The organism is Cytobacillus sp. T106 (assembly GCF_040492155.1).
In the GTDB taxonomy this organism is placed as follows: Bacteria; Bacillota; Bacilli; order Bacillales; family Cytobacillaceae; genus Bacillus_AB; species Bacillus_AB infantis.
The window spans coordinates 1-95,694 of sequence record NZ_JBEUMK010000013.1 but is presented as its reverse complement, the minus strand read 5'-3'; the positions used below and the strand labels follow the sequence as shown (position 1 = coordinate 95,694).

The window sequence follows — 95,694 nt, the reverse complement described above, 5'->3', positions numbered from 1 at the left end:
AACAATCTTTAAATTGGAGCGGGTGATGGGAATCGAACCCACGACATCAGCTTGGAAGGCTGAGGTTTTACCATTAAACTACACCCGCATATTAAACTTAAAATACTCATGGTCGGGAAGACAGGATTCGAACCTGCGACCCCTTGGTCCCAAACCAAGTGCTCTACCAAGCTGAGCTACTCCCCGTAAAATATGGCGCGCCCGAAAGGAGTCGAACCCATAACCTTCTGATCCGTAGTCAGACGCTCTATCCAATTGAGCTACGGGCGCATATTTTAATTTGCTTTTTTAGAAGCAACTTTTATATCTTATCACAACCAACTTCGGTTGTCAATAAGTTTTTTTGGTGCGGCCGAGAGGACTTGAACCTCCACGGGGTTAACCCCCACTAGGCCCTCAACCTAGCGCGTCTGCCATTCCGCCACGACCGCATATTATAAGTGACAGCAAAACTTAGTATACCAGGTAATTAAGTAAATATCAACTGGTAAATAATGCTGATGCGGGTGAAGGGAGTCGAACCCCCACGCCTTGCGGCGCCAGATCCTAAGTCTGGTGCGTCTGCCAATTCCGCCACACCCGCATATAGAAATTAAATGGTGAGCCATGAAGGACTCGAACCTTCGACCCTCTGATTAAAAGTCAGATGCTCTACCGACTGAGCTAATGGCTCAAAAATGGCTGGGCTAGCTGGATTCGAACCAACGCATGACGGAGTCAAAGTCCGTTGCCTTACCGCTTGGCTATAGCCCAATGTTTTTTTGAGAAAAATGGCGGTCCCGACGGGAATCGAACCCGCGATCTCCTGCGTGACAGGCAGGCATGTTAACCGCTACACCACGGGACCATCTTTAAGAAAGAAAACAATATATTTACAAGTGACCCCTACGGGATTCGAACCCGTGTTACCGCCGTGAAAGGGCGGTGTCTTAACCGCTTGACCAAGGGGCCATCATAAAACCAGGTTGCATCTGGCGGAGAAGGAGGGATTTGAACCCTCGCGCCGGTTGCCCGACCTACACCCTTAGCAGGGGCGCCTCTTCAGCCACTTGAGTACTTCCCCATATGGCTCCGCAGGCAGGACTCGAACCTGCGACCGTTCGGTTAACAGCCGAATGCTCTACCACTGAGCTACTGCGGAATGTCTTTAACATCTTATCGACTCTTACTATTATAAGAACCCAGAAACCAAAAGTCAACTATGTTTTTGAAAAAGTTTTAATAGGACTATTTAAACTTAATCTGCCTTGATTTCTCCTGACTTCACGAGCCTTCCCCTGCACTTTCCGCATACATATTTCGATGTATTGATCGACCGCCTTCTCTTATAGAGCTGGCCGCAGCCTGAGCATGTATAGGCAATTACTTTAGCCGCCTTCCTCTTTGGCCTGTCCGGTAAAGCAGAGCAAAATCTTGGTGCACCCACTTGTTCTAACAGCAATCTGAAATCCTTGTCTTTATGCTGGTATCCCCTCCCCTCCAGATGGAGGTGATAATGGCATAACTCATGCTTGATGATGCCGATCAGCTCTTCTCTTCCCAGCTGATCAAGATAGCTTTTATTTATATCAATATTATGGGTGCTTAAAATATATCTGCCTCCGGTTGTCCGCAAACGAGGATTAAAATAAGCTTTGTGCCGGAATGGCTTTTGAAAATATTCTTTTGAAATCCTTTCGGTCAGCAGTTGGAGTTCTTGATCGTTCATTCCTTTGTATCCTTTCTAGTTATGCCCTTTTTACTTTGTTTTATCAGCACCGCAGGTTCACGTGACAACCTTGCCCTGCATAGGCTATATATACAGATTTTACTACAGGAGGGTTCCTATGCCTACATGGTTTCAAAATCAGATTCAGCGTGCATTCCTGGAGAAAAACCGATATCAGATTAAATTGCTGAACCAGTGCTGGTATTTCTATAGAAAGAAACACTTGCAGTGAATTAATAAAAAGGGGGAGCGCATACTGACACTCCTCCTCCTGTAATTGGTTATTGATCAGAAAGCATGGTCAGGGCCACTCTTCCCTTTTGGCTGTCAATACTGTCGACCCACACTGTCACCACATCTCCCACCGATACAACATCCAGTGGATGCTTAACAAACTGTTTTCGCAGCTTTGATATATGGACAAGCCCGTCCTGCTTTACGCCGATATCGACAAAAGCACCAAAATCCACTACATTCCTGACTGTTCCCTGAAGCTCCATGCCAGGCTTTAAATCTTCAAGCTTCAAAACATCTGTTTTAAGGATAGGCTTAGCGAGATCATCTCGCGGATCTCTCGCAGGGCTCCTAAGAGCATCAATGATATCCTTGAGCGTCAGTTCACCTGTTTCAAGCTCTTCCGCTGTTTGTTTGATATCAATTCCGGCAAGTGCTGCTTTCAGCTCTTCTGATCCAATATCAGTTGTTTTAAACCCAAGCCTGGACAGAAGCTTGACGGCATCCTGGTAGCTCTCCGGGTGGATACTCGTCCTGTCAAGCGGCTCCTTTCCACCCGCAATGCGCAGAAAGCCGATAGCTTGCTCATAAGTTTTGGCTCCCAGTCTGGGAATCTTTTTCAGCTGGACCCTTGATAGGAATTTGCCTTCTTCCTCTCTTTTCTTAACAATATTATTGGCAACTGTCTTTGATAATCCTGCCACATACTGCAAGAGAGAAGATGAAGCCGTATTAACATTAACGCCGACCTGGTTTACGGCTGTTTCGACGACAAATGTAAGGGATTCGCTCAGCCTTTTTTGAGATACATCATGCTGGTATTGGCCTACCCCTACAGATTTGGGATCAATTTTCACCAGCTCGGCCAATGGATCCTGCAGGCGGCGGGCGATAGATACAGCACTGCGCTCTTCCACCTGGAAATCCGGAAATTCTTCCCTGGCAAGGTCTGATGCTGAATAAACACTCGCCCCGGCTTCGTTAACAATAATATAATAAATATCGCCGCTCAGTTCTTTTAGGATATCTGCAATGAATTGCTCGGTTTCTCTTGAAGCTGTACCGTTTCCGATCGCTACCATCTCGACTTTGAAAGTTTTAATGATTTGTTTTACTTTTTCTTTTGCATCCTTTGTTTTAGAGACCGGCGGATGAGGATATATGACGCCAATGTCCATTACTTTTCCCGTCTCATCAACAACTGCCAGTTTGCAGCCTGTACGGTACGCAGGATCCACCCCAAGAACAACCTTTCCTTTAAGAGGCGGCTGAAGCAGGAGGTTCCTCAAATTCTCCGAGAATATATGGATGGCCTGTTCTTCTGCCTTCTCCGTCAATTCATTCCGGATTTCCCGCTCGATGGACGGCTGGATCAGCCTTTTGTACCCATCCTCAATCGCTTCGCTTACCGGTACAGCAGAGGGGGAGGAAAGATTCTTGATCCATTTTTTCTTCAAATAGCTCTGCATCATATCTATATTCGGCCGGATTGCCGTTCTGAGGATATCTTCCTTTTCTCCGCGGTTTACAGCCAGTATTCTGTGAGGAACGATTTTACTGATCGGCTCCTCATATTCGTAATACATTTCATAGACCTTTTTCTCATCATTGTCTGCATCTTTTACAGAAGTTTCAATTTTACCGCTTTTGAAGGTTTCCCTTCTGATCCATTTTCTGCTTTCCGGATCATCAGAGACCATTTCAGCAATGATATCCCTGGCACCAGCAATCGCTTCTTCAGCTGTATTCACACCTTTTTCCTCAGAAATAAATGCAGCCGCTTTCTCTTCAACCGGTTCTTTAGTGAACGCTAGCATCCACTCTGCAAACGGCTCAAGCCCTTTTTCCTTCGCCTGGGTAGCCTTTGTCCTCCGCTTCTGCTTATAAGGGCGGTACAGATCCTCTACCTCCTGCAGTTTGACCGCTTTTCCGATTTGGGCAGCAAGCTCCGGCGTCAGCTTACCCTGTTCCTCTATCGTCCGCAGCACTTCTTCCTTCCGCTGTTCAAGATTCTGTATGTATTGCCATCTCTCCATAATGTCCCTGATTTGCACCTCATCCAATGCACCACTCTGCTCTTTCCGGTACCGGGCAATAAAAGGAACCGTATTCCCATCCTCGAGCAGGCTGATGACACTTTTCACCTGTTTGCTGTTTATCTTCAATTCAGCTGACACGAGCTTTAACATCTCTTCCTGTTTATGTGCAGTCTTCTCCAAATTCAATCCCTCACAACCTTCGATTTTCTACCACTATTTTATCAAATGTATTGAAGTTTCCCAAACAAAGAAAAAAAGCCGGCTCTCATTAGAGCAGGCTCCCAATAATAAAGGTCGAATCATCAGTGCTGTTTGAGTATTTGCTTTTAATCTCTTCGGCAATACAATCAATCGGCATAAAGCTTTTGAGCAGGGACTTTACTCCGCTGATATTAAAGCCATCCGAGTGGATAAGAAATTTGGATTTGGCTTCATAATTGAACCGCTGTGTATTGAACACCTGCGGCCTTCCGGACAGATATCCTGTTACTGGGAGCGGATAAGTCAATTTGCCTGCTGCTGAATACAAAAAGAATCTGATATTCCCGACACAGCTATATACAAATTCTTTATTGATAAGATCAACCTTGAATACCGAAACTGCCGCTCCCCTTTTCTGAACCAGCACTTTATTGCACAGCTTCATAAGGGTATCAACATCTTCCTGATGGTTTTCTTCTACCACCTGGATGACAGCAGAAGAAGCTTCATGGGCATATTGGCCGCTTCCCAGTCCATCTGCCAGGACACAGACAAAGTATTCCTCTGTTGCTGTAAAAAAATAGCCATCCCCACATTGAGATTTTCCTTCTTTTGCTGTCTGATGAGCGAGGACCTCAAGATTATCTTTGACAATATGCGTCATGAAAGGCACTCCGAGTTATTGCTTTCAGCATTGATCGCTTCCTGGAGCTTTTTAATGGCCCTTCTCTGCAGCCTTGACACATGCATTTGGGAAATCCCAAGCTTGTCGCCGGCATCTTTTTGGCTCATATTCTCCAGATAGGTGTATTGAATGATTTGTTTTTCACGGTCTGTCAGGACATGGAGCACTCTTTCAAGTACCATTCGCTGATTGACCTTTTCGAATCCTTCATCCACATTACCTACAATATCTAAAAGGGTAACCGTCCCTCCATCAGAATCGGCTTCAATGGAGTGATCGACAGAAAGGGCCTGATAGCTCTTGCCCATTTCCATTGCTTCCAGTACTTCCTCTTCGGAGACCCCGATTTCATCCGCTATTTCATCAACCCTTGGTGAACGGTGGAGCTGGGTCGTCAGTTCTTCGACCGTTGTTTTGATCTTCGGCCCCAATTCCTTTATCCGGCGAGGTACATGAACACTCCATGTTTTATCGCGCAGGAATCGCTTGATTTCCCCAATAATCGTCGGGACAGCAAAAGCTTCAAAGCTTTTCCCGAAGGTTTCATCATAGCGGCGTATGGCCCCCAGAAGGCCAATGATTCCCACTTGTGCGATATCCTCATGATAAGAGCGTCCCTTTGAGTACTTCCTGGCTATTGTCTCAACCAGGGCTTTATAGTTTCTTACCAGTATCTCCTGGGCTTCTTCATCCTGGTTTTCCTGGTAGGCTTTGATTAATTCGTTTATTTCTTCTTTGGATCTCTGGTTAGGTTGAGATTGTTTCTGCATCCCTCTCCACCTGCTCTCCTTCCAGGTACTTGGTCATAAAGACCGTCACACCCTCTTTATGATGGATTCTAACCTCGTCCATCAATGTTTCGATCAAGTAAAGGCCCAGTCCTCCTTCACGCAGAAATTCGACAGAATCCGTTTGATCATAGGGACCGATGCCTTCGCGTGCAGATTGGAAGTCAAAGCTTTTACCGCTGTCAGCCACCATAACCTCGAGACGGTCGTTATATAGGCCAAAGCCAATAACCACTTCACCTTTTTCGCTCGTTTTATAAGCATGCTGCACAGCGTTTGTGCAAGCTTCACTTGTCGCGATTTTCAAATCTTCTATTTCATCATAAGAAAATCCCATTCGGCTTGCAATGCCTGACAATGTCAGCCGGATAACTCCGACAAACTCGGGCTTGGCCGGAATTTTCATTTCTAAGTAATCAAACGGTTGATTCATTGTACCCCACCCTCAATCTGGCTGTTAATATCAATAATATCGGCTAGGCCCGTAATTTCGAACAGTCTTTTCAGACGTTCAGAAAGGCCGACAATCTGAAACTTGCCATTGTTGGAGCGTACATTTTTGAAAACCCCGACAAAAACGCCTAATCCTGTACTGTCCATATAAGATACTTCCGAAAGGTCCACAACCATTTCAACTGCCTCTTTTTCAGAAAGCGGGAATAATGATTCTCTTAGCTTCGGAGCCGTATATGCATCAATTTCTCCGCTGATTTTAGCTTGTACCAGTGTATCATTCTCTTTCAAATCTATCGTAATATTCATAACTAGACCCCACCTCTTAACATGTCAATTGCTCTTACCTTATACCCGGCGCGATGAGACGCTAAACATTCCTTTTTAATATTATTAATGTAAAATCATCACGCAATTGAAAATGCTGAAGCTTTTCAAGTTCTTTATAAATATTTGTGACTATCTCCTGCGCGCTGAGATGGATGTATTTGCGTATATATCCAATCAGCGTATCTTTTTCAATAAAGCCCTCATCTGTCCGGCACTCAGTCACCCCATCAGACATAAGCACGATCATGTCCCCGGGATGAACCTCCTTCTCGAACTGCTTATACTTCGTCCGCTTGTCGACCCCGAGCAGAAGCCCTTTGGCAGTCGTCTCGCTGAATTCATCTTTTTCAGCATTATAATAGAAACCGGGTTCATGGCCTGCAGACGCGTAATGGAAAAGATGGCTTTCCGTATTGTACATTCCGTAGAACATGGTAATGAACATGCTCGGGTCGACGTTCTGCTCTACAACCCTGTTCAGGTTCTCAAGCACACTGCTTGGCTCATGGCGGTTTTCCGGCAGGCTGTCCATGGCATATTTGATCATTGACATGCACAGGGCCGCTGGAATCCCTTTGCCGATGACATCGGCGATGGCGATGCTTATGTTATTATGCTCATCCTGAACAAAATGATAATAGTCCCCGTTCATATGTTTTGCCGGAACACTGATTGCCCCAATGTCAAGGGAATCGACAGCAGGTACGCTCGTGCCGAGCAGTGTCTGCTGGACGTTCGCAGCAATTTCCATTTCGGACCTCAATTCTTCCTGTTTATGCCTTAAGCTCTGATGCTCGCGGTATGCTAGGCCGTAGCCGATCATCACTTCAAGCAGCACATCAAAGGAATGAAGTACATTTTCGGGAAGATCAGGATAAATTTCAAACAGAAGACTTTTGTGAAGACTGATGATTTCCTCTGGTGATATTTTATGTTCAATGGATTTTCTACTGAATTTTTGACCTTGATACAGCGTCTGTTCTGACTGGTCTTTTAAATAATTCTCTAGAATATCCCGATACTTTGATTCCATCATTTCTCGGAAATCCATAATGCCTCCCCCTAACGAAGCCATTTAGTCGCTCTTATATCTGTACCGTCTCCGGGTGATGAGCTGATATAGAATTCATCCATCAGTCTCTTAACCCCTGGCAGACCGGCTCCCAGTCCGCCGGAGGTAGAGAACCCATCCTCCATGACTTGGCGCATATCATTTATTCCAGGGCCGCTGTCCACTGCTACGATCTGCAATCCCGCTTTGCCGCCGTCATAAATTTTCTCTATACATATTTGACCTTGTCCGGCATATAAGTATATATTCCTGGCCAGTTCACTGATGGCCGTCGTAATACGGGCCTGGTCCACTGTACCGAACCCAAGCTCCTTTGCAACATTACGCCCCAGCTGGCGTGCTGCTACGATGTCCCATTCATTAATGATTTTTACGCAGGATTGGATACCCATACAGTTTAATCCCCCAATTCCTGTTGAAGTTTCTCCAAACCTTTTTCTAGATCTAATGCAGTAAGGACATCATCTAACCCTATGCCTAATTCAATTAGCGTAATAGCTACAGCTGGCTGTATACCGGTAATGACGACTTTTGCACCCATCAGTTTGGACATGTTTATAACGTCGCCAAGGACCTTGGCAATAAAAGAATCGATAAAGTCAATGGATGTTAAGTCTATAACAACCCCATTTGCACTGGTTTCATGGATCTTATGAAGCAAGTCTTCCTGAAACTGGAGTGCTGTCTGGTCATCAAGTTCCCATTGAATGGACACTAGCAGACAGTCATGCAATTTTAATATAGGTATTCTCACTGTTCTCCCTCCACAGCTACAATTTTACGGCTAGTCAGCTCAAGTCCTGCTTCAATTCCCTTTTTCAGTGTGTTCTTCGTTGTAAATTGATTCAGGTCAATCCCCAGATTCACGATGGTCTGGGCTATTTCAGGCCTGATCCCGACAAGCATGCACTTGGCGCCCACCAGGCGGACGGCATCTGCTGCCTGAATGATATGATGAGCCACCATGGTATCCACGACAGGCACGCCTGTGATATCTATTAAAACCACTTCCGATCGATGTTTGACCACTCCATTCAGGAGATTCTCCATGATTTGCTTTGCACGTTCCGTATCTATGGTGCCCACCAGGGGCATTACAGTAATACCTTCAAAAACAGGGATTAATGGAGCGGACAGCTCTTGAAGGGCGATTTTCTGCAGGGAGACGGTTCTTTCCCAGGTCGAGGAATACATATCGACAATTTCATTGGAGACGGGCGTCATCCAGCTTTCAAAGTCCTTGACGATTTCCAGCTGGTTCTCAGAGGTAATCAGCCCTTCCCCCTGCATTCCATCAAAAACGATTTTTCCGAAAGTCTGAAGCCCTTTCGTCACAAAACTCAGCGGCCAGCCGAGCCGGACTACTTTTTCGGCAAAATTGGACAGTTTGGAGGTGAACTCCTCATTCGTCCCCTTTATATTCGATATAATCAAATCGATGAACTCATAGCTCGTACCTGTGAAAACCTGGTCCGAAACTACGCGTATCACCCTTTCATCCGCGTTTTCCTTCGTGCTGCTAACCCATTCATTGAAGATCTCATCTTTTCGAGCTTGAATATAATCCAAAACCTTTTTATCCATTTGATCCTCCCCATTTTAACATACAAATATTTCTAAAGATGGAGTTACCCGGCACTTGTAAACCAAATTTAAAAATGTAAACAAAAAATATATATATATACCATTTAATGATAACAGTTAGGCACAGTCAAATAAAACCTCTAAGTATTGGAACTAGAAGAAAGACTTTTAATTTTACCCGTTTTTCGGATGATTAAACCTTTGCAACCTATCCTGTCCAGCAAAAATAGACATAATAAAAGACAAGCAACACACATGCTTGTCCTCAGCAGATACACAATATTAAGTAGGTTAAAATTTGATATGTACCCGAGATAAAGCAAATCCTTTATCTCTTGGTTTTCCGGAAGACACAGCGAATCTGTGTGTTATAAAAAGACACCCTGAAAGAGCGTGCGTGCTTATAACTAGAATTCAATAAGACCCAAGCTTATTTGCAAAGCTTCATCCACTTTTTCCATCATTTCGTCATCGAGATGGGTTATCTTATCGGTTAAGCGTTGTTTATCAATTGTACGAATTTGTTCCAACAGAATGACAGAGTCTCGTTCAAAACCGTAACGCTTCGCATCAATTTCAACGTGAGTAGGCAGCTTAGCTTTTTGAATTTGGGCTGTAATGGCTGCAACTATTACTGTGGGACTGAACCGATTCCCGATGTCGTTTTGGATGACAAGTACTGGACGTACGCCGCCTTGTTCTGAACCAACAACTGGGGATAGGTCTGCAAAATAAACGTCGCCACGTTTGACAATCAAAGGATTATCCTCCGCTTACTAGACGTTCAACTGTGTGTTCTGCCTCATATTCCGCTTGGAATGCCTCAGATGCAATCGTCAGATTAATTTTTGCCATTTCCATGTAGCCTCTTCTCATCGACTCACGAATTTGTCTCTTCTTCCGCTCACGCAAATACATTTTCGTTGCCTGATAAATGAATTCGCTCCGATTGACATTCTCCTGCTTAACAAAGCTTTCTAACTCGGTTAAAAGATGCTGCGGTAACTTTACCATGATCTCTGTTGTTGCGCTGGACTCAGACACAAACATACACCTCCACCATCACTACACACCATTTTTTATCTCTACCATTTTTTATATTACCATTATTCAGCTGCTGTGCAAAGGACTAATCAGCAATTCCTCTGTATTATCGGCCAAAAAAATATCCTTTTATGCATTAATACGCATTTATTTCCTGAAATATGAATGAAATGGCTTAGCTGGAACGGGAGCAGCAGGGAGCTCCCCCGTTCAAAGCTTGCCCTGCTTGCCGAGAAGCGGGTTATTCAGATCCACAGTCTTTTCTTCCTGCTTATACACGCGCGGCACCCGGCTGGATATCATGCAGGTGACCTCGTAATTGATGGTCTCAAGCTTTGCCGCAATTTCATTGACGGAGATCATACTGTCCCCCTGCGCACCTATCAAGGTCGCAGCTGTTCCAGGTTCCACCCCGTATGGCAGGCGGATCATGCATTGATCCATACAGATCCTTCCTACAATGGGGACTCTGCTCCCGTTCACCAGCACTTCCTGTCCCTGCAGCCTGCGGATCCAGCCGTCTGCATAGCCGATTGGGAGGGTGCCGATCCATTCGTCGCCTTCTGCTTCATAGGTGGCGCCATAGCTGACTTTATCACCTTTTTGGAGCTTTTTCACATGCACGATCCTGGCATGAAGCGAGAAAGCCTCCTTTAGCGGGAATGGCAGCTCATGCTCAATTTCCGGCGATGGGGTGAGGCCGTACATGCTGATTCCCATTCTGACAGCATTAAAGCGTGCTTCTGGAAATCTGAGCGAAGCAGCACTGTTGCTGGTATGGACCATTTCCGGCACCTTGCCGAGCCATGACAGCATTTCCCTGAATCTGCCGAGCTGCTCCCGGAAATAGGAATCGTCCAGTTCATCAGCTGTTGCAAAATGAGTATAGATGCCTTGCAGCTCAAAGGCATCCTCCCGCCCTGCAAGCTTCTCAATGGCAAGCAGCTCGTCCTTCTCCCTTACGCCGATCCGACCCATTCCGGTATCGAGCTTTACATGAAAAGTCAGTCTCTTCCCTTGCAGACAAGGAAGTGCCTTCTCGAGCCAGTTTACCTGGAAAACCGTCAGGGTTATGTCCGCAGATGCAGCCAGTGGTGCATCCTCAGGCCTGCTGGCACCTAATACCAGAATCGGGGCCTCAATTCCCCTCTGCCTGAGGGAAAGAGCCTCATCCAAAAAGGCAACAGCCAGGCAATCCGCCCCAGCCTCAAGGGCCGCCCCCGCAGCCTGGATATCTCCATGCCCGTATCCGTTTGCTTTCACCACAGCAAAGAGCTTCACATCTCCAGGAAGAAGCTTCTTCATTGATTTCACATTTTCTTTTATATGATCAAGATTAATTTCAGCCCATGTATCCCGGTAAAACCCTGTGGGATAATCCATTGCCATTCACGTCCTTTTCCTTCCGTTCAAAAAGTATACAAATTATTATCGAACTCTGGAATCTTAATGTCAAATAAGAAATGCGGAGGGCGCTTGCTCAGCCCCGACAAGCATAAGACGAGCAGGACGGAAGGTTGTTCTTTAACCTTCTGGCCTGATTGGCTTATGACTCGAGGGGAGCGCCCGGAGCTGGACAATAAGAAATGCGGAGGCGGCTTGCCCATATTAAGGAACGCAGGCTAAGAACGCCACGTCCTGTGGCAACGCCTGCATGACCCGCGTCCTGCGGGCCCAGCATAAGACGCACAAGAATAAAAGGCGTTCTTTGCCTTTCATTCTTGGGTGGCTTATGACTCGAGGCTCTAGCCGCCGGAGCTGGACAATAAGAACTGCGGAGGGCGCTTGCTCAATCAAGGAACACAGGCTAAGAGCGCCACGTCCTGTGGCAACGCCTGCATGACCCGCGTCCTGCGGGCCTCAAGCATAAGACGAGCAGGACGGAAGGTTGTTCTTTAACCTTCTGGCCTGATTGGCTTATGACTCGAGGGGCTAGCGCCCGGAGCTGGACAAATGAAATGCGGAGGCGACTGTTCAGGTGCGACAAGCATAAGACGATTTGGGATTGAAGGCGTTCTTTGCCTTCGGTTCCAAAGTGGCTTATGACTCGAGCACCTAGGAGCCGGAGCTGGACAAATCGAAATGCGGAGGCAGCTTTCACTCTTCCAGCCTCCGCAAAAAGAAGGCAGATGCCCGTTCCAGAGCATCTGCCTTTCCATTATTTCACTGCATCTCCCTGCACTGATTGTGCAAGCATGACCATTTCTTCCCTCGTCAGGTCGCTGGATGCGATGATATATTCCACTCCGCCGTGGGTCCAGCTGATTTTATTATCGTCTATGGCCCCTATTGTGAAGCCAAGATCCACCGGCTCCCCTGATTCGGAAGTGTAGGAGGTGTTTGCCGGCATGACATCTGCTTTTTCCTGGATGAGTGTGAAGGACTTGTCGCCGCCGTATGTCAGGATAAAGCGTTTGCCGTCCTCCATGCTGATTTCTTTTTCATCGATCAGGCTGACATTTTCAAGCTCGGCCTGCGGATATTTGACAGAGAATTCCTCACTCGCCGCTTCTTCTGCCATGACTGGAACCTCAATCTGGGCCCCGGTCATATTTTTCTGGGTGTCGAAATCTTTTTTATCAAGGGCAGCCTTGAAGTCAACCTTTGAGAAGTCGACGGTCACCAGCGGGTTCCTGTCTGAATCCATGACCTTGACGCTGACAGGGGCCAGGTCCTTTTTATCAAGGGTGATTTCCTGGTAAGGAAGCATCTTGTTGTTCTGGTATCTCGTCTTTGTTTCAAAAACATAATGTTCTTTGGTAGCGCTGAATTTCGCCTCTTTATCTTCGAGGATATCCTGCAGCAGGGACTCGTACAGATAAGCCTGGCTGCTGTTCTGCGGCCAGTCGCTCTGGAACTTGAAGCTCTTGTTGAGGGCCGGTGTCAGGACAAAAACGCCTTCCTCATTGCGGAGGATCATCTGGCTTTGGTTCTTTTCAGGATTCTTGAGGCTGACGCGATAGTAATCAGGTTTTTTATGCCAGATCTCAATTGCATAAGTCTGTGGCTCAGTTCCCATCTGAAGGGTCATTTTCGCTTCTGCTTTATATCCCTTCAGTTCCTCCACTTTTCCGCCAAGCTCCTTCACCACATCCTCTTGTGATTTAGTTCCACAGGCAGTTAAGGCAAAGATGGCCAAAAGCCCGGCGAGAAGCATGAACAATCTTTTCTTCATTCCTTCAACCCCTTCTGTCTCATTTCATCAATTGTGCGCTTCCTGCCTGCTTACAGGCATTCCGCGTTCTGAAGGAGAGGCTTGGCAAGCCGGACAGCAGCCGCGGCTTGAATGCCGGCTGGCAAATCGGATAGCCTTGTCTCTCCTGTCGCACTATGAATATATGAGACAACCTCCGGGAATATGACTTGGCCTATTACAGCTTTTTACTCCCGGATTCCAGGCAGCGGGGTTTCAATGACAACCTGGGCAACAGCATAGCTTTCACTGTGGGAAATGGAAAGATGGAGGCCTTCTCTTTCAGGCTTGCTGAAGAATGGCTTCCCTTTGCGGTCATTTGATATTTCAATATCCTGAAAAGACAGCTCGCTTCCTATCCCTGTGCCATTAGCCTTCGAAAAAGCTTCCTTTGCCGCAAACCGGCCTGCAATGAATTCAAGCTGTCTCTTTTCGCTCAGCGTTATATATTTAGCCAGTTCCCCCTCAGTCAGGATGCGTTCTGAAAACTTAGCCCGATTGGCCATCCTTCTGATTCTTCCGATTTCAACGATATCAATGCCGATCCCTTCAATCACATGCATCATCCTTCTAATTGGTTTGCAGCTTGCATACACAATAGTATACAAGCAGTGGCCATTTCCGGCTCTTTCACGCTATAGTATAATTAATTTTCCTTAACTGATAAAAATAGAAAGGGGACTGTTATGTTTACAAGGACAGAGAGCTTCAGGGAATTCATCCGCTTCTATCCCATTGTCTCCATCATTTTGCTTTTGAATATACTATTCTATTTGCTGACTGTTCTGCCTGTATTTCCGAATTCCTACATATTTGAAAGGCTTGCCGGAGTCAATTTATTCATCAGGGAAGGTGAGGTGTGGCGGCTTGCCACCCCGATATTCATGCACAGCGGCTTTACGCATGTCCTGTTTAACAGCTTTTCCCTTGTCCTGTTCGGCCCTGCCCTGGAGAGGATTGCAGGAAAGGCGAAATTTGCCGGCATCTACCTTATCACCGGCATTTCGGCCAATGTCGCCACCCTGCTGCTTGAGCCGCTCACCTACACACATGTCGGCTCAAGCGGGGCCATTTTCGGCCTATTTGGCTTCTTTGCAGCGGTCTCATACTTCCGGAAAGACTTGATGTCTCGCGAGAATTCACAGATTATCATTACGATAGCCGTCATTGGGCTTATTATGACCTTCATCCAGCCAAACATCAATATTTCCGCGCACATCTTCGGGTTCATCTCCGGTTTTCTTATAGGAGCGCTTTCATTAAAAAGGAATAGATAATGCAGAAAAAGCGCCAGCCGGCGCTTTTCTTTATGGCTGTTATTTTTCTCTGGAGTACCATTTATAAATCTGTTCTGCATCACTTATGTCCAGGTCAGCTGCCTTCCCGCCAGACCCTCCCGAGCCGGACTTGACAGTAGCTTCCACTGTCGCAAGCTGCTTCCGTTTCTGAAAGCGGCTTTCCTTCAGGCTGAGCGACTGCACCTTATTCTTCATCATATAAACCGTATGCTTGCTGAACGTCCTGTATCGGAGCGTTAGCTGGCTGCCGCTGATATGCCACCCTGCTGCCCTGAATTTCAAAAAGGACCAGACCACGGCCGGCAGGAGCAGCAAAAGGGAAAGAAATCCCCATGGACGAAAGATGGCCGGCGGCACAATAATGAATAAAGCCGCAACAAGGAGCCCCCTGAGAAGATACCGCGGCAGCGCCCTTTTCGGCAGCCCCGCAAGCTCGATTACGGCATTATAATCTGTAAGATGATGCCCGATCAGCTCCCCCAATTCATTCCTTCGGATAAGCGGGAAAAGCATTACCTTGGCACTATCCCTATCAACTGCCGATCCGCCAGCGCTTTCCACATATAATGTACCGAATCCGAGCGGCTGCCTGGCAGGATTTTCACTGAAACGGAGCGCCTGTATCCTGTGCAGGGGAATCGTGAGCTGCCTTTTCTCCAAAAGTCCCCTGGAGATGACCAGGTCATCTTCCTCTCTTCTGACGGTAAAGCCCGCATATTTTAGCATTGTCCCGATGACAGCGATCACCCATGCCAGCAGCAGGAGCAGAAATACAGCCCCGCTGATAAAAATGACGCCATTTTCTGCAAAATGCTCAAAGCGGTGAAAAAGAGCTTCATAGGGAATGATCTCCTCAAACTGAAAGAAAAAAGCAATCACCGCGGAAATGACCACTCCAGCCCCGCCGGAAGTGGATGCAAGCAGCAGAAGCTGTCCGGGCGAGATCTTATAAATGTCTTGTCCGCTAATGCCGGCCTCTTCCTTCTCTCCGTCCCCGCTGCCCTTCTCCGCTGTAAGCTCCGCCTGGATGGCGGCAGCCTCCGCTTTGGTAATGGCTGTCAGGGTCGCCTCTGCCTCCTGAGTCCCGCTCGTCCCCGCCGTTTCCACCTTGACTTTCACTAGCCCGAACGGACGGTGCAGAATGCCTTCGGAAAAATCCAGGCTCTGAATCCTTTCAAAGGGGATATACCTTTTCTTGCGGACAAAGACCCCATATTCAATCCGGAGCTCCCCCTCCTCTACCCGGTAGGTAAAGCGGAGCCACTTCAGGATGCCGCCCGCCAGCACAAGGAGGACTACGGCTGCAGAGCCAATCAGGTAGAAAAGGTCCCAGTTTGAATTCTTAAATCCGAAAACAATGAATACTAAAAACGGTACAATAAGTTCTTTAAGCTGCTTGAAAAAGTTGGCAGCCGCAGAGATTGGATGCAGCCTCTTCGGCTCAGACATCTTCATCAGCCACCCTTGCCAGCTTTGAAATGGAGAGGCGCAAACCTTCTGCTTCGTCCATATCAAGCGCAGGTATCTCATGGACAGTAGCTGCTGTAGACACGGCAATGGTGGACAGCGCATACTTCCTCAGGATCGGCCCCTGCCTTGTATCGACATGCTGTACCCTGACCATTGGGACCAGCGTCCTTTTGACAATGAATATGCCGTGCTGAAGCTCGATCTCCTGCTCCCGCACCTCATAGCGCCACCTTTTCCACTTCAGCGAAGGGAAAAGAATAATAAAAAAATACATATACACACATGCCAGGATGACGGCAGCCGGGATAATCCATCCGGGCCCGTCGAAAATAAAGGCAAGTGCCGCAGCCCCTCCCATCGCAATCACAAAAATGCCTGAGTGGATCGCCCCTGATATCCTCCATACCGGGAGGGCCCTTTTTGAAATCCTTTTTCTTGGTCCGGTGCTCATAAAATAATTCCTCCCGAAAAGGCACTTTAAGTTTGAAGCCGTCCTTCAGTCTTTATACCTTCCAGTATACAGGACTTCAGGCTGCCCGTGAGGAAATTATATTTTGAACGCTGCCTGGTCCACTTCTTCCAAACCCGCTTCATTCCGGAGGTAGTCTGCCAGCTTGAAAAGGGCATCATCCTTCTTTTTCGCTTCAATCATGCAATGAATTTCCGGTACGCTCCCATTGATGTTCTTAAGGAAGTCCATGAACATGACAGGATCAACATAATCAGCATGAGCCCGAAAGTCCTTGGCGGAGCGGGGGCTTGATATATGCATCTTGATGGGAAGCCTCGCATGCTTCCAGGTCGAAGTAACCCGCTCCCAATTGCTCATCCAGTCTTCATTTTCAAAGTGGGCCAAATGATGGTGATAGTCAAAAACAAGCGGGATGCCAAGCTTTTCGCACAAATACAGCGTATCGTCCAAAGTGAATGCCGTATCATCATTCTCCAGCATGACCATCTGCTGGATGGCTGCCGGGATCAGCCCCCAGTTATGGACAAACTGCTCCAGTGCCTTCTCCTTGTCATTGTAAGCCCCGCCCACATGCAGGACACACCGGTGCTCTGGTTCAATTCCCATCCCCTTCAGCAAAGCTTTATGCATGGAAAGCGTCTTGATCGAGACATTCAGGATTTCCGGCTTCAGGGCATTCAGCAGGACAAAATGATCGGGGTGGAAATCGACCCTCATTCTATGTTCTTTAATATAGTCCGCCAGTTCCTGGAGAGCCGGCTTTAGCGGCCTCATGTATTTCCAATCGGACAGCTCCTCATGATTGGCGAGCGGGATCAGCTTGGAGCTGAGCCGGAAAAAGGAAATATCATGGGCAGCATTATGCTTCAGGAGGCGCAGGCAGTTCTCAAGATTGGATATCGCAATCCGCTCTAGCTTCCTGATGGCTGCTTCCCGGTCCTTAATGCCGGAAAATTGTTTGTAGGTCATGGTTTGCGAAGGCGAACAATTCTGCAGATGCACGCTCATCGCTACATATCCAAGCTTTATGATCGTCAAAGAGCAACCTCCCTTTAATGTTCATTATCCCGCTTAGTATGCGCCAATTTCTTTTTTAAAAAAGGAGAGCTGGTTTATCGAGATTAACGGAAATTTATGTGTTTTATGTAGAATTCCTTTAGATTTATGTAGAAACGGCCCAGTTTTGTGTAGAATCCATCCCTTTTTATGTAGAAAAAAGCAAATTTTATGTAAAATCCTAACGGAAGACGAAGGAAATTACTGTGCGCACCTCCGCCAAAATCCAATTAAAACAGCAAAAAGGGTACGGAATGATGTAATCCCGTACCCTGCCCAATTTTATATTCTATTAACGGCTGCTATCGGAGGTACGGTTGGAATAATTGCCCTGACGGCGTCCGCCCTGTCCCTGCCTTGGTTTGTATTGGCCGTCTTTCCTTTTGGAATCATAGCCTCTTCTGTTGTCGCTGCCTCTTCTATTGTCATTGCTTCTTCTGCGGTCATATGGCTTTCTGTCCCTTTTGGAAGGAAGCGGCTTTTCTTCTGTCAGCTTGACAGGAGTATCGTCCGGCTCTTTCGTCAACAGCTTCAGGACAGCTGCCACAACGTCAGAAGCATCGTGCTGCTCAAGAAGCTCATCAGCTGCCTCTTTATAGTTTTCCAGGTTATTGGCACTGATTGCCTGTGAAATCTTGTCGACTGCTGCCTTCTGCTGGCCTTCGAGGGCTTCAGCAAGCGTAGGCGGCACCATTTTTCCCATCTTGCTCTTGGTCGTTCTTTCAACAACAGCCAGGTATGATTTCTCACGAGGCGTGATGAATGTCATCGCCATTCCTTCTTTTCCTGCACGCCCTGTACGGCCGATGCGGTGAACATAGCTTTCAGGATCCTGAGGGATGTCAAAGTTGTATACATGTGTTACGCCGGAAATATCAAGACCCCTCGCAGCAACATCAGTCGCAACAAGAACATCGATGGATCCTTCCTTGAACTTTCTCAGGACAGACATACGCTTTGCCTGGCTGAGGTCTCCGTGAATTCCTTCTGCAAGGAAGCCTCTCAAATTCAGCGCCTCTGCAAGCTCATCCACACGCCTTTTGGTACGCCCAAAGATGATTGCCAGTTCTGGTGACTGGATATTCAGAAGGCGAGTCAGTACGTCAAATTTGGTTCTCTCCTGTACTTCCACATAGAATTGCTCAATAAGCGGAACCGTCATTTCCTTTGCTTTGACACGGATGATCTGCGGGTCTCTCATGAATCTTTCTGCCATTCTCTGGATCGGTGCAGGCATTGTGGCAGAGAACAAGAGGGTCTGTCTTTCCACAGGAACGCTTGCCAGAATGGATTCGATGTCCTCGATAAAGCCCATGTTCAGCATTTCATCTGCTTCGTCAAGGATTGCTGTGTGAACATTGTCCAGGCGGAGCGTCTTGCGTTTAATATGGTCAAGTACCCTTCCCGGTGTTCCAACGATGATATGAGGGGGCTTTTTAAGGGCACGGATCTGGCGGTTGATATCCTGGCCTCCGTAAATAGAAAGCACGCGTGCTCTTTTTCCGTAGCCGATCTTATATAGTTCTTCAGACACCTGGATTGCAAGCTCCCGGGTCGGAGCAATGATGATCCCCTGGATAACATCCTTGCTTGTGTCGATTTTATCAATCAGCGGAACTCCGAATGCAGCGGTCTTTCCCGTACCGGTCTGCGCCTGGCCGATCAGATCTTTATTTGCCAGGCTCAAAGGAATTGTTTCGGCCTGGATCGGGGTAGCTTCTTCAAACCCCATTCTTTTTAGTGATTTCATTGTAGCAGGACTGATGCCTAAATCTTGAAACTTTGTCAATGTATTCTCTCCTTCTGTTTCTTGGCAATTATTTATGGTGATTAGCGTCAGATCAGCAGGGTAAGCTGCCGCTCGGACAATTCATGGCAAAACATGCTTTCCTGCATTGAAAGCGGCAGGCAAGCGTTTTGGAGTGTACTAAGAGGACCGAAGATCTTGTATCTCTGCCGGGATCTGAGTGGAGGGATCCTGGCTGCTGAAACCCGGTAAAGGAGATGGCAGCTTATTTCAGCTGGCTATATTTCATTCAGTATATGAACAATGTTTATAATAAAGCCGAACGGGCAGCCCCGGAAGTCTCCCCTTGCAGTCATACCTATATATTAAAGTGAAAAAAGACATTCTCCAGGTGGAGTATGTCCGGGTTTCAAAGAAATTTCTCTTTGGCACTTTAGGGTTTATCTTACCATTTCTAAGGGCGCTTTGCAATAAAGTGCCCCCCCCTTGGCAATTATGCCTCATGCTGCAGAAATTCCAATATATCCTGGAACAGCCCTTCACATTCGCCGCTGTGGCAGATCAGGTGCTTCGATTCTTTTAGAAAAATAAGCTTTTTGGACGATGCTCCTATATTTTCATATAGGTATGTGGCACTGCGCGGCGGGACGACTCCGTCCACTTCCCCCTGGGCAATCAGGGTAGGAATCCTGATCTGGTTAATGATCGGCCTAACAGAAGATACCAGCCTCCGGAACTGCAGCGTGGCTGCAATCGGGGTTTCCCTGATTTTCCGGTTATATCTGAGGAACATTTCATTCTTAAAGAGATTTCCTTTAACGGTGTCCTTTATCATTTCTCCTATATCTTTCACAAGCTGCTTTGGATTCACATAATAGGCAGCCGCGCTTAAGAGGATCAGCTTTTTCACGGGATAATGCACTGCCAGGTAACTGGCAATGATCCCGCCCATGGAGAAACCGATCACATAGACTTCATCACACTTTTCCATCAGCTTTTGGAGTTCATCTTCTGCATGGCTTATCCACTTTTTATACTCAATGCCTTTCAGCTGCAGCCTGTCCCCATGTCCAGGCAGGGTAGGGACTGCCACTTCCCACGCAGTATGTTTCTTGAGATACTCAGTCAGCGGCTCGATTTCAAATGGAGCACCTGTAAATCCATGTATACAAAGACAGCCGATCATGTACATCACCTTCGTCTGTATGATTTGCTCTCACAGTTCCTTTATTTTACACTTTGCTATGAGTATTATTCCAACAAAATTATCCGCCCTGCAAAGGAAGGCGATATCAAAGAAAAGACTGCCTGAAAAATGGCAGCCTCCCCCGTTTGTATCTATATTTCCCCTGTTTGTATAATCCTTTATGCTGTCATGAGTGCTGCCTTAAAGGCTGAACCAATGAATTTACCAATCCCGGGTGCTCTCCAGGAGCTTGTCTATCTCGAATTGGCCTATCGCATAAAATATATTCTCTTCTTGTAATTCACTGGTTTCATCGAGCAGCCGGTCAATATCCAGATAATATGCTCTCATACGAAACCTCCTACGCCTTTTATGCGCCCCTTTCGGGCCAGGCTTTTCTATCTCTAGTATAACATTCTCTTCAGTAAATCGGATTATGGGGGTCGGACCGGATTTTTCATTTCATTTACCCTTTAAAAATTCTTTCAAACATTTATCTGCCAGAGCACATATTTCATTTACTCACTCACCATCCTAGTAAGGGACTATAACTATGAGGTGATGATCATGAACCAATCGCTGGGATATTTGCGTGAACTGCTGTCCAATTACACGGACCGCTCCCATGAATGCCGGGAGCTGTACCATAAAATCACTGACGATCTTTCGGAAGAAGACAATGCGTTTGTAAGCAGACTTACCGAGCAGGAAGCCGCTTTTTTGAACAGCATCCTCCCCCCTGAAATCCAGCATGCCAAAGAAGAACTGGATTATAAAAGAGCCAATAAGCTGAATGAAATCTATGAGCTTCTTACTTAGCTGGGAAAAACAATGTTCCGGGAGATAGGTAAACCTTTTTGTTCCTAGAAGTATCTCCTGCTTTAAATGGGGCTGTTGATTTCCGTTCCAGGCACTTCGCTTTCCGCGGGGCGACGCTGTGTCTCCTCAGAGCAAGCTCCTACGGGGTCTCAGCCTTGCCGCTATCTCCCGCAGGAGTCTACGTGCCTTGCACTCCAATCAACAGGTTTTCAAACTCTTTTTAACTTTCCGAAATGATTTTAAAAAAACGGCCACCCGCCGTTTTTTTGTTTTTCTATTGAACCTCCATCCCCCTTCATTTGTATAATAGATACAATGCAAGTAAGGGAGTGTCTTAAATGGGGATTGGATTCATCGTTTCAATGATTGTCACAGGATTTATTATGATCATCATCTTCTCTATCGCCATTCCGTTTCAGCGGAAATACGTCGTTAAAGAAAATGGCAGGATCAATTTCCGCAAGTCGCCTGTCCTCCTCCGCTGGAATGTTTTCGACGGTCTCGCAATCGGCGTGGCCGCCTACAGCATCATCTGCATCCAGATCTTAAACTTCATGATTTCCGGAGGAAGCACCATTGAAAATCCTTTTGTCCAATTTTTCACGAACCAGGGCCAGGCCTGGGTGATTGTCGGAACAGCCTATCTTATTTCACGGCTGTCCATGGTCATTAAAGGAGTCAGGGAGCTTCAGCAGAATGACTGATCAAGCCGGAAAGGCCAATCAATTTATGATAGCCTTCCAGGACGGGAGCGAAGAGGCATTTGACCAGCTTTACCTTTCGCTTAAATCTCCCTTATATGCTTTTCTGTTCCGCTTCACGAAAGAGGAGCAGCTCAGCATCGATCTTGTCCAGGACGCTTTTCTGAAGCTCCACCAGTCAAAATCAAGCTTTGACCCAAAGAAGGCAGGCGTTAAAACCTATCTTTTTCAAATCGCTTACCATCTAATGATCACCAAGCTGAATAGACGGAAAAAATGGCAGAAGCTACTGCCCTTCCTGCTCCCCTCAACAGAAGGGCAGGTGGACCAGGCAGATAAAATGACAGTCCGGGAAGCCATCGCCAGCCTCTCTGAGGCACAGAGGGCAGTCATTATTCTAAGCTATTATCATGATATGCCTCAGGCAGAGATTGCAGAGGTTGTGGGCATCCCTGTCGGCACGGTGAAGTCAAGGCTCCATCATGCCATAAAAACATTGAAAACTGTCCTGGAGGTGGATGAGATTGAACAAAGAAAAACCAAATGAGGCAGAAGAATTATTAAAACAGGAACCGCTTTTAAAAATGCATCTGGAGTCCTACCATGTAAACATACCGGAAATCTCCAGGAAAAAAAGTAAATTCGACAGAATTCTCTCTTTTTTGGCATCCCCTGCGGTTAATCCACTCGAAAACTATATTAATAAAGGAGGAAGCATAACACTTCTGACTGCTTCTCCAATAGCCATTGGCGCGGTATTGGCCATTGCCCAGCTTTTGCGTCTCTGACCGATATAGTTATAAGAAAATCCCCTGTTTCATGTGAAACAGGGATTTTTTTCCTTATGCCATCAACCTATTTTAGTGCTTCAGCTGCTTCTTCCAGCTTCATGCCCCTGGAGCCTTTAAACAGCACAATTGTTTCTGCATTCGTCAGGCTCTGCAGCTTTTCGATCAATGGGCCTTTCTCAGAAAAAGCAAAAACTCGTTCCTCTGAAAACACCTCTTGTGCCCCTTCCGCAATAACGCGGCCGAGAGATCCGAACGTTAACACATAATCAATCTTTTCCGGGTCGATCGCTTGGCCAATCTCGCGGTGAAATCTCACTTCATCATCTCCAAGCTCAAGCATATCAGCCAGCACAAGCACCTTTCTGCTATAGCCTGAAAGCTCTGACACGAGATCGATTGCCGCTCTCATTGAAGTCGGGCTGGCATTATAGGCATCATTGATGACCTTTTCGCCTTTGCTTCCTTCCGAAAGCTCCATCCTCATCGCTGTCAGCTTCAAGGAAGCAAATCCTTCATTCATCTGCTCGTAAGGGATTCCGAGAAAATGGGCAGCCTCCATGGCACAGAGAGCATTCATAACATTATGGACACCGAGCACAGGCAAATGGTATTCCATATCTGAAAGGTTCGCCTGAAAAACGCTCCCCTTCTCTTCCTGGTCGATCCGCACAGGATAGATGCTGTTGGATTGGCCTTTGCCGAACGAGCGGACTTTCGCCGGACCGCTGTAGCCGTTTAGCCTGTCTTTTAGAAGGGGCTCATCTCCATGATAAATGATCATGCCATCATCCTTCAGGCCCTCGATGATTTCAAGCTTGGCCTTTGCAATACCAGCTCTTGAGCCGAGATCCTGGAGGTGGGATTCCCCGATGTTTGTAATCATGACAACATCCGGACGGGCGAGCTTTGTCAGGAACTCAATTTCCCCAAAGCCGCTCATCCCCATTTCAAGGACCGCAACCTCAGTATCTTCCTCCAAAGATAGTAAGGTAAGGGGCAGGCCAAGATGGTTATTATAATTCCCCTCTGTTTTTTGGACCTTGTATCTTAATGATAGCAGACGGGCAGTCATATCCTTCACTGTCGTCTTTCCATTGCTGCCTGTAATGCCTGCCACCTTAATATCCAGCTCATTCCGGTAAGCTTCTGACAGCTGCTGCACTGCCTTGAGCGTGTCCTCTACAACAAGGATCGGCAGGTGAAGCGGCGGATTCGGAACATCCTGCTGCCATAGTGCAGCAGCCGCCCCCTTTCGAAGGGCATCCTCCACAAAGCGGTGTCCATCCGTCTGCTCACCTTTAAAAGGAACGAACAGGTTGCCCGGCTCCATTGTTCTTGAATTTATAGATACTCCTTTGATGCTGATGTCTGAAAAAGCCGAGTGGTCATTTAAAACGGGGATCATCCCGGCAATCTGAGCGATTGTACGTTGAATCATTTTTTGCGCCTCCTAACTGTTCTACTAATAGAAAAAGGGACACGGCCACATAGCCGTGCCTCTATCATTTATCACTTCACATTGTATGTTTGATGCTTTGTTTCTCCGTATGCCTTTCAATCGCCAGGTTCACAAGCCTTTCAATCAGCTGCGGATATTCCACGCCTGTATGCTTCCAAAGAAGCGGGAACATGCTGAACGGCGTAAAGCCAGGCATTGTATTGACCTCATTGATCATGACCTTGCCGTCACGCGTCAGGAAGAAGTCTGCCCTTACGAGTCCGGAGCAGTCAAGTGCTTTGAAAGCCCTGATCGACATCTCGTTCAGTGTGCTGTATTCCTCTTCTGTAATTTCAGCAGGAATGATCATGGCTGTATCGCCATCCTCATACTTGGCTTTATAATCATAGAAATCTTTTTTCGGTACGATTTCGCCGGCCACCGAACACTCCGGCTCATCATTTCCAAGGACGCCGAGCTCAATCTCTCTCGCTGTTACGCCTTCCTCCACAATGATCTTCCGGTCGAACTGGAATGCTTCTTCAAAAGCTGCTGCCAATTCTTCACGATTTGTGCATTTGCTGATTCCTACACTCGATCCAAGATTGGCCGGCTTGACAAAGCAAGGATAGCCAAGTTCTTCTTCCACTTTCTCATAAGCTGTCTCCCCAGCCTTTTGCCATTCGCTGCGGACGAACCATACATAGTTGACCTGAGGCAGGCCAGCCTGGGCAAAGATATTCTTCATGATGACTTTATCCATGCCTGCAGATGAGGCAAGCACGCCATTGCCGACATATGGAAGGTTAAGGAGCTCAAGCATCCCCTGAACCGTGCCGTCTTCGCCATTCGGGCCGTGAAGGAGCGGAAAGATAACGTCAAAGCTGCTTTCTTCAGCTGACTTGAACATAGCCGGAGCCAGGGCTGCAGGCGACATAGCCTCTCCCTGTGAGAACTCCAGCTGCTTGACGCTTTCAGCCGGTGCATCGAGCATCGGGCCCTTCACCCATTCCCCTTCCTCGGTTATGTAAACAGGATATATATCGAATTTCTCCAAATCCAAGGCTTTAATGACAGCAAGAGCCGTCTGCATTGATACTTTATGCTCTGCGGATTTTCCGCCGTATAATAATCCAAGCTTCTTTTTCATCAAAAGGAACCCTCCATTTATTCAATCACATGTTTCATTTTACCACTCCAAAAGCGAAAAAGGCGTGATTGACTATTGTTATTTGCAGGAATTTTTTTCTTTCCCAGTCTGCCCTGCTTTCTATATATGTATGATTTCCTATGCCCATCTGCCACCATTAACCCTAATTCCCCCATCCCCCTGGATAACTGGTTCTTAGGTATTATTCTCAAATAGCATTCCAGGTGATATAGTTTGAATTTATAGAATATTTTTATTTATTTTCTTTTAAAAATTCCCACTTAACAAGAAAGGTTTACGACTGTATAATCCACGTTATACAAACAAATGTGTTTTTAAGGAGGACAACAATGAAACGGCTAGGACTACTCCCCAGAATTATTCTTGCAATAGCTTTAGGCATTTTAATTGGTTCTTTTTCACCCGAAGGAGCCATCAGGCTGTTCGCTACATTCAACAGCCTGTTCGGAAACTTTCTCGGCTTTGCTATCCCTTTAATCATCATCGGGTTCATTGCTCCCGGCATCGGGACAATGGGAAAAGGTGCCGGCAAGCTTCTCGGCATTACAACAGGGTTTGCTTATGCCTCTACCATCGCTGCAGGGACAGCCGCCTATTTTGCCGCTGTCAGCCTGTACCCTGCCCTGCTTAAGAATCAGAGCTTAAAAGAATTCGGGAATCCGGAAGAAGCACTCGCTGCTCCTTTTTTCCAGGTGGACATGCCGCCGGTTATGGGCGTTATGACAGCACTGCTGCTTGCTTTCACAATCGGGCTTGGACTTGCCGCCCTGAAAAGCAATGCTTTGCAGGACGTGATGGATGATTTCCGCACTATCATTGAAATGCTAATCGAAAAAATCATTATCCCTTTGCTGCCATTCCATATCTTTGGGATCTTTGCTAATATGACGCACGGCGGACAGGTTGGAAGCATCATCAGTGTATTCGCAAAAGTATTTATCATGATTATTGCCCTTCATTTCCTTTTCCTGCTTTTGCAGTACACAGCGGCAGGGGCTGCCGCCCGGAAGAATCCTTTCTACCTGCTGAAGTCCATGCTTCCTGCTTATTTCACTGCGCTCGGGACCCAGTCTTCTGCCTCAACAATCCCTGTCACGCTGAAACAGGTTAAAAAGCTGGGCGCTCGGGAGAAGACAGCAGATTTCGCTGTGCCGTTACTGGCAACGATCCATTTATCCGGGAGCACCATCACACTAGTGAGCTGTTCCATTGCGGTTCTTATGCTCCAGGGTGAAGCAGTATCCTTCGGGCAGATGTTCCCGTTTATCATGATGCTCGGGATCACGATGATTGCCGCTCCAGGCGTTCCCGGGGGCGCCGTCATGGCTGCACTCGGCCTGCTGGAATCTATGCTTGGCTTTAATGGGACAATGACCGCTTTGATGATTGCCCTCTATCTTGCCCAGGACAGCTTTGGCACTGCCTGCAACGTAACAGGCGACGGTGCCATCACAATTCTGGCAGACAAAGCAAGCGGAAAGAAAGCCGTTCCGCTCAAAAATGAAGCAAAAGCTGTTTAGCCTGAAAATTAATTTTGACATCTCCTGGATAATCATCTAAACTGTTTCTAACATTCAGTAAACAGAAACTAATAGATGAGTTATGACAGGAATCAGTAGGGTTTGCTTCCCTGTTTGAAGAGAGCCGGTGTTTGGTGCGAACCGGTACAAAGGCAAACGTGAATTACCTCCTTGAACATTCTTTGTGAAACATGAAGTAGCAAAGGACGGACGGTCCGTTATCCGAACGAGCGGAAGACAAGTGTCTTCAACAAGGGTGGTACCGCGTGCAAAACCACGTCCCTTTTTACAGGGATGTGGTTTTTTTGTGCGTTCAAAACTCATCAGGAAGTGCCGCAAACAAAAAAACATAAGGAGGATATATCGTGGAGAATTTTATAGAAAAGCTGAACCCCGACCAGAAAAAGGAGCTTGAAAGGCAATATCAGCTTTACACCAGCGGCACTCAGGATGTGGTGCCTCTTCAGGAGCTGAAAAATAAGATCGCCAAATCACTCTTCCTCGGCAAGCCGCTGAAGGTGAAGCTCGGGCTTGATCCGTCCGCACCTGACGTCCACCTGGGCCATACTGTCGTATTGAACAAGCTGAAGCAATTCCAGGAAAATGGCCATACCATCCAGCTGATCATCGGCGACTTTACCGGAAAAATCGGGGATCCCACCGGAAAATCTGCAGCAAGAAAACAGCTGACTGACGAAGAGGTGAAGCATAATGCGGGAACCTACTTCCAGCAATTCGGCAAAGTGCTTGATATGGGCAAGGCCGAGCTTCATTATAATTCCAAGTGGCTGTCTGCCCTTCATCTCCAGGATGTCATCGAGCTGGCCGGCAAAATCACAGTCGCCCGCCTGCTCGAGCGGAATGATTTTTCTGAACGGCTTGGGGCAGGGAAGCCCATTTCTCTCCATGAGTTTTTCTACCCGCTCATGCAGGGCTATGATTCAGTAATGCTCGAAAGCGATATTGAACTTGGCGGCAATGACCAGCATTTCAATGTCCTCATGGGAAGGCATTTACAGGAGCACTATGGCAAAGAAAAACAAGTGGTAATCCTTGTTCCTCTTTTGGAAGGGCTCGATGGAACAGAGAAAATGTCAAAGTCCAAGAACAATTACATCGGGGTGGACGAAAAGCCGGAGGATATGTACGGTAAAGCCATGTCGATTCCAGATGAACTGATGGAGAAATACTTCCGCCTTGCTACAAGCCTGCCTCTTGCTGAGAAGATGTCCATCCAGGAAAAGCTTGAAGAAGGGTCACTTCATCCCCGGGATGCTAAAATGCAGCTTGCCAGAACCATTGTCAGCATGTACCACGGACATGAGGCTGCCGAAAAGGCGGAAGACCATTTCAAAAGCGTGTTCCAGCAGGGCTCCATGCCGGAAGACATGCCTGCCCTTACATGGGATGGCAGTGATGAGCCCGATCTGCTGGAATTGCTGATGTTTGCCGGCTTCTTCCCTTCCAGAAGCGAAGCCAGACGGATGGTTCTAAACGGCGGTGTCAGGATGAATGGCGAAAAGGCTGAAGACATTAACACGAAGGTTTCTTTGCAGGCAGAGCTGATCCTGCAAGTTGGAAAGAGGAAATTCGCCAGGATAAAAAAGGGATAAAATAAAAAAAGGGAAGACACCGTTTAGGATATCTTCCCTTTTTCTATATTAATGGCCGGAAAGCTTTGCGCCTTCCTGTTTGTGGACAGCCAGCTTATCAACCAGATGCAGGCTCGGCTCATTGAGGCCGATCAGCTGGACGCTTGTTCCATTTTCGCGGAGCTTCATCACAATTTTATCAATGGCAGCTACAGCAGAGTCATCCCAGACATGTGCTTCAGAGAGATCGATGACTACTTCCTTCGCCGTTTCCTTCAAATTAAAACTGCCGGCAAAATCAGTAACAGAAGCGAAGAACAGTTGTCCTGTCACTTTATAGGTGCGTTTTCCTGCTTTTTCATCCAGGATCGTCGACACCTTTACCTTTGAGATTTTGGCAACGAAGAATATTGCACTGAGGAGCACTCCAGCAAACACGCCTTTAGACAGGTCATGAGTGAAGACAACTGTTACAACGGTTACGACCATGACAATGGAGTCCGTGGCAGGAACCTTTGCCATATTGCGGAGAGAAGTCCAGTCAAATGTACCAATGGATACCATAATCATGACTCCTACTAGCGCAGCCATCGGAATCTGGACAACCAGGTCGCCGAGAACGAGAATCAGGAACATCAGGAATACACCGGCTGTCAAGGTAGATAACCTTCCCCGGCCCCCTGACTTCACATTAATGACGGATTGGCCAATCATCGCACAGCCGGCCATCCCGCCGAAAAATCCATTAATGATATTGGCAATCCCCTGCCCTCTGGCTTCACGGTTTTTGTTGCTTTCCGTGTCGGTCATATCATCGACAATGGAAGCAGTCAAAAGTGACTCAAGCAGGCCGACAATAGCCAGTCCGAGGGAATAAGGGAAAATAATCTTCAGTGTTTCCAGGTTCAGCGGGATATCCGGAATCAGGAAGACCGGAAGCTTTCTTGTCAGCTCTCCCATGTCTCCTACTGTCCGTACATCCGAACCTGTCGTTATCGCAATGATAGAAATGACAATAATGGCAACAAGCGGCGATGGGACAGCCTTTGTCATGCGCGGAAACAAATAAATGATCGCAAGCGCACCGGCTACCATGGCATACATGACCCATGTAGCATCGACAAACTGTTCAAGCTGCGCCATAAAAATCAAGATGGCGAGCGCATTCACAAATCCGATCATCACGGACCTTGGAATGAATTTCATAAACCTGGCCAGCTTAAAGACACCCAGCAGCAGCTGAATGATCCCGGTCAGGATGGTGGCAGCGAACAAGTACTGGAGCCCATGGTCTGCAACAAGCGTAACCATCAGCAGCGCCATGGCTCCTGTTGCCGCTGAAATCATCCCCGGCCGTCCGCCGACAAATGCAATAATGACCGCAATGCAAAAAGAAGCATAGAGACCGACCATCGGGTCTACACCTGCAATAATGGAGAAGGCGATCGCCTCGGGAATCAGCGCAAGCGCTACGACAATCCCGGCCAGGATATCTCCTCTGACATTGCCAAACCATTGTTCTTTAATTGATAAACCTTTCAAATGAACACCCCTTAATTTATTTGGATTTATAGTGTGACTTTGAACTCTCATCAAAGTCCGGGCCGACAAAAACATAGAGTATCATACCATATTCCAGATAATTTACAAGAGGTGGTGTAAGCGCTGCATTAGTGATTTTCTGCTGTTTTTCTTTGATTTTCTTTAAAATACTTATCCGGATGAATCCTAATGATGCAAAAAAATAAGCCCTCTAAAAAGAGGGCCAGGCGTTTTTAGCCGATAGGCGTGCAAATCTCAATATAATGCCCATCCGGATCTTCCATATAAGCGACAGTCTGCCCCCATGGCTTTTTTACCGGCTCCAGCAAAATCCGGACTCCTGCCTTGCGTGCCTTTTCAATTGTCCCTTCCACATCCTCCGTCACAAAGCCCAGCTCCATCGTCTGCTCTTCCCGGAAACCTGCTGGTATTGGAAGATCTGTCAGTTCACGCCCATTTTCCCGAGTGTTCATGGAAAGGATCGTACTGCCTGTGTCATATTCTATATAGGTGCCGAATTCATTTTTCAGATTGAGACCGAGAAGTTCGCCATAAAACTGCTTCGTCTTTTCCAAATCCTCAACATATAAAATGATATAGCCCAGCTTCAAATCCATCATTAAACTCCTTCCACGGGCCTGTCTTTTTCAGGCCGGTTTTTCATTATTTTTTTGTGCTTTTATTATGAAGCGGTGCGAACGTACCTCTGCATATGCTGTCCGCAAGATTTCATCGTGCAATTCCCTCAGCTTTTTCTCGTATCCTTCAGAAGAAACCCTTCAATCTGCCAGGAGGCCCCTTAATCGGGTTGCTAACTGTCAGTTAGCAAGTAATAAATAAGTATCAAACTCCTTTTCTTAATTTTAGCACAATTTGTATATGAAAATAAAAAGGACCTTATCAAAGGTCCCAGCGATTATTTATCTCCAGTAAAAGATATGCCTTTCATAAAATATTTATTAAAGAAAGCATAAATGACCAGTACAGGCAGCGTAAACACCATTGAGGCAGCCATGATATAGTTCCAATAGCTGATGAACTGACCTTTAAATGAGTTTAATCCGAGCGGCAGAGTGAACAGCTCTGGATTAGACAAAATAATGAGCGGACGCATGAAATCATTCCATGACCCCATAAAGACAAAAATGGCCTGGGCAGCCAAAGCAGGCTTTGCCATCGGAAGGACAATGCGGAAAAAGGTGCCGAACTTACCCAGTCCATCCAGTGCAGCCGCTTCTTCAAGCTCTTTCGGAAAGTTGATGAAAAACTGGCGCATCATAAAAATAAATGTAGCATTGACCATGCCCGGTATAATCATTCCCTGATAGGAATTAAGCCAGCCAATCTCTTTTAAGATCAAATAGTTTGGAATCATTGTGACCTGCCCCGGGATCATCAGCACAGCCAAAATAAGAATGAATAACGTCTTTTTGCCAGGAAAGCTCAGCCGGGCAAGGGCATACCCTGCCATCGAGTTAAACAGGAGATTCAGAAGCGTAACAGACACACCAATAAACAGGCTGTTAAACAGCCAGCGGGGAAACAGCTCTTGCTCCAAGAATATCGTTCTATAATTATCTAAGGTGAAATTCTTGGGTATGAAGCTGATAGCCCCGGAAACGATTTCCTCCAGTGTTTTAAATGAAGAGGACAAAGCCCACAGGAAAGGAATCAGGGTGATTATCGCATATACAACCAATATGGCATACAGCAGCCCTCTCCCAAAACCGATTTTTTTCATATTATATACCTCCCAAGAGTCCCAGTTAACTTTGACTGGATCAGAAATTTTCTTCCTTTGAAAATCTTCTTTGCAATAAGGTCGCTGCAAGGATGATGACGGCAAGCGCAAAAGCCAAAGCTGCAGCATAGCCCATTGTCCCTAGATTCTTAAATGCATACTGATAGATTAAAAGGACCACAGTCAATGTTGAATTATTTGGACCTCCTGACCCGCCTGAAAAAATATAGGACTGATCAAATAACTGGAATGTCCCAATGATGCCCATGATGACAACAAAGGATGTCACAGGCCGTAAATTGGGAACAGTAATAAAAAAGAACTTCTGAATGGCATTCGCTCCATCAAGATCTGCAGCTTCGTACAGGGAGTCTGGTATGCCCTGCAAGGCTGCTAAGTAAATCACCATAAAAAACGGTGCAGTAGACCATATATTCATAATCATAATAGAATTGAGCGCTATAGATGGATCGCCAATCCAGTTATAAGTAGGCAGGCCAACCGTCTCAAAGATTTTATTGATTAATCCGTTCTGGTTATACATCCACATAAATATCAAGGTTAAGACTGCAGAAGAAGTAAGCGTTGGCAGGAAATAGATGATCCTGAAAAACTTCTCTCCTTTGAGACCTGCATTCAGGGATGCTGCCAGGACCAGAGCGAGAAATGTCTGTACTGGAACCACAATAAACACATACTTGGCTGTATTCCATAGGGCAATATGAGCCCGGCTGTCATCCACCAGCCTCACAAAGTTTTGGAATCCGACAAAATCATAATTTACTGCTCCCAGAAGCTGTACTTTATTAAACGCCAGGAAGATTGCATAGATGATCGGCCCTAAGATAAACGTCAACAGAACAAATAATGTTGGGGACATAAAAAGGTATCCCTGCCCCGCTTCCCTTAACCCTTTCTTCGTAAGCTTGTTTTTCATGTCTTGCTCACTCCTATACTCTCTATTGTATCGAGCCTAAGAAACAAATTCTGTGTAACTCTGTCTGCTGATGTTCTTTTTGAACATCAGCACAAAGAATTCAAGAATGGAAGAAGAGGAGGAAAAACCTCCCCTGCTGCCTTATTGGGCGTCGATTTCTTTATTAGCGGTTTCTTCAGCCTCTTTTAAGGCTTCATCCAGTGGGCGTTCTCCTAGGTAAGCAGAAACAAACTGGTTATTAAAGTTATTGAAGATGATAGGCAGGTTTGTTCCATCTGCCCAAACTGTTGCATATGGAGCTCCTGCTACCAATGCACCGCGCAATTCATCTTTGTCGTATCCGAGCTTTTCAGCAACAGACTTCCTGGAAGGAAGCTCGAAGCCTTTGCTGGTCCATGTCTCCATGCCTTCTTTTCCAGTCAAATAGGAAATGAGCTCCCATGAAGCTTCTTTCTTCTCAGATGCCGCATTCATTACATAAGAAACGGTGAAAGCCATTGTCCCCTGTTTTCCATTGATTGAAGGAACCTCAGCGATTCCGTAATCAATATCAGGGAAGGTACTATCCAGAAAAGGGATAGCCCAGTTTCCTTCGATAACCATCGCAGCTTTGCCCTGCCCGAACATTTCTCCCGTCCAGCCAGCTCCTACTTCATTTGGCTGTGCTGCTGTTTTATCAACTAAATGCTGATCGACATACGGCTGAAGCGATTCTACAACTTTAGGGTCAGTGAAGTTGGCTTTGTTTTCCTTGACTGCCTGGCCCCCGCTTGAATTAGCGATGAAATAGGTCCTTGCCAGCTCTGGATTCTGTCCGAATCCATAGACATCCTTGCCTTTTGTGAGACTCTTTGATACCTCTCTCAGTTCATCCCATGTTTTAGGCACTTCTACACCTGCATCAGCAAACATCTTTTTGTTATAAAATAAACCAAGGGTAGAGTAGCCTTTAGGGAATCCGTAGGTTTTTCCATCGTTCTGGAATGCTTCCAGCAGCGGTTTTTCAAAGTCCGCCACATCGAAATCTTCCCCGGCATATTCATCCAGCGGCTCCAGAACTCCTGTTTCGATCAATCCTGGTGCTTCAAAGGCATCCAGATAGAAAACATCCGGCCCTTCTCCGCCAATGAGCCTTGTTTTCATAACATCCATATATTGATCAGCAATGACTTCATGCTTAACTTTAATATTTGGATGAGACTCCTCAAAATCCGCAAGCACTTGCTTCAAAAGCTCTGACTCCTCGGGGGATGATCCCCACCCGGCAAGTGTAATTTCAACCTTTTCCCCATCCTTTGTGGATGTCTCCTTGGATGAGTCACCTCCGCTGCATCCTGTTAGAATGCTTCCAAACAACATTGCGGCCATACTGGCTCCAGCCAGCAGCTTTTTATTCAACATAGAAAGAAACCCCTTTCATTTTTGGATTTATCCAAAGCGGAGGATATCTCCGCGTTAAGATTAATGGATGTTTATTTGATAGCCAGTCGTATTTTCTGTAATTTCAAGCTTTACGCCGCTCTCTGTTCTCGCTGCCTGCAGCGATAAAAGCCCTTTTCCGATCTTGATATTCCGGACAGTCAGCTTATTCATTCCTTCCAGAAGCGAAGGAGACATTCTTACCTCCTCCTTTAAGCTGTCAGGGAATAGTCCGAGCAGGGCCTGGATGAATACGAGCGGAGTTCCGGCCGCCCACGCCTGCGGGGAACAGGCAACCGGATATTTAACTGCTTTTCCCCTGGAAGCATCGTATCCGCAGAACAGCTCTGGAAGCCGGTCATACTCAAAACTGGCAGAGGCTTTGATCAGCCCCTCCATGACCTGGCTGGCATGTGCTGTTTTACCAAGCTTGCTCATCCCTAAAAGAATCATGCTGTTATCATGTGGCCAGATGCTGCCATCATGATAGCTCATCGGATTATAGCCGGCTTCGCCTTCACCCATCGTACGCACCCCAAAGCCGGAATACATCTTTGGAGAAACCAGCATGTCAGAGACAGCATCTGCGCGCTCTCCCTCCACTATTCCGGAAAAAAGGGTGTGGCCAGGATTGGAAGTAATGGTGCCAACTTGCTGCTTCTTTTCATCCAGTGCTATGGCATAAAACTGCTGATCTTCCATCCAAAAGGCTTCATTGAATTTTTCCTTCAATTTTTCAGCTTGATTTCTAAGTTTTACGGCCTCTGCTTCTTTGCCTAGCTGTTCATAGATGGAAGCGATACCTCTTTTCGCCTGGTAGACATAGCCCTGGACTTCACTCAGTGCAATAGGAGTTTTTGCATATTCCCCGTTCCTGTGTACAATGGAATCCCCTGAATCCTTCCAGCCCTGATTGGCAATTCCTTTGCTGGACTCCTGGTGATACTCCACAAAAAGATCCCCATCCCTGTCTCCATGCTCGTCAATCCAGTTTAGGGCAGCTTCGATATTTTCGCCGAGCTCATCAGCAATGGTGATGTCCCCAGTCCATTTTACATACTCTGTCAAAAGCATAAGGAACAGTGGTGTAGCATCAATCGTGCCATAATAGGGTGTAAATGGAATTTGACCTGTATTGGCCAGTTCCCCAAAGCGAAGCTCATGCATGATTTTCCCAGGCTGTTCATCTCTCCATGGATCGAGTTTATCTCCCTGCCTGCTTGCCATCGTACGCAAGGTCCCTTTTGCAACCTCGGGGCAGAAAGCCAGCATTTGCAGAGCTGCAATCAGGCTGTCACGGCCGAAGGGCACACCGAACCACGGCAGGCCGGCAACCGGAAATTCACCGTGCCCCAGGTCTGTTAACAGCACGCGAAGGTCGTCAATTCCTCTGTCAACAAGGCGCTGGAGGGGCTCATAATCGGTTTCTACCTTCGTGGTCTCATCATTCCATTTCTGATAAGAATCCCGCAGCAGCTCTTTCGCTTTTTCCGCAGGCTGGATTTCTTTTGTTGCTTCCTTCCCTGTTTGCGGCTCGATCACAAAAGTAACAGCCTCTTCCTCCAGGTGCTGAAGCTTAAAGCGGAAGGATACTTCCCCTGAACTTTCAACTTCTGCACCCTCTTTATCCCATGAAATTCTGGTTCTGCGTTCAAGCCCATCTGCACCTTCATAATGAAAGCTCAAGTTCTGTCTGCCGCAGGTCTGGCCGGTCCTCTTCCCGATGTCGCCGTTTTGAAAACCTCTTACAATGAACATATCAGCAAAATCAGCATCAGCTCGAAGGCTGAAATTAAATTCAATTTCTTTTGGGAAGTAGTTTTTTAGTTTAACTGTTTCATAAAGAACCTCTTCATAAATAAATCGGACTCTTTCAATCTCAACCGATTCTCTCCAGAGAATCAGCTCCCCGTCCTTTTCCATATGGGGATTTGTGAGAAGTATTTTTGCCATATAATTTTCATCTGCGTCTGAAGATAATAGGATAGGCTCTTCACCATTTATCCTGATATCCAGCCTGCTCAGGAATCTCGTATCCTTTGTATAGAGCCCCAGGCCATATGAGTGGTTTTCAGGGATATTCCCTTTGCTGTCTGTTAGTAGAAATAAATCATTTTCCTTAATTACTCTGTAATCCATAAGGTCCTCCTGGCGTTCCGAAACGTTTCGGTTAAAATGCATTTAAAATGCTTCCAGATTAATTAGAAGCGTTTTCCAAAACGTTTCGGATTTTTGTGAAAAAAAAGATTGGTCCCAGTAACAGACCGTCATCTTTCTCTAATTTTCATTGTTGTTTCCCTTATCTTAAGTTCTGTATCAAGTGTAACAACATGCGGTTCTTCCTTTTCTTCCAGTGTATTAATAAGCATTTTGGCAGCCTCATAACCCATTAAAAACTTATTTTGGGCAATGGTCGTTAGAGGAGGGGAAACATATGATGATAGCATGATATCATCATATCCAACTACGGAAAGTTCTTCAGGCACCTGAAGATTGAGCCTTTTGGCAGCTTTCATCACTCCCAGTGCCATTAAATCGCTCGCACAAAAAATGGCGCTAATCTCATGGTGTTCTTTAAGAAGCTTTACGGCTGCTGACTCAGCAGCTTCCTCATTAAATTCTCCATTGACGATCCATTCTTTATTCAGCGACAATCCTGCACCCTGCATTGCTTCTTCAAACCCCTGCAGCCTCTGCTGGCTTACAAATGCATATTCGTGGCCATTAATCATAGCAATATTTCGGTGCCCAAGCCTGATTAAATGCTCGATTGCCTTTTTAGCACCAAGCTTATTGTCAGTTGTTATATATCCTGCTGTATCAGTCTCAATGGGTATATCAATGAGAACACACGGTATATCGCTTTCAACCACCTCTTGAAGATAAGGATCATCCGTACGGATTCCCTGCATAATTACTCCATCTACTCTTCTTTCTCTGCAAAGCTGTGTATACGTCTTTTCCCTTTGTTTAATGGAAGTTGTGCTGAAGAGAACAAGATCATAATCTGTTTCGCTGACATAGTCATTGACCCCGGACAGCACTTCAAAGGTAAAATTGTCTTTTACGCTCCCTTTGTTAAGTCCGGAAACAAGAAGACCAATTGTTTTTGATTTATTCATTACCAGACTTCTTGCAAGGGTATTTGGACTGTAGTTTAATTCTTTGGCTACGCTCATTATTTTTTCTCGGGTTTTCTCATTTACATCTGAATAACCATTTAAAGCCCGGGAGACAGTTGTAACCGAAACTCCAGCTGCTTTAGCAATATCTTTTATTGTCGTCATATTATAAAACTCCCGTTATCCGAAACGTTTCGGAAATTAACTGTAAATTGAATATACTCCATTTTGAAAACGATTTCAACCTATTTTGAGATTTTTTTAATACATCTGTGTAGTATTCTGCAAATAAAAAACAGCAGCCTTCATACGAAAGCTGCTGCCTTATTCCTAGCTGATTGTCTTTAAGCCAATAACCCCGCCAATGATCATCCCGATAAATATAACCCGTTTCCAATCCCGGGATTCACCGAAAAATAGCATGCCGAGCAGCACGCTTCCGGCTGCACCGATTCCGGTCCAGATTCCGTAGCCTGTGCCAATCGGGATCTCCAGCAGTGCCCGGGAAAGAAAATAAAAGCTGATGAAGCCAGATAAACCGGATAAGAGTGTATATTTTTTTCTTGTGAAGCCTTCAGACAGCTTCATGAAAATGACGAATCCTATTTCACCGAATCCCGCCAATACTAAATAAAACCATGACATGCCTACTCAGCCCCCTTTTCTGTCTCTTCTTCTTTGGAGGTCATTTTCAGCCCGATGATGCCGCCGAGCAGCAGCGCCAGGAATAAAAGCTTCACAGCCCCGCCCGGCTCCCCGAGGAACATCATACTGACAATTACAGTCCCTGCCGCTCCAATCCCGGTGAATACTGCATAAGCTGTTCCGATCGGGATGGTTTTCATCGCATTTGAGAACAGCATAAAGCTGATGATAATCAATATAATGGTGATGGCCGCCGGCAAAGGCTTTGTGAATCCTTCTGAATACTTAAGCCCGAAGGCCCACCCTATTTCGCATATTCCTGCTGCAAATAAATAAATCCAAGGCATGGATGCTACCCTTCTTTCTTCATGATGATTCCGGCCAGGAAGATCTTCCATGCCGATTCTCTCCGTTTGTTGTATTCCTCCTGGCTGTAATAATGCTGTTCGACCAAAAGCCCGTCAATCAGGCAATAAAATGCTGCAGCCATTTCGCCGCTTCCGACCGCCGTGAACATCGACTCTTTTTTACCGTGCTCAAATAAGCCCTGCAGCATGTCAGTGGAATGCTTTTCATATTCAAAAAATTCTTCTTTCAGCTTGGGACCGAGATCAGCCGGCGGAAAAAATATCGCCCGCTTAAAAAACTGGATATTCTCATTTTCTTCCCTTAACTCGGTCAGCGCATCAAAAATTGCCTTGATCGTATCAAGAGCATTATCAGAGCTTTGATCGTCCATGGCTTCCTTAATGGTGAGCAGCTCCAAGGAAACCGTATCCCGGAAAACCGACAGGAACAGCTCTTCTTTTGATGGAAAATGCGCATATAAAGAAGGGGTTTTTATGCCAACCGCCTTGGCGATGGCAGACAGCGGCGTTCCCTCGTATCGTTTTTCAGCAAAAAGCTTTAATGCTGCTTGTTTGATTTGCTGTGAGGTCATCCTTCCTCATCCTTCCTAACTATCGTTAGTTAGAATTATAACAAAATGAATCCCTGTATTCAATAGAGAAAATTGTTTCTGCTGCCTCACTAAAATAAGGGAAAATATGATAGTGTTTTTTTAACAGGAGGATGCTAATGATGATTACGGAACTGGATAAAGAGGAATTCAGCAGATGCAGGAAGCTGCTTCACCCGGAAGGGCAATTAGAAGCTGCCGCAGTAATAGAAGGGGCCAGTGCAGGAAGGGTTTTTGCAGACGATAGACTCGCCCCTACCACAGGTCTTATTTGGCTCGGGAATAATGACGGCTTTATTTTCATTGGTGATGAAAACAATGAAAATTTTAACGGAGCTTTAAATGCTTTTATAGACAGAGTGATTAAAACCGAGGCAATGAAAGTTCAGTTAGAATGGTTCGAAGCTATTGGCAATCATGATGAATGGAATAAGACGATGGAAAAAGCTTTTGCCCGCCGGGAACTTGGCAGCTGGAAGCAAAGAGTATATAAATTAAAGCCAGGCAGCTATTCTGATGACTTTGACGACTCTGATGAAGAAGGCTATGAAACCATAAGAATCAAGAAGGAACATTTTGAAAAAGGAAAAAACAAATTCCTTCAGGATAAGATTAGCCTGTACTGGCCAGCACCCGATACATTTTTAAAAGAAGGAATAGGCTATGCTTCTATACATAAAGATGAAATCATCAGTGTTTGCTTCTCAGGATTTGTTGTGGGGAACGTCCACGGAATTGATATTGAAACACTCAAGCCCCATCAAGGAAAGAAATTAGCGCAAAGCTTAGCCCGCAAGTTTGTACAAGAATGTCTGCAAAAAGAGATAATTGCCTATTGGGACTGCATGGAAATGAACAAGCCTTCCATCGCTGTTGCAGAGCGCCTTGGATTTACCCATGTTTCAACGTATACCGGCTTTGAATTCCCACTAAAATAAAGCTGAGGGTCCTAGACTCTCAGCTGATTGCTGCCCGTACTTCCCACTCCCCGACAAGCTCTACTTCACCAGCCGGAATGTCCAGCCGTGCCCCAAAGGAATCGAGAAGTTCACTGCTCGCTGCATGCCTGTGAACAATATCCTCATCCTCCTCAAAAAGCGCCGCCGAAAAAGATTGCAAGTATCTCATTTGTGATGACGCACCTATGAGACTATCATGCAGATTAGACATAAAATAATCGTAGCTTGCCCTGCTTTCCCACAAACCGAAGATAACAGCATCGGCATCCCCTTCCGGTCTGGTCCAGCCGCCGAACTGCCGGATAAAACCGGGGACGTGCTTCAATGGCTCCCATCCCATTTGGGCGAGACTGAACTCTTCCCTGGAAGCTGAGTCAACCCCGCACCTGATATATTTCACCAGCATTCAGCCTGGCACTCCGATATGGGAAAGATCACCGGCGAGTACAAGCTCAAGCTCTCCGTCCCTGTATGTCATATGGGTGAGGCTTGTGCCATGGATGAACGGGGGTTCCCATATTTCATTGACTGTCACCTTATTGGCAAGCATGACTGCCGTTTTGATGACAACCGCATGGGTGACGATCAGAATCTTTCCTGAGCTGCGGTTTTCCATAAGCTCCTGCAGGAACCCGGCCAGCCTGGTCTTTACATCCAGAAAGGTTTCTCCCTCCGGGTTCTCAAACTTTTCCGGCTCGTTCCAGTAATAGCCATATTGTTCAGGAAAGAGCATCTTTATTTCGTCGCCTGTTTTTCCCTGCCACTGGCCAAGATGGATTTCCATCAATCTTTCGTCCGTACGGATGGCCGTAGTACTGCTTCCGGCAAGCTTTTCAGCAGTCTGGATGGTCCGGGAGCTTGGGCTTGAGATGATTTCGTCGAATTGCATTTCCTGTAAATGTTCCCCGAGCCTTTCAGCTTCCTTCTGGCCCTTTTCGGTCAAATTTGAATCGAGCCTGCCCTGCATCCGTCCGGCTTTATTCCATTCCGTTTCACCATGCCTTACAAAATATAAATCAAGCAAGTTTCATTCCCCCTCTAGTTGATCTCAAGCTGATGATAAAAGCTTCCCGCTTTAATCTTAATTTCTCTCTCAAGCTCCTCAGGATAGGAGGCGATGAAGCAGCAGGAAGGCCCGCCTGATTTTAAGAGGTCCACGCCCTTGCAGGAAACTTCATCTCCAGTGAACTCCCTATTGGAAAAAAGCTGATTCAGCTCATAAAGTATTCCCTTCGAGCCGACAGGTTGCGTACGGACTCCATCCATCCTGGTGATTTCTTTGAATAGCGAAAGCGGTGCAATCGCCCCTGTTTTGTCCAGGACCTCTTCGCCGACAAGGGGCAGCCCGATAACCGCCAGCTTCTCCCGGCCGGTATAAAGGGGCAGAGCTTCAGGGCTGCCTGTCATTTTTCCGATAATGATCAGCCCGACCGCCGTTTGAAGGAGAGCAAAATTGCTTTCGGTGCTTCCTGTGACAGTTAAGTCTTCAATCCCCGCTTCCTCTGCACCCTTCTCAATGCCCCCGGCAAGCGAATGCCAATGCTCGTCCCCTGCAAAATTGTGCAGGACGGCTGCAAAAGGAGCACCGCCGGCTGAAAGATTCTCCATGACAGCCGTGCGAAAGGCAAAGTAAGCAACCGTTTCATACGGGGCCTTTACATGGTCAGCCTCCTTCAAGCCGATGCCGCCGCTGTTGTCGCTGCTGATGACCAGAGTTTCCCCGTTTTCGCCTGGTATGTATATTATGTCCCTCATTCCGGCACATTCCCTTCCTTTTGCCTTTCACCAAGCACCCGGCTGATGCGCGGGACTGCCCAGAAAGCCAGCAAACCATTTAAGACCGAGCCAATCAGAAGGGACGGGACAATCGCTATATAAAAACCAGTCCCCATTAAAAATAGGAACGGGAGCGGTGCTGCAAATGTATTGCCTGCTGCAAAAATGACGAAAGCCGTCTTCCTCCGGCCGCTTCCCCACAGTTTTCCGTACACCAAGACCAGAACGGCCATTTCAGCAGCAACGAGAAAATGGAGCGGTCCGAGCGGCATCCCGCCGACCAGTGCAGACAGGAGGTGGCCGAGCCCGGCCACAATGCTGCCGGCTCCGCCCCCCAGGAGGGCAGCGGCAGCTAAGGCAGGAAAGGAATCGAGTGCCACACTCCCTATGACCGCCGGAATCTTGACTGCTGCCCCAATGGCTGAAAAAGCAATGAACAAGGCAGCCAGCATCATCTTTTTATTTTTCACAATCAGTTCTCCTTGCGCTTTCCGCCGCGGAAAACCTTTGCACTGCGAACATATTCCACATCCTTCACTTGAAGGCGGAAATTAATCACCCTCGCCAATGCGAAGAAATAGTCAGAGAGGCGGTTCATATACTGCAGGCAAACTTCAGGAACCTTCTCTTCTGTTTTGATGAGTGTGACGATGAGCCGCTCTGCCCTTCTGGATACCGTCCTTGCTATATGGATGGAAGCAGAAGGCTTTGAACCTCCAGGGAGGATGAAGCGTTCTAGCTCGGGCGCCTCTTCAATGAATTCATCGATCCTGCTTTCCAGATAATCGATGGATTCCTGCCCAAGCTTCAGTTCCCTTTTAGCCGACACATTGGCCAGGTCTCCTCCGCAGTCAAACAGCTCATGCTGAATCTTTTCCAGATCATCCAGGACATCCTTGAATACTTCCCCATCCAGCTCAGTCATGGCCTGTCCGACAAAGCAGTTCACCTCATCAACCGTGCCATACGCTTCAACCCGGACATCGTCTTTATCCACCCGGCCGCCAATGATGCTTGTCTGCCCTTTGTCGCCTGTCCTTGTATAAATCCTCATCTTCATTTCCCCTATCTTTTTATTTTAATTTCCGGCTGATGCCATACCAGATCAGATCGACCCTTTCAGCAGCTGCTGCGGCATCCTGGAATATCCACCCGGCGGCATCCCGCCAATCCCGGTCTTGTTTTTCCATCGGTACAATCCCTTTTGTGATATCTGTCCCGATCAGTACCAGTTTTCTTTCCTGCACACCAGCTTCCCAGCGGAGCCAATCATCTAACCGCACCTTCCACAGGGATCTTGCCGGATCCTTATCCATTCTCTTTATATCTTCGCGGATCCACTGTTCGATTCCTTCCAGAATGACACAGTTTGGCGCCGCACGAGAAGCTTCAGGCAACCGCTCGCCTATATATGCATTATGCCAGGCAATGGTTTCCCCTTCATACTGCCTCTTCACCCAGGCAGCTTTCCCGTTGAAGCTTCCTCCAATAATAAAGTGCATCTTTCACCCCTCCTGAACCCATTGTCTTCCCAGATAAGTGTGATGGCGCCGGCATGCGGGGCTCTCCACTCCCAGAATTGCCTTTCCTCTGGGGCAAGCATTGTCAACAGCTGCCGGATCACCCCGCCGTGCGTGACGACAGCAGCTCTTGTTCCTTCATGCCGGATCAGGATGGTCCTGATTTTTTCCCAGCCATGCCTGACCCTTTCAGAAAACTGCCCATAATCCTCGCCTTCCGGTATCGGGGCGGTAAAAGGATCATTGAGCCAGGCCTGGTAGGCAGGATCATTCTTCAGCTCTTCATAGACACTGCCTTCCCATCTGCCAAAATTTATTTCCCGCAGCTCCTTCAGCTTGAGAGCATCTCCTCCGGGCAAAAGACCGGCAGTCTCGAGGCAGCGTCCCAGATCGCTTGAAAAAATGAAAGGAAATTCAGGCAGGGAGCGGGCCCAGCCTTCAAATCTTCGTTTCTCTTCATGGCATAAGGCAGAGTCTGACCAGCCGAGATAGGCTTTGTGCCTGTTTTGTTCTGTCAGGACATGGCGAAATAATGTAACAGCCACAGTACCATCCATAAAAAGCATTCAGCTCCTTCTGCAGATGCACCCAGCACATCCCCTGTAATTCCGCCAAACCATTTAACCGACTTTACAGCGGCAAACATCAGAAAACCTGCTGCTGCCAACAGCAGAATCGCCGCATGGACTGCAAGGCTGATATCTGCCATAGCATACAACACGAACACCAGCAGCACTGCCGCCGGGTAAAAGGCCAAATCCCTGGCACTGGCAGCTTTTTGAAACATTGCCCCCAGTCCTTCAGGCTTTGCCGGTCGCACCTGCATCAGGAGGACGCCCATGATCTGCTTTCCGAGAAACGGAATCAGGGCAATGAGCCAATATGACTCCGGCTGTTGCTGAAGCACTATTTCGTATATGAACAAAAAGCGTGCGGCAAGAAGCACAATGACCGAAAGGACGCCGAACGCACCTGTGCGGGGATCCTTCATGATTTCGAGCCGCTTCTCCCGATCCTGATAAGAGAAGAAGGCATCGCTCGCATCCATCCAGCCGTCCAGGTGGATTCCTCCTGTCAGGATAATCATGGCAAGCCATAGGGAAAATGCCGAGGCGAGCTGCGAAAACGGGGTCCATTCCAGGAATCCATACAGCACCAGGCTGTAAAAGAGTCCCTGGAGAAGCCCGAGAATTGGAAAAGTGATCACGGCCCTTTTCAAATGGACTTTATCCATCGGTATCTGCATCGGCACCGGAATGCTTGTGAAAAATTGAATGTTGATCAAAAATCCTTTAATGGTTTTCATGTATTTTCATATCCTATAATTTCTTTGATTTTATCCCACTGAAGATGCTGCTTTGCCTCATTGGCGAGTTTCTCAAAGCGTTCGTCCTTCATGTCTCCGATCCGTACAGGCTCCTTTTGCGGCAGGCCTTTTTCCTTCCGGATGCTGCCAAGCCACCTGTTTCTGAAGCCGTCATTATGAAAAACATGATGAAGATAGGTCCCGATGACCTTTCCGCCGCTGCCGCTATAGCCTTCCTCCCGGCCATCTTCCATCAAAAATAAACTCCTGCCTGCATCTATGCCTTTTTTGGCTGTTTGGCCAAGGTGAATCTCATAGCCTTCAACACTGCCGCTGCCAAACCCGGCGGATGCTATGTACGAACCCTTCGCCTGGACGGTTATTTTTTCTCTGAAGAAGGTCGTATCAGCCTCTATGAGGCCCAGCCCCTTTGCTTTCACGCCTATCGTACCGCTGTCGGTCCCTTCAGGATCATACAGCTGCTCCCCTAGCATCTGGTAGCCGCCGCATATTCCGGCAATCCTGCAGCCCTCCCCGGCAAGACGGATAATAGAACGGTCCAGGCCGGCTGCCTTCAAAAACTGCAGATCATGGATTGTACTTTTCGTCCCCGGGATGATGATGGCATCCGGCTTGCCCAGCTCAGCAGCATTTTTCACCCAGCGCACCGACACGTCTTCTTCATAGAGAAACGGTTCAATGTCGCTGTAATTTGATATATACGGCAGCCTGATTACCGCAATATCAATCTTCCCTCCCTGTTTCCTGTAAAAGCTGTCCTCAAGGGAAAGGGAGTCCTCTCCATCAATCATATGGTTATCAAAATGGGGAAGAACGCCAAGAACAGGAATCCCTGTCCGCTCCTCCAGCCAGGAGATGCCGTCCGCAAACAAATCCGGGTCGCCCCTGAACTTATTGATGATCAAACCCTTTACCCGCTCCCTTTCTTCAGTCGTGAGCAGCTCAAGGGTGCCGATGATGCTTGCAAACACGCCTCCACGGTCGATATCCGCTGTCAGGATGACCGGGATGTCAGCCAGATCGGCCACCTTCATGTTGACAAGCTCCCTGTCCTTCAAATTGATTTCCACCGGACTCCCGGCACCTTCTGCAACAATGACATCAAAATCGGCTTCAAGCTTTTTCAATGATTTTTGGATTACATCCAGGCCCTTTTCATAGAAATTCTCACGGTAGCTGCGGCCGGAATAGGTTTGAACTGCCTTTCCAAGCAGGACCACCTCTGAGCTCATATCAGATTTCGGCTTCAGCAGGATCGGGTTCATCCAGACTGTTGCCTCGGTCCTTGCCGCTTCTGCCTGGATGCCCTGCGCCCGGCCGATTTCCCTGCCGTCCGCCGTCGCATAGGAATTATTGGACATATTCTGCGACTTGAACGGCGCCACCCTGAGGCCCTCATTGGACAGCAGTCGGCAGAGAGCAGTAGCGATAAAGCTTTTCCCCACATCTGAAGCCGTTCCCTGTATCATGATGCCTTTCATGGTTTTCTTCCTTTCATAAGAAGCGGTATTCCCGCTTCCACAAGATAAGCCTGGACTGCCATTCCCACAATCCTCTGATGAAGCCGGCCAAGCAGCCTGGCGTATATATGGGACACACTCCCTGTTTCAATCGGTTCATACTTAACTTCATTGCTGACAATGATTAATGCCGCCGCACTCTCTTTAAGAGAGTGGATATCAGTAAGGATCCGCTCCTTGACCGCTTCCTGAAACTCCGGACTCTCCCATCTGCCGCCTGTCCCGAATAATTCATTATTCAACAGAGTGGTCAGGCAGTCCAGAAGCAGCACATCCCGCTTTGTAAAAGCTGCAGACAGCTCCCCTATTCCTGCAGGCTGTTCCCAGGTCCTCCAACCGCTGCCGCTTTCATCCCGCTGCTTTTGATGCAGCAGGATCCGCTCGGCCATTTCTTCATCCGAGCTCTTCCCTGCGGCAATATAATGAAGACGGCCATTGGAGGCGGCAGCTCGGGACTCTGCTGTTTTTTCCGCAAAGGTGCTTTTGCCGCTGCGGACGCCTCCTGTAATGAATATCAGTCCTTCTGACCTGTCCATTCGTCGATCGCCTCCATCAGCTTCTGATTGTCTTCTTTCCCTTTGACGGCAAACCGCAGCCAGCGCCCTGAAAGGCCGGGGAAATTATAGGTATGGCGCGGGACAACCCCTTTTTCCAGCAAAAAGAAGAACAATTTTTCCTGGTCACCCAGCTCCGGGTCACGGAGCAGATAAAAATTGGTTTTCGATTCGGACACGAGCAAGCCTTTGGCCTTGTAGAAGTTAAAGAGCCTGCTTCTTTCTTTTTCCATATAAATTTGTGTTTCCTCTATGTATAGATCTTCATCCAGACAAATCAGCCCTGCCTGCTGGGCAGCGGAGTTGATGCTCCAATGGTACTGAAAGCGGGCCATTCCCCTGATCAGCTCAGGTTCTGCCAGCACATAGCCGAGCCTCAGACCCGGAATGCTGAACATTTTTGTCATGCTGCGAAGAAGCATGAGGTTCTTGTATTCTGAGAGCAGCGGCACGAGAGATTCATAATCCGGCAGAAAATCATAGAAAGCCTCATCTACGATGACGAGTGTTTCGGGACATCCCTCTAATAATGAAACGATTTCTGCACAGCCATAGTATCTGCCTGTCGGATTAGCCGGATTGCAGAGAAACAGGGCATCCGCTTTCCCTCCTGCCTCACAGAGTTTTGCCGTATCAAGTTCCCAGCCTCCTTCTTCCAGCTGAAAATAGCTGATGTCACAATCATTCACTCTGCAGGCCTGTTCATATTCAGTGAAAGCCGGCTGAACAATCATGACTTTTTTTCCGGCCAGAAGCCTTGCTGCCAGACTGATCAGCTCTGATGCCCCGTTCCCGGCCAGTACATACTCTCCGGCGATGCCTTCCTTTTGAGCCAGCCTGGCAGTCAGTTCTGCTGCAAAGGGGTCCGGGTAAACAGGCAGCTCATTGAAAAATGAATGCCAGTCTGCCTTTAACCGTTCTGGCGGCCCCATAGGATTGATATTGGCGCTGAAGTCCAGCAGCTCCGATGGCTCCGGCAGCCCAAGTGCCTTAAATAAATGCTGCGGATTAGATCCATGTGACGGCCAATTCAAAGAGCATTCCCCCCAGCCATAAGAATAATAGAAATAATAAAGACGTCCTATTCATAATCTCAATAACCGACAATATATGGCCTTTTTCCAGGACAGCGACAGGGTCGCCCATTCTTGCCCTGTCAGAGACGATCCCTTTATAGTAATTGATGCCCCCGAGCTGCACACCCATCAAGGCAGCAGCTGCCGCTTCTCCCCAGCCGCTGTTCGGGCTCGGGTGCTTCCTGCTGTCCCTGATGAGGATGTTCCATGCTTTCTTAAAGCTGGTATGCTCGGGCTTTTTTCCGAGCAGCATCAGGAGGCCGGTCAGCCGGGCAGGGATAAAGTTCAGCAGATCATCGAGCCGGGCAGAGGCCCAGCCAAACGCAAGATACTTTTCGTTCTTATAGCCTGCCATAGAGTCGCAAGTATTGGCTGCACGATATAAGAGAGCCAGAGGTGCTCCGCCGATGAGCGCCCAAAATAGAGGAGCAGTGATCCCGTCACTCGTATTTTCTGCAACCGTTTCTACTGTTCCTCTTACAATGTCCGGCTCCTCCAGCTTTTCTGTATCACGGCCGACTATATAGGATAGCTTCAGGCGTGCTTCAGATATGTTGTCTCTATTAAGCGGACCATAGACCTCAAGCGCCGCTTCCTTCAGGCTTTTTTGCGCGATGGTGGTGGAAATGAGGATGGCTTCGATTATGATTCCTGCCAGCGGATGGATGTAATAGCCGGAGTATGTGATGGCACTTGCAGCAAGGAATACAGTACCAAGGACAGCCAGGACCATGATGGCCCCTTTCAGCTTCCGCCTGCCGCCCCGGTTCCATTTTTTATCCAAAAATAGAATAAATGACCCGATCCACCGGACTGGATGGGGCCATTTAGGCGGATCTCCAATAAGCAGATCCAGCAGAAACGCAAGGGTAAGGGCAGCCAGATGATAAACCATCATGATGACACCCTCTTCCGGTATTTGTGGAGCGCTTCAGCTGTACAGTCATATACGGCTTTGCTGATCAGCTTGCCAAGCGGTGTAATCGTTCCTGCAAACTCCAGCCTTTTCCCTGACTGGGCCGCAGCAATCAGGATGCTGTCTGTGCTAGTGCCTGTTGCCAGAGTGCCTGACACCTTATCCTCAACACCATGGTCATGAAGCACCTTCACCTTTGTTTCCGTGGCTGTCATGATGCTTTGAATGAACGCTTCTTCTGTAAGATTTCCGTTGATGAAGATCCATGTGTTGATCGTGCCTGGGGAAAACTCAAAGCTGTGCAGGCCGCTTTGGGAAGCGTCTACAGCATTCCCTGTTCCCGCGGTGACAACTGCAAGGAGAGAAAAGCCGTCGGATTCATAGAGCCTGTAGGCAGCGTCGGCCACCTGGACGGCTGTCATCATGCCGACCGTCTCGCCTGGCTCATAGCCGTTTTCCCGCAAATATTCTTTCATTTCTGCCCGGTGGTCACTGCAGTCATAAGTGTTCGGCACCTGGCGGTTAACAAACAGCCTGTGCCAGCCGACCCCGGCTCCTGCCACCCCCGATGACATCGTACGGAGCGGGAAAGGAGAATTTACAAGCACATGGTCTTCATACACCTGGACATCTTTTTCGCCGATAATGGCCGGTTCAGCAGTCAGGTCCCCTGGCAGAATTGCCATCTGCGGGGCAGGGACGGCAGGATGTGCATGCTTCATGATATCCGTCTGATAGACTGTGCGGATCCGGTCCTCATGGAGCACTTCATTCGGGACATCTGCCGAGACAACCTTCCCGTTCTCCATCAAAAGCAGCCTGTCGCAATACAGCGCCGCAAGATTCAGATCATGGAAAATGGAAATAACGGTCATCCCGCATTCCTTCGCCCATATACGCAGCAGGTCAAGCAGCTCTTTCTGGAATGATAGATCCAGATGGTTGGTCGGCTCATCCAGGAGCAGGATCTCAGGTTCCTGGGCAAGGGCCTGGGCAAGGAATACCCTCTGCCTCTCCCCGCCGGAAAGCTCATGGATATAATGGTCCTTGAATCCTGCGACCCGCGTCTGTTCCATCACGCGCTGGACGGTCTTTTCATCCTCTTCAGACCAGGTCTGGAACCACCCCTTCTGATGGGCATACCTGCCTAAAGAAACCGTTTCTTTGACTGTATAAGAAAAAGACTGTGATGAATGCTGCGGCAGCACCGCAATGACCTTTGCCAGCTCTTTCACAGAGAACTCCGTCAAAGGCCTGCCTTTGACAGAAATGCTCCCGCTCTTATAGGAGAGGATGCCGCTCAGCATTTTTAAGAGAGTTGTCTTTCCGCTTCCATTTGGGCCCAGGATGCCGAACAGCTCCCCTTTTTTCACTGAAAAACTGACCTCTTTTATAATGCTTTCGTCTGCGTAGCCGCCGGTCAATCCTTGTATGCTCAGCATCAGACAGCCCTCCTATTTCTTCTTTTCAGCAAAATGAGTGCAAACACAGGCGCTCCGATGATGCTCGTAATGACGCCGATCGGCAGCTCTGTCGGCGAGATGACCGTCCGCGCGACCAGGTCGGCAAGAATCAGGAAGCCTGCGCCGGTCAGCATCGACAAAGGCAGCAGGTGGATATGGTCTGGCCCCCACAGCCGCCTTGTCAGATGCGGGATGACGAGGCCGACAAAGCCGATGGTGCCTGACACCGCGACGGCTGCGCCTGTTAAAATGGAACCAGCCACAAGAACCATCATTTTTCTTCTTTGCACATTTACGCCCAGATGCTGTGCACGCTCTTCTCCAAATGACATGGCATTCAGCTCTTTCGCATTCATCATCAACAGAAGGCTTCCTATAATGAAAAACGGCAGGATGATGCGTATATAAGCCCATCCCCTCATTGAAACGCTTCCCATGATCCAGCCGATGATCTGCCTGAGCTCTTCTCCAGTCAGGGCAATCATGAGCGAAATGAGCGCACCAAGAAAAGAACTGACAATGATACCTGTTAAAATGATAGTTTCCACCTTCATGGCCCTGTCAATTCTTCTTGCAAAAAACAGCACGGCGAATATAGTCAGGAATGAGAAAACCATGCTGAGAATAGGCAGTGTAAAGAGGCCGGCAAACGGGATTGATATTTGAAAAAAAAGCACCAGCACTGCACCGACAGTCGCACCGGATGAAACCCCCAGTGTATAAGGATCTGCAAGCGGATTCCGCAAGAGGCCCTGGAAGGCTGCCCCCGCAATGGCGAGGGAAGCTCCTACAAGCCCGGCAAGAATGACCCTGGGCAGGCGGATATTCATCACAATATTGCTGTGCATCGGGTCAACTGAAGCATCAAGCTGAATCGGCAGAAGCTTAGACCCAACTATATTAATGATAGAAGGAATCGGCACAGAGACTGTACCGATTGAAATCCCCACCAGCATGCACAGGACAAGGAAAGCGGCTGCAAGCACATAGGCTGACAGCTTATTCTTACTTAAATACGTCCGGATAGACAGCTTTGGCAAATTCCTCTACTCCTTCAGCAAGCCTTGGGCCGGAGCGGCTTACTGTATCTGAATCCACACTGAACACCTGCTTGTTTTTAACGGCATTTACATCCTGCCAGCCTTCACGGGCGAGCACCTCTGCCACAGCATCTTCATTGCGGTAGCCGGAAGTGGAAATGATCACGTCCGGATTTTCCTTGATGATGGCTTCAGGATCTACCTTTGGCCACCCTTCTTCTTTTACAATATTCTCTGCATTAATCATCGTAAGCATTTCATCCATGAATGTATTTTTCCCAGGCGAATAAATCTCCGGCGCTGGAGACACCTCTACAAACACTTTCTTCTTTTCTGTTACGCCAGCAGCTTTTTCTTTGATTGCCTCTATCTTCTCTTTCATGCCGGCAATCACTTCTTCTGCTTCTTCCTTTGCACCTGAAGCGGTACCGATCATCTCGATCGACTCATATACCTGTTCAAAGCTCTGGGCATCATTGACAACCAGCACAGCGATTCCTGAATCTTTCAGCTGCTGCAATCCTGCAGTTGAATTATGTGCGCTTGAAGCGTGTGCAAGAACCAGGTCTGGAGCAAGGGAGATGATTTTTTCAACATTGAACTCCATTCCGCCGATCTTTTCTTTATCTGCTGTTTCTTCTGGATAATTATCAAAATCAGATACCCCAACCACTTCTTCTCCCAGACCAAGTGCAAACGCTGTTTCCGTGTTGCTTGGAATCAGAGAAACAATCTTCTCCGGCTTTTCTTCAATGACAACTTCTTCACCGGCGGCATCTGTGATTGTAACAGGAAATTCTGCTTTTTCTGTTTCAGTCTCTGTCTGTTCAGTGCTGCTGCCATCGTCCTTTTCAGGCTCTGCCGCTGAATCGCCGCAGCCTGACAGAACACCAGCAGCCAAAAGCATGCTGAATAATAATGAATAAAGCTTTTTCATGGTAAATCCCCCTGTAGAATAAATGTCGCAAAATTCATGCTGCAAAGGTCTTATGCCCAAAACGGGACCAGCATCCTTTGGAACCAAAAAAAGCATCCCCAATAAACATGGAGATGCTTTGCACGGCGTGCGCAGATTCAAAAAAAAAAGATTCCAAAAGGCTGCCGTACACCTCCCTATCCTCGTAGGTTTATGGGTGCATAAGAATCAGGCAGGTCTCCTGGCTCATGGTCAATGCTCGCTGCCCCTTCCCATACATCCCGTACAGTGGCTTCTGCAGCTTGCTCCCATTTACAGTGGCGGGACCGCGTTGGAATTTGCACCAACTTCCCTTTTAAGTCTTTCAAAGAAAAACACCTGTTTCTGCATATGTATGAAATTTTCCGCTATCGCCATTATACACTATTTCTTCTTTAAAACTAGCAGAAAAAGGGCCGTCCGGAAGAAGACCGGGCGGGCCCTTTTTGCTAGACGGTCGGGCTGCTGCTTCTTGCCGGCCGCCTGCTCTTCAATCCTGCCATCGAGACAGCGGCAGCGCCAAGCGCGAAGAGGATGAAGACTCCCCCTGCCGAAGCGTTCCACTCGACCGAAGCCTGTTCAATTACAATTCCCCCGATCAGAGACCCAAAGGCAATCCCAAAGTGCAGGGCTGAGTTATTAAGGCTTTGCTGGATATCCGATGTTTCCGGTGAAGACTCTATCAAATAACTCTGCAATGCCGGTGTGATGGCCCAGCTCAGCATGCTCCAGATAATCATGACCGCAATGAACAGCGGCAGGGAAAAGGCAGTATGCGGAATTGAAAACAGTGCAGCCGCAAACAGCACGATAATGGCTAAGATTGTCGGTTTTGTACCGAAGCGGTCGGCTAGATACCCGCCTGCACCGCCGCCGGCCACCGCGGCAATACCGAACAGCAGATACATGATGCTGACCCAGTTTCCGTCCATTCCCAGGACAGTCTTTAAGAATGGAGTCAGATATCCATAAAGTGTCAGGTGCCCTGCTAAAAAGAGGAACGAGGCCAGTTGGGCGAATAAAATTTTCCTGTTCTTCAGGGCAGCGAACATCTGCCTGATGGATATGGCAGCTTTCGGTTCAATCCGGTCCATGAAAAAGTACACCCCTGCTATCGACAGGCATGTCAGGACAGCAATCATCAGGAATGGTGCCCTCCAGCCAAATTCATTGCCAAGCATAAGCCCGGCCGGAATGCCAAGAACAAGTGAAGCACTTACGCCCATAAACACGATGCCGATCGCCCGTGCGCGATATTTTTCCTGCACTATATTCGATGCGATCGTGATGCACAGCACAACAAGCAAAGATCCGCTTGCCGCTGATATAACCCTTGCCAGAAAAAGAATACTATAACTCGGGCTCAGGAAAGCCAGGATATTTCCTGCAAGGAAAACGAGCAAGGCTATGAGCGTCAGTTTTTTCCTTTCCACTCCCCCGGTTGCTGTCAGCAGAATCGGTGCCGCGACAGCATATACAATCGAAAACACACTGATCAAAAGGCCGGCTTTGCCGATGCTGACATGAAGATCGGCCGCAACCAGATCAATGATTCCTCCTATTATAAGCTCGACCATCCCGACTACAAAGGAAACGATCGTCAAAAGATACACACGTTTATCCATTTTATACACCTCTCAATTAGTTACCACCACAATGGTAACTTTTTATAGGGATAGGTGCAAGTGTTAATTTTCCCAGTGCGATTTAGCGGAAAAGATATGATATTATTAAGAAAAAACTGACTCAGGAGTTCTGTCTATGCTGCAGCAATTCGGGTTTACCCAATATGAAAGCCAAATTTATCAGGCGCTTATTTCCGTGGACCAGCCGCTGGACGCCACAGGAATCGTCAAGCTCTCTGCCGTTCCCCGCTCGAAGGTGTATGAGGTGCTTCACCGCCTGGCAGAGAAAGGCATCATCCTTGAAACGACGGTCGAAAAAAAGCGTTTGTACACCGCCCTTCCCGTTGAATCGGTGATCAGCAGGCTGAAAGCAGATTTCGAAACCAGCGTCCAGGAGCTGCGGGAGGCAGCCGTCAAAAAGCCTGTCGCGGATGACCGGGTGTGGACCTTGAAGGATAATCACTCCATCCTCTCCCTGCTGGAGGAAATGCTCGGCAGGGCGGAAAGAAAGATCATCCTCTCTGCCTGGGGAGATGAATTGGAGAAGTATGCGGAGCTGCTGGAGGAAAAGCACGAAAGCGGCGTCAGTATCCATGTCCACTCTATCGGAAAAATCGAAACAAGCCTTCCGTCCGTCTCGGTCCTGATTCCGGACAAGCATCACGAAACCCTTGAAAGAAGCAGGATTGCCATCATTGACGAGGAAGAGATGCTGTTCGCCGGCATGGAAGCCGGCAAGTGGAATGCCATCACAACCCGTTCAAGGCCGCTCGTGAAGTTTTTCGCTGAGTTCTTCTACCATGATGTCGCCCTTACCGAAATTACACAGAAATATAAAGATACCATCATGGAGGATAAAGCGATCCGGGATGTTCTTTTGAAATTGCGGTATTAGGGGCGTGGCGGAGTGCTGGTGCTTTTTGGAAAACGGAGGGGATTTGGGGTTCAGATGCTTGCAACGGATCCACTGGCATCCTCTGATTGGAAAAAACTCTTTTAGAGGGTCCTAGTTGTTCTCACTGGCACCCTCTGTTTAGCAAAATCTCTTTTTGACGGCTTTAGTCATGATCACTAACACCCTCTGTTTAGCAAAATCTCTCTTAGACGGCTTTAGTCGCGATCACTAACACCCTCTGTTTAGCAAAATCTCTCTTAGACGGCTTTAGTCGCTACCACTAACACCCTCTGTTCTTCAAAATCTCTTTTAAACGGCTCTAGTCTCTATCACTAACACCCTCTGTTCCTCAGAATCCCTCTTAGACGGCTCTAGTCGCGACCACTAACACCCTCTGTTTAGCAAAATCTCTTCTAGACGGCTCTAGTCGTGCCCACTAACACCCTCTGTTTCTCAAAATCTCTCTTTGACGGCTTTAGTCGCGACCACTAACACCCCCTGTTCTTCAAATACTTTCCATAAGGCCTCACCCACACTCACCAGCACCCCATCGTCCCTCAAAAAAAGGCCCGGCACTTCTGCCGGGCTTTCCTCATCTCGCATACAGCTTCCATTCCCGTGTTTTTTTATCAAACACAAGCTTGGCTTCACATTTTTCTTTTGCGATGCTTTCGTATTCTTCGTACATGTCGTCCATATTGGCAAAGTCGCCGATCACCCAGATGGGGATTTCAATCCGCGCGCGGTTTTGATCGGTCTGTCTGATGGAGATGACGGCGCCTTCCCTCATCATGTCTTTCATGTAGGAAATGGCTTCTTGCGGCACCGGCGGGAATGAACCTTTCTTCCGCAGGCCGAGAAGTGATTTTTCCGGCTTGATTTCGCTCAGCTTTTCAGGGATCAGCTGGCTCAGCAGACGGTAAAAATCAGCCATATCCCGGTAATAGGTTTTGTTATACCAGCCGTCATCATGGGCCAGATAGACAAAGCGGTTGCCAAGATAGTTATAAAATGGCGCTTTCAGGTGCTCCTTCAGATGTCCCAGATACAATAGCTCTGCAATGGTCTGGCCCGGCAGCTCGTTCAGCCCGTCAAGTTCTTCAAAATCAATCCAGCAGAAGTCGCCATAGTTATAGACATCATCAGAAAGCAGCTTATTCAGCTTTTCATACGGAACATACTCCAGGAGCGTATGCCGGTTAAATTCCCCATCATCAAATCCATGCTTCAGCAGCAGAAGATTCGCCATTACATCTGACAGTGAACGGGCAAACTCCTCAAATTCAATGCCGTAAGACATTACGTAATTTTCCTGTTCATTTAAGTGGACATATATGAGATCACGCGAGCTGTTATGATTCTTTTTCAATAGCAGAACCTCCGAATAAAAATGAAAAAAGATGATTTCTGAGCCGATGGAGCGCGGGGCTGAACAGTTGTCGAAGTTTAATGCATCTTCTGATCTATTAAAGTGCACAGCCTGGCTTCACGCTTAAGCTGCCATGCCCGTCCGGATACAATATCCCTATTTTAGCAAAAAACATTGAAAATTTCTTAGTTTTAATAAAAATATAAATCGCTGTAACTTTCCAATTTATGGTGAACTTCACAATGCAAGAATGACGCTGATCATTCATTTGCCATTAAAGCTTCAGCAGATTGAGCAAAATATGACCGCCATAAAAACTCTATTTTTCCTATTAAGTTTGAAAAATTATCCTTTAAAGGAAACAATCTGCCTGGCAGATACGTCTATACTATTAGCCGCTTTCTATAATTAAAAAACTAATCCGGACTTTCGCCAGAATCCACCCGCCTCCCCTGCAGATGTATTAGAAGCAGGGCGGCTTATATAAACAATGGCCAAACCGAAATGAAACAGGGTGTATTTTAAAATGGATCGTTCACTTAAGCCTTCCGACCGCTTCGACTGGACGCTGAGCTTTCTGCTGCTGTTATTTGCCATAGTCAGCTGTACAGCGATCTACAGCGCCCAAACCTTGCAGCAATATCCCGAAAACTTCTTTCTTAAACAAATTTTCTGGTATGGCGTCGGCGCTTTCATCGCTGGTATGACCATGTATTTCGACAGTGAGCAATTCAGGAAGCTTTCCTGGATCCTCTATGCTTTCGGCATACTACTGCTTGTCGCGCTTGCCCTCGCCCCTGGCAGCATCGCTCCCGTAATCAAAGGAGCAAAAAGCTGGTTTGTCATCCCCGGCGTCGGTTCGATACAGCCCTCCGAATTTGTTAAAGTATTCCTGATCATGGCGCTCAGCAAGCTGATCGCCTCTCATCACGAAAAATTCATCCAGAAAACACTGAAGACCGACTTTTATCTTTTGATCAAGATTGGCACTGTGACCGCTTTGCCGCTCGGCCTCATCCTTGTCGAGGACTTAGGGACTGCCCTCGTCATCATTGCCATCATGCTCGGGATCATCTTTGTCTCAGGGATTTCATGGAAGATTCTGCTGCCCATCTACAGTGCAGGCATCGGTTTTGCCGCCAGCGTGCTTTACCTGGTCATTTGGGCGCCAGGCATCATCGAGAAATATCTGAAGGTCGACCCTTACCAGTTTGACCGGATCTATTCGTGGCTCGATCCTGAGAGCTATGGACAGTCTGCCGGCCTTCAGCTGCTGCGCTCGCTCCAGGCTATTGGCTCCGGCCTTATAACAGGGAAAGGGGTCGGCGACAGGCAGGTCAATATCCCCGATAATCATTCCGATTTCATCTTCAGCGTCATCGGAGAGGAATATGGCTTCCTTGGGGCAAGCGTCGTCATCAGCCTTTTTTTCCTCTTAATCTATCATTTGACCAAGACGGCTATGGAAACCAAGGATCCTTATAATACTTATATTTGTACAGGGATCATCAGTATGATTACGTTCCATGTATTCCAGAATATCGGCATGACCATACAGCTGCTGCCGATCACAGGGATTCCGCTTCCCTTCATCAGCTATGGCGGAAGCTCGCTGATGGGAAATATGTTTGCGATGGGCTTGATCTTCAGCATCCGCTTCCATCATAAAACCTATATGTTTTCATCCGATTCACAATAATCTTGCAATTTTTATACAATAGGATATAATACGTGTAATATTCAACGCAGCGATATATTCAATCAATGATGAAGAGAGTAGTAAAGGGCCGTCCCCTGAAGCGATGCAGGGATGGTGAAAGCCTGCAGGGACCCTTTTATGAAGCGCACTTCGGAGATGCCGGGCCGAAAGTCAAAGTAAGTCCTGCCGGGGCCATCCCCCGTTATCATGTCAAGAGGTCCTATGGACAATCAGAGTGGCACCGCGGGTATAACAGGCTCGTCTCTTTTATAAGAGGCGGGCTTTTTTGTGTTCAATTACATCAACAAGAAGGAGAAAGATCCCATGATCAAACTGAAAGCAATCTTTACTGAAGCGCTTTGGGAACTGTTTGAAGACCGGCTTACAGCTGCTGAGCTTGCCGGCTTGATTGAAGTGCCAAAGAATACGGCGCACGGCGACCTGGCATTTCCCTGCTTCACCCTTGCCAAAAAAATGAAGCAGGCCCCGGCAGTAATCGCTGCTGAAGCCGCAGGAAAGCTGCAGCACAGCCTCATTGAACAGGCAGAAGCACACGGCCCGTACCTGAATATTTTCTTCTCGAAGGAGAAAGTTGGCTTGGAGATCCTGCAGTCCCTTCTTGAAGCCGGCTCCCTATACGGCAATAGCAGCGCAGGCACAGGAAAGACTATCACTATTGATTTCTCAGCCCCCAATATTGCCAAGCCGTTTTCAATGGGCCATCTGCGTTCAACCGTTATCGGGAACAGCATCAGCCTGATAGCTGAAAAATGCGGCTATGAGGTTATCAGGATCAATCACCTCGGAGATTGGGGAACCCAATTCGGCAAGCTGATTACCGCCTATAAGAAATGGGGCACCCCCCGCACTGTAAAAGAAAAGCCGATCGCTGAACTATTCAAGCTTTACATCCGTTTCCATGAGGAGGCAGAGAAAGATCCTGATCTCGAAAACGAAGCGCGCCGCTGGTTCCGGGAGCTTGAACGGGGTAATGATGAGGCTTTTGCGCTATGGAGCTGGTTCAGGGAAGAATCATTAAAAGAGTTCAACCGGATCTATGAACTTTTGGGCATCTCTTTTGATTCCTATAACGGAGAGGCCTTTTACAACGATAAAATGGAAAAAGCCGTAGAGCTCCTGCAGTCCCGGAACCTCCTGACTCAATCCGAGGGAGCAGCAGTGGTCACCTTGGAAGAACATGGCCTCCCACCCTGCCTGATCAAAAAATCGGATGGAGCAACCCTTTATGCAACCCGCGACCTGGCCGCAGCCATCTTTCGGCAAGAAACCTATCGCTTCTCTGAAAGCCTGTATGTCGTCGGCCAGGAGCAGTCCGTCCACTTCAGGCAGCTGAAGCTTGTTCTGAAAAAGCTGGGCTTTCAGTGGGCAGAAAATATGCATCATATACCTTTCGGGCTTTATCTGAAGGACGGCAAGAAAATGTCGACAAGGAAAGGCAGGGTCGTCCTGCTTGAGGATGTTCTGAATGAAGCGGTCGAGCTTGCTTATGAGAATATCTGCCGCAAGAATCCTTCTCTTGAGCAGAAGGAAGAAACCGCTGCCGCTGTCGGCATCGGAGCAGTCCTTTTTCACGACTTGAAAAATGACCGCCTCAACCATATTGAATTTTCTCTGGAAGAAATGCTTACATTTGAAGGTGAGACCGGCCCTTATATCCAGTACACAAATGCAAGGGCAAGCTCCATCCTTCAAAAGGCCGGGACAGCCGGCAGGATGGAGCAGGGGCTCAGCGACCCTTACAGCTGGGATCTGCTCAAGCAGCTCAGCCTCTTTACCGGGAAGATTGAAGAAGCCCATAAGCATTATTCGCCTTCAGTGATTGCCAAGTATATCATCAATGTGGCACAGAGCTTCAATAAATATTATGGGCAGATCCGGATACTGGACGATACGCCGGGGCTTGAGACAAGACTCAGCCTGGTCCGGGCTGTATCCCTTGTCCTTGAAGAAGGGCTGCGGCTGCTTGGGATTGCGGCGCCAAAGAAAATGTAAAAAAAGAGGAGGGCAAAGCGCCCTCCCCTCCTGCCTCTATGCCTCCGCTTCCTTCTTCCTGATGATCTTCGACAGTGACAGGAAAAAGAAATAAGTAATAAATAGGCTCAGCAGGACAATGCCGATCAGATTGTGATGGACCAGCTTGAAAACGACGCTTAGGAGAGTCGCAATATACAATCCTGAAAGCAGCAGGCTGATGTCCTTATTTTTATAAAAATTGGTCAGCCATGCGCCGGCCTGGGATCCGACAAGGCCGCCGGCAACAAGCAGGATGGCAGTCAGATAACTGATCTCCACAGCAGATGCATACGACAGGAATCCAGTGCTGACAATCAGAAGGACAGCAAACAGGCTTGTCCCCACTGCCTTTCTCGGCTGCAGTCCCAGAAAGGCGATTGACAGGGGAACCATGATGAACCCTCCGCCCACTCCTAAAGCGGCAGAGACAAAACCGCCTGAAAATCCGATCAGCAGCATTCCAGCCAGGGATGGCCTGCCCTCGCGGGACTGTTCACCGGTCTTTTTTCCCTGCCGGAACATAGTGAACGCGAAATAGGAGAGCAGTACAATATAGCAGGCCGGGATAACGGTTGCATCCAGGCCTTTTTCACTTAGGAACAGCACCAGCGGCTTTGCGGCCTGGGTGGCAAGCATACCGCTCACCCCGAGTATTGCCCCTTCCTTCCAAAGGATATTTTTCAGCCTGAAATGGGCGCCTATACCTGACAGTGAAGTGCCTATTGAGAAAAAAAGGCTGGTTGCAATTGCCTCAAGGGGCGCAAACCCGATCAATAGCAGAACAGGCGTCAGGATGAATCCTCCTCCTACTCCAAAGAAGCCGGAGAGGACGCTGATCACTCCGCCCAGCAATAAAAATAGTAAATATTCCATATAAAAACTCCTTTGTTATCTCTATACCCATTGTAACTGATTTCATTACCTTTCGCCCTTTACCTTGTAATACAATGTACATTGAAGTACAATGTAAACAAATGAACCTGGAGGTACCCTTCGTGGATAAAGAACTGTTAAAAGGAAGCATCGATATTCTTTTATTATCCCTTCTTTCTGAAAAAGACAGCTATGGATATGAAATGACAAAGGAAATCCGCAAAAAAAGCGATGAAGCATACAGCATGAATGAAGGAACTCTATATCCGGCTCTCAAGCGGCTGGAGGCAAAAGGGTTTGTCACTTCCTACTGGCATCAGGAGCTTGAAGCCAGCAGGCGGAAGTATTACAGCATCACCGAAGACGGCCGCAAAGAATTGGGCAAAAAGCTCAAAAACTGGAACAAGATCAGCGATTTGATCCACAAATTTTCGGAGGGCTACTCATGAAGACAATCGATCAGTATATTGATCATATCGTTGACGGCCTGCCAATGGACAATTCTGAACGGGAAGAGCTGAGGCTTGAGATGACCTCTCATCTTGAAGAGCATGCAAAAGAGCTGATGGCATTCGGCTGGTCCGAGGAGGAAGCCGCCGGGGAAGCGATCAGATGCTTCGGGAATGAAAAGCGAATCAGCTCAGAGCTGAAGAAAGCCGTTTTTCCTTTTTATAAAATTTTCCGGTTCCTCTTCAGCACGATTTTACTGACGGCTTCCCTTCATCTCCTATCATACGAGGCTATGGTGTATTATAACCCGCAGTATGAGTTTGGCCTGGAGCCCGGCTACCTTTTCACCACCTATATGCTTGTGTTCTTCCTTGCAGGGATCGCAGAGGTATTGTATGAAGCTGTGTCACAGGCTTATAAAGCGAAATGGCTGCAGAGCCCCTGGGTGGTCATTCTTGTTCCGGCTGCTCTTATCTCGGGTTTGACATCGCTTGACTGGTTCAAGCAGCCTGAAAAATACCAGAATGGGCTTTGGCTCGACCTGTTCGCCATCCTGATCGGGGCATTCATTTATCTTCTTGCAAGGCAGATGTATACCCTTTTATTCTTGTCGGGTACAGGAAATGCCGGATCAGCCGGCCATCGGTAATCCCCCTTTGCCTTTTTTGAAAATGAATGTAATTATCGGACTCCTGCATGACTTGGCAGACAGTAAATGATATACTTCTCGTGTGCTGTCCTTAAGCTCTCTGTACAAGGGGCTTGAGGATATTTAACGAAGCTGCTAAAGGAGATCCGTTATGTCAGAACTGATTCACTCGATTGAAGAATGGCTTATGGAGTATGGTATCTTTGGATTGTTTTTTGTGTCCTTTGCCGACTCATCCTTCTTCCCTATCCCTCCGGATGTACTATTAATCCCAATGGGCATTTCCAATCCCGACCGCGTCATCTGGTATGCGTTCATCACAACCGTGGCATCTGTCCTTGGCGCCATTCTCGGATGGTTCATCGGTAAAAAACTGGGCCGCCCTGTTTTACGGTACATCATTTCTGAAGAAAGAATCCAGAAAGTCGAGAACTATTTCAATAAATACGGGCCAGTAGCCATCCTTATTGCAGGCTTTACCCCAATTCCTTATAAAGTGTTCACCATTTTTGCCGGCATCACAAAAGTCCAGCTTAGGACCCTCATTATCTGGTCCATCATAGGCAGAGGCGCCCGCTTCTTCCTTGAAGCTGCCCTTATTATGGTACTTGGCGCCCAGGCGCGGCCCTTCATTGAAGAGAACTTCGGGATGCTGACACTTATAGGCGGAGCTTTGATTGTCATCGTATATATCATCTATCTGATTATGCGCAAAAAGAAAAAAACCGTCTGACTGAAAACGGCCCTCTAATGGCCGTTTTTTTATACTTATATTTTATTTATAATTATTATAAATAAGTATTGATTATAAAATAATATTTGGTATAATTTAATTAAGGATAAAACGAGGAGGAAATCATTATGACTTTGACAAACAGCCTGAATAAACAAATCGCCAACTGGAGCGTCCTATATACTAAACTTCACCGTTTTCACTGGTTTGTAAAAGGACCTGCATTTTTCACCCTGCACGAGAAATTTGAAGAGCTTTACAATGAAGCAGCAGCGAATGTGGATACAATTGCAGAACGGGCATTGGCAGCAGGAAGCAGGCCGATTGCCACAATGAGCTTGTTCCTTGAACATGCGTCTATCAAGGATAACGGCAGTGAAGAAACCGCAGAAGAAATGGTCGCAGCCCTTATATCAGACTACAGCACGATCAGCACGGAACTAAAAGAATTGGCAGGACTCGCCGAGGAAGAAAACGACCCGGTCACAGAAGACCTTGCCATCGGGCTGGTTGAAGACCTGGAAAAGAAAATCTGGATGCTGAAAGCCTTCCTAGCATAAAAAAGAGCCCAGCGGCTCTTTTTTTGTATACTCCTATAAGAAAATAAAGGAGTTCTACTTTCTATGGGGAATACTTAATTACAGAAATCTTTAAAAAAGGCAGGAACGAAAAAAATGCAGAAAAATTCAATGGTGCCAGACATTCTCTTTTATGTTGTGCTCCCTCTTGTTGTTTGGAATTACGGCCGGGATGTGCTTGGTGATTACCTGGCGATGATCCTGTCATCCGTACCTGGCATCATCTATACACTGTACCGCTTCTTTCAGCTTAAAAAAATCAATCTATTCGGCCTGTTCCTTCTTGTGAACCTGGTGATCGGCACCCTGATCGATGTGCTCGCCGGGTCGGCCCTTCAGCTTCTATGGAATAACGTCATTTATTCTTACGTGCTGGGCTGCCTGTTTTTGTTGACGATTGTGCTGAAAAAGCCAGTCTTCCTCTATTTCACTCTCGATTTTATGGAACTGCAGGGAAAAGACAGGGGCAGCATGAAGGAAGTTTTCTTTAAAAGCAAAACACTGATGATCTTCAGCCTGATCACGGCAGGCTTTGCTCTGAAATTCATTCTTCTTGCCTCCATTAAGGTCTGGCTCATTGGAAAATACGGGGTTGATGCCTTTGACCAGGGAATCGTGCTGAGGCAGATCCTGAATTGGGGCTTTACCATTGTATCGGCAGGCGGATTTTATTTTATCCTGAAAGAAATTGGAGCACTGAACGAGCCTCCTGAAACAACCATAAGCCAGGACAGCCCTTAAGGCTGCCCTGGCTTTATCATTTGCACATGTCCTTCATGGACGCTTATCCGGCACGGAGTCGCTGAATATACCTCTCCATCCATGTCAGCTTCCATCCTCTTTTCTGTGCTTACTTGTATTTCCTTTCCCTTATAATGGAGAATATTCTCGTTTGCTTCCATGCTGTCTACTGTAAGTGCTTCTTTCATTAAAGCAAGATTGGCATCTTTTATAATAAATAAATCAGCCAGTCCGTCATTATAGTCAAGATTCTCAAAAGGCAATGCATTAGTGCCAATATAATGGCCATTGGCCAGAAGTATCATAACGGCATCTTCCTCTATGGCTTCTCCATCCACTATAAGCGAAGCATGGAATGGCTCCATTTCCTTGATCGTCCGCAAGGCGCTCAGGAAGTAGCTGATCCGCCCGAATAGGTTTTTTTCTGCTGCCTTAATATTTTCCGAAGCTTCCGCCACCAGCCCAATACCCCAGAAGTTGAGAAAGTAGTCTTCATTCGCCTGCATAATGTCAACCGGCTCTGCTTTTCCTGAGATCATTGCAAGTGCTGCATCACGTATATTTTGGGGGATATTCAATGTTCTTGAAAAATCATTGCAAGTCCCCCCAGGCAATATGCCGATGGCCGGCCGATCCTCGAGCGGCGCCAATCCATTGATGCATTCATGTACCGTCCCGTCTCCGCCCAGGATGAAAACAACATCCACCTCAGATCCATATTCCCTGCACAGCTCTCTTGCATGCCCTTCCCTCTTGGTTGGCAGCAGAATCAGGGAATCCAGCTCTGCAGACAAGACCGGAACACAAGCTACAAGCGATTTTTCTATATCTTTTTGACCGGCATTTCCATTATAAATAAGCATTCCTTTTCTATAATCCATCCTGGCCAAGGCCCCCTTTTTTTCGAACAGTGTATCTGCTATTACATTTACCCAACTTTTGATGTTTCAATTATATTGATGTTCAAATTACTGAAAGGGATAATATATCTATTTTTAATTGAGCGGGATTGGATTATATTGTAATTAGGAAAAGCCAAGGAGGAGTACAAATGGATGCTATAAGGTTCCTGCAGGGAGAACGGATTTATCTTCGGCCCATCAGTACAGAAGATACGGATATATATGTGAAGCTGCTCTATAATGAACGGTCAAGAAAGCTTACCGGTCTGAAAAAAGCTTTCTCCAAAGATCAGATCTTTTCTTATATTAAAGAAAAGGCGGAGGATTCATCATCCATCCTCTTATTGATTGTCCTTGATGGAACGAATGAAGTGATCGGCGATATCGCCCTTCAGGATATAGACAGCACCAACCGAAATGCCAATATCCGCGTGAACATCAGCGAGGAAGAGAACCAGGGGCGCGGTTATGGCAGCGAAGCAATGGAACTGATGCTTGGCTATGCGTTCGGCGTGCTGAATCTGCACAGGATCGAGCTGAATGTTTTCAACTATAACGACCGGGCGCTTCATGTCTACGAAAAGCTCGGCTTCATGCAGGAAGGCGTCCAGCGAGAGGCTTTATTTTACGATCACCAATACCATGATTCCATCATGATGAGCATTCTGGAGGATGACTACCGGCGTATCCATCTGGAGGAATAGACTTGCAAAACCGTGCACTGTGCACGGTTTTTTAGATTCGTAAAAATTTACAATTTCCTGATTGACTTTGCAAATGAGCGGGAGTATTTTAATTATTATAATCACACTCAAATTTCATACCTTTGCTGAATCTTATGTTAAGAACGGGGGAACCAATATGGCAGGAGGCTGTTTGCGCCTGCCCGGGGTGAATCCTGGCGGAGGCCGGGAAGGAAGCTCTCAATTCCTAATCCGGCAGCTAACTCCGTAAGCATATTGAGAGAAAGGCCAATACGTATATTGACCGTTCTTTTCCGTGGATAAGAATGGTTTTTTTTTGGCCAAAAATATATTGCTTTTCACTATTTGAGGAAAAAGGAGCTTTATCGATCATGAAGCGAAAATACCTGAATATCACGCCGCCGCAGCTTTTGACCCTTATATTCCTGTTTTTCATCCTGCTGGGGGCCGCCTTGCTGAAGCTTCCCTTTTCAACCGTTCATGGTGTTTCATGGATCGATGCCCTGTTCACAGCCACCTCGGCTATGACCGTGACAGGGCTGACAGTGGCTGATACGGCGTCTACCTATACCTTGTTCGGCCAGATTGTCATCATGTGCCTCATCCAGCTCGGAGGCCTTGGAATCATGTCCTTCGCTGTGCTGATTTACTTGATGCTCGGAAGGAAAATCGGGTTCAAGGAGCGCCTTGTCCTGCAGCAGGCATTGAACCAGACGTCGGTCGGCGGAGTCATACGCCTCGTCCGCTACCTGTTTATTTTTTCCTTTACGATCGAGGCCATTGCTGTGTTCTTCCTCTGCCTGAGATGGGTTCCGCTGTATGGGTGGCAGGATGGATTTTATTACAGCCTGTTCCATTCTGTTTCCGCCTTCAACAATGCAGGCTTTCAGCTCTGGCCGGACGGACTCAGCCGGTTTGTCGGCGATCCTGTCATCAATATTGTCATTTCCATGCTCTTTATCATTGGCGGTCTTGGCTTTACCGTACTGGCCGATCTGTGGAAATCAAAGCAATTCAAAAGGCTGTCGCTTCATTCCAAAATGATGATTGTGGGCACCTTTGCGGTCAATATTGTATCAATGGCCGTCATCTTTTACCTAGAATTTAATAATCCGCAGACCCTCGCCCATCTGACCAGCTGGGAAAAGCTTTGGGCATCCTATTTTCAGGCCGTTTCGCCGAGGACTGCCGGGTTCAATTCAGTGGACATCGGCGGGCTTGAGGATGCAACTGTCCTGTATATGCTGCTGTTAATGTTTGTGGGTGCGGGGAGCGCGTCCACCGGCGGCGGAATTAAACTGACGACCTTTATCATCATTATCATGGCTGTCATTACATTCATACGCGGCAAAAAAGACATTGTCATTTTCCGCCGCACCATCAGCGTCAACTATCTGACAAAAGCGTTGGCCATCTCAATGATTTCCATCCTGTTCGTCTTTATCGCCATCTTTGTCCTGAGCATCACGGAGGATTTGCCATTTATTAAAATTATTTTCGAAGTAGTATCCGCCTTCGGAACGGTCGGCCTGTCCATGGGCATCACTGCCGACCTGTCGGAAATCGGAAAAGAAATCATCATCTTCATCATGTTCCTGGGCAAACTCGGCCCGCTCACACTCGCCTTCTCCTTCGCCAAACAAAAACCGGAGAAAATTCGGTATCCTGGTGAGGATGTTTTGTTGGGGTAGGGGAATACGGTGGACGCTTGCTCAGATTTAATTTGAGCAGCCATTTTCATTCCATAAAACCAGGCCAGAACTTACCGTTCTGGCCTGATCTTTTACAAGCTGATTGCGGCTGTTTTTTAATTTCAAATAATCGGAATTTCCCTGCTTAGACAACTCCAGCCGTCTTCTACTCCAGCTTAATCTTCACTTCTCCCTCTATCCAGGATGGAAAGGCTGATAACTCCAGACTGATAGGATTCTTATAATTAGCAGGGTCTGTTTCAGATAAGGAAACGCCAAACTCCTTATAAAGACCATCGCCCCCGGATCGATAGAAGGAGCTTCCGCCATCCAGATCTCTGCCTTCTGCATCTTTTGCAGTCGTAAAGAGCTGATGATTGTATTCCTTCTCTGCACGAGCTTGAAATGAGAGGCTTCCCCCTTCCAAAACCAGTCCTGATAATTTATCACCCTTTGGCTGCTTCACAATCTCTTTCGTTTCGGTATTAATGACCACTTCCGCATCCTCTTTATCCACGGCCATCACTTTATTCAGTACCAGATACAGCTCCTTCGGTTCTTTAAAATAGTTGCTCTGCAAATAAATGATCTTCTCATTTTCTTTAATATCCTGTGATGTAACACCATTAGCAATGCCAGACCAGGCTTCTCCATTCTCATCAACAAGCCGCAAATCATCCAGAGCAAAGATTTTCTTGCTGTTTTCCGGATCAAATGACACGTGGATGGCCACACGCAATGGATAAATGGCAATGTCCTTGAATGTGATTTTCTGCCCTTCTATTGAAACAGTTTCATTTAGAGGGTATATCTTTTTCTTCCCTTTCGGTCCTTCAACCGTAAAATCAATTTCAAAAGTCTCTATCCCTTTCGCAGTTTTGACCTCCGCCTCTGCCTTAAACTCTTTCCCTTTCAAGTCTTCATTGAATAAGTAGTCCGCTGTTCCATTGACAGACTTTACTGGTTCATCAGTGTAAGAGCTGTCACCGGAACCTGAAAAACTGACAGGAAGCTCTTCCCCATCACCACCAGTGATATGAATACTTTTTGTATGAAGCACCTGCTTCTCCTCTGACTCAACTGTATAAAACACCACCAGCCCCCGTTCATCCCGGATAGCACCATCAAGCGTCACCCGGACCCCGTTTTTCTCCCGGGATATGCCGAGCGGCTGCATATAGTTATTCTCCACGGCGGATATCCAGCCCTTGTCATACCGGATAAGGTCCACCAGCTTTTCCATACCTGGCAATTCTGCGACATAGTTGGCAAAGGCCGGTGAAACTCTGATGCTGGTCAAAAATCCGAGCAATAGCAGGGCGGCTGCAAGACCGGGCAGCCAGCTCCTTTTGATGAACCGCTTCTTCGGGGCAGCTTTGGCTTGCCGGAACCCTTTCATGATTGCTTCCTCCAGCCGTTCATCCGGCACAGGAAACTCCTGATACCGCTCCCGTATGGCTTCAAGCTTTTTTTCTTCCTTTTCAAACATCCATCTTCCCCCCGCTTTCCTCGAGCTTCTCTCTTAATGACTTTAACGCTTTATTGAGCCATGTTTTCACGGTTCCTTCCGGACGGTTGTACAGGGCAGCCACTTCCTTGATTTTAAGATCGTGGAAGTATTTTAGCGTCAGCAGTTCACGGGAGCGGTCATCGAGCGCCTCCATTGCATCCTGGACCTCGAATAGAAGAGTATCCTCTTCCCCGCCCGATGCGGGGAGCAGCTGTTCATTATATACGAGCCTGTGTTGCTTCTTGAGCCTGTCGCAGCAGTAATGGATCATGATACGGATGATCCATGTCTTGAAATAGGCAGGCTGCTTCAGATCTTTTATGCTCCTGTAAGCCCGGAAGGTTACTTCCTGCACGGCCTCAAGAGCTTCTTCCTCATTTCGCATATAGGCGAGTGCGGTTTTATACAAATCTGCCTTGCAGGAACGGATGATATCAAGAAAAGCTTCATCATCCCCTTTTATGGCTTTGCGGACAATATGCTCCAAGGCTGATCGATCCCCCTCTTGTTTTCCTGAATATTAGACTGCTTCACAGGGAAAAGGTTTTGCTTTTCCAAACTTTATTTTCCAATTCCGCTGCCTGCAGCCTGTTTATCTGCTAACTCACTGGGTAAATGTAAATATCTATGTTAAGGAGTGGATCTAGTTGGATAATAATTATGCTTTTTGGAATGGCTGGAATGGCTATCTGAACCAGCTTCCCGACCTTTTGCTGGCATTAGTCGTCCTCCTGTTGGGATGGATCATTGCAAAGGCGGTTGAAAAGGCGGTCCTGAAAGGCCTCCGCAAAACCAATCTTGATAACAAACTGTTTGCCGAGTCGGGAAACAGAAAGTATTCCCCTGAGAAAATCATAAGCAAAATCGTTTATATTCTCATTCTCATTTTTGTCTTTATTTGGTTCTTCAATATCTTAAACTTAAGCTTCCTGGCTACTCCGCTAGTAGGCATGTTCTCGACTATTACAGGTGCCATCCCAAGCATTCTAAAGGCTGCCTTGATCCTGCTGGCTGCCTGGCTGGTGGCATCCGCCCTCAAGTTTCTCATCAAGCGTGGAGGCAGAACGCTTCGTGTCCATGAAACACTGAACAAATATAAATTCATTAAAGGAGATCACGATTCCTCCAATATCGTCGATAAAGCTGCCAATATTGTATTCTATCTGGTTCTGCTGATTTCCCTTCCTGCCGTGCTGTCAGCCTTGAATCTCGAGGGAGTCTCCGGACCGTTTGCCAGCATGCTCAATGATATTCTGGCTTTCCTTCCTAAACTCCTTGCCGCTGCCCTTATTCTGTTTATCGGCTGGTTCATCGCCAAGCTGGTCCGTGATATTGTCACGAGCTTCCTGCAGAGCATCGGTACGGAAAAGCTTGTCGGGCGTTTCGGCCTGTCCAAGCTGTTTGAAGGGACCACCCTTTCATCTGTTGCCGGCTATATCGTCTTTGTCTTCATTATGATCCCGGTCGTAATCGCGGCACTCGAAGAATTGGATCTGGAAGGAATATCACAGCCCGCGATTGCCATGCTGAACGATGTCCTCACCATGATCCCGAATATCATTGTAGCCATCGCCTTTATCCTTGCGGGCATCTGGCTCGGAAAATGGGTCAGGCAGATGGTTGCCAGCCTTCTTGAACGAATCGGCGCAGACTCATATTTTAATAGCATCGGATTCAAAAAAAATAAAACCGGGGCTGCAAAAAGCGGAATTTCCCAGCTGATCGGCTATATTGCCCAGATCATTGTTGTCCTCTTATTTGTTGTACAGGCTCTGAACCTGTTGAAGCTCGACTTCCTTGTCACACTGGCAACCGGGGTCATAGCCTATTTGCCGCATGTTCTTGCAGCCCTTGTCATTCTTGGAGCTGGATTATGGCTCGGAACCCTGGTAAAGAAGCTGCTTTCAAGCCTGCTGGAAGGCCCTCATTTCCGCCTTCTTTCATCTGTGGCACAATATGCAATTGTAGCCATTTCCATCTTTATGGCCCTGGACCAGCTTGGCGTCGCCCATTCCATCGTCAATTCCGCCTTTATCCTTATACTCGGCGGACTGGCCCTCGCCTTTGGCCTTGCCTTTGGTTTAGGAGGAAAGGATTTTGCAGCCAAGTATCTGCAAAAGCTTGACCGTAAAATTGAGCAGACGAGCATCAATAAAGATGCCCGCACCACCCAGATTAAAGAATCAATGACTCCAGATGCCTCCAGGGGCAATCAGGCTGGAGATTCCGGCCCTGCCCGGCCGATGACGCCTGATAACGCTGATCCGATAAATCCGGAGCATAATCGCATGAATGAAAAAAGAGATGAATAACAGCAAAGAAGAGAAATGATCTTTGAAGCATGAGATGAAGCCGGCCTCCTGCGGGAAGCCGGCTTTCATGCACTATGGAAAAAAAAAAACATTAGGAGAGCTGATTATGAAAACCATCCAAAAATCATTGCTGACAAAAGAAGATATGACTAACCCTGACATTGTGCCTGCCTGGGTCATTGAAGAATATAAGACCTTCCATCAAACCGTCACAGACAAGACCTTCCCGTGCTATTTCGGCATGACTGCTGAAAACCGCGGGGAGCTGCGCTATGCATATATTTCACAGGAGGACTGGTCACAGCTTCCGAAGGCGCTGGAACAGTTCATTGATCTTTTTGATGCCCCTAAGCTTATCCGCCATGGCTTGTTTGTGTTTGTGGAGCCGGAAAAAGAAGAGAAGGATATCCCTTACTACCGCGAATATTTCTGGAACATTCTGCAGTATCTTCATGATCAGGATGAAAAACCTTGGCCAAAGGATTATCCAGAGGACCCGGACCACCATCTATGGGCATTCTCTTTTGCGGAAGAGCCCTTCTTTGTATTTGGAAACGCGCCAGCCTATAAGCAGCGGAAAACAAGGGATCTAGGTAACAGCCTTGTGCTGGGATTCCAGCCGCGGAGAATTTTTGAGGGGCTGGAAGGCACTTCAAAAGGAGGAATTATGTCCAGGGAAAAAGTCAGGGAACGAGTGGAAAAGTGGGATGGACTGCCAAAGCATCCGAATATCAGCCATTATGGGGATCCTGAGCATCGGGAATGGAAGCAATACTTCATCGGCGATGATATCAAGCCGATTGAAGGCAAATGCCCCTTCCATTCTAAATAATAGATTAGGCTCATAATTTCAGTAAAACAGGTTTCACTTTCCTTTTAAAATGGTATCACTATATTAAAATACCATTAAGAAAGGAATAAACAAGCATGGTACAAGTAACTGTAACCGTTAATCACGGCGGAAAAAATTATATGACAAATGTAATCGCACATAGAGGGACACAAGAAGAGGAAATTGCACGCCTTGCACAGGAACAGGTGCAGAGACAATGGCAGGCAGCCAATTAAAAAAAGTGAAGCGTGCACGCTTCACTTTTTTTAGATTCCCCATTTTATATAGACACCCAGCGCGACAATAGAAAGCAGAATGACCACTGCATAAATCACAGTCAGGTTGACCGTATTTTTCCTGGCTGACTTTGAGTAGTCAGCATCACTTTTGCCGGCCAGCATAAGGGTGAAAATTAAAGAAAGGATGATAATGGCTATAACGATGATTAATCCCAGCTTCATGTTCGACTCCCCGCTTTTGCAGAAGGCTGCTTAATAGATTTCCCTTCAACTGTATATGATTAGTGTATCACTTTATATTCAGTCAGTTCCTCATTTGTATATAAGTTTCACACAAATATCATCTTTTAGTTTGCTCGAATCCTGCTGCCATCAGCGCCTGCTTAAGATTTGCCCTCGTGGGGATTTCCCGGAATTCTATCCCGAGGGCCACGATCGTCTGGGCGATTTCCGGCCGTATTCCGGTCATAGTTGCCTTCACGCCGATCAGGTTTAATGACTTTACAATCTGAAACAGATTATGGGCAACCATCGTATCTATCATCGGGACGCCTGAAACATCAATGAACAGCTGCTTTAATTGAAGCTCTGAGCTGTTTTTCAGGCATTTTTCCATAATGAATTTTGCGCGCTCTGTATCTACTTCCCCAACGAGCGGAAGAACGGCAATATCCTCTGAAATCGGGACAACCGGAACGGACAGCTCCTGCAGGGCAGTCCGGGCTACTTCTATTTTCCTTGTGCTGTAGTTCATGTAAATATTACTGAATATATACGCGACCTCATCCAGGAGCGGGTTGATGATTTTGCTGACATCAAGCATCGTGACAGCAGCAAATTGATTTTTCTCCAGCTCCTCAGTGAAAACGTCCCAAATAACCGATCTGAACAGGGACAGCACACGGAGGGATTCGTCCAGGGGAACGCCGTTTTCTATCGCAGTTTCTCCTGTGTTACGGGCCCATTCTTCAATTTTGCGCCCGCTTTCCTCCTGATCCATATATAATGATTCACCCAGGATCTGAATCAAGGCCTTGCGCCATTCAGCTATCTGATTTCTGGCAACAGTCGATTTCTTAAGCTTTTCCTTATAGAAAGGGCATTCCCGTTCAAATATGTGATTGACGAGCTGCTCTTTGCTCTCTACTATTCTTGTGCCAATCTTAAGCAATTCGTTCCTCAATGCAATCCCTTCTCCCATGAAAAAGTCTGACAATTATATCATAGCATTTCCCTGCAGTATTGCAATGCTGACTCCCGTGAGTGTCCCTGTACGAAGCGGTTCTTTGCCATATATTTCAGGCAGGCTGAGGTTTAGGCCTTTTTCACATAAGGGTATGTATTCTATTAGATAAGTTTTTATATAATAAGGAGGAATGAACATGGCAGAAGATAATAAGCGCGTAGTAGGCTCATATGCAACAGAGAATGAAGCGGTTGAAACAATTGAAAGGCTGAAAGCAGAAGGCTACCGGGCTGAGGACATTTCAGTCATCAGCAAAAACCGTGATGATCTTGACGCTGTGAGCGAGGAAACCGGGACGAAGACAGAGGAAGGCCTTGCGGCTGGCGCTGCTGCCGGCGGAGCATTGGGCGGGCTCACAGGGCTGCTTGTGGGCATCGGTGCCCTTGCAATCCCTGGAATTGGACCGATCGTTGCGGCGGGCCCGATTGCTGCAACACTGACCGGGGCAGCGGTTGGCGCCGGGGCAGGCGGACTTGCAGGCGCATTGATCGGCATGGGCATCCCGGAAGAAGAGGCCAGCCGTTATGAAGCAGAGGTAAAAGAAGGAAGAATCCTGATCCTTGTGGATCCCGATGACCGGAACCGCGACCGCCTGACAGATGATGAAACGATCTTCACCGGAGGAGCTGTCAATGACGCCCGCCGCACTGACGAAGATTTCGTAGGCACAACAGACAGGAATACAGCCATCCGGGCTACGGACCAGGAAGATAAGTATGACGACTATATTGTCGATCCGCTTAACCCCGGTGAACTGGATAAAGGCGAAAATGCATTCCAGGACCACAATGATCAAAACCGCCCGTATACAGATGAAAATATAGATCCAAACACCCCTCTCAGTGACAAGGTGGTAAGCAACCCCTTTGCAGATGAAGACAGACTGAGAGATGAAGTGAACCGCGATTATACTGACCCGCGCCAGCCTAATTCAGACTATCCTAAAGGATAAGGGCTCAGCTGGCCACAAGGACCTGGCAGACTAACCCGCCAGGTCCTTTGGCTTTTTCACAATGCCCTGCTGAATACACTGAAAAGGTTCATGCTATAATAGAGGCAATTCCGCACTTTGAAAGGAGAATTAGTATGAAGGACCATATTTTTTCCGGATTTATTGGCACCTACACAAAAGGCGACAGCAAAGGCATTTATTCTTTTGAATTGAATACAGAAAACGGCAGGCTCGATAATGTCAAGCTCGCCGCAGAGCTTGAAAACCCTACATATGTGACAGTCAGCGAAGATAAAACACGCCTTTATTCCGTCGTAAAGGAAGGGGCGAAAGGCGGCGCAGCCGCGTTCTCCATCAGCGATGACGGCGGGCTTACGGAACTGAACCGTCAGCTGTCTGACGGTGCATCTCCATGCCATATCAGTGTAAATAAAGACTCGGACTATGCAGTGACTGCCAATTACCATAAAGGTACAATTGAAGCCTACGGACTGACGGGGGAAGGTTCCCTGCTTTCAGCTTCATCGGTTGCCCAGCATGAGGGTACAGGTCCAAACCCAGACCGCCAGGAAAAGCCGCATGCCCATTATGCAGGTTTTACGCCAGATGGAAAATTCATTGCAGCCGTTGACCTGGGTACAGATGAAATCATTACCTATGAGTTAAATGATGGAGTGCTGAAGGAAGCGGCCACACTGGATGTAAAGCCTGGCAGCGGTCCGCGGCATCTTGTTTTCCACCCGGAAAGAAATATTGCCTATGTGATGACAGAGCTGAGCTCCGAGGTAATCGTGCTCGAATACAGCCCGAATGACGGCAGCTTCAAGGTAATGCAGACAGTACCGGCCATCCCTCAAACATTCCGGGAAAATAACCAGGGAAGCGCCATCCATATCTCTTCTGACGGCCGCTTTGTCTATGCCGCCAATCGCGGACATGACAGCATCGCCGTATACTCTGTGAATGAAGAAACAGGCAAGCTGGATTTCATCGAGCATACTTCAACTGAAGGAAACTGGCCGCGCGACTTTGTGCTCGATCCTTCAGAAAGATATATCGTTGCCTCCAACCAGGAAACCGGAAACCTCACTTTGTTTGCCCGTGACGCACAAAGCGGCAGGCTATCCCTGCTGCAGAAGGATGTTTCAGTTCCTTACCCTGTATGTGTGAAATTCTTATAAGAAGCTTTTAAAAAGGGATATGCCCGTTATAAAAGTCTTCATAAGCGCATGGATGTTAACATCCATGCGCTTATTATATGGTCCTGATCACCATGTTGGCTGTAAGGTTACCTGGCTGAAAAAAAAGGGCGCCCTATATAAGAAAGCAACAGGCTTCTGATGCACGCCAAAAAAAATCCTGCACTTGCAATGAAGGCCAATGCCAATAGAACCCGTTCATTAATAGGCAGCTCAAAAATAAGGCTTATACCCAGCAAAAGGATACACAGCAGGCCATTTACTCCAAACAGAATACCCCAAAGGATATCTTTTACACTCTGATAAATCCTTCTTCCTTTCACGTATTTGATATAAAGGAAACAAACCATACATGCACCTGTCATGAAAATCACAGTGTTTATAAAAGGCAGGGAGGTACGTTCTTCCCAAGGCATATCAATGATGACCATGTTTACGTAATAAGTTAGATTAAAACCAATCATAAAGAGGACAGTATAAAAAAACACCACCCACTCACTTATATAAATAATAGGCATAAAAAACTTCTTTAACATGGTTCCTCCTTTTATAAGAGCCGGGCTTTTTTTCTATCGTAACAAAAATTATTTTTAATTTCATGTTATTTCCAAATAGATAGAACTCATCGGATGCCAAAGCAGGTTCTATTCTTTTCCATGTTACATAACCATATGCTATAATAGGATTAAGTTACATTGGAGGTGATTTAATGAAAACAGTCGGTGCAATAACTGACAAACAAAAGATCCTGATTATGAAAGAGTGGCTCCAATCCCGCTCATCCAGGGATTATTGCTTATTTCTGCTTGGCATCAACACCGGAATACGCATTAATGACCTGCTTCATCTGCAGGTAAAAGATGCTGCAGATGAAAGCGGAACTATTCTTTCCTATTTGCATACCTCTGAAAATTGCTTCCCCCCTATCTATTTCAATCTGCAGGTCCGCGAAGCCCTCCACAAGTGCATCAAGGAGAATGGCCTCAAAAGGGAAGACCCGCTCTTTAAGTCAAGGAAGTCCCATAATTCAATCACAAGAGTTCAGGCGTACCGGATCATTAATGAGGCTGCCAGGGCCGCAGGCATTGAAGAGCCTGTCGGCACACACACTTTAAGAAAAACCTTTGGCTACCATGCCTATTCAAAAGGCATTGCCGTGTCGCTGATTCAAAAGAGGCTTCAGCAATCATCCCCATCAGAAACCTATAGCTATCTGGGGATTTCACCTAAGAACCCCCCATCTGTCACTCTCGACGTCAATTTATAGAAAAAGGAGCTGATATCCATGATTAATGTTTTGCATACAGATACATTCATCCTGCTTGCAGCCATTCTGTTTATCACCGGCGTGCTGACTACTAAATTCTCCTCACGGCTTGGCGTTCCTTCCCTCGTGCTGTTTATGGCAGTCGGGATGCTTATGGGCAGCGACGTACTGGGCATCATTTATTTCGACAATGCCAGCACAGCCCAAATGATCGGTGTCCTTGCTTTGATCATTATCCTGTTTGAAGGCGGCCTCCAGACTAAGTGGAAAACACTGCGCCCTGTTGTCCTCCCATCATTGTCACTCGCCACCCTCGGCGTCATCCTCACATCCGGAATTGTTGCAGCCGCAGCGAAACTCATTCTGGGGACAGGCTGGCTCGAATCAATTCTTTTCGGTGCCATTGTCGGATCAACGGATGCTGCTGCCGTCTTCGCTGTCCTCAAGGATAAGAATATCGATGAACGGATTGGCGCCACTCTTGAAGCAGAATCAGGCTCCAATGATCCGATGGCTGTCTTCCTGACAGTCGCCATGATTGAATTGATCACCCTTCCGGAAGCAAGCATCTGGTCCTTGATCGGAACCTTTTTCCTCCAGATGAGCATTGGCCTCCTGTTTGGACTGATCTTCGGCAGATTGGCCGTGTTTGCCCTTAACCGCATCAATCTTGATTCAGGCGGCCTCTATCCTGTCTTTGCCACAGCCTTTGCACTTTTAACATATGGAATTACAGCCTTTGCGAGCGGAAGCGGCCTTCTTGCCGTCTATATCGCTGCCATTATCATCGGAAACATGGAACTTGCCTACAAGCACACCATCTTCCGCTTTTCTGAAGGATTTGCCTGGATGATGCAGATCATGATGTTTGTGATTCTCGGCCTGCTGGTGTTCCCTTCCGAGCTGTTCAGCCTGGATATATTCCTGAAAGGCATCGCCATTTCTGCAATCCTTATATTGATTGCAAGACCTGCAGCCGTCTTCTTGTCCACTATCAGGATGGGATATAAAACGAACGAACTCATTTTCCTTTCCTGGGCCGGACTTAAGGGAGCCGTACCAATCGTATTGGCCACCTTCCCTCTTCTTGCAGGAGTTGAGGGAAGCCAGCAGATCTTCAATGTCGTCTTCTTCGTCGTCCTGACCAGCTGCCTCATTCAAGGCTCAACGATTACAGCACTCGCAGCGAGACTCAAGCTGACCGGACCGAAAAAAACGACGCCTATGCATTCGCTTGAGCTTGTGTCCATCGGAAAGGCCGATGCAGAAATGATTGAATACGAAATGGAGGATGATGCCCAGATCATCGGGCAGACCCTGATTGATATCCCGTTTCCTAAAGGTGCGCTTGTGAATGCCATCATCCGCAATGATGAACTGATTACCCCGGCCGGCAGCACCATCATCCTTCCAGGGGATGTGCTGTATATCCTCGCCAGCCGCAAGAGCAAACCGCAGCTCAAGAAGCTTCTTCTGCAGAAAAAAATAGAAGAAGCGGCCGAACCGACTGCGTAGTACTTCCCGCGGTTCACCCGTTCCATCAAAAAACACCGTCCTTCATCCGGACGGTGTTTTGCTTTCCCTATTATCAGGTTAACTCCCTGTTTTTCTTTTTCTCAGATTCACCGACGATGACTGCACAAGCGGCATCGCCTGTAATATTGACGGCTGTTCTCGTCATATCAAGAAGCCTGTCGATCCCTATGATCAGGGCGATCCCTTCAACAGGAAGGTTAACAGACTGAAGGACCATCGCCAGCATGATCAGGCCGACACCCGGCACGCCTGCTGTTCCGATGCTCGCAAGCACAGCTGTCAGAACGACTGTCACCAGCTGGGTGAACGTCAGATCAAGGCCATATACCTGCGCGATAAAGATGGTGGCCACACCTTGCATGATCGCTGTTCCATCCATATTGATCGTGGCGCCAAGCGGCTGAACGAAGCTGCTCACCGATTCAGGGACCTTCAAGTTCTTCTGGGCCACATTCATGGAAACCGGAAGTGTGGCATTACTGCTCGATGTACTGAAGGCCACGCTCATTGCAGGGGCAAAGCCCTTGAAGAATTCAAATGGATTACGCTTTGCCAGAAAGTATACTGATGACCCGTAAGTCACAAGTGTATGGACGATCAGCGCTGCAAGGACCACACCCATGTACAGCCCCATCGCTTTAATCGCATCTACTCCCTGAGTGCCGACTGCCGATACGATCAGGCCGAAGGTTCCATACGGAGCAAAACGCATGATCAGGTTCACAAGATACATCATCAGTTCATTCCCCTGGTCAAACAGCTTCAGGACCCCTCTGGTTTTCTCGCCAAGCATGGTTAGTGCAAAACCGATGAAAACAGAAAAGGTAATGATCTGCAGCATGTTTCCTTCTGTAAATGCCTTAATCGGGTTTGTCGGAATGATATTCAGCAAGGTGTCTGATACTGGCGGCGCCTCCTCCGCCTGGAACTCCGCGCCGGTAGTATCAAAAGTTCCTACAGTTCCCGGCTGGAATATATAGGCGAATGCGATCCCTATGATCAAAGCCATACAGGTAGTCGCCAAAAAGTAAGAAATTGTCTTCAAGCCAATCCTTCCAAGCTTCTTCGGATCGCCGAGACCGGCGGTGCCAAGCGTGATGGAGAAGAAAACAATCGGCACAACGAGCATGTTGATCAAGTTGAGGAATATTTTCCCCAGCGGAGTGAACAGGTAGGTGTTCAGTGTTTCAAATAAATCCGGGGAATATAAGTTCAATAATAAGCCGACAATGCCCCCCGCAATCAGAGCGATGATAATCTTTGTTGATAGTTTCATCATGCAAGCCTCCTTAATCGAATTTTTAGCATAAAAAAACACAGAGGGCGAGACCTCTGTGTTTGAACGCAGACTTGTCCTCTCAATAACGCTTACGAGGTTAGCTGTCGGATTCGGGCTTTGAGAGTGCCCTACCTGTAAAGGATTCACCCCGAGGCATGTGTATGCCGGTTGGATCCCCCGCTCTTTAAAAGATTAAGCGCATCTTTCGATAAATTTTTTTTAATTTTACTCTATGAACCTAGCTTCTGTAAATATTTAAATACTGGAACTGTACTTTAGCCTCACAGAAAAACAAAATAAATGACTGCCGCCAGGATAATTCTGTAAATGGCGAACGGCACCAGCTTGATTCTGTTGATGAGCGCCAGGAAAAAACGGATTGAGGCCAGGGCGAACACAAAGGCACTGATGAAGCCGACAATGAAGAATGGGATGGCATCAGGCGTGAAATACTCCCAATTTTTCAAGAGCGACAGCCCGCTCGCTCCAAGCATAACAGGCACCGCCATAATAAAGGTAAAGTCAGAGGCTGCCCTATGGCTGAGTCCAAGCAGCACCCCGCCCGAGATTGTGGAGCCTGACCGTGAAAAGCCCGGCCATAAAGCGATGCATTGGAACAATCCAATGAGGATTGCCTGCCGGTAAGTGATCTTGTCCACTGTCTCAATGGCCGGCTTCCTCTTTGAATAATAATCAGCTGCAATCATAAGCAATGCTCCAGCCACAAGGCCGATTACCACTGTATTGACAGAGAACAGATACTTATCTATATAATCCTCGAACAGAAGCCCAAGAACCGCAGCAGGCAGCAGGCCTGCCATCACCTGCGTAAGCTTCAGCCTCGGTCCATCCGATTGTTCCTTCCCCCCTTTACCCAGCCCGAGGAGCTGGATAAACCGGTCCTTGAACACAATCACCACCGCAAGGATCGACCCAAGCTGAATGACAACCTTGAATGTATTGGCTACTTCCTTCGAGAAAAGCTCTTTGGATTTTAATAGAATATCGTCCACTATAATCATATGGCCCGTAGACGAAACGGGCGCGAACTCAGTGAGACCTTCAACAATGCCCAATATCAGGGCAACAATCATCTCTTTCATCATTTTCCTCCAGAACAAAACAGCTGCCCCGCATGCAAAAGCTTCTAATATGAGCTCTCACTCGGCGGAGCAGTCCTGCCATCTATTTATTTATCTTTCTCTTTATCATCTTCCATGATGCCTTTTGTTGCCTTTTTGAATTCACGAAGCGTATTGCCGGCTGCCCTGCCAAGCTCAGGAAGCTTTTGCGGACCAAATATTAGCAGCGCAACAAAAACGATGATCATGATTTCCCCAAATCCTAAATTCCTCATCTCTGCACCTCTTTTTTCAGATTAATTTTTATCCATCACTAACAGAGGAGGAGATAAAAAACTTAGAATGAAAAAAGACCGGCGTAAGCAGGAACCTCAATTTTTCCAGCATGATATCCATCCGGAAATATCTTCTATAAAGCAGCATGCCGGCCGGCGCTGCCAATAATGGAAGATACGGGGCTGTTCCCAGGAGCTTCCCTTTTCGCTCAAAAGGTTTTTCTTTCGAAAAAGCCTTGCCCTCCTCCAGTACAATCATTTCAAAACGCTTGTCATCGCCTGAAAGCAGGCTCGAGAAAGGGTCATGACCTAGTCCCCATAAACTATAAACACTGATTGCAAATAGGAAAAGGAGATTCATTCCCGCCATAGTGTCTTCCCTTTCAGTTTGATAGAATTATCATACTTCGTCCGTCCCGGTTTGGAAAGACCGAAAATTGAGAAACGAGCCCCTTTTTATGGAAAAAAGAAAAGGAACAGGCTATCCTGCCCCTTCCTATCTCAAAAATTCATCAGGCAAATGACGCTGGCTGTTCAAAAACATGGCCACTCTTCTTTTATGATCCAGCTTGAACAAATGAACACCGGTATCTCCTGTAGCAAAGAGCCGGGTGCTGGTATTGGGCAGTCCAAGCAGCGCCAGGATCAGCATGGAAATCAACCCGCCGTGCGAAACCGCAGCAATCCGCTTGTATCCTTTTTGTTCAGCATCATCCAGCAGCTCTGACAATACAGTTTCAGCACGGAATCTCATTTCAAGCATCGACTCCCCCTTCTCGATGCGCACATGCGGCTTTCTGCCCTCAGGCGGTTCTGGATAACGGATGCCCGCTTCCTCCCGGGACATCCCGGCCAGAACCCCATTATTGAATTCCATCAGCCTTTCATCCGTCTTCAGCCCGCACCCTGCTCTGTCAGCTGTAATAACCGCTGTTTCATAGGCCCTTTTCAGCGTACTTGCCCAGATGATATCTGGAGGATAGTGTTCGGTGATAAACTCGGCAAGAAGGCCCGCCTGCCTCCTTCCCAAACCGGTCAGCGGAAAATCCGCCCTGCCCTCGTGGACGTTCAGCAGGTCTGCTTCTGACTGGCCATGGCGGATCAGCAATAATTCAAGCATACAATCCACCCCTCTTTCTTTTTTATGTATAAAAAGATGTTCCACTGCCAAAATAAGGATGAATCTTGACAGGAGAACAGATTAGTCAGCAAATCAAATACTTTTTTGCAGCCAATAAAAACTAAAACGAGGTGTAACGTGAATATTTCGGAATTGCTCATAAGGATCTCTGTTTCATTTCTTGTCCTTTTTCTACTAGCCAGACTGATGGGGCGGAAAGAAATTGCCCAGATGACCTTTTTCAATTTTGTCTCAGCCATTGCCATTGGATCTATTGCAGCCAACACAGTCCTTAACCCGAATGTGGCCCTTCGGAGCGGCGTCATTGCACTCACCGGCTGGGCAGTATTCACCATTCTCATGGGTTATCTTGATATCAAATCCCGGAAAGCAAGGTTATTCCTGGAGGGCCAGCCGCTGATTGTCATAAAAGACGGCAAGGTGATGGAAGATTCCCTCCGCAAAGCCAGACTGGATATAGATGCTTTGAATGCCCTGCTTCGGCAGAAAAATATCTTCTCTATCTCTGATGCCGACTATGCAGTGTTTGAAACTGACGGCAAGCTGTCGGTGCTTAAAAAAGAAGGAAAGCGCCCGCTGACGCAAAGCCATGCAGCCCAGGGGAACCCGGTGCCTAAAGATGCCTATCCGGTCGGCACCGCCGTCATTTCCGATGGCCAGCTTGTCTCCCGGAATCTTGACGGCTTAAACCTTTCCCAGGAATGGCTTGAAGACCAGCTCCAGCAAAGCGGCGCCTCCCTGTCTGATGTCTTTTACGCTGAAGTTCAGCAGAATGGCACCCTTTATGTTGACTATAAGGATGATCAGCTTCAATAACCGGAGAAAATACTCTTCATAACTTACTGCGGCGCGGGCTTTACTGCAAAGACAGGGACCTGTAGCCAGGCCCCTGTCTTTCATTTATGCTATCTCACCAGCTCTACAAATTGCTCCAGCTTCTCAAGGCTGGTCAGGTTCTGATTGCACATCATGCTGTCGCTGCAAATATAATTGCCTTTTCTTACGTAAGTCCCTTGAACGGCGCCTTTCTTTTGGGAGACAAACAGTCCTGCCTCTCCATGTTTGCCGCATATGGAACAAATCCCTTTTTGGCTGATCGGCTTGAAGGTTCCCGTCAGGCCGGCAAGCTTATTTTTATACAGCACGGCCATATACCTTCTCCCAGTGCCTTTGTCGTCCCAGGAAAAGTAGGAAAGACCTTTCTGCTCCTCCAGCCCGGCTTCAGGCACCTTCAGCTTCTTAGCCTTGGGAAACAGCTTCCTGGCTGCCTGTTCGCCCACTGCCGGAAATGGGATGATATAAGCCTGCAGGCCTTCCAGGAACCGGTCTGCATCTGTCCTGTCCTTTATATCAGGCAACGGGGCAAGAAGCTCCTCCTGCTCAGCAGTGAGCTCTGGAAACAGTGCTTTAGCCTTCTCGGCTGTGATGGCTCTCAGTGCATTCAGAACCCCTTTATCATTTACTGAACTGTGCCCGTTCACAAGGTGGGCTGCCTGTTCTTTTATAAAATTATACTGGTCGTTCCGGATAAAGTGTTCCATTTCATTCACTCCTATTCTGTCCCGGATCAGGCTGTTGATTTCTAAAGACAATTATAAGAAAAATCAGCAGCCGGGAATAGGCCGAGAATGACTCTGAACCAAAGTGTACCTACTGCCTGCGCTTCTGTTTTGAATAGACTATCTTTTTGATTGTTTCATTGGCCAGGAAGTATTCTTCCGCCAGCACTTCGACCGGCTTTCCGTTCCGGAATGCCATCCTGATTTCCTCATTGCGTGCATCAATCTGCTTCCGCCCTCCGGAGGACTCCCCCCACTTTTGCCGGGCAGCCTCAGGCTTCGGAATATAAATCATCTCACCTTGAATATATTTCTGGATCTCCGCTATCAGCTCTTCAGGCAAAACAGCAGCTGCTTTTACATAGCTCATTTCGGCCAGCTCCTTATTTTAATGGTTTCTTAAATAAGGGGCAAAGCCAGTAATAGAAATGAGATTACATTGTAAGGGCGATTATATGAACCTTCTCCCCATGCAAAGTATCGCCTTTCCTCTTACAGGCTTTGCATGAGCCGCTCCAGTATCCGGCAGCCGGAATATTTCTGCCATTTTACCCACCTCCCGATTACCCTGATTTTGGTATTTATTATAGTACAATTCGGGTGTGTCTGCATGTTTTTTGTGAGAACAGGCTGCATGCTCTGCGGCTGTCCCTGTGCCTCGAGGAACAACAAAAAAAGCATGGAAAGAGCAGAAGCCCTTTTCCATGCTTTCTTATTCTAGCAGCAATTGCCCGTATTCCCCAGCAGTACAAGGCCTTTCTTGTCTCCGCTAAGATCAAGGACCAGATCCTCTACATTCGGTTCAATGATCGGATCGATTGCCACCATGATTTCATTGATTGTTGATACATTATCGTCCTCTTCCGGCTCATCCAGAGCCAGTCCTACTTTTGGCTGTCCTCAGCCATAGCCTGCGAAATATATGCGGATATTGCGGGCATTTTCTTTTTCAAACATCTGCTTTAAAATATCGCGTGCCTGATCAGTGATTTTCATCTGCAATTCCTCCTTTGCTGCTGTTATTATTACTTTACCACACAAACACCCGGGCTGGTATCAAATCAGCTCCACACAGCCCTGGGACTGTCATCCAATTGCTTCCTGCGATTGCATTTTTGCCCCAACACTGTCAGACTAGGATTGACAGATTATGAAGGCGAAGGTGAAAAGCTTGATTGAAGTTAGAATCTCAAACATTACCGATGACGAAACCAATAAAGGTGTGTTCGCTACCCGTGATATCAAAAAGGGAGAGCTGATCCACAGGGCTCCGGTACTTGCATATCCAAATGAAGAACATAAATATATTGAAAAAACCAGGCTCGCCGACTATGTATTCGAGTATGGGACGAACCATTCTGCCCTTCTCCTTGGATATGGAATGCTGTTCAACCATTCCTATGAGCCGAATGCCGATTATGAAATCAGTTTCGAGAATCACTCTTTTGATTTCTATGCTTACAAGGATATAAAAAAAGATGAAGAAATCATGATCAACTATAACGGCGATCCCGATGATGATGCTCTACTATGGTTTAACGGAGGAGAAGAATAAGGAGGGGCAGCTTCCCTCCTTATTCACTCTGCCATCCTGCTGTTCACATAAAATACGAGCCCCATCATAATGGCTATACAGAGCATGATCAAAAACTTCGGTGAACCCACTCCCAGAATACCGCCGATAATGAGAACGATGCCAAGAACCGCTTCCGTTCCCCCTACTAAATGGGCCAGTTTGTTTTTATCCCTTACCCTTTTTTCATTGAACCCCGATAGAAGCCACGTCATTTTCTTAACTCCTACCAGAAAGCCAAGCACAAGAAAAATAGTTCCAAAAATAATTAAATCCTGATTCATTGATTCATCTCCTTATAATTTCTTCACTATGGCCGGAATAATATAAAACGGAATAAATAGGGTTGCCAGCAGATAAATTAAGATCGTTTCTTTGTCCAGGCCGATCGCTGCCGAACTGGCAGTTTCCAAACACAGCAGCACGATTAAAATAAAATTCAGCAGATAGATGCTCCGCAGTGACCATTTTGCAATGTTGGCATTTACCCTGTCATCAAACTCGACTTCCTCTTCCTTCATACGCACCCTCAACATTTTGGCCAGGGCCACAAGGACAATTCCACATACCAGTAAAGTCCACTTGAAGATGCCGTCATCCATTAGAAACAAAACGAAAACAAAGGAAAGGACGGGCAGATAAGTAAACAGTATTCTCATAATCATTCCTCCATCCAGAATAGCTTCTCAACGGATGTATCAAGGGCAGCAGCAATCAGCAGGCAGACTTTAATGGTTGGATTATACTTCTGCGATTCAATCAAATTCATCGTCTGACGGGTCACCCCGACAAGCTTTGCCAGGTCTCCCTGCGTCAAGTTCCCTTTTTCCATCCTTGTAATCTTTACCGCATTCTTAACCAGAATTTCTTTCAAACACGCGCCTCCCACCAATATTGCCTTTTTCTGTTATTTATATTGTAACATATAATTTACTTTTGTCGTATATATATGACAATATTCTTTGGAAACTTTTTTAAATATTGCGATTCAAACGTTCAATTGAATCCTCACTTTCTTGCAGCAGCAGTCCATTGTTACCCTTAGTCAAACGTTTGATTAAAGTCTCATACACTATTGCATCAGCAGCCAGTTGCTTTCCTTCATCAAACGTTTGATTAAACCTTGGATACTGTGACAGCAGTACAATTGCAGCCCTTAATTAAACATTTGATTAATACCTTTACATTCTCACACCTATGCAAAAAGGAGGCATCCTGAAAGGAGCCTCCTTAGACAAACTATATATAATCCTTACTTCCGCTTATTCAACCGTAACAGATTTAGCCAGGTTGCGCGGTTTGTCTACATCGCATTCGCGGTGCAGGGCAGCATAGTAAGAGATCAGCTGCAATGGTATAACAGAGATAAGAGGTGTTAATAATTCATTAATTTCCGGAATAACAAAGCGGTCTTCTTCCTGCTCAAGCCCCTTCATGCTGATGATGCATGGGTTGGCGCCGCGGGATACAACTTCCTTGACGTTTCCTCGGATGCTCAGGTTGACGCTTTCCTGTGTAGCAAGGGCAATGACCGGTGTACCGTCCTCAATCAGGGCGATGGTACCGTGCTTCAATTCTCCGCCGGCAAAGCCTTCAGCCTGGATATAAGAAATCTCCTTCAGTTTCAGTGAGCCTTCAAGGCCGACATAGAAGTCGATGCCGCGGCCGATGAAGAAAGCGTTGCGTGTTGTTGCCAGGTATTCGCGGGCAATCGCTTCGAATTCTTCTTTGCTGTCACAGAGAACCTCCATAGCATTGGCAGCGATGCCAAGCTCCTGAACCAGGTTAAACGGCAGTCCAAGCCCTTTGCTCTTCGCTGTTACTTCTGCCAGGATGGCAAGTACAGCCAGCTGGGCAGTATATGCTTTTGTTGAAGCAACGGCAATTTCAGGACCTGCATGAAGAAGCAGCGTGTAATCAGCTTCACGGGAAAGGGTTGATCCCTGTACATTCGTGATGGTCAGTGCTTTATAGCCCATCTCCTTGATGTTTACAAGCACGGCACGGCTGTCTGCTGTTTCACCGCTCTGTGAAATAAAGATGAATAGCGGCTTTTCTGACAGAAGAGGCATATTGTAGCCGAATTCGCTGGCAATATGGACTTCTACCGGAATTTTTGCCATTCTTTCGATGAACTGCTTGCCGACAAGGCCGGCATGATAAGAAGTACCAGCTGCAATGATATAAATCCGGTCGCTTTCATTCATCGCATCAAGGATATCCTGGTCGATGACCAATTCACCATTTGCATTCTGGTATTTCTGGATGATGCGGCGTGTCACAAGCGGCTGCTCATCAATTTCCTTCAGCATATAGTGAGGGTATGTGCCCTTTTCAATATCGCTTGCATCAAGCTCTGCTGTGTAGGGATTTCTGGCAATGATTTGGCCGTCCATATCCTGGATCATGACTTCGTTCTTTTTAACGATGACGATTTCTTTATCCATCAGCTCGACATACTGGTCTGTCACCTGAAGCATTGCCATTGCATCGCTCGCAACCACATTGAATGTGTCGCCAAGACCGACAAGAAGCGGGCTCTTGTTCTTCGCTACAAAGATCGTTTCATCATTCTGCTCATCAAGGAGCGCCAAAGCATAAGAACCCTTCAGAAGGCGCAGTGTCTTGCGGAAAGCATCTTCTGTTGCTTCCCCTTCATTTACGAACAGCTCAATCAGCTGGACGATGACTTCTGTGTCCGTATCGCTCTGAAGCTCTACACCGCTCAGAAATTCGCGCTTCAGCTGGTCATAGTTTTCAATAACACCGTTGTGTACGAGTGTGAAGCGTCCGCCCGCACTCTGGTGGGGATGGGCATTCTTTTTGCTCGGTACACCATGAGTCGCCCAGCGCGTGTGTCCGATCCCGGTGTGGGCTTCCACATCTCCATCAACGATGCTGCGCAGGTCGGCAATGCGGCCTTTTTCCTTGAAAACATGAACACCGTTTTCGTTCATGACCGCGATCCCTGCTGAGTCATAGCCTCTATATTCAAGCTTTTCCAAGCCTTTTAATAATACTTCCTTTGAATCAGTGTTTCCGATATAACCTACAATTCCGCACATACTTCTGTGTCCTCCCTAATAAAGGGGGCAAGAAGCCTTTTTTAGAGGGCATACTTGCCCCCTTATCTCTAGTTTTTGTTTGTTCAGAAGCATATCCCTCTCTTTGTCCACCAAGTTGCCTTGATGCTTTAAAGAAGGATTTTCGGTTGTGCTTGCTCAACCGGGAGGCATCCGCCGAAAAATCGATAAACCTCCTCCTCGTCAACTAGCCCTCTCATGGCTAGTTCAGGCGCTTTAAAAGTATACCCTGACGACCCACCTTTCTATTATTGAATATGCTTTGCACAATGGTTTGCAAAAACAGGATAATCATACATCACTACGTGAGAATCCGTCAACTGATATCATAAAAAATACACATTTTCCCATGAAGCTTTGGGGCTCCATATAAAAAAATATGCATAGAGGCGCCAAAGCGTTCCTCTATGCATATCTTCCCTTCGATTACTCCTTTAAACCCATTTCCTCGCGGACAACAGCGGCTATGCGTTCCACATACGCCTCACACTGCTCCTTTGTTGGCGCCTCAGCCATTACACGGACCAATGGCTCAGTGCCGGAAGGCCTGACAAGGATGCGTCCGTTTCCTTTCATTTCATTTTCAACCTCTGTAATCACGGCATGAACTTTATCGTTGTCTGTTACATGGTGCTTGTCTGTAACTTTAATGTTGACGAGCGTCTGCGGGAACTTCTTCATTTCATTCGCAAGCTCTGACAGCGGCTTCTTGGTCGCTTGCATGATATTGGCAAGCTGAAGGCCAGTCAAAAGTCCATCACCGGTTGTGTTGTAGTCAAGGAAGATAATATGGCCGGATTGCTCCCCGCCAAGGCTGTAGCCCTCTTTTTTCATTTCCTCCACCACATAGCGGTCTCCGACTGCAGTCTGGATGCTTTCAATGCCGTTTGCTTCAAGCCCTTTGTAGAAGCCCAGGTTGCTCATGACTGTGGATACAACTGTGTTATGCTTCAGACGGCCCTGCTCTTTCAGGTATTTTCCGCAGATATACATGATTTGATCTCCATCAACGATGTCGCCATTTTCGTCTACAGCAATCAAACGGTCTCCGTCGCCGTCAAAAGCAAATCCGGCATCTGCCCCTTTTTCCTTTACAAAGGCCGAAAGCGCTTCAGGATGGGTCGATCCTACGCCATCGTTGATGTTAAGACCGTTAGGGGATGCGCCCATTGTCGAAAGGTCGGCATCAAGGTCTGCAAACAAATGTGCTGCCAGTGAAGATGTAGCACCGTTCGCACAGTCAAGCGCAATATGTATGCCTGAGAAGTCTTCATCAACACTTTGCTTCAAATATTGAAGATATTTCTGTCCGCCTTCAAAATAATCATTCACCTGGCCAAGGTCTGCCCCTACCGGACGCGGAAGCTCATCTTCTGCCTTATCCATGAGAGCTTCAATTTCCAGCTCCTGATCATCTGAAAGCTTAAAGCCATCTGGCCCGAAGAATTTGATCCCGTTATCAGCTACAGGGTTGTGGGAAGCTGAGATCATGACACCTGCCTGTGCACCAAGGGCTTTTGTCAGATACGCTACTCCAGGCGTTGAAATGACGCCGAGGCGCATAACTTCAGCTCCAATGGAAAGCAGTCCTGCTACAAGGGCTCCTTCCAGCATATGCCCTGATATGCGTGTATCGCGGCCGATCAATACTTTTGGGCGTTCCTCATTCTTTGTTAGCACATATCCGCCAAACCGGCCCAGTTTAAAAGCCAGCTCCGGGGTTAACTCACTGTTTGCAATCCCTCGTACTCCATCGGTACCGAAATATTTACCCATTAAAAATCGCTCCTTCTAACCATAGTGACATTATATTTAAGCTTCTTCATTCTTTTGAGTGATAGAAATCTTTACTGTTTCTCTTGATAGCTTCCAGCTTACATTATCGGGGCCAGTCACCTTTACAGGCACATTATGCTCCCCTTCTGACAGGCTGCTTGCATCGACGAATATATTGAAATCTGCAGAACCAAGGCCATTGACCACACCGACCGGCCCCTGGACAGACAGATTTGTTCTCCCTGATCCATCAGCGAAAGCAGCGGTATATCCTTCTGCTGCCCCAGTCAGGTCAATCGGAAGGTTCGAGAAGGTTTTGGTTTCATCCTTCTCTGTTTCTTCCGCAGGAGGAGTCGCCGTCTCAGCTTCATCTTCTTCTGCTTCTGAGCCGGCGTCCTCCTGATCTTCCTGACTTTCAGCTGTCACATCCACGGAAGCCTCTACTGTCTTCGGATCGACAGATGTGATGCCGTCCGGGATGATGACCGGAAGGGTCTGAACACCATCTTTGGTGATCTTGCCCAGGTCAATCTCAACCCTAACTCTTTCCGTCTGGCCGAGCGCTTCTTCGCTTCCGGTGATTCTCGCCTCAGCTGTATCCAGATCAATACTGTTAAGCGTCACACCCGAAGGCAGTGAACCTTTCCGGACGACATCGATCGGCACGGTCTTAGCGAGGCTTTTCACAGAGACGGTAACCTCTACCGTCTCTGGATCGACAGCTACATTCAGCTTATTCATATCCCTGTCGAGCACCCTGATGCTTGCAGCTCCTGTGACAGATTCCTCTATCGGACCTTTGACATCGAGAGCTGCCTTCACATAGCTGATGCGGTCGACTACGTCCTTGGCACCCGTTATTTTAACAGTTTCAGGCTTAACAGATGGTGCTCCGGATGTGAATCCGTCTCCAAGCAGGGACTGGTTGAATTCAGGCTCTACCTTGAACTCCTTCGTTACTTTCTCCTGGATAGAGACTGTTGCATATAACGGATCGACTGTTACATCGAGGCGATCCGAAATGTCCCTTACAAGGATCCGGACCTGCTTTTCGCCAACTTCAGCATCAGATAAATTTACATATACTTCAAAGTCCCGCTGCGTCTTGGCGATCTGGACATGGCTTTTCGGCCCTGACACCCTCACATCCACAGTATCCGGAACTCCGGTGACGACAAGATTATCGGTATCATAATAGGATTTGACCGGGACATCTTCAATCAGCTCAGTGTCCTGATCCCCGGGAACATTAACCTCGCCCGATTTGTCGGATCCATCATAGACAGCATCAAAAAGGAGCAAAGCCAGCACAAGGGCCACAGCTTTCATGAACCACCTGTTGTCCACCAGCTTATCAATCAGCTTATCCATTTTTCTTCCCCCTCCAATTCCAGCGGGCTGAAGAAGACTGTTTCGCCTTCTGGCTGACAATCAATTCATTGGATAGGAGCTCCTTGAATGCCTCAGAGCTCAGGCTTCTGTGAAGCTCACCGTTTTTAGTCAGTGAGACGCTTCCCGTTTCTTCAGATACAACGATGGTAAGGCTGTCTGTGACCTCACTGATTCCCAGGGCGGCCCTGTGCCTTGTGCCAAGTTCCTTAGAAATGAACGGACTCTCAGACAGCGGCAGATAGCAGGCTGCAGCTTCCACACAGTTCCTCTGAATAATGACCGCCCCGTCATGAAGTGGTGTATTCGGGATGAAAATATTGATCAGGAGCTCTGATGATATTTTTGAATTCAGCTGAATGCCTGTTTCTATATAATCGCCCATCCCTGTTTCACGCTCAATCGAAATCAGGGCGCCAATCCGGCGTTTAGCCATATAATCAACGGCCTTTGTAATGGAATCCACCATCTTTTCCTGTTCATTTTCTTCCTGGGAGCTGCTTCTCGAAAAGAATCTTCCCCTCCCCAGCTGCTCAAGCGCCCTCCGGAGCTCAGGCTGGAAGATGATGATAATGGCCAGGACCCCCCATAGCAGAACCTGTTCCATCATCCAGCCAAGTGTCTGCAGCTGGAATTTATCGCTGATCACCTTGACGATCAGAATGACAAAAATCCCTTTCAAGAGCTGTACGGCCTTGGTGCCCCTCACAATCATGATCAGTTTGTAGATGACGTACCAAACAAGGAGAATGTCAACAATATTAGCCAGGTATTTCAAAATTGAGAAATCTGCAAACGACATTATCCCTTCCTCCAAATATATTTTTCCAAAAAGCATAAGCTTTGTTTTCAATGTATGTAACTCACATATTATATCATAAATACTCTGAAAACCAATGATATGGACATGGGATATATTGCAAAGCTCTTGGCGTGCCTTCTCATTCATCTAAAAGAAAATCCCTGCCAAATGAATATCGGCTCAGCCGGATATTTCTAGTTTGACAGGGATTTGCTCTCTCTATTCAATCAGCCTGCTGCAGGCTCTTTTTCTTTCTCATCGAACACATTCACAAGATCTTTGCCAAGGCTCTTGATATGATACCAGAGCCACTCAAACACTTCATTCACTTCCTTGATATCACCAGTCACCTGGCCTGCAGAAGCCATATACTGCTCTCCATTGATGACGGTCACATCGCCATCGACCTGGCCTTCGATTTTTATCTTGCCATTGCGGACAATCACATCACCCTTGATTACTTCACCTTCCGGTACGATGACCGTGTCATTCTGGACGATCAGGTTCGGCTGTTTGGAGACCGAAAAATTATGGTCCTTATTCCAGGTGGAGACGACACTTCCCATCATAAGGATGAGGAACAGGGAAGCAGCAGTAAGCAGGGGATGATGCCTGAACCAACGCTGGAAGCCCACCTGCTTCTTTTCTTTTGGAAGCTTCGCCATCACACCAGCTGTGAAGCCTGACGGAGCTTGTATATGTGAAGTGCTTTGCACTAGTGCAATAGCTCTCTTTAATTCATGAAAATAAGAGCGGCATTCGTCGCAGCTGCTCAAATGCTCCCTTAATTGCTGTTCATGCTCGGCTGAGATCTCTTCATCTAGATACTCGTGCATATACTCGACAATCTCTGCTGGACATTTCAAAGTTCTCACCCTCTTAAAATGATAAGCTGAATTCATTTTTGCAAAAGAAGATGGCATAGCCATTCATCTCTACACATGACGCAGCTGCTTTCTTAAAGCTTCCCTGCCCCTGTGTATGCGGGTCTTAACCGTCCCGAGCGGCAGGTCCATAATCTCGCTTATTTCGTTGAGAGAAAGCTCCTCGATATATTTCAGCACAATTACTGACCTGTATTTTTCAGGAAGCTTGGAAATTTCGTTTTGAATGGTTTCCTGAAGCTCCAGGCTCTCTACATCTTCCTCGGGCAGTCTGGTATCCGCTGCAATCTGCGAATACATCGTCAATCCGTCCGTCCCGGCAACCTCCGCATCCAGAAAATAGTCGGGCTTTTTCTTCCTGATCCGGTCAATGCATAAATTGGTTGCGATTCTGTACAGCCAGGTGGAAAACTTCAGGTCGATATTAAAGCTTTGAATATTAACATATGCGCGCAGGAAAGCCTCCTGTGCAATATCCTCCGCCTCATGGCGGTTGCCGAGCATACGGAAACAAAGCTGGAACACCTTGTCTTTATAAATTTCCACAATTTCCCCAAAAGCATTCTGGTCGCCTTTTAATACCTGTTTGATCCTTTTCTTTACGATTGCTTCCATTTCTATTTACCTCCGCTCTAATGCGGCTATACGATATTACGGATCGATAGCGGAAAAGGTTTCGTTTTTTATATAAAATTTCTCAATAACTATTATTTTAACAAAAATTTACTTCTTCATGTTTAAAAAGTTTTAAATGGGGTATAAAGGGACTAATTAAGCTGAGGAAAAGGCAGGTTTTTTTGAATGGGCATTCAAGAACTGTTGCAGGATATTGAAAAGTGCCGCAAGGAAATGGTCCAACTGGCTTCCCGTACCTCTTTGTCCAGCCATCATGTAATTGAAGCCAGTACAAGGCTGGATTCATTGCTGAACAAATACAATCATCTGGTCAAAAAACGGTAACTTGAAAAATCAAGTTACCGTTTTTTGTTTCTTTCTTTAAAGGAGCTTTTCGCCGAAAAGCGATCCCATCAGCGCAACGGCTACAGATGCCGTCTTATTCTTGTCATCGAGGATCGGATTGACCTCCACGAACTCAGCGGAAGTGATCAGCTCCGCTTCTGCAAGCATTTCCATCGCCAGGTGGCTTTCACGGTAGCTGATGCCTCCTATGACTGGAGTCCCCACGCCTGGTGCATCGTTGGGATCCAGCCCGTCCAGATCCAATGATAAATGAACCCCATCAGTCCGGTCCCTCAGATACTCAATTGCTTCTTCCATCACTCTTGCCATCCCGAGCCTGTCAATCTCATGCATTGTATATACTTTGATGCCCTTCTCCTTCACAAGCTCTTTCTCACCCTCATCCAGGGCCCTTGCTCCGATGATGACGATGTTCTCAGGCTTTACCTTCGGTGAGTAGCCCCCAATCCCGGTCAGAAGCGGATGGCCGATGCCCAGCGAAGCTGCCAGCGGCATGCCATGGATATTCCCGGAAGGCGATGTTTCTGCTGTATTCAGATCTCCATGGGCATCATACCAGATGACGCCGAGGTTTTTATAGTGCCGCGACACACCTGCAAGCGTCCCGATGGCAATGCTGTGGTCCCCGCCTAACACAAGAGGGAATGAACCGCCCTTGATTACTTCATCAACCTTTTCTGCCAGCTGGCCGGTCTTATCTGCAATAAGCTCAAGATTCCTCAGATTGGTATCTGGATCTATCTCCACCTCCGGGCGTCCAATCGCTATATCACCCAGATCATGAATGTGCTCAAATAAAGATTTCAGACGTTCATTTACACCGGCATAGCGGATAGCACTTGGCCCCATATCAACACCTCGCCTCATTTGCCCAAGATCCATCGGCATCCCGATAATCGATAGTTTCTTCATCTCTCTATGTTCCTCCTTCACCCCTGTTCTGCTTTCATTTTAACCGCTTTCAAAGCAATGACTCAACTCGACAAAATCATGCATATATATGCGTACTTTTCTGAAAAATCAAAAGGATAAAAAGATAGAGGTAAATTCCTGGGGAATCGGCAGCATGAATTATAACGAAAATGGCATGATCACCCGCGGATAACACAAGCTGCTACAGATTTAGATTCGATGTTCATGTACAGCTGTTAGAAGTTATAACATTTTTAAACATAAAAAAACCTTAAACCCGGCAGAGTTTAAGGTAAGATGTATGTAGTAATGGTGGAGCCTAGCGGGATCGAACCGCTGACCTCCTGCGTGCAAAGCAGGCGCTCTCCCAGCTGAGCTAAGGCCCCGTATATTGGAGCGGAAGACGGGATTCGAACCCGCGACCCCCACCTTGGCAAGGTGATGTTCTACCACTGAACTACTTCCGCATTCATTAAGACAAACCTTAGGGTATAAAACCTAAGGCCTGCCCTGCTATGATGAGCCATGAAGGACTCGAACCTTCGACCCTCTGATTAAAAGTCAGATGCTCTACCGACTGAGCTAATGGCTCAAAAAATGGCTGGGCTAGCTGGATTCGAACCAACGCATGACGGAGTCAAAGTCCGTTGCCTTACCGCTTGGCTATAGCCCATTGATCAATGACCTGCCGGTCAAAATAAAAAGGACATTTATAAGATTGTCCAAATCTGCAGTTTTTATTCAAAATGGTGGAGGGGGACGGATTCGAACCGCCGAACCCGGAGGGAGCGGATTTACAGTCCGCCGCGTTTAGCCACTTCGCTACCCCTCCACATTCCATTACAGATAAGTAAAGGAAA

Annotated in this window: 103 protein-coding genes, 16 tRNA genes, 3 riboswitches and 2 other annotated features; of the genes, 29 read left to right on the top strand and 90 right to left on the bottom strand. The window is 47.2% G+C overall.

The features are described 5' to 3' along the window. Positions 1 to 14: 14 nt before the first annotated feature. The 12 genes from ABU165_RS20230 to ABU165_RS20175 form a co-directional block, all read right to left on the bottom strand. Positions 15 to 88 (bottom strand) — tRNA-Gly (locus ABU165_RS20230). Between the two features lie 21 nt (positions 89 to 109). Next, positions 110 to 186 (bottom strand) — tRNA-Pro (locus tag ABU165_RS20225). A gap of 7 nt (positions 187 to 193) precedes the next feature. Beyond that, a tRNA-Arg gene (locus ABU165_RS20220) sits at positions 194 to 270 on the bottom strand. A 74-nt stretch (positions 271 to 344) separates the two neighbouring features. Next, positions 345 to 431, bottom strand: a tRNA-Leu gene (locus ABU165_RS20215). Positions 432 to 501: 70 nt separating this feature from the next. After that, positions 502 to 583 (bottom strand) — tRNA-Leu (locus tag ABU165_RS20210). A gap of 14 nt (positions 584 to 597) precedes the next feature. Then, positions 598 to 673: transfer RNA gene (locus ABU165_RS20205), tRNA-Lys, on the bottom strand. Positions 674 to 678: 5 nt separating this feature from the next. Further along, positions 679 to 753, bottom strand: a tRNA-Gln gene (locus tag ABU165_RS20200). Positions 754 to 771: 18 nt separating this feature from the next. Continuing rightward, positions 772 to 847, bottom strand: a tRNA-Asp gene (locus tag ABU165_RS20195). A gap of 32 nt (positions 848 to 879) precedes the next feature. Then, positions 880 to 951 (bottom strand) — tRNA-Glu (locus ABU165_RS20190). 21 nt (positions 952 to 972) lie between these two features. Then, positions 973 to 1,063 (bottom strand) — tRNA-Ser (locus ABU165_RS20185). Positions 1,064 to 1,066: 3 nt separating this feature from the next. Further along, positions 1,067 to 1,141: transfer RNA gene (locus ABU165_RS20180), tRNA-Asn, on the bottom strand. 96 nt (positions 1,142 to 1,237) lie between these two features. Next, positions 1,238 to 1,708, bottom strand: coding sequence for a SprT family protein (locus tag ABU165_RS20175; protein ID WP_009795798.1), 471 nt, complete (start codon positions 1,706 to 1,708; stop codon positions 1,238 to 1,240). A 118-nt stretch (positions 1,709 to 1,826) separates the two neighbouring features. Between ABU165_RS20175 and cmpA the strand changes: the two genes are divergently transcribed. Beyond that, positions 1,827 to 1,940 (top strand): cortex morphogenetic protein CmpA, encoded by a 114-nt coding sequence (cmpA, locus tag ABU165_RS20170; RefSeq protein ID WP_009795797.1) that lies wholly within the window; start codon positions 1,827 to 1,829, stop codon positions 1,938 to 1,940. A 49-nt stretch (positions 1,941 to 1,989) separates the two neighbouring features. On the opposite strand, the gene ABU165_RS20165 is transcribed toward cmpA, so the two are convergent. The 14 genes from ABU165_RS20165 to acpS form a co-directional block, all read right to left on the bottom strand. Next, positions 1,990 to 4,161, bottom strand: a complete 2,172-nt coding sequence (locus ABU165_RS20165; protein WP_318060844.1) for a Tex family protein — start codon at positions 4,159 to 4,161, stop codon at positions 1,990 to 1,992. Between the two features lie 88 nt (positions 4,162 to 4,249). After that, positions 4,250 to 4,846: a PP2C family serine/threonine-protein phosphatase gene (locus ABU165_RS20160; protein ID WP_009795795.1), complete on the bottom strand. Its 597-nt coding sequence runs from the start codon at positions 4,844 to 4,846 to the stop codon at positions 4,250 to 4,252. Next, the gene (gene sigB, locus ABU165_RS20155; RefSeq protein WP_009795794.1) at positions 4,843 to 5,637 is read right to left on the bottom strand and encodes an RNA polymerase sigma factor SigB; all 795 of its coding nucleotides are present in this window, start codon (positions 5,635 to 5,637) and stop codon (positions 4,843 to 4,845) included. Before sigB ends, ABU165_RS20160 begins: the two co-directional genes overlap by 4 nt. Next, a complete protein-coding gene (gene rsbW, locus ABU165_RS20150; RefSeq protein ID WP_009795793.1) occupies positions 5,615 to 6,088 on the bottom strand; it encodes an anti-sigma B factor RsbW in 474 nt (157 codons plus the stop codon). The genes sigB and rsbW overlap by 23 nt, the downstream gene beginning before the upstream one ends. Further along, positions 6,085 to 6,417 carry an anti-sigma factor antagonist gene (locus ABU165_RS20145; protein ID WP_009795792.1) on the bottom strand — a complete coding sequence of 111 codons (333 nt, stop codon included), beginning with the start codon at positions 6,415 to 6,417 and terminating at the stop codon, positions 6,085 to 6,087. The genes rsbW and ABU165_RS20145 overlap by 4 nt, the downstream gene beginning before the upstream one ends. Positions 6,418 to 6,478: 61 nt before the next feature. Next, a complete protein-coding gene (locus ABU165_RS20140) occupies positions 6,479 to 7,489 on the bottom strand; it encodes a PP2C family protein-serine/threonine phosphatase (protein WP_022543254.1) in 1,011 nt (336 codons plus the stop codon). An 11-nt stretch (positions 7,490 to 7,500) separates the two neighbouring features. Next, a complete protein-coding gene (locus ABU165_RS20135; protein ID WP_009795790.1) occupies positions 7,501 to 7,902 on the bottom strand; it encodes an anti-sigma regulatory factor in 402 nt (133 codons plus the stop codon). A 5-nt stretch (positions 7,903 to 7,907) separates the two neighbouring features. Beyond that, positions 7,908 to 8,264, bottom strand: coding sequence for an STAS domain-containing protein (locus ABU165_RS20130; protein ID WP_009795789.1), 357 nt, complete (start codon positions 8,262 to 8,264; stop codon positions 7,908 to 7,910). Then, a complete protein-coding gene (locus ABU165_RS20125) occupies positions 8,261 to 9,094 on the bottom strand; it encodes an RsbT co-antagonist protein RsbRA (RefSeq protein WP_318060843.1) in 834 nt (277 codons plus the stop codon). Before ABU165_RS20125 ends, ABU165_RS20130 begins: the two co-directional genes overlap by 4 nt. 407 nt (positions 9,095 to 9,501) lie before the next feature. Beyond that, positions 9,502 to 9,852 (bottom strand): type II toxin-antitoxin system endoribonuclease NdoA, encoded by a 351-nt coding sequence (ndoA, locus tag ABU165_RS20120; protein ID WP_009795787.1) that lies wholly within the window; start codon positions 9,850 to 9,852, stop codon positions 9,502 to 9,504. 4 nt (positions 9,853 to 9,856) lie between these two features. Beyond that, positions 9,857 to 10,138 (bottom strand): CopG family ribbon-helix-helix protein, encoded by a 282-nt coding sequence (locus tag ABU165_RS20115; protein ID WP_009795786.1) that lies wholly within the window; start codon positions 10,136 to 10,138, stop codon positions 9,857 to 9,859. A gap of 210 nt (positions 10,139 to 10,348) precedes the next feature. Beyond that, positions 10,349 to 11,527, bottom strand: coding sequence for an alanine racemase (gene alr / locus ABU165_RS20110; RefSeq protein ID WP_009795784.1), 1,179 nt, complete (start codon positions 11,525 to 11,527; stop codon positions 10,349 to 10,351). A 769-nt stretch (positions 11,528 to 12,296) separates the two neighbouring features. Continuing rightward, on the bottom strand, positions 12,297 to 13,313 hold the full coding sequence (locus tag ABU165_RS20105; RefSeq protein ID WP_318060842.1) for a LolA family protein: 1,017 nt from the start codon (positions 13,311 to 13,313) through the stop codon (positions 12,297 to 12,299). 206 nt (positions 13,314 to 13,519) lie between these two features. Beyond that, on the bottom strand, positions 13,520 to 13,888 hold the full coding sequence (acpS, locus tag ABU165_RS20100) for a holo-ACP synthase (RefSeq protein WP_224952178.1): 369 nt from the start codon (positions 13,886 to 13,888) through the stop codon (positions 13,520 to 13,522). 129 nt (positions 13,889 to 14,017) lie between these two features. On the opposite strand from acpS, the gene ABU165_RS20095 reads away from it, so the two are divergent. Continuing rightward, entirely contained in the window at positions 14,018 to 14,608 is a 591-nt protein-coding gene (locus ABU165_RS20095; RefSeq protein WP_318060841.1) for a rhomboid family intramembrane serine protease, read from the top strand. Between the two features lie 39 nt (positions 14,609 to 14,647). Here the strand turns inward: ABU165_RS20095 and ABU165_RS20090 are convergent, their stop codons facing one another. From ABU165_RS20090 to ABU165_RS20065, 6 genes are all read right to left on the bottom strand, one after another. Beyond that, a complete protein-coding gene (locus ABU165_RS20090) occupies positions 14,648 to 16,078 on the bottom strand; it encodes a PH domain-containing protein (RefSeq protein WP_318060840.1) in 1,431 nt (476 codons plus the stop codon). Beyond that, on the bottom strand, positions 16,071 to 16,550 hold the full coding sequence (locus ABU165_RS20085; protein ID WP_009795778.1) for a PH domain-containing protein: 480 nt from the start codon (positions 16,548 to 16,550) through the stop codon (positions 16,071 to 16,073). Before ABU165_RS20085 ends, ABU165_RS20090 begins: the two co-directional genes overlap by 8 nt. 96 nt (positions 16,551 to 16,646) lie before the next feature. Continuing rightward, on the bottom strand, positions 16,647 to 17,609 hold the full coding sequence (uvsE, locus tag ABU165_RS20080) for a UV DNA damage repair endonuclease UvsE (RefSeq protein WP_022543249.1): 963 nt from the start codon (positions 17,607 to 17,609) through the stop codon (positions 16,647 to 16,649). Positions 17,610 to 17,919: 310 nt separating this feature from the next. Beyond that, positions 17,920 to 19,416, bottom strand: coding sequence for a degradosome RNA helicase CshA (cshA, locus tag ABU165_RS20075; protein ID WP_022543248.1), 1,497 nt, complete (start codon positions 19,414 to 19,416; stop codon positions 17,920 to 17,922). A 451-nt stretch (positions 19,417 to 19,867) separates the two neighbouring features. Beyond that, entirely contained in the window at positions 19,868 to 20,560 is a 693-nt protein-coding gene (locus ABU165_RS20070) for an alpha/beta hydrolase (protein ID WP_009795773.1), read from the bottom strand. A 222-nt stretch (positions 20,561 to 20,782) separates the two neighbouring features. Continuing rightward, positions 20,783 to 20,911 carry a hypothetical protein gene (locus ABU165_RS20065; RefSeq protein ID WP_009795771.1) on the bottom strand — a complete coding sequence of 43 codons (129 nt, stop codon included), beginning with the start codon at positions 20,909 to 20,911 and terminating at the stop codon, positions 20,783 to 20,785. Between the two features lie 216 nt (positions 20,912 to 21,127). On the opposite strand from ABU165_RS20065, the gene ABU165_RS20060 reads away from it, so the two are divergent. The 4 genes from ABU165_RS20060 (at position 21,128) to ABU165_RS20045 (ending at position 22,868) form a co-directional block, all read left to right on the top strand. Next, a complete protein-coding gene (locus ABU165_RS20060) occupies positions 21,128 to 21,379 on the top strand; it encodes a sigma-G-dependent sporulation-specific acid-soluble spore protein CsgA (RefSeq protein ID WP_022543247.1) in 252 nt (83 codons plus the stop codon). A gap of 338 nt (positions 21,380 to 21,717) precedes the next feature. After that, positions 21,718 to 22,083 carry a hypothetical protein gene (locus ABU165_RS20055; protein WP_009795769.1) on the top strand — a complete coding sequence of 122 codons (366 nt, stop codon included), beginning with the start codon at positions 21,718 to 21,720 and terminating at the stop codon, positions 22,081 to 22,083. Between the two features lie 25 nt (positions 22,084 to 22,108). After that, on the top strand, positions 22,109 to 22,627 hold the full coding sequence (locus ABU165_RS20050; RefSeq protein ID WP_306010293.1) for an RNA polymerase sigma factor: 519 nt from the start codon (positions 22,109 to 22,111) through the stop codon (positions 22,625 to 22,627). Next, positions 22,605 to 22,868: a hypothetical protein gene (locus tag ABU165_RS20045; protein WP_148951003.1), complete on the top strand. Its 264-nt coding sequence runs from the start codon at positions 22,605 to 22,607 to the stop codon at positions 22,866 to 22,868. Before ABU165_RS20050 ends, ABU165_RS20045 begins: the two co-directional genes overlap by 23 nt. A 67-nt stretch (positions 22,869 to 22,935) precedes the next feature. Here the strand turns inward: ABU165_RS20045 and ABU165_RS20040 are convergent, their stop codons facing one another. Continuing rightward, entirely contained in the window at positions 22,936 to 24,309 is a 1,374-nt protein-coding gene (locus ABU165_RS20040; RefSeq protein ID WP_318060839.1) for a UDP-N-acetylmuramoyl-tripeptide--D-alanyl-D-alanine ligase, read from the bottom strand. 76 nt (positions 24,310 to 24,385) lie between these two features. Beyond that, positions 24,386 to 25,459: a D-alanine--D-alanine ligase gene (locus ABU165_RS20035; RefSeq protein WP_318060846.1), complete on the bottom strand. Its 1,074-nt coding sequence runs from the start codon at positions 25,457 to 25,459 to the stop codon at positions 24,386 to 24,388. A 350-nt stretch (positions 25,460 to 25,809) separates the two neighbouring features. Here ABU165_RS20035 and ABU165_RS20030 point away from each other — a divergent pair, with 350 nt between their 5' ends. Together ABU165_RS20030 and tyrS are read left to right on the top strand one after the other, a co-directional pair. After that, positions 25,810 to 27,000 (top strand): dicarboxylate/amino acid:cation symporter, encoded by a 1,191-nt coding sequence (locus tag ABU165_RS20030; protein ID WP_318060838.1) that lies wholly within the window; start codon positions 25,810 to 25,812, stop codon positions 26,998 to 27,000. Positions 27,001 to 27,073: 73 nt separating this feature from the next. Further along, positions 27,074 to 27,287: a binding site (T-box leader), on the top strand. A 78-nt stretch (positions 27,288 to 27,365) separates the two neighbouring features. After that, positions 27,366 to 28,613, top strand: coding sequence for a tyrosine--tRNA ligase (gene tyrS / locus ABU165_RS20025; RefSeq protein ID WP_318060837.1), 1,248 nt, complete (start codon positions 27,366 to 27,368; stop codon positions 28,611 to 28,613). 48 nt (positions 28,614 to 28,661) lie between these two features. Here tyrS and ABU165_RS20020 read toward each other — a convergent pair whose 3' ends face one another. The 10 genes from ABU165_RS20020 to ABU165_RS19975 all read right to left on the bottom strand — a co-directional run bounded on the left by ABU165_RS20020 (position 28,662) and on the right by ABU165_RS19975 (position 38,938). Next, a complete protein-coding gene (locus ABU165_RS20020; protein WP_009795761.1) occupies positions 28,662 to 30,134 on the bottom strand; it encodes a SulP family inorganic anion transporter in 1,473 nt (490 codons plus the stop codon). A gap of 233 nt (positions 30,135 to 30,367) precedes the next feature. Further along, positions 30,368 to 30,751, bottom strand: a complete 384-nt coding sequence (locus ABU165_RS20015) for a VOC family protein (RefSeq protein WP_009795759.1) — start codon at positions 30,749 to 30,751, stop codon at positions 30,368 to 30,370. A 299-nt stretch (positions 30,752 to 31,050) separates the two neighbouring features. Then, complete coding sequence (locus ABU165_RS20010; protein ID WP_318060836.1) at positions 31,051 to 31,875, bottom strand: carbohydrate ABC transporter permease; 825 nt, start codon at positions 31,873 to 31,875, stop codon at positions 31,051 to 31,053. A 40-nt stretch (positions 31,876 to 31,915) separates the two neighbouring features. Then, entirely contained in the window at positions 31,916 to 32,812 is an 897-nt protein-coding gene (locus tag ABU165_RS20005; RefSeq protein WP_009795757.1) for a carbohydrate ABC transporter permease, read from the bottom strand. 141 nt (positions 32,813 to 32,953) lie between these two features. Beyond that, entirely contained in the window at positions 32,954 to 34,213 is a 1,260-nt protein-coding gene (locus ABU165_RS20000) for an ABC transporter substrate-binding protein (RefSeq protein WP_009795756.1), read from the bottom strand. A gap of 60 nt (positions 34,214 to 34,273) precedes the next feature. Beyond that, a complete protein-coding gene (locus ABU165_RS19995) occupies positions 34,274 to 36,370 on the bottom strand; it encodes an amylo-alpha-1,6-glucosidase (RefSeq protein ID WP_148951006.1) in 2,097 nt (698 codons plus the stop codon). A gap of 128 nt (positions 36,371 to 36,498) precedes the next feature. Beyond that, complete coding sequence (locus ABU165_RS19990; protein ID WP_009795754.1) at positions 36,499 to 37,518, bottom strand: LacI family DNA-binding transcriptional regulator; 1,020 nt, start codon at positions 37,516 to 37,518, stop codon at positions 36,499 to 36,501. A 165-nt stretch (positions 37,519 to 37,683) separates the two neighbouring features. Next, positions 37,684 to 37,998: a DMT family transporter gene (locus tag ABU165_RS19985; protein WP_009795753.1), complete on the bottom strand. Its 315-nt coding sequence runs from the start codon at positions 37,996 to 37,998 to the stop codon at positions 37,684 to 37,686. A gap of 2 nt (positions 37,999 to 38,000) precedes the next feature. Then, positions 38,001 to 38,345 carry a DMT family transporter gene (locus tag ABU165_RS19980; RefSeq protein WP_009795752.1) on the bottom strand — a complete coding sequence of 115 codons (345 nt, stop codon included), beginning with the start codon at positions 38,343 to 38,345 and terminating at the stop codon, positions 38,001 to 38,003. Positions 38,346 to 38,350: 5 nt separating this feature from the next. Further along, the gene (locus tag ABU165_RS19975) at positions 38,351 to 38,938 is read right to left on the bottom strand and encodes a TetR/AcrR family transcriptional regulator (RefSeq protein ID WP_318060835.1); all 588 of its coding nucleotides are present in this window, start codon (positions 38,936 to 38,938) and stop codon (positions 38,351 to 38,353) included. Positions 38,939 to 39,078: 140 nt separating this feature from the next. Here ABU165_RS19975 and ABU165_RS19970 point away from each other — a divergent pair, with 140 nt between their 5' ends. Next, complete coding sequence (locus ABU165_RS19970; RefSeq protein WP_035403465.1) at positions 39,079 to 39,894, top strand: GNAT family N-acetyltransferase; 816 nt, start codon at positions 39,079 to 39,081, stop codon at positions 39,892 to 39,894. 19 nt (positions 39,895 to 39,913) lie between these two features. Here ABU165_RS19970 and ABU165_RS19965 read toward each other — a convergent pair whose 3' ends face one another. The 16 genes from ABU165_RS19965 to ABU165_RS19890 form a co-directional block, all read right to left on the bottom strand. Then, entirely contained in the window at positions 39,914 to 40,321 is a 408-nt protein-coding gene (locus tag ABU165_RS19965; protein WP_009795749.1) for a YdbC family protein, read from the bottom strand. Further along, positions 40,322 to 40,939 carry a histidine phosphatase family protein gene (locus ABU165_RS19960; protein ID WP_148951007.1) on the bottom strand — a complete coding sequence of 206 codons (618 nt, stop codon included), beginning with the start codon at positions 40,937 to 40,939 and terminating at the stop codon, positions 40,322 to 40,324. A 14-nt stretch (positions 40,940 to 40,953) separates the two neighbouring features. Further along, positions 40,954 to 41,670, bottom strand: coding sequence for an ATP-binding protein (locus tag ABU165_RS19955; RefSeq protein ID WP_148951008.1), 717 nt, complete (start codon positions 41,668 to 41,670; stop codon positions 40,954 to 40,956). After that, positions 41,667 to 42,161, bottom strand: a complete 495-nt coding sequence (locus ABU165_RS19950) for an ECF transporter S component (RefSeq protein ID WP_148951009.1) — start codon at positions 42,159 to 42,161, stop codon at positions 41,667 to 41,669. The genes ABU165_RS19955 and ABU165_RS19950 overlap by 4 nt, the downstream gene beginning before the upstream one ends. A 2-nt stretch (positions 42,162 to 42,163) precedes the next feature. After that, on the bottom strand, positions 42,164 to 42,745 hold the full coding sequence (locus ABU165_RS19945; RefSeq protein WP_009795745.1) for a cob(I)yrinic acid a,c-diamide adenosyltransferase: 582 nt from the start codon (positions 42,743 to 42,745) through the stop codon (positions 42,164 to 42,166). Between the two features lie 19 nt (positions 42,746 to 42,764). After that, positions 42,765 to 43,193 carry a bifunctional adenosylcobinamide kinase/adenosylcobinamide-phosphate guanylyltransferase gene (locus ABU165_RS19940; protein WP_094769363.1) on the bottom strand — a complete coding sequence of 143 codons (429 nt, stop codon included), beginning with the start codon at positions 43,191 to 43,193 and terminating at the stop codon, positions 42,765 to 42,767. Then, complete coding sequence (locus ABU165_RS19935) at positions 43,145 to 43,777, bottom strand: histidine phosphatase family protein (protein WP_094769364.1); 633 nt, start codon at positions 43,775 to 43,777, stop codon at positions 43,145 to 43,147. The genes ABU165_RS19940 and ABU165_RS19935 overlap by 49 nt, the downstream gene beginning before the upstream one ends. Further along, positions 43,726 to 44,517 carry an adenosylcobinamide-GDP ribazoletransferase gene (gene cobS, locus ABU165_RS19930; protein WP_148951010.1) on the bottom strand — a complete coding sequence of 264 codons (792 nt, stop codon included), beginning with the start codon at positions 44,515 to 44,517 and terminating at the stop codon, positions 43,726 to 43,728. Before cobS ends, ABU165_RS19935 begins: the two co-directional genes overlap by 52 nt. Beyond that, positions 44,514 to 46,019, bottom strand: a complete 1,506-nt coding sequence (locus ABU165_RS19925; protein ID WP_129614036.1) for a cobyric acid synthase — start codon at positions 46,017 to 46,019, stop codon at positions 44,514 to 44,516. The genes cobS and ABU165_RS19925 overlap by 4 nt, the downstream gene beginning before the upstream one ends. Continuing rightward, positions 46,016 to 46,594 carry a bifunctional adenosylcobinamide kinase/adenosylcobinamide-phosphate guanylyltransferase gene (locus ABU165_RS19920; RefSeq protein ID WP_224952193.1) on the bottom strand — a complete coding sequence of 193 codons (579 nt, stop codon included), beginning with the start codon at positions 46,592 to 46,594 and terminating at the stop codon, positions 46,016 to 46,018. The genes ABU165_RS19925 and ABU165_RS19920 overlap by 4 nt, the downstream gene beginning before the upstream one ends. Next, positions 46,573 to 47,646: a threonine-phosphate decarboxylase CobD gene (gene cobD / locus ABU165_RS19915; RefSeq protein ID WP_318060834.1), complete on the bottom strand. Its 1,074-nt coding sequence runs from the start codon at positions 47,644 to 47,646 to the stop codon at positions 46,573 to 46,575. The genes ABU165_RS19920 and cobD overlap by 22 nt, the downstream gene beginning before the upstream one ends. Continuing rightward, positions 47,621 to 48,586 carry an adenosylcobinamide-phosphate synthase CbiB gene (gene cbiB / locus ABU165_RS19910; RefSeq protein WP_318060833.1) on the bottom strand — a complete coding sequence of 322 codons (966 nt, stop codon included), beginning with the start codon at positions 48,584 to 48,586 and terminating at the stop codon, positions 47,621 to 47,623. The genes cobD and cbiB overlap by 26 nt, the downstream gene beginning before the upstream one ends. Further along, complete coding sequence (locus ABU165_RS19905; protein ID WP_318060832.1) at positions 48,583 to 50,046, bottom strand: adenosylcobinamide amidohydrolase; 1,464 nt, start codon at positions 50,044 to 50,046, stop codon at positions 48,583 to 48,585. The genes cbiB and ABU165_RS19905 overlap by 4 nt, the downstream gene beginning before the upstream one ends. After that, positions 50,046 to 51,107, bottom strand: coding sequence for a FecCD family ABC transporter permease (locus ABU165_RS19900; RefSeq protein ID WP_318060831.1), 1,062 nt, complete (start codon positions 51,105 to 51,107; stop codon positions 50,046 to 50,048). Before ABU165_RS19900 ends, ABU165_RS19905 begins: the two co-directional genes overlap by 1 nt. Beyond that, positions 51,073 to 52,044, bottom strand: coding sequence for an ABC transporter substrate-binding protein (locus ABU165_RS19895; protein ID WP_318060830.1), 972 nt, complete (start codon positions 52,042 to 52,044; stop codon positions 51,073 to 51,075). Before ABU165_RS19895 ends, ABU165_RS19900 begins: the two co-directional genes overlap by 35 nt. Before the next feature lie 193 nt (positions 52,045 to 52,237). Beyond that, positions 52,238 to 52,420, bottom strand: a riboswitch (cobalamin riboswitch). Positions 52,421 to 52,511: 91 nt separating this feature from the next. Continuing rightward, positions 52,512 to 53,687, bottom strand: coding sequence for an MFS transporter (locus ABU165_RS19890; protein ID WP_094769371.1), 1,176 nt, complete (start codon positions 53,685 to 53,687; stop codon positions 52,512 to 52,514). Between the two features lie 136 nt (positions 53,688 to 53,823). Between ABU165_RS19890 and ABU165_RS19885 the strand changes: the two genes are divergently transcribed. After that, positions 53,824 to 54,582, top strand: a complete 759-nt coding sequence (locus tag ABU165_RS19885; protein ID WP_318060829.1) for a TrmB family transcriptional regulator — start codon at positions 53,824 to 53,826, stop codon at positions 54,580 to 54,582. Positions 54,583 to 55,035: 453 nt separating this feature from the next. On the opposite strand, the gene ABU165_RS19880 is transcribed toward ABU165_RS19885, so the two are convergent. Both ABU165_RS19880 and ABU165_RS19875 read right to left on the bottom strand, forming a co-directional pair. Then, the gene (locus tag ABU165_RS19880; protein ID WP_318060828.1) at positions 55,036 to 55,185 is read right to left on the bottom strand and encodes a hypothetical protein; all 150 of its coding nucleotides are present in this window, start codon (positions 55,183 to 55,185) and stop codon (positions 55,036 to 55,038) included. Further along, complete coding sequence (locus ABU165_RS19875; protein ID WP_022543240.1) at positions 55,175 to 55,951, bottom strand: hypothetical protein; 777 nt, start codon at positions 55,949 to 55,951, stop codon at positions 55,175 to 55,177. Before ABU165_RS19875 ends, ABU165_RS19880 begins: the two co-directional genes overlap by 11 nt. A 526-nt stretch (positions 55,952 to 56,477) precedes the next feature. Between ABU165_RS19875 and ABU165_RS19870 the strand changes: the two genes are divergently transcribed. Next, on the top strand, positions 56,478 to 57,650 hold the full coding sequence (locus ABU165_RS19870) for an FtsW/RodA/SpoVE family cell cycle protein (protein WP_318060827.1): 1,173 nt from the start codon (positions 56,478 to 56,480) through the stop codon (positions 57,648 to 57,650). A gap of 56 nt (positions 57,651 to 57,706) precedes the next feature. Next, positions 57,707 to 57,919 (top strand) — a binding site (T-box leader). 58 nt (positions 57,920 to 57,977) lie between these two features. Then, a complete protein-coding gene (argS, locus tag ABU165_RS19865; RefSeq protein WP_396349994.1) occupies positions 57,978 to 59,663 on the top strand; it encodes an arginine--tRNA ligase in 1,686 nt (561 codons plus the stop codon). A gap of 36 nt (positions 59,664 to 59,699) precedes the next feature. Here argS and ABU165_RS19860 read toward each other — a convergent pair whose 3' ends face one another. Beyond that, positions 59,700 to 60,557, bottom strand: coding sequence for a sulfite exporter TauE/SafE family protein (locus ABU165_RS19860; protein ID WP_009795726.1), 858 nt, complete (start codon positions 60,555 to 60,557; stop codon positions 59,700 to 59,702). Positions 60,558 to 60,679: 122 nt separating this feature from the next. Here ABU165_RS19860 and ABU165_RS19855 point away from each other — a divergent pair, with 122 nt between their 5' ends. The 5 genes from ABU165_RS19855 (at position 60,680) to ABU165_RS19835 (ending at position 63,708) form a co-directional block, all read left to right on the top strand. Continuing rightward, positions 60,680 to 61,006: a PadR family transcriptional regulator gene (locus ABU165_RS19855; RefSeq protein WP_022543239.1), complete on the top strand. Its 327-nt coding sequence runs from the start codon at positions 60,680 to 60,682 to the stop codon at positions 61,004 to 61,006. Beyond that, entirely contained in the window at positions 61,003 to 61,656 is a 654-nt protein-coding gene (locus ABU165_RS19850) for a permease prefix domain 1-containing protein (protein WP_318060825.1), read from the top strand. Before ABU165_RS19855 ends, ABU165_RS19850 begins: the two co-directional genes overlap by 4 nt. Before the next feature lie 151 nt (positions 61,657 to 61,807). Continuing rightward, on the top strand, positions 61,808 to 62,389 hold the full coding sequence (locus ABU165_RS19845; protein WP_009795723.1) for a YqaA family protein: 582 nt from the start codon (positions 61,808 to 61,810) through the stop codon (positions 62,387 to 62,389). Positions 62,390 to 62,517: 128 nt separating this feature from the next. Further along, complete coding sequence (locus ABU165_RS19840; protein ID WP_248138858.1) at positions 62,518 to 62,949, top strand: Dps family protein; 432 nt, start codon at positions 62,518 to 62,520, stop codon at positions 62,947 to 62,949. 114 nt (positions 62,950 to 63,063) lie between these two features. Then, a complete protein-coding gene (locus ABU165_RS19835) occupies positions 63,064 to 63,708 on the top strand; it encodes a VC0807 family protein (RefSeq protein WP_022543238.1) in 645 nt (214 codons plus the stop codon). Here ABU165_RS19835 and ABU165_RS19830 read toward each other — a convergent pair. After that, entirely contained in the window at positions 63,705 to 64,589 is an 885-nt protein-coding gene (locus ABU165_RS19830; RefSeq protein ID WP_318060824.1) for a YegS/Rv2252/BmrU family lipid kinase, read from the bottom strand. The two genes, ABU165_RS19835 and ABU165_RS19830, sit on opposite strands and share 4 nt — an antisense overlap. Before the next feature lie 170 nt (positions 64,590 to 64,759). On the opposite strand from ABU165_RS19830, the gene ABU165_RS19825 reads away from it, so the two are divergent. Next, positions 64,760 to 65,314 (top strand): GNAT family N-acetyltransferase, encoded by a 555-nt coding sequence (locus tag ABU165_RS19825; RefSeq protein ID WP_009795719.1) that lies wholly within the window; start codon positions 64,760 to 64,762, stop codon positions 65,312 to 65,314. Between the two features lie 113 nt (positions 65,315 to 65,427). Next, a riboswitch (cyclic di-AMP (ydaO/yuaA leader) is annotated at positions 65,428 to 65,581 on the top strand. Between the two features lie 104 nt (positions 65,582 to 65,685). Then, complete coding sequence (locus tag ABU165_RS19820; RefSeq protein WP_129614026.1) at positions 65,686 to 67,005, top strand: TrkH family potassium uptake protein; 1,320 nt, start codon at positions 65,686 to 65,688, stop codon at positions 67,003 to 67,005. A 166-nt stretch (positions 67,006 to 67,171) separates the two neighbouring features. On the opposite strand, the gene ABU165_RS19815 is transcribed toward ABU165_RS19820, so the two are convergent. Both ABU165_RS19815 and ABU165_RS19810 read right to left on the bottom strand, forming a co-directional pair. Continuing rightward, positions 67,172 to 68,494 (bottom strand): DUF4179 domain-containing protein, encoded by a 1,323-nt coding sequence (locus ABU165_RS19815; protein WP_318060823.1) that lies wholly within the window; start codon positions 68,492 to 68,494, stop codon positions 67,172 to 67,174. Next, positions 68,487 to 69,002 carry a sigma-70 family RNA polymerase sigma factor gene (locus ABU165_RS19810; RefSeq protein ID WP_224952206.1) on the bottom strand — a complete coding sequence of 172 codons (516 nt, stop codon included), beginning with the start codon at positions 69,000 to 69,002 and terminating at the stop codon, positions 68,487 to 68,489. The genes ABU165_RS19815 and ABU165_RS19810 overlap by 8 nt, the downstream gene beginning before the upstream one ends. Positions 69,003 to 69,162: 160 nt before the next feature. On the opposite strand from ABU165_RS19810, the gene ABU165_RS19805 reads away from it, so the two are divergent. The 3 genes from ABU165_RS19805 (at position 69,163) to ABU165_RS19795 (ending at position 71,895) form a co-directional block, all read left to right on the top strand. Next, on the top strand, positions 69,163 to 70,827 hold the full coding sequence (locus ABU165_RS19805; protein ID WP_318060822.1) for a mechanosensitive ion channel: 1,665 nt from the start codon (positions 69,163 to 69,165) through the stop codon (positions 70,825 to 70,827). Between the two features lie 106 nt (positions 70,828 to 70,933). Further along, positions 70,934 to 71,659 carry a YqcI/YcgG family protein gene (locus tag ABU165_RS19800; protein ID WP_094769383.1) on the top strand — a complete coding sequence of 242 codons (726 nt, stop codon included), beginning with the start codon at positions 70,934 to 70,936 and terminating at the stop codon, positions 71,657 to 71,659. A gap of 95 nt (positions 71,660 to 71,754) precedes the next feature. After that, on the top strand, positions 71,755 to 71,895 hold the full coding sequence (locus tag ABU165_RS19795; protein WP_009795712.1) for a BA3454 family stress response protein: 141 nt from the start codon (positions 71,755 to 71,757) through the stop codon (positions 71,893 to 71,895). Between the two features lie 30 nt (positions 71,896 to 71,925). Here ABU165_RS19795 and ABU165_RS19790 read toward each other — a convergent pair whose 3' ends face one another. After that, positions 71,926 to 72,120, bottom strand: a complete 195-nt coding sequence (locus ABU165_RS19790) for a hypothetical protein (protein WP_009795711.1) — start codon at positions 72,118 to 72,120, stop codon at positions 71,926 to 71,928. 118 nt (positions 72,121 to 72,238) lie between these two features. Further along, a complete protein-coding gene (locus tag ABU165_RS19785) occupies positions 72,239 to 73,081 on the bottom strand; it encodes an STAS domain-containing protein (RefSeq protein ID WP_022543236.1) in 843 nt (280 codons plus the stop codon). Between the two features lie 199 nt (positions 73,082 to 73,280). Between ABU165_RS19785 and ABU165_RS19780 the strand changes: the two genes are divergently transcribed. The 4 genes from ABU165_RS19780 (at position 73,281) to ABU165_RS19765 (ending at position 78,077) form a co-directional block, all read left to right on the top strand. Next, the gene (locus tag ABU165_RS19780; protein ID WP_009795708.1) at positions 73,281 to 74,096 is read left to right on the top strand and encodes a general stress protein; all 816 of its coding nucleotides are present in this window, start codon (positions 73,281 to 73,283) and stop codon (positions 74,094 to 74,096) included. A 134-nt stretch (positions 74,097 to 74,230) separates the two neighbouring features. After that, a complete protein-coding gene (locus tag ABU165_RS19775) occupies positions 74,231 to 75,277 on the top strand; it encodes a lactonase family protein (RefSeq protein WP_009795707.1) in 1,047 nt (348 codons plus the stop codon). Positions 75,278 to 76,004: 727 nt separating this feature from the next. Next, complete coding sequence (locus tag ABU165_RS19770; protein WP_306010290.1) at positions 76,005 to 76,562, top strand: tyrosine-type recombinase/integrase; 558 nt, start codon at positions 76,005 to 76,007, stop codon at positions 76,560 to 76,562. A gap of 18 nt (positions 76,563 to 76,580) precedes the next feature. Then, positions 76,581 to 78,077, top strand: a complete 1,497-nt coding sequence (locus ABU165_RS19765; protein WP_009795703.1) for a potassium/proton antiporter — start codon at positions 76,581 to 76,583, stop codon at positions 78,075 to 78,077. Between the two features lie 73 nt (positions 78,078 to 78,150). Here the strand turns inward: ABU165_RS19765 and ABU165_RS19760 are convergent, their stop codons facing one another. The 5 genes from ABU165_RS19760 to ABU165_RS19740 all read right to left on the bottom strand — a co-directional run bounded on the left by ABU165_RS19760 (position 78,151) and on the right by ABU165_RS19740 (position 81,854). After that, positions 78,151 to 79,374 carry a dicarboxylate/amino acid:cation symporter gene (locus ABU165_RS19760; RefSeq protein WP_022543234.1) on the bottom strand — a complete coding sequence of 408 codons (1,224 nt, stop codon included), beginning with the start codon at positions 79,372 to 79,374 and terminating at the stop codon, positions 78,151 to 78,153. A 74-nt stretch (positions 79,375 to 79,448) separates the two neighbouring features. Beyond that, positions 79,449 to 79,586, bottom strand: a riboswitch (cyclic di-AMP (ydaO/yuaA leader). A gap of 72 nt (positions 79,587 to 79,658) precedes the next feature. Further along, positions 79,659 to 80,480: an undecaprenyl-diphosphate phosphatase gene (locus tag ABU165_RS19755; RefSeq protein ID WP_318060845.1), complete on the bottom strand. Its 822-nt coding sequence runs from the start codon at positions 80,478 to 80,480 to the stop codon at positions 79,659 to 79,661. Between the two features lie 86 nt (positions 80,481 to 80,566). Continuing rightward, positions 80,567 to 80,734 carry a twin-arginine translocase TatA/TatE family subunit gene (locus ABU165_RS19750; RefSeq protein ID WP_009795699.1) on the bottom strand — a complete coding sequence of 56 codons (168 nt, stop codon included), beginning with the start codon at positions 80,732 to 80,734 and terminating at the stop codon, positions 80,567 to 80,569. Positions 80,735 to 80,762: 28 nt separating this feature from the next. Further along, entirely contained in the window at positions 80,763 to 81,104 is a 342-nt protein-coding gene (locus ABU165_RS19745; protein ID WP_009795698.1) for a hypothetical protein, read from the bottom strand. Positions 81,105 to 81,230: 126 nt separating this feature from the next. Next, on the bottom strand, positions 81,231 to 81,854 hold the full coding sequence (locus tag ABU165_RS19740) for a histidine phosphatase family protein (protein WP_224952211.1): 624 nt from the start codon (positions 81,852 to 81,854) through the stop codon (positions 81,231 to 81,233). Positions 81,855 to 81,992: 138 nt separating this feature from the next. Here ABU165_RS19740 and ABU165_RS19735 point away from each other — a divergent pair, with 138 nt between their 5' ends. Beyond that, positions 81,993 to 82,691 (top strand): DUF421 domain-containing protein, encoded by a 699-nt coding sequence (locus ABU165_RS19735; protein ID WP_022543232.1) that lies wholly within the window; start codon positions 81,993 to 81,995, stop codon positions 82,689 to 82,691. Between the two features lie 89 nt (positions 82,692 to 82,780). Here ABU165_RS19735 and ABU165_RS19730 read toward each other — a convergent pair whose 3' ends face one another. Continuing rightward, positions 82,781 to 83,416 (bottom strand): FusB/FusC family EF-G-binding protein, encoded by a 636-nt coding sequence (locus tag ABU165_RS19730; RefSeq protein ID WP_224952213.1) that lies wholly within the window; start codon positions 83,414 to 83,416, stop codon positions 82,781 to 82,783. 109 nt (positions 83,417 to 83,525) lie between these two features. Next, positions 83,526 to 83,804 carry a CD3324 family protein gene (locus ABU165_RS19725; protein ID WP_009795694.1) on the bottom strand — a complete coding sequence of 93 codons (279 nt, stop codon included), beginning with the start codon at positions 83,802 to 83,804 and terminating at the stop codon, positions 83,526 to 83,528. 801 nt (positions 83,805 to 84,605) lie between these two features. On the opposite strand from ABU165_RS19725, the gene ABU165_RS19720 reads away from it, so the two are divergent. Then, positions 84,606 to 84,989 (top strand): SET domain-containing protein, encoded by a 384-nt coding sequence (locus tag ABU165_RS19720; RefSeq protein WP_035403454.1) that lies wholly within the window; start codon positions 84,606 to 84,608, stop codon positions 84,987 to 84,989. Between the two features lie 23 nt (positions 84,990 to 85,012). On the opposite strand, the gene ABU165_RS19715 is transcribed toward ABU165_RS19720, so the two are convergent. The 9 genes from ABU165_RS19715 to sigW form a co-directional block, all read right to left on the bottom strand. After that, positions 85,013 to 85,291 carry a DUF3784 domain-containing protein gene (locus tag ABU165_RS19715; protein WP_009795689.1) on the bottom strand — a complete coding sequence of 93 codons (279 nt, stop codon included), beginning with the start codon at positions 85,289 to 85,291 and terminating at the stop codon, positions 85,013 to 85,015. Between the two features lie 12 nt (positions 85,292 to 85,303). Beyond that, positions 85,304 to 85,666, bottom strand: coding sequence for a hypothetical protein (locus ABU165_RS19710; protein WP_022543228.1), 363 nt, complete (start codon positions 85,664 to 85,666; stop codon positions 85,304 to 85,306). 2 nt (positions 85,667 to 85,668) lie between these two features. After that, positions 85,669 to 85,881 carry a helix-turn-helix transcriptional regulator gene (locus tag ABU165_RS19705; protein WP_129614017.1) on the bottom strand — a complete coding sequence of 71 codons (213 nt, stop codon included), beginning with the start codon at positions 85,879 to 85,881 and terminating at the stop codon, positions 85,669 to 85,671. A 388-nt stretch (positions 85,882 to 86,269) separates the two neighbouring features. Then, entirely contained in the window at positions 86,270 to 88,072 is a 1,803-nt protein-coding gene (glmS, locus tag ABU165_RS19700; RefSeq protein ID WP_318060821.1) for a glutamine--fructose-6-phosphate transaminase (isomerizing), read from the bottom strand. 444 nt (positions 88,073 to 88,516) lie between these two features. After that, a complete protein-coding gene (gene glmM / locus ABU165_RS19695) occupies positions 88,517 to 89,866 on the bottom strand; it encodes a phosphoglucosamine mutase (protein ID WP_318060820.1) in 1,350 nt (449 codons plus the stop codon). A 36-nt stretch (positions 89,867 to 89,902) separates the two neighbouring features. Beyond that, the gene (locus ABU165_RS19690; protein ID WP_129614015.1) at positions 89,903 to 91,237 is read right to left on the bottom strand and encodes a CdaR family protein; all 1,335 of its coding nucleotides are present in this window, start codon (positions 91,235 to 91,237) and stop codon (positions 89,903 to 89,905) included. Further along, on the bottom strand, positions 91,230 to 92,057 hold the full coding sequence (gene cdaA, locus ABU165_RS19685; protein WP_009795682.1) for a diadenylate cyclase CdaA: 828 nt from the start codon (positions 92,055 to 92,057) through the stop codon (positions 91,230 to 91,232). Before cdaA ends, ABU165_RS19690 begins: the two co-directional genes overlap by 8 nt. Before the next feature lie 227 nt (positions 92,058 to 92,284). Continuing rightward, a complete protein-coding gene (locus ABU165_RS19680) occupies positions 92,285 to 92,923 on the bottom strand; it encodes an anti-sigma factor family protein (RefSeq protein ID WP_035403448.1) in 639 nt (212 codons plus the stop codon). 69 nt (positions 92,924 to 92,992) lie between these two features. Continuing rightward, positions 92,993 to 93,556, bottom strand: a complete 564-nt coding sequence (gene sigW / locus ABU165_RS19675) for an RNA polymerase sigma factor SigW (protein ID WP_009795680.1) — start codon at positions 93,554 to 93,556, stop codon at positions 92,993 to 92,995. 186 nt (positions 93,557 to 93,742) lie between these two features. Here sigW and ABU165_RS19670 point away from each other — a divergent pair, with 186 nt between their 5' ends. After that, on the top strand, positions 93,743 to 93,901 hold the full coding sequence (locus ABU165_RS19670) for an aspartyl-phosphate phosphatase Spo0E family protein (protein ID WP_022543224.1): 159 nt from the start codon (positions 93,743 to 93,745) through the stop codon (positions 93,899 to 93,901). A 36-nt stretch (positions 93,902 to 93,937) separates the two neighbouring features. Here ABU165_RS19670 and rocF read toward each other — a convergent pair whose 3' ends face one another. The 6 genes from rocF to ABU165_RS19640 form a co-directional block, all read right to left on the bottom strand. Then, complete coding sequence (gene rocF / locus ABU165_RS19665) at positions 93,938 to 94,834, bottom strand: arginase (protein WP_009795852.1); 897 nt, start codon at positions 94,832 to 94,834, stop codon at positions 93,938 to 93,940. Positions 94,835 to 95,144: 310 nt separating this feature from the next. Further along, a tRNA-Ala gene (locus ABU165_RS19660) sits at positions 95,145 to 95,220 on the bottom strand. 6 nt (positions 95,221 to 95,226) lie between these two features. Continuing rightward, positions 95,227 to 95,301: transfer RNA gene (locus ABU165_RS19655), tRNA-Gly, on the bottom strand. Positions 95,302 to 95,353: 52 nt separating this feature from the next. After that, positions 95,354 to 95,426: transfer RNA gene (locus tag ABU165_RS19650), tRNA-Lys, on the bottom strand. A 6-nt stretch (positions 95,427 to 95,432) separates the two neighbouring features. After that, positions 95,433 to 95,507: transfer RNA gene (locus ABU165_RS19645), tRNA-Gln, on the bottom strand. A gap of 74 nt (positions 95,508 to 95,581) precedes the next feature. Then, positions 95,582 to 95,666: transfer RNA gene (locus tag ABU165_RS19640), tRNA-Tyr, on the bottom strand. Between the last annotated feature and the right edge of the window lie 28 nt (positions 95,667 to 95,694).

Excerpts from the sequence above, each read along its gene's own strand:
- ABU165_RS20175 (WP_009795798.1), bottom strand. The coding sequence starts at position 1,708 with ATGAACGATCAAGAACTCCAACTGCTGACCGAAAGGATTTCAAAAGAA.
- cmpA (WP_009795797.1), top strand. The coding sequence starts at position 1,827 with ATGCCTACATGGTTTCAAAATCAGATTCAGCGTGCATTCCTGGAGAAA.
- ABU165_RS20160 (WP_009795795.1), bottom strand. The coding sequence starts at position 4,846 with ATGACGCATATTGTCAAAGATAATCTTGAGGTCCTCGCTCATCAGACA.
- sigB (WP_009795794.1), bottom strand. The coding sequence starts at position 5,637 with ATGCAGAAACAATCTCAACCTAACCAGAGATCCAAAGAAGAAATAAAC.
- rsbW (WP_009795793.1), bottom strand. The coding sequence starts at position 6,088 with ATGAATCAACCGTTTGATTACTTAGAAATGAAAATTCCGGCCAAGCCC.
- ABU165_RS20145 (WP_009795792.1), bottom strand. The coding sequence starts at position 6,417 with ATGAATATTACGATAGATTTGAAAGAGAATGATACACTGGTACAAGCT.
- ABU165_RS20140 (WP_022543254.1), bottom strand. The coding sequence starts at position 7,489 with ATGGATTTCCGAGAAATGATGGAATCAAAGTATCGGGATATTCTAGAG.
- ABU165_RS20135 (WP_009795790.1), bottom strand. The coding sequence starts at position 7,902 with ATGGGTATCCAATCCTGCGTAAAAATCATTAATGAATGGGACATCGTA.
- ABU165_RS20125 (WP_318060843.1), bottom strand. The coding sequence starts at position 9,094 with ATGGATAAAAAGGTTTTGGATTATATTCAAGCTCGAAAAGATGAGATC.
- alr (WP_009795784.1), bottom strand. The coding sequence starts at position 11,527 with ATGGCAATGGATTATCCCACAGGGTTTTACCGGGATACATGGGCTGAA.
- ABU165_RS20105 (WP_318060842.1), bottom strand. The coding sequence starts at position 13,313 with ATGAAGAAAAGATTGTTCATGCTTCTCGCCGGGCTTTTGGCCATCTTT.
- ABU165_RS20095 (WP_318060841.1), top strand. The coding sequence starts at position 14,018 with ATGTTTACAAGGACAGAGAGCTTCAGGGAATTCATCCGCTTCTATCCC.
- ABU165_RS20090 (WP_318060840.1), bottom strand. The coding sequence starts at position 16,078 with ATGTCTGAGCCGAAGAGGCTGCATCCAATCTCTGCGGCTGCCAACTTT.
- ABU165_RS20085 (WP_009795778.1), bottom strand. The coding sequence starts at position 16,550 with ATGAGCACCGGACCAAGAAAAAGGATTTCAAAAAGGGCCCTCCCGGTA.
- ABU165_RS20070 (WP_009795773.1), bottom strand. The coding sequence starts at position 20,560 with ATGATCGGCTGTCTTTGTATACATGGATTTACAGGTGCTCCATTTGAA.
- ABU165_RS20065 (WP_009795771.1), bottom strand. The coding sequence starts at position 20,911 with ATGAGAGCATATTATCTGGATATTGACCGGCTGCTCGATGAAACCAGT.
- ABU165_RS20060 (WP_022543247.1), top strand. The coding sequence starts at position 21,128 with ATGAACCAATCGCTGGGATATTTGCGTGAACTGCTGTCCAATTACACG.
- ABU165_RS20055 (WP_009795769.1), top strand. The coding sequence starts at position 21,718 with ATGGGGATTGGATTCATCGTTTCAATGATTGTCACAGGATTTATTATG.
- ABU165_RS20050 (WP_306010293.1), top strand. The coding sequence starts at position 22,109 with ATGATAGCCTTCCAGGACGGGAGCGAAGAGGCATTTGACCAGCTTTAC.
- ABU165_RS20040 (WP_318060839.1), bottom strand. The coding sequence starts at position 24,309 with ATGATTCAACGTACAATCGCTCAGATTGCCGGGATGATCCCCGTTTTA.
- ABU165_RS20035 (WP_318060846.1), bottom strand. The coding sequence starts at position 25,459 with ATGAAAAAGAAGCTTGGATTATTATACGGCGGAAAATCCGCAGAGCAT.
- ABU165_RS20030 (WP_318060838.1), top strand. The coding sequence starts at position 25,810 with ATGAAACGGCTAGGACTACTCCCCAGAATTATTCTTGCAATAGCTTTA.
- ABU165_RS20015 (WP_009795759.1), bottom strand. The coding sequence starts at position 30,751 with ATGGATTTGAAGCTGGGCTATATCATTTTATATGTTGAGGATTTGGAA.
- ABU165_RS20010 (WP_318060836.1), bottom strand. The coding sequence starts at position 31,875 with ATGAAAAAAATCGGTTTTGGGAGAGGGCTGCTGTATGCCATATTGGTT.
- ABU165_RS20005 (WP_009795757.1), bottom strand. The coding sequence starts at position 32,812 with ATGAAAAACAAGCTTACGAAGAAAGGGTTAAGGGAAGCGGGGCAGGGA.
- ABU165_RS20000 (WP_009795756.1), bottom strand. The coding sequence starts at position 34,213 with ATGTTGAATAAAAAGCTGCTGGCTGGAGCCAGTATGGCCGCAATGTTG.
- ABU165_RS19995 (WP_148951006.1), bottom strand. The coding sequence starts at position 36,370 with ATGGATTACAGAGTAATTAAGGAAAATGATTTATTTCTACTAACAGAC.
- ABU165_RS19990 (WP_009795754.1), bottom strand. The coding sequence starts at position 37,518 with ATGACGACAATAAAAGATATTGCTAAAGCAGCTGGAGTTTCGGTTACA.
- ABU165_RS19985 (WP_009795753.1), bottom strand. The coding sequence starts at position 37,998 with ATGTCATGGTTTTATTTAGTATTGGCGGGATTCGGTGAAATAGGATTC.
- ABU165_RS19980 (WP_009795752.1), bottom strand. The coding sequence starts at position 38,345 with ATGCCTTGGATTTATTTATTTGCAGCAGGAATATGCGAAATAGGGTGG.
- ABU165_RS19975 (WP_318060835.1), bottom strand. The coding sequence starts at position 38,938 with ATGACCTCACAGCAAATCAAACAAGCAGCATTAAAGCTTTTTGCTGAA.
- ABU165_RS19970 (WP_035403465.1), top strand. The coding sequence starts at position 39,079 with ATGATTACGGAACTGGATAAAGAGGAATTCAGCAGATGCAGGAAGCTG.
- ABU165_RS19965 (WP_009795749.1), bottom strand. The coding sequence starts at position 40,321 with ATGCTGGTGAAATATATCAGGTGCGGGGTTGACTCAGCTTCCAGGGAA.
- ABU165_RS19955 (WP_148951008.1), bottom strand. The coding sequence starts at position 41,670 with ATGAGGGACATAATATACATACCAGGCGAAAACGGGGAAACTCTGGTC.
- ABU165_RS19945 (WP_009795745.1), bottom strand. The coding sequence starts at position 42,745 with ATGAGGATTTATACAAGGACAGGCGACAAAGGGCAGACAAGCATCATT.
- ABU165_RS19940 (WP_094769363.1), bottom strand. The coding sequence starts at position 43,193 with ATGCACTTTATTATTGGAGGAAGCTTCAACGGGAAAGCTGCCTGGGTG.
- ABU165_RS19935 (WP_094769364.1), bottom strand. The coding sequence starts at position 43,777 with ATGCTTTTTATGGATGGTACTGTGGCTGTTACATTATTTCGCCATGTC.
- cobS (WP_148951010.1), bottom strand. The coding sequence starts at position 44,517 with ATGAAAACCATTAAAGGATTTTTGATCAACATTCAATTTTTCACAAGC.
- ABU165_RS19925 (WP_129614036.1), bottom strand. The coding sequence starts at position 46,019 with ATGAAAGGCATCATGATACAGGGAACGGCTTCAGATGTGGGGAAAAGC.
- ABU165_RS19920 (WP_224952193.1), bottom strand. The coding sequence starts at position 46,594 with ATGGACAGGTCAGAAGGACTGATATTCATTACAGGAGGCGTCCGCAGC.
- cbiB (WP_318060833.1), bottom strand. The coding sequence starts at position 48,586 with ATGATGGTTTATCATCTGGCTGCCCTTACCCTTGCGTTTCTGCTGGAT.
- ABU165_RS19905 (WP_318060832.1), bottom strand. The coding sequence starts at position 50,046 with ATGCTGAGCATACAAGGATTGACCGGCGGCTACGCAGACGAAAGCATT.
- ABU165_RS19895 (WP_318060830.1), bottom strand. The coding sequence starts at position 52,044 with ATGAAAAAGCTTTATTCATTATTATTCAGCATGCTTTTGGCTGCTGGT.
- ABU165_RS19890 (WP_094769371.1), bottom strand. The coding sequence starts at position 53,687 with ATGGATAAACGTGTGTATCTTTTGACGATCGTTTCCTTTGTAGTCGGG.
- ABU165_RS19885 (WP_318060829.1), top strand. The coding sequence starts at position 53,824 with ATGCTGCAGCAATTCGGGTTTACCCAATATGAAAGCCAAATTTATCAG.
- ABU165_RS19880 (WP_318060828.1), bottom strand. The coding sequence starts at position 55,185 with ATGCGAGATGAGGAAAGCCCGGCAGAAGTGCCGGGCCTTTTTTTGAGG.
- ABU165_RS19870 (WP_318060827.1), top strand. The coding sequence starts at position 56,478 with ATGGATCGTTCACTTAAGCCTTCCGACCGCTTCGACTGGACGCTGAGC.
- ABU165_RS19860 (WP_009795726.1), bottom strand. The coding sequence starts at position 60,557 with ATGGAATATTTACTATTTTTATTGCTGGGCGGAGTGATCAGCGTCCTC.
- ABU165_RS19850 (WP_318060825.1), top strand. The coding sequence starts at position 61,003 with ATGAAGACAATCGATCAGTATATTGATCATATCGTTGACGGCCTGCCA.
- ABU165_RS19845 (WP_009795723.1), top strand. The coding sequence starts at position 61,808 with ATGTCAGAACTGATTCACTCGATTGAAGAATGGCTTATGGAGTATGGT.
- ABU165_RS19840 (WP_248138858.1), top strand. The coding sequence starts at position 62,518 with ATGACTTTGACAAACAGCCTGAATAAACAAATCGCCAACTGGAGCGTC.
- ABU165_RS19835 (WP_022543238.1), top strand. The coding sequence starts at position 63,064 with ATGCAGAAAAATTCAATGGTGCCAGACATTCTCTTTTATGTTGTGCTC.
- ABU165_RS19830 (WP_318060824.1), bottom strand. The coding sequence starts at position 64,589 with ATGGATTATAGAAAAGGAATGCTTATTTATAATGGAAATGCCGGTCAA.
- ABU165_RS19825 (WP_009795719.1), top strand. The coding sequence starts at position 64,760 with ATGGATGCTATAAGGTTCCTGCAGGGAGAACGGATTTATCTTCGGCCC.
- ABU165_RS19820 (WP_129614026.1), top strand. The coding sequence starts at position 65,686 with ATGAAGCGAAAATACCTGAATATCACGCCGCCGCAGCTTTTGACCCTT.
- ABU165_RS19815 (WP_318060823.1), bottom strand. The coding sequence starts at position 68,494 with ATGTTTGAAAAGGAAGAAAAAAAGCTTGAAGCCATACGGGAGCGGTAT.
- ABU165_RS19800 (WP_094769383.1), top strand. The coding sequence starts at position 70,934 with ATGAAAACCATCCAAAAATCATTGCTGACAAAAGAAGATATGACTAAC.
- ABU165_RS19795 (WP_009795712.1), top strand. The coding sequence starts at position 71,755 with ATGGTACAAGTAACTGTAACCGTTAATCACGGCGGAAAAAATTATATG.
- ABU165_RS19790 (WP_009795711.1), bottom strand. The coding sequence starts at position 72,120 with ATGAAGCTGGGATTAATCATCGTTATAGCCATTATCATCCTTTCTTTA.
- ABU165_RS19780 (WP_009795708.1), top strand. The coding sequence starts at position 73,281 with ATGGCAGAAGATAATAAGCGCGTAGTAGGCTCATATGCAACAGAGAAT.
- ABU165_RS19775 (WP_009795707.1), top strand. The coding sequence starts at position 74,231 with ATGAAGGACCATATTTTTTCCGGATTTATTGGCACCTACACAAAAGGC.
- ABU165_RS19770 (WP_306010290.1), top strand. The coding sequence starts at position 76,005 with ATGAAAACAGTCGGTGCAATAACTGACAAACAAAAGATCCTGATTATG.
- ABU165_RS19765 (WP_009795703.1), top strand. The coding sequence starts at position 76,581 with ATGATTAATGTTTTGCATACAGATACATTCATCCTGCTTGCAGCCATT.
- ABU165_RS19760 (WP_022543234.1), bottom strand. The coding sequence starts at position 79,374 with ATGAAACTATCAACAAAGATTATCATCGCTCTGATTGCGGGGGGCATT.
- ABU165_RS19755 (WP_318060845.1), bottom strand. The coding sequence starts at position 80,480 with ATGAAAGAGATGATTGTTGCCCTGATATTGGGCATTGTTGAAGGTCTC.
- ABU165_RS19750 (WP_009795699.1), bottom strand. The coding sequence starts at position 80,734 with ATGAGGAATTTAGGATTTGGGGAAATCATGATCATCGTTTTTGTTGCG.
- ABU165_RS19745 (WP_009795698.1), bottom strand. The coding sequence starts at position 81,104 with ATGGCGGGAATGAATCTCCTTTTCCTATTTGCAATCAGTGTTTATAGT.
- ABU165_RS19740 (WP_224952211.1), bottom strand. The coding sequence starts at position 81,854 with ATGCTTGAATTATTGCTGATCCGCCATGGCCAGTCAGAAGCAGACCTG.
- ABU165_RS19730 (WP_224952213.1), bottom strand. The coding sequence starts at position 83,416 with ATGGAACACTTTATCCGGAACGACCAGTATAATTTTATAAAAGAACAG.
- ABU165_RS19725 (WP_009795694.1), bottom strand. The coding sequence starts at position 83,804 with ATGAGCTATGTAAAAGCAGCTGCTGTTTTGCCTGAAGAGCTGATAGCG.
- ABU165_RS19715 (WP_009795689.1), bottom strand. The coding sequence starts at position 85,291 with ATGAATCAGGATTTAATTATTTTTGGAACTATTTTTCTTGTGCTTGGC.
- ABU165_RS19710 (WP_022543228.1), bottom strand. The coding sequence starts at position 85,666 with ATGAGAATACTGTTTACTTATCTGCCCGTCCTTTCCTTTGTTTTCGTT.
- glmS (WP_318060821.1), bottom strand. The coding sequence starts at position 88,072 with ATGTGCGGAATTGTAGGTTATATCGGAAACACTGATTCAAAGGAAGTA.
- glmM (WP_318060820.1), bottom strand. The coding sequence starts at position 89,866 with ATGGGTAAATATTTCGGTACCGATGGAGTACGAGGGATTGCAAACAGT.
- ABU165_RS19690 (WP_129614015.1), bottom strand. The coding sequence starts at position 91,237 with ATGGATAAGCTGATTGATAAGCTGGTGGACAACAGGTGGTTCATGAAA.
- cdaA (WP_009795682.1), bottom strand. The coding sequence starts at position 92,057 with ATGTCGTTTGCAGATTTCTCAATTTTGAAATACCTGGCTAATATTGTT.
- sigW (WP_009795680.1), bottom strand. The coding sequence starts at position 93,556 with ATGGAAGCAATCGTAAAGAAAAGGATCAAACAGGTATTAAAAGGCGAC.
- ABU165_RS19670 (WP_022543224.1), top strand. The coding sequence starts at position 93,743 with ATGGGCATTCAAGAACTGTTGCAGGATATTGAAAAGTGCCGCAAGGAA.
- rocF (WP_009795852.1), bottom strand. The coding sequence starts at position 94,834 with ATGAAGAAACTATCGATTATCGGGATGCCGATGGATCTTGGGCAAATG.